This window comes from Nocardioides sp. NBC_00163, from assembly GCF_045206295.1.
In the GTDB taxonomy this organism is placed as follows: domain Bacteria; phylum Actinomycetota; class Actinomycetes; order Propionibacteriales; family Nocardioidaceae; genus Nocardioides.
This window is the reverse complement of sequence record NZ_CP108155.1, coordinates 2657523-2771139: the sequence shown is the minus strand read 5'-3', so window position 1 is coordinate 2771139 and position 113617 is coordinate 2657523. Positions and strand designations below refer to the sequence as shown.

At 69.6% G+C, this 113617-nt stretch carries 106 protein-coding genes and 1 pseudogene (2 of these 107 only partly in view); 64 read left to right on the top strand and 43 right to left on the bottom strand.

The features are described from left to right. Positions 1 to 995, top strand: partial view of a PseG/SpsG family protein gene (locus OG801_RS13320; protein WP_406036061.1) — the 3' portion only. Its footprint begins 70 nt before the window's first position; 995 of the gene's 1065 nt are visible here — the last part of the coding sequence; the start codon falls outside the window, past its left edge; the stop codon is at positions 993 to 995. On the opposite strand, the gene pseI is transcribed toward OG801_RS13320, so the two are convergent. Further along, positions 992 to 2047 carry a pseudaminic acid synthase gene (pseI, locus tag OG801_RS13315; RefSeq protein WP_406036060.1) on the bottom strand — a complete coding sequence of 352 codons (1056 nt, stop codon included), beginning with the start codon at positions 2045 to 2047 and terminating at the stop codon, positions 992 to 994. The genes OG801_RS13320 and pseI overlap by 4 nt on opposite strands. Continuing rightward, positions 2047 to 2583 carry a GNAT family N-acetyltransferase gene (locus OG801_RS13310; protein WP_406036059.1) on the bottom strand — a complete coding sequence of 179 codons (537 nt, stop codon included), beginning with the start codon at positions 2581 to 2583 and terminating at the stop codon, positions 2047 to 2049. Before OG801_RS13310 ends, pseI begins: the two co-directional genes overlap by 1 nt. A 52-nt stretch (positions 2584 to 2635) precedes the next feature. Here OG801_RS13310 and OG801_RS13305 point away from each other — a divergent pair, with 52 nt between their 5' ends. The 5 genes from OG801_RS13305 to OG801_RS13285 are packed head-to-tail and all read left to right on the top strand — an operon-like array spanning position 2636 to position 8885. Beyond that, the gene (locus tag OG801_RS13305; protein ID WP_355223853.1) at positions 2636 to 2887 is read left to right on the top strand and encodes an acyl carrier protein; all 252 of its coding nucleotides are present in this window, start codon (positions 2636 to 2638) and stop codon (positions 2885 to 2887) included. After that, positions 2884 to 4110 (top strand): AMP-binding protein, encoded by a 1227-nt coding sequence (locus tag OG801_RS13300; RefSeq protein ID WP_406036058.1) that lies wholly within the window; start codon positions 2884 to 2886, stop codon positions 4108 to 4110. The genes OG801_RS13305 and OG801_RS13300 overlap by 4 nt, the downstream gene beginning before the upstream one ends. Next, complete coding sequence (locus OG801_RS13295; protein WP_406036057.1) at positions 4103 to 4849, top strand: SDR family NAD(P)-dependent oxidoreductase; 747 nt, start codon at positions 4103 to 4105, stop codon at positions 4847 to 4849. Before OG801_RS13300 ends, OG801_RS13295 begins: the two co-directional genes overlap by 8 nt. Further along, positions 4849 to 5256, top strand: coding sequence for a hypothetical protein (locus OG801_RS13290; protein ID WP_406036056.1), 408 nt, complete (start codon positions 4849 to 4851; stop codon positions 5254 to 5256). Before OG801_RS13295 ends, OG801_RS13290 begins: the two co-directional genes overlap by 1 nt. A gap of 59 nt (positions 5257 to 5315) precedes the next feature. Beyond that, positions 5316 to 8885 (top strand): CDP-glycerol glycerophosphotransferase family protein, encoded by a 3570-nt coding sequence (locus OG801_RS13285; RefSeq protein ID WP_406036055.1) that lies wholly within the window; start codon positions 5316 to 5318, stop codon positions 8883 to 8885. A 74-nt stretch (positions 8886 to 8959) separates the two neighbouring features. Here OG801_RS13285 and OG801_RS13280 read toward each other — a convergent pair whose 3' ends face one another. Then, positions 8960 to 11305 carry a hypothetical protein gene (locus OG801_RS13280; RefSeq protein WP_406036054.1) on the bottom strand — a complete coding sequence of 782 codons (2346 nt, stop codon included), beginning with the start codon at positions 11303 to 11305 and terminating at the stop codon, positions 8960 to 8962. Between the two features lie 147 nt (positions 11306 to 11452). On the opposite strand from OG801_RS13280, the gene OG801_RS13275 reads away from it, so the two are divergent. Continuing rightward, on the top strand, positions 11453 to 13390 hold the full coding sequence (locus OG801_RS13275; RefSeq protein ID WP_406036053.1) for a glycosyltransferase: 1938 nt from the start codon (positions 11453 to 11455) through the stop codon (positions 13388 to 13390). Between the two features lie 38 nt (positions 13391 to 13428). On the opposite strand, the gene OG801_RS13270 is transcribed toward OG801_RS13275, so the two are convergent. The 3 genes from OG801_RS13270 to OG801_RS13260 all read right to left on the bottom strand — a co-directional run bounded on the left by OG801_RS13270 (position 13429) and on the right by OG801_RS13260 (position 17563). Next, complete coding sequence (locus OG801_RS13270) at positions 13429 to 14937, bottom strand: class I SAM-dependent methyltransferase (RefSeq protein WP_406036052.1); 1509 nt, start codon at positions 14935 to 14937, stop codon at positions 13429 to 13431. A 75-nt stretch (positions 14938 to 15012) separates the two neighbouring features. After that, positions 15013 to 16143 (bottom strand): acyltransferase, encoded by a 1131-nt coding sequence (locus OG801_RS13265; protein WP_355017487.1) that lies wholly within the window; start codon positions 16141 to 16143, stop codon positions 15013 to 15015. A 4-nt stretch (positions 16144 to 16147) separates the two neighbouring features. Further along, on the bottom strand, positions 16148 to 17563 hold the full coding sequence (locus OG801_RS13260) for an SDR family NAD(P)-dependent oxidoreductase (RefSeq protein WP_406036051.1): 1416 nt from the start codon (positions 17561 to 17563) through the stop codon (positions 16148 to 16150). 332 nt (positions 17564 to 17895) lie between these two features. Between OG801_RS13260 and OG801_RS13255 the strand changes: the two genes are divergently transcribed. From OG801_RS13255 to OG801_RS13220, 8 genes are all read left to right on the top strand, one after another. Next, positions 17896 to 18816 carry a Rossmann-like and DUF2520 domain-containing protein gene (locus tag OG801_RS13255; RefSeq protein ID WP_406036050.1) on the top strand — a complete coding sequence of 307 codons (921 nt, stop codon included), beginning with the start codon at positions 17896 to 17898 and terminating at the stop codon, positions 18814 to 18816. Continuing rightward, a complete protein-coding gene (gene panC, locus OG801_RS13250) occupies positions 18816 to 19682 on the top strand; it encodes a pantoate--beta-alanine ligase (RefSeq protein WP_406036049.1) in 867 nt (288 codons plus the stop codon). The genes OG801_RS13255 and panC overlap by 1 nt, the downstream gene beginning before the upstream one ends. Next, complete coding sequence (panD, locus tag OG801_RS13245; RefSeq protein WP_355017491.1) at positions 19679 to 20104, top strand: aspartate 1-decarboxylase; 426 nt, start codon at positions 19679 to 19681, stop codon at positions 20102 to 20104. The genes panC and panD overlap by 4 nt, the downstream gene beginning before the upstream one ends. A 9-nt stretch (positions 20105 to 20113) precedes the next feature. Then, complete coding sequence (locus OG801_RS13240) at positions 20114 to 21805, top strand: L-aspartate oxidase (protein ID WP_406036048.1); 1692 nt, start codon at positions 20114 to 20116, stop codon at positions 21803 to 21805. Then, positions 21805 to 22734, top strand: coding sequence for a carboxylating nicotinate-nucleotide diphosphorylase (nadC, locus tag OG801_RS13235; RefSeq protein WP_355017493.1), 930 nt, complete (start codon positions 21805 to 21807; stop codon positions 22732 to 22734). Before OG801_RS13240 ends, nadC begins: the two co-directional genes overlap by 1 nt. 11 nt (positions 22735 to 22745) lie before the next feature. Next, a complete protein-coding gene (locus OG801_RS13230; protein ID WP_406036047.1) occupies positions 22746 to 23528 on the top strand; it encodes a type III pantothenate kinase in 783 nt (260 codons plus the stop codon). Positions 23529 to 23651: 123 nt separating this feature from the next. Beyond that, positions 23652 to 23975 carry an Lsr2 family protein gene (locus OG801_RS13225; protein WP_141801691.1) on the top strand — a complete coding sequence of 108 codons (324 nt, stop codon included), beginning with the start codon at positions 23652 to 23654 and terminating at the stop codon, positions 23973 to 23975. Between the two features lie 216 nt (positions 23976 to 24191). Next, entirely contained in the window at positions 24192 to 26780 is a 2589-nt protein-coding gene (locus OG801_RS13220) for an ATP-dependent Clp protease ATP-binding subunit (protein WP_406036046.1), read from the top strand. A 138-nt stretch (positions 26781 to 26918) separates the two neighbouring features. Here the strand turns inward: OG801_RS13220 and OG801_RS13215 are convergent, their stop codons facing one another. Further along, a complete protein-coding gene (locus tag OG801_RS13215; RefSeq protein WP_406036272.1) occupies positions 26919 to 27791 on the bottom strand; it encodes an A/G-specific adenine glycosylase in 873 nt (290 codons plus the stop codon). A gap of 74 nt (positions 27792 to 27865) precedes the next feature. Here OG801_RS13215 and OG801_RS13210 point away from each other — a divergent pair, with 74 nt between their 5' ends. Next, positions 27866 to 28585 carry a hypothetical protein gene (locus OG801_RS13210; RefSeq protein ID WP_355017497.1) on the top strand — a complete coding sequence of 240 codons (720 nt, stop codon included), beginning with the start codon at positions 27866 to 27868 and terminating at the stop codon, positions 28583 to 28585. Between the two features lie 80 nt (positions 28586 to 28665). Here the strand turns inward: OG801_RS13210 and disA are convergent, their stop codons facing one another. After that, entirely contained in the window at positions 28666 to 29748 is a 1083-nt protein-coding gene (disA, locus tag OG801_RS13205) for a DNA integrity scanning diadenylate cyclase DisA (protein WP_355017498.1), read from the bottom strand. An 88-nt stretch (positions 29749 to 29836) separates the two neighbouring features. Further along, on the bottom strand, positions 29837 to 31222 hold the full coding sequence (gene radA, locus OG801_RS13200) for a DNA repair protein RadA (RefSeq protein ID WP_355017499.1): 1386 nt from the start codon (positions 31220 to 31222) through the stop codon (positions 29837 to 29839). Positions 31223 to 31344: 122 nt separating this feature from the next. Between radA and OG801_RS13195 the strand changes: the two genes are divergently transcribed. Together OG801_RS13195 and OG801_RS13190 are read left to right on the top strand one after the other, a co-directional pair. Next, positions 31345 to 32382 carry a LacI family DNA-binding transcriptional regulator gene (locus OG801_RS13195; RefSeq protein WP_084100324.1) on the top strand — a complete coding sequence of 346 codons (1038 nt, stop codon included), beginning with the start codon at positions 31345 to 31347 and terminating at the stop codon, positions 32380 to 32382. A 28-nt stretch (positions 32383 to 32410) separates the two neighbouring features. Continuing rightward, positions 32411 to 33571, top strand: coding sequence for an NAD(P)/FAD-dependent oxidoreductase (locus OG801_RS13190; RefSeq protein ID WP_406036045.1), 1161 nt, complete (start codon positions 32411 to 32413; stop codon positions 33569 to 33571). Between the two features lie 5 nt (positions 33572 to 33576). Here OG801_RS13190 and OG801_RS13185 read toward each other — a convergent pair whose 3' ends face one another. The 5 genes from OG801_RS13185 to sigJ all read right to left on the bottom strand — a co-directional run bounded on the left by OG801_RS13185 (position 33577) and on the right by sigJ (position 37551). Continuing rightward, entirely contained in the window at positions 33577 to 34341 is a 765-nt protein-coding gene (locus OG801_RS13185) for a D-Ala-D-Ala carboxypeptidase family metallohydrolase (RefSeq protein ID WP_406036044.1), read from the bottom strand. A 66-nt stretch (positions 34342 to 34407) separates the two neighbouring features. Then, positions 34408 to 34998, bottom strand: a complete 591-nt coding sequence (locus OG801_RS13180) for a class I SAM-dependent methyltransferase (RefSeq protein WP_406036043.1) — start codon at positions 34996 to 34998, stop codon at positions 34408 to 34410. Positions 34999 to 35117: 119 nt separating this feature from the next. Further along, positions 35118 to 35774 carry a VOC family protein gene (locus OG801_RS13175; RefSeq protein WP_355017503.1) on the bottom strand — a complete coding sequence of 219 codons (657 nt, stop codon included), beginning with the start codon at positions 35772 to 35774 and terminating at the stop codon, positions 35118 to 35120. 88 nt (positions 35775 to 35862) lie between these two features. Then, entirely contained in the window at positions 35863 to 36624 is a 762-nt protein-coding gene (locus tag OG801_RS13170) for a hypothetical protein (RefSeq protein ID WP_355017504.1), read from the bottom strand. Between the two features lie 36 nt (positions 36625 to 36660). After that, on the bottom strand, positions 36661 to 37551 hold the full coding sequence (gene sigJ, locus OG801_RS13165; protein WP_406036042.1) for an RNA polymerase sigma factor SigJ: 891 nt from the start codon (positions 37549 to 37551) through the stop codon (positions 36661 to 36663). Between the two features lie 134 nt (positions 37552 to 37685). Here sigJ and OG801_RS13160 point away from each other — a divergent pair, with 134 nt between their 5' ends. From OG801_RS13160 to OG801_RS13140, 5 genes are all read left to right on the top strand, one after another. Continuing rightward, positions 37686 to 38276, top strand: a complete 591-nt coding sequence (locus tag OG801_RS13160) for an NADPH-dependent FMN reductase (protein WP_406036041.1) — start codon at positions 37686 to 37688, stop codon at positions 38274 to 38276. Further along, positions 38273 to 38704: a YybH family protein gene (locus OG801_RS13155; protein ID WP_406036040.1), complete on the top strand. Its 432-nt coding sequence runs from the start codon at positions 38273 to 38275 to the stop codon at positions 38702 to 38704. Before OG801_RS13160 ends, OG801_RS13155 begins: the two co-directional genes overlap by 4 nt. Positions 38705 to 38866: 162 nt before the next feature. Further along, complete coding sequence (locus OG801_RS13150) at positions 38867 to 40129, top strand: MFS transporter (RefSeq protein ID WP_406036039.1); 1263 nt, start codon at positions 38867 to 38869, stop codon at positions 40127 to 40129. Between the two features lie 59 nt (positions 40130 to 40188). Continuing rightward, complete coding sequence (locus tag OG801_RS13145; protein WP_406036038.1) at positions 40189 to 41145, top strand: Ppx/GppA family phosphatase; 957 nt, start codon at positions 40189 to 40191, stop codon at positions 41143 to 41145. An 11-nt stretch (positions 41146 to 41156) separates the two neighbouring features. After that, positions 41157 to 41927, top strand: coding sequence for a sugar phosphate isomerase/epimerase family protein (locus OG801_RS13140; RefSeq protein WP_406036037.1), 771 nt, complete (start codon positions 41157 to 41159; stop codon positions 41925 to 41927). Between the two features lie 24 nt (positions 41928 to 41951). Here the strand turns inward: OG801_RS13140 and OG801_RS13135 are convergent, their stop codons facing one another. Continuing rightward, complete coding sequence (locus OG801_RS13135; RefSeq protein ID WP_406036036.1) at positions 41952 to 43157, bottom strand: MFS transporter; 1206 nt, start codon at positions 43155 to 43157, stop codon at positions 41952 to 41954. Positions 43158 to 43231: 74 nt separating this feature from the next. On the opposite strand from OG801_RS13135, the gene OG801_RS13130 reads away from it, so the two are divergent. From OG801_RS13130 to OG801_RS13085, 10 genes are all read left to right on the top strand, one after another. After that, on the top strand, positions 43232 to 44434 hold the full coding sequence (locus OG801_RS13130) for a heparan-alpha-glucosaminide N-acetyltransferase domain-containing protein (protein WP_406036035.1): 1203 nt from the start codon (positions 43232 to 43234) through the stop codon (positions 44432 to 44434). Positions 44435 to 44443: 9 nt separating this feature from the next. After that, on the top strand, positions 44444 to 45040 hold the full coding sequence (locus OG801_RS13125; RefSeq protein WP_406036034.1) for a TetR family transcriptional regulator: 597 nt from the start codon (positions 44444 to 44446) through the stop codon (positions 45038 to 45040). A 44-nt stretch (positions 45041 to 45084) separates the two neighbouring features. After that, a complete protein-coding gene (ccmA, locus tag OG801_RS13120; RefSeq protein ID WP_406036033.1) occupies positions 45085 to 45798 on the top strand; it encodes a heme ABC exporter ATP-binding protein CcmA in 714 nt (237 codons plus the stop codon). Beyond that, a complete protein-coding gene (locus OG801_RS13115; protein WP_406036032.1) occupies positions 45795 to 46532 on the top strand; it encodes an ABC transporter permease in 738 nt (245 codons plus the stop codon). Before ccmA ends, OG801_RS13115 begins: the two co-directional genes overlap by 4 nt. Before the next feature lie 213 nt (positions 46533 to 46745). After that, positions 46746 to 48800 carry a molybdopterin oxidoreductase family protein gene (locus OG801_RS13110; protein WP_406036031.1) on the top strand — a complete coding sequence of 685 codons (2055 nt, stop codon included), beginning with the start codon at positions 46746 to 46748 and terminating at the stop codon, positions 48798 to 48800. Then, the gene (locus OG801_RS13105) at positions 48797 to 50245 is read left to right on the top strand and encodes an FAD-dependent oxidoreductase (RefSeq protein WP_355017519.1); all 1449 of its coding nucleotides are present in this window, start codon (positions 48797 to 48799) and stop codon (positions 50243 to 50245) included. Before OG801_RS13110 ends, OG801_RS13105 begins: the two co-directional genes overlap by 4 nt. Next, on the top strand, positions 50242 to 52869 hold the full coding sequence (gene nirB / locus OG801_RS13100; protein WP_406036030.1) for a nitrite reductase large subunit NirB: 2628 nt from the start codon (positions 50242 to 50244) through the stop codon (positions 52867 to 52869). Before OG801_RS13105 ends, nirB begins: the two co-directional genes overlap by 4 nt. Continuing rightward, positions 52866 to 53216, top strand: a complete 351-nt coding sequence (gene nirD, locus OG801_RS13095; protein ID WP_406036029.1) for a nitrite reductase small subunit NirD — start codon at positions 52866 to 52868, stop codon at positions 53214 to 53216. Before nirB ends, nirD begins: the two co-directional genes overlap by 4 nt. A gap of 56 nt (positions 53217 to 53272) precedes the next feature. After that, positions 53273 to 54373, top strand: coding sequence for a uroporphyrinogen-III synthase (locus tag OG801_RS13090; RefSeq protein ID WP_355017521.1), 1101 nt, complete (start codon positions 53273 to 53275; stop codon positions 54371 to 54373). Beyond that, entirely contained in the window at positions 54370 to 55044 is a 675-nt protein-coding gene (locus tag OG801_RS13085) for a sirohydrochlorin chelatase (protein ID WP_406036028.1), read from the top strand. The genes OG801_RS13090 and OG801_RS13085 overlap by 4 nt, the downstream gene beginning before the upstream one ends. 18 nt (positions 55045 to 55062) lie before the next feature. On the opposite strand, the gene argJ is transcribed toward OG801_RS13085, so the two are convergent. Beyond that, positions 55063 to 56211 carry a bifunctional glutamate N-acetyltransferase/amino-acid acetyltransferase ArgJ gene (gene argJ, locus OG801_RS13080; protein WP_406036027.1) on the bottom strand — a complete coding sequence of 383 codons (1149 nt, stop codon included), beginning with the start codon at positions 56209 to 56211 and terminating at the stop codon, positions 55063 to 55065. 49 nt (positions 56212 to 56260) lie between these two features. Further along, the gene (locus tag OG801_RS13075; RefSeq protein ID WP_406036026.1) at positions 56261 to 56722 is read right to left on the bottom strand and encodes a hypothetical protein; all 462 of its coding nucleotides are present in this window, start codon (positions 56720 to 56722) and stop codon (positions 56261 to 56263) included. Positions 56723 to 57054: 332 nt separating this feature from the next. Between OG801_RS13075 and OG801_RS13070 the strand changes: the two genes are divergently transcribed. The 3 genes from OG801_RS13070 to OG801_RS13060 all read left to right on the top strand — a co-directional run bounded on the left by OG801_RS13070 (position 57055) and on the right by OG801_RS13060 (position 59991). Then, the gene (locus tag OG801_RS13070) at positions 57055 to 58896 is read left to right on the top strand and encodes a phosphoenolpyruvate carboxykinase (GTP) (protein ID WP_406036025.1); all 1842 of its coding nucleotides are present in this window, start codon (positions 57055 to 57057) and stop codon (positions 58894 to 58896) included. A 166-nt stretch (positions 58897 to 59062) separates the two neighbouring features. Next, a complete protein-coding gene (locus OG801_RS13065; protein ID WP_160026448.1) occupies positions 59063 to 59437 on the top strand; it encodes a DUF805 domain-containing protein in 375 nt (124 codons plus the stop codon). A gap of 56 nt (positions 59438 to 59493) precedes the next feature. Continuing rightward, positions 59494 to 59991, top strand: a complete 498-nt coding sequence (locus tag OG801_RS13060; RefSeq protein WP_355017526.1) for a PGPGW domain-containing protein — start codon at positions 59494 to 59496, stop codon at positions 59989 to 59991. A 6-nt stretch (positions 59992 to 59997) separates the two neighbouring features. On the opposite strand, the gene OG801_RS13055 is transcribed toward OG801_RS13060, so the two are convergent. Further along, positions 59998 to 60969, bottom strand: coding sequence for a helix-turn-helix transcriptional regulator (locus tag OG801_RS13055; protein WP_406036024.1), 972 nt, complete (start codon positions 60967 to 60969; stop codon positions 59998 to 60000). Positions 60970 to 61068: 99 nt separating this feature from the next. On the opposite strand from OG801_RS13055, the gene OG801_RS13050 reads away from it, so the two are divergent. Further along, a complete protein-coding gene (locus OG801_RS13050) occupies positions 61069 to 61464 on the top strand; it encodes a RidA family protein (RefSeq protein WP_406036271.1) in 396 nt (131 codons plus the stop codon). A 98-nt stretch (positions 61465 to 61562) separates the two neighbouring features. Here the strand turns inward: OG801_RS13050 and OG801_RS13045 are convergent, their stop codons facing one another. Together OG801_RS13045 and OG801_RS13040 are read right to left on the bottom strand one after the other, a co-directional pair. Beyond that, positions 61563 to 62933 carry a hypothetical protein gene (locus tag OG801_RS13045; protein ID WP_406036023.1) on the bottom strand — a complete coding sequence of 457 codons (1371 nt, stop codon included), beginning with the start codon at positions 62931 to 62933 and terminating at the stop codon, positions 61563 to 61565. Between the two features lie 3 nt (positions 62934 to 62936). After that, a complete protein-coding gene (locus OG801_RS13040) occupies positions 62937 to 63473 on the bottom strand; it encodes a hypothetical protein (RefSeq protein ID WP_406036022.1) in 537 nt (178 codons plus the stop codon). A gap of 30 nt (positions 63474 to 63503) precedes the next feature. Here OG801_RS13040 and OG801_RS13035 point away from each other — a divergent pair, with 30 nt between their 5' ends. The 5 genes from OG801_RS13035 (at position 63504) to recD (ending at position 73478) form a co-directional block, all read left to right on the top strand. Beyond that, positions 63504 to 64091: a hypothetical protein gene (locus OG801_RS13035; protein ID WP_406036021.1), complete on the top strand. Its 588-nt coding sequence runs from the start codon at positions 63504 to 63506 to the stop codon at positions 64089 to 64091. A gap of 188 nt (positions 64092 to 64279) precedes the next feature. Next, positions 64280 to 65005: a hypothetical protein gene (locus OG801_RS13030; protein WP_406036020.1), complete on the top strand. Its 726-nt coding sequence runs from the start codon at positions 64280 to 64282 to the stop codon at positions 65003 to 65005. 48 nt (positions 65006 to 65053) lie between these two features. Then, a complete protein-coding gene (recC, locus tag OG801_RS13025) occupies positions 65054 to 68440 on the top strand; it encodes an exodeoxyribonuclease V subunit gamma (protein ID WP_406036019.1) in 3387 nt (1128 codons plus the stop codon). After that, on the top strand, positions 68440 to 71727 hold the full coding sequence (locus OG801_RS13020; RefSeq protein WP_406036018.1) for a UvrD-helicase domain-containing protein: 3288 nt from the start codon (positions 68440 to 68442) through the stop codon (positions 71725 to 71727). Before recC ends, OG801_RS13020 begins: the two co-directional genes overlap by 1 nt. After that, on the top strand, positions 71724 to 73478 hold the full coding sequence (gene recD / locus OG801_RS13015; protein ID WP_406036017.1) for an exodeoxyribonuclease V subunit alpha: 1755 nt from the start codon (positions 71724 to 71726) through the stop codon (positions 73476 to 73478). The genes OG801_RS13020 and recD overlap by 4 nt, the downstream gene beginning before the upstream one ends. Positions 73479 to 73484: 6 nt before the next feature. On the opposite strand, the gene OG801_RS13010 is transcribed toward recD, so the two are convergent. Beyond that, complete coding sequence (locus OG801_RS13010) at positions 73485 to 74087, bottom strand: amino acid-binding protein (RefSeq protein ID WP_406029240.1); 603 nt, start codon at positions 74085 to 74087, stop codon at positions 73485 to 73487. A gap of 79 nt (positions 74088 to 74166) precedes the next feature. Next, a complete protein-coding gene (locus tag OG801_RS13005; protein ID WP_406036016.1) occupies positions 74167 to 74616 on the bottom strand; it encodes a nitroreductase family deazaflavin-dependent oxidoreductase in 450 nt (149 codons plus the stop codon). Positions 74617 to 74672: 56 nt separating this feature from the next. Between OG801_RS13005 and OG801_RS13000 the strand changes: the two genes are divergently transcribed. Next, positions 74673 to 75620, top strand: a complete 948-nt coding sequence (locus OG801_RS13000) for a 1,4-dihydroxy-2-naphthoyl-CoA synthase (RefSeq protein WP_406026195.1) — start codon at positions 74673 to 74675, stop codon at positions 75618 to 75620. Here OG801_RS13000 and OG801_RS12995 read toward each other — a convergent pair. After that, a complete protein-coding gene (locus tag OG801_RS12995) occupies positions 75614 to 76300 on the bottom strand; it encodes a TetR/AcrR family transcriptional regulator (protein ID WP_406036015.1) in 687 nt (228 codons plus the stop codon). The genes OG801_RS13000 and OG801_RS12995 overlap by 7 nt on opposite strands. 100 nt (positions 76301 to 76400) lie before the next feature. Here OG801_RS12995 and OG801_RS12990 point away from each other — a divergent pair, with 100 nt between their 5' ends. Both OG801_RS12990 and OG801_RS12985 read left to right on the top strand, forming a co-directional pair. After that, entirely contained in the window at positions 76401 to 76931 is a 531-nt protein-coding gene (locus OG801_RS12990) for a hypothetical protein (RefSeq protein WP_355017540.1), read from the top strand. 258 nt (positions 76932 to 77189) lie between these two features. After that, positions 77190 to 78434, top strand: coding sequence for a DUF2252 domain-containing protein (locus OG801_RS12985; RefSeq protein ID WP_406036014.1), 1245 nt, complete (start codon positions 77190 to 77192; stop codon positions 78432 to 78434). Between the two features lie 8 nt (positions 78435 to 78442). On the opposite strand, the gene OG801_RS12980 is transcribed toward OG801_RS12985, so the two are convergent. The 4 genes from OG801_RS12980 to OG801_RS12965 all read right to left on the bottom strand — a co-directional run bounded on the left by OG801_RS12980 (position 78443) and on the right by OG801_RS12965 (position 81542). Beyond that, the gene (locus OG801_RS12980) at positions 78443 to 79354 is read right to left on the bottom strand and encodes a YhjD/YihY/BrkB family envelope integrity protein (RefSeq protein ID WP_406036013.1); all 912 of its coding nucleotides are present in this window, start codon (positions 79352 to 79354) and stop codon (positions 78443 to 78445) included. Positions 79355 to 79361: 7 nt separating this feature from the next. After that, positions 79362 to 80483 carry an AI-2E family transporter gene (locus OG801_RS12975; RefSeq protein WP_406036012.1) on the bottom strand — a complete coding sequence of 374 codons (1122 nt, stop codon included), beginning with the start codon at positions 80481 to 80483 and terminating at the stop codon, positions 79362 to 79364. A 111-nt stretch (positions 80484 to 80594) separates the two neighbouring features. Beyond that, complete coding sequence (locus OG801_RS12970) at positions 80595 to 81134, bottom strand: potassium channel family protein (RefSeq protein WP_406036011.1); 540 nt, start codon at positions 81132 to 81134, stop codon at positions 80595 to 80597. Positions 81135 to 81224: 90 nt separating this feature from the next. Continuing rightward, positions 81225 to 81542 (bottom strand): carboxymuconolactone decarboxylase family protein, encoded by a 318-nt coding sequence (locus tag OG801_RS12965; protein WP_406036010.1) that lies wholly within the window; start codon positions 81540 to 81542, stop codon positions 81225 to 81227. A 269-nt stretch (positions 81543 to 81811) separates the two neighbouring features. Between OG801_RS12965 and OG801_RS12960 the strand changes: the two genes are divergently transcribed. Together OG801_RS12960 and cls are read left to right on the top strand one after the other, a co-directional pair. Further along, a complete protein-coding gene (locus tag OG801_RS12960) occupies positions 81812 to 82210 on the top strand; it encodes a hypothetical protein (protein ID WP_355017545.1) in 399 nt (132 codons plus the stop codon). Positions 82211 to 82295: 85 nt separating this feature from the next. Continuing rightward, positions 82296 to 83729: a cardiolipin synthase gene (gene cls / locus OG801_RS12955; RefSeq protein ID WP_355017546.1), complete on the top strand. Its 1434-nt coding sequence runs from the start codon at positions 82296 to 82298 to the stop codon at positions 83727 to 83729. A 4-nt stretch (positions 83730 to 83733) separates the two neighbouring features. Here the strand turns inward: cls and OG801_RS12950 are convergent, their stop codons facing one another. From OG801_RS12950 to OG801_RS12940, 3 genes are all read right to left on the bottom strand, one after another. Continuing rightward, a complete protein-coding gene (locus OG801_RS12950) occupies positions 83734 to 84195 on the bottom strand; it encodes a phosphatase PAP2 family protein (protein WP_406036009.1) in 462 nt (153 codons plus the stop codon). A 191-nt stretch (positions 84196 to 84386) separates the two neighbouring features. Next, positions 84387 to 84596 (bottom strand): amphi-Trp domain-containing protein, encoded by a 210-nt coding sequence (locus OG801_RS12945; protein ID WP_406036008.1) that lies wholly within the window; start codon positions 84594 to 84596, stop codon positions 84387 to 84389. Then, the gene (locus tag OG801_RS12940) at positions 84562 to 85854 is read right to left on the bottom strand and encodes a diacylglycerol/lipid kinase family protein (protein ID WP_406036007.1); all 1293 of its coding nucleotides are present in this window, start codon (positions 85852 to 85854) and stop codon (positions 84562 to 84564) included. The genes OG801_RS12945 and OG801_RS12940 overlap by 35 nt, the downstream gene beginning before the upstream one ends. A 279-nt stretch (positions 85855 to 86133) precedes the next feature. Between OG801_RS12940 and OG801_RS12935 the strand changes: the two genes are divergently transcribed. Beyond that, positions 86134 to 87108, top strand: a complete 975-nt coding sequence (locus OG801_RS12935; protein ID WP_406036006.1) for a DUF1254 domain-containing protein — start codon at positions 86134 to 86136, stop codon at positions 87106 to 87108. 168 nt (positions 87109 to 87276) lie between these two features. Here OG801_RS12935 and OG801_RS12930 read toward each other — a convergent pair whose 3' ends face one another. Together OG801_RS12930 and OG801_RS12925 are read right to left on the bottom strand one after the other, a co-directional pair. Further along, a complete protein-coding gene (locus tag OG801_RS12930; RefSeq protein ID WP_355017551.1) occupies positions 87277 to 87900 on the bottom strand; it encodes an NAD(P)H-binding protein in 624 nt (207 codons plus the stop codon). Then, positions 87897 to 88046, bottom strand: a complete 150-nt coding sequence (locus tag OG801_RS12925; protein ID WP_355017552.1) for a hypothetical protein — start codon at positions 88044 to 88046, stop codon at positions 87897 to 87899. Before OG801_RS12925 ends, OG801_RS12930 begins: the two co-directional genes overlap by 4 nt. A gap of 88 nt (positions 88047 to 88134) precedes the next feature. Between OG801_RS12925 and OG801_RS12920 the strand changes: the two genes are divergently transcribed. After that, positions 88135 to 89334: a LuxR C-terminal-related transcriptional regulator gene (locus OG801_RS12920; RefSeq protein WP_355017553.1), complete on the top strand. Its 1200-nt coding sequence runs from the start codon at positions 88135 to 88137 to the stop codon at positions 89332 to 89334. Here the strand turns inward: OG801_RS12920 and OG801_RS12915 are convergent. Then, complete coding sequence (locus OG801_RS12915; RefSeq protein WP_406036005.1) at positions 89331 to 90488, bottom strand: Fic family protein; 1158 nt, start codon at positions 90486 to 90488, stop codon at positions 89331 to 89333. The two genes, OG801_RS12920 and OG801_RS12915, sit on opposite strands and share 4 nt — an antisense overlap. Positions 90489 to 90591: 103 nt before the next feature. Beyond that, on the bottom strand, positions 90592 to 91317 hold the full coding sequence (locus tag OG801_RS12910; protein ID WP_406036004.1) for a PaaX domain-containing protein, C- domain protein: 726 nt from the start codon (positions 91315 to 91317) through the stop codon (positions 90592 to 90594). A 92-nt stretch (positions 91318 to 91409) separates the two neighbouring features. Here OG801_RS12910 and OG801_RS12905 point away from each other — a divergent pair, with 92 nt between their 5' ends. Next, positions 91410 to 93053, top strand: coding sequence for an acyl-CoA dehydrogenase family protein (locus OG801_RS12905; RefSeq protein ID WP_406036003.1), 1644 nt, complete (start codon positions 91410 to 91412; stop codon positions 93051 to 93053). Next, entirely contained in the window at positions 93050 to 93817 is a 768-nt protein-coding gene (locus tag OG801_RS12900; RefSeq protein ID WP_406036002.1) for a crotonase/enoyl-CoA hydratase family protein, read from the top strand. The genes OG801_RS12905 and OG801_RS12900 overlap by 4 nt, the downstream gene beginning before the upstream one ends. On the opposite strand, the gene OG801_RS12895 is transcribed toward OG801_RS12900, so the two are convergent. Further along, on the bottom strand, positions 93793 to 94464 hold the full coding sequence (locus OG801_RS12895) for a TetR/AcrR family transcriptional regulator (RefSeq protein WP_406036001.1): 672 nt from the start codon (positions 94462 to 94464) through the stop codon (positions 93793 to 93795). The genes OG801_RS12900 and OG801_RS12895 overlap by 25 nt on opposite strands. A 128-nt stretch (positions 94465 to 94592) precedes the next feature. On the opposite strand from OG801_RS12895, the gene OG801_RS12890 reads away from it, so the two are divergent. Beyond that, the gene (locus tag OG801_RS12890; RefSeq protein ID WP_406036000.1) at positions 94593 to 95000 is read left to right on the top strand and encodes a hypothetical protein; all 408 of its coding nucleotides are present in this window, start codon (positions 94593 to 94595) and stop codon (positions 94998 to 95000) included. Positions 95001 to 95010: 10 nt separating this feature from the next. On the opposite strand, the gene OG801_RS12885 is transcribed toward OG801_RS12890, so the two are convergent. Beyond that, positions 95011 to 95463: an Lrp/AsnC family transcriptional regulator gene (locus OG801_RS12885; protein ID WP_406035999.1), complete on the bottom strand. Its 453-nt coding sequence runs from the start codon at positions 95461 to 95463 to the stop codon at positions 95011 to 95013. A gap of 118 nt (positions 95464 to 95581) precedes the next feature. On the opposite strand from OG801_RS12885, the pseudogene OG801_RS12880 reads away from it, so the two are divergent. After that, a pseudogene (locus tag OG801_RS12880) lies at positions 95582 to 96088 on the top strand (EamA family transporter); the annotation flags it as partial. 87 nt (positions 96089 to 96175) lie between these two features. On the opposite strand, the gene OG801_RS12875 reads toward OG801_RS12880, so the two are convergent. Genes OG801_RS12875 through OG801_RS12855 form a run of 5 tightly spaced genes read right to left on the bottom strand, consistent with a single transcriptional unit; the run spans position 96176 to position 100588 of the window. After that, positions 96176 to 96994: an ABC transporter ATP-binding protein gene (locus OG801_RS12875; protein ID WP_406035998.1), complete on the bottom strand. Its 819-nt coding sequence runs from the start codon at positions 96992 to 96994 to the stop codon at positions 96176 to 96178. Next, positions 96991 to 98040: a FecCD family ABC transporter permease gene (locus tag OG801_RS12870; protein ID WP_406035997.1), complete on the bottom strand. Its 1050-nt coding sequence runs from the start codon at positions 98038 to 98040 to the stop codon at positions 96991 to 96993. The genes OG801_RS12875 and OG801_RS12870 overlap by 4 nt, the downstream gene beginning before the upstream one ends. Positions 98041 to 98045: 5 nt before the next feature. Then, positions 98046 to 99092 (bottom strand): FecCD family ABC transporter permease, encoded by a 1047-nt coding sequence (locus tag OG801_RS12865; RefSeq protein WP_406035996.1) that lies wholly within the window; start codon positions 99090 to 99092, stop codon positions 98046 to 98048. A gap of 8 nt (positions 99093 to 99100) precedes the next feature. Then, a complete protein-coding gene (locus OG801_RS12860) occupies positions 99101 to 100120 on the bottom strand; it encodes an ABC transporter substrate-binding protein (RefSeq protein WP_406035995.1) in 1020 nt (339 codons plus the stop codon). 48 nt (positions 100121 to 100168) lie between these two features. After that, entirely contained in the window at positions 100169 to 100588 is a 420-nt protein-coding gene (locus OG801_RS12855; RefSeq protein ID WP_406035994.1) for a MarR family winged helix-turn-helix transcriptional regulator, read from the bottom strand. A gap of 84 nt (positions 100589 to 100672) precedes the next feature. On the opposite strand from OG801_RS12855, the gene OG801_RS12850 reads away from it, so the two are divergent. The 9 genes from OG801_RS12850 to OG801_RS12810 all read left to right on the top strand — a co-directional run bounded on the left by OG801_RS12850 (position 100673) and on the right by OG801_RS12810 (position 111027). Continuing rightward, the gene (locus OG801_RS12850; protein WP_406035993.1) at positions 100673 to 101458 is read left to right on the top strand and encodes a crotonase/enoyl-CoA hydratase family protein; all 786 of its coding nucleotides are present in this window, start codon (positions 100673 to 100675) and stop codon (positions 101456 to 101458) included. Beyond that, complete coding sequence (locus OG801_RS12845) at positions 101455 to 103449, top strand: acetoacetate--CoA ligase (RefSeq protein WP_406035992.1); 1995 nt, start codon at positions 101455 to 101457, stop codon at positions 103447 to 103449. Before OG801_RS12850 ends, OG801_RS12845 begins: the two co-directional genes overlap by 4 nt. Further along, positions 103446 to 104345, top strand: a complete 900-nt coding sequence (locus tag OG801_RS12840; RefSeq protein ID WP_406035991.1) for a 3-hydroxyacyl-CoA dehydrogenase NAD-binding domain-containing protein — start codon at positions 103446 to 103448, stop codon at positions 104343 to 104345. The genes OG801_RS12845 and OG801_RS12840 overlap by 4 nt, the downstream gene beginning before the upstream one ends. Positions 104346 to 104370: 25 nt before the next feature. After that, positions 104371 to 105897 carry an acyl-CoA synthetase gene (locus OG801_RS12835; protein ID WP_406035990.1) on the top strand — a complete coding sequence of 509 codons (1527 nt, stop codon included), beginning with the start codon at positions 104371 to 104373 and terminating at the stop codon, positions 105895 to 105897. Beyond that, the gene (couO, locus tag OG801_RS12830; RefSeq protein ID WP_406035989.1) at positions 105894 to 106781 is read left to right on the top strand and encodes a 4-hydroxyphenyl-beta-ketoacyl-CoA hydrolase; all 888 of its coding nucleotides are present in this window, start codon (positions 105894 to 105896) and stop codon (positions 106779 to 106781) included. The genes OG801_RS12835 and couO overlap by 4 nt, the downstream gene beginning before the upstream one ends. A 119-nt stretch (positions 106782 to 106900) precedes the next feature. Continuing rightward, positions 106901 to 107044 carry a hypothetical protein gene (locus tag OG801_RS12825; RefSeq protein WP_406035988.1) on the top strand — a complete coding sequence of 48 codons (144 nt, stop codon included), beginning with the start codon at positions 106901 to 106903 and terminating at the stop codon, positions 107042 to 107044. 1 nt (position 107045) lies between these two features. Continuing rightward, the gene (locus tag OG801_RS12820) at positions 107046 to 108530 is read left to right on the top strand and encodes an aldehyde dehydrogenase family protein (RefSeq protein ID WP_406035987.1); all 1485 of its coding nucleotides are present in this window, start codon (positions 107046 to 107048) and stop codon (positions 108528 to 108530) included. Next, positions 108527 to 109633 carry an NAD(P)-dependent alcohol dehydrogenase gene (locus OG801_RS12815; protein WP_406035986.1) on the top strand — a complete coding sequence of 369 codons (1107 nt, stop codon included), beginning with the start codon at positions 108527 to 108529 and terminating at the stop codon, positions 109631 to 109633. Before OG801_RS12820 ends, OG801_RS12815 begins: the two co-directional genes overlap by 4 nt. A 92-nt stretch (positions 109634 to 109725) precedes the next feature. Then, positions 109726 to 111027, top strand: coding sequence for an MFS transporter (locus OG801_RS12810; protein WP_355017572.1), 1302 nt, complete (start codon positions 109726 to 109728; stop codon positions 111025 to 111027). A 70-nt stretch (positions 111028 to 111097) separates the two neighbouring features. Here OG801_RS12810 and OG801_RS12805 read toward each other — a convergent pair whose 3' ends face one another. After that, positions 111098 to 111568: a winged helix-turn-helix transcriptional regulator gene (locus OG801_RS12805; RefSeq protein ID WP_406035985.1), complete on the bottom strand. Its 471-nt coding sequence runs from the start codon at positions 111566 to 111568 to the stop codon at positions 111098 to 111100. Positions 111569 to 111665: 97 nt separating this feature from the next. Between OG801_RS12805 and OG801_RS12800 the strand changes: the two genes are divergently transcribed. Continuing rightward, positions 111666 to 112130 carry an SRPBCC domain-containing protein gene (locus OG801_RS12800; protein ID WP_406035984.1) on the top strand — a complete coding sequence of 155 codons (465 nt, stop codon included), beginning with the start codon at positions 111666 to 111668 and terminating at the stop codon, positions 112128 to 112130. A gap of 8 nt (positions 112131 to 112138) precedes the next feature. Here the strand turns inward: OG801_RS12800 and OG801_RS12795 are convergent, their stop codons facing one another. Further along, entirely contained in the window at positions 112139 to 112585 is a 447-nt protein-coding gene (locus tag OG801_RS12795; RefSeq protein ID WP_406035983.1) for a hypothetical protein, read from the bottom strand. Between the two features lie 139 nt (positions 112586 to 112724). Here OG801_RS12795 and OG801_RS12790 point away from each other — a divergent pair, with 139 nt between their 5' ends. Then, positions 112725 to 113617, top strand: partial view of a sensor histidine kinase gene (locus OG801_RS12790; protein WP_406035982.1) — the 5' portion only. 307 nt of this gene lie beyond the right edge of the window; 893 of the gene's 1200 nt are visible here — the first part of the coding sequence; the start codon lies at positions 112725 to 112727; its stop codon lies beyond the right edge, outside the window.

Sequence of the window (113617 nt, the reverse complement as noted above, 5' to 3'; positions counted from 1 at the left end):
GGATCGGGCACGTCATGCGCTGCCTGGCCCTCGGGGAGGAGCTCGTCGCCCGGGGCGTACGCGTCGTGGTGGTCGCCGACCTGGTCCGCGTGCCGTGGGTCGCGGAGCAGGTGCGGCGCCGGGGGATCGAGATCGCGTCGCCGGGACCGGACGATGTTGGCGATGTCCGCGACGTTCTCGCCCGCCTCGAGCCGTCGTCGGTGGTCGTGGACTCCTATCTCCTCCCGGCTTCGGTCTACGCCGACCTGAGGGAGCGCTGGCCGCTGCTGGCGCTCACCGACGGCGACCCGCGCGGACGGGTCGCCGACCTGTACCTGGACCAGAACCTCGGCGCGGAGGCCTCCACCTGGGCCATCCCCGAGGGGGCCAGGCATCTCGGTGGCCTCGACTACGCCCAGCAGCGACGTGAGATCGTCCGGCATCGCCCGAGCGCACCCAAGACCGCCGCGGATGAACACACACCCCTGCGAGTGCTGGCCTTCTTCGGCGGCACGGATGCCTTCGGGGTCGCACCGCGCGTCGTGCGCCTGGTCGCACGGGCGGCGATGGCCGTGGAGCTGACCGCCATCGCCGCCACCCCGGAGCTGGCCGAGGAGATCGCCGGCATCGAGCCGGCGCCGGGCCAGGTCGTCCACGTGATCGGGCCGACCGACACCCTTGCCGAGCTCGTCGCCGACGCCGATGTTGTCCTCAGCGCCGCCGGCACCTCGGCCTGGGAGCTCTTCTGCCTCGGCGCCGCGGCCGGGTTCGTCTGCGTCGCCGACAACCAGAAGGACGCGTACGTCCGGATGGACCAGGAGCAGTTGGCCGTCGGGATCGCCACCCTGGCCGAGCTAGACGGCGACTCCGCGGACGCCGTGGCCCGGATGCGTGACCTCCTGGGTGACGTACGTCTGCGGGAGAGGCTGCGCGCCGCCTGCTGGGCCATGGTCGACGGCCGAGGGCCGGCGCGCGTCGCCGACGCGCTCCTCGCCCTCGTCCGCGATCGGGTCTAGACCAGGTCCCAGCTGAGCGGTGTGCCGGCCGGGGCGTCCTGGGTGAAGGTGCGGCCGAAGACGATGTCGACGTCGCCCGGAGGGAGCCCGTCGGCGGGGCGGACGGAGCGTACGTTGTCCGGACCGACCTTCTCCCCGGCGCGTACGTCGCGGGTGACGAAGAGCGAACGACGGAAGCGCAGGCCCTCGCGCTCGGCCGACTTCGGGCCGATCCGGGCCTCGCCGAGTGCTTGCCAGGCGATCTTCGTCTCGCTGACGAGCGACGCGAACTCGTGCGGCTCCAGGGAGAAGTCGGAGTCGACGGCGCCGTCCTCGCGCGAGAGCGTGATGTGCTTCTCGATCACGCAGGCGCCGAGGGCGACGGCCGCGACCGAGGCGCCGATACCGAGCGTGTGGTCGGAGAGACCCACGGCGACGTCGAGCCCGTCGCGCAGCACCGGGATCCCGCGGAGGTTGGAGGCCTCCGGAGGAGCCGGGTAGGACGCCGTGCAGGCCAGCACGACGAGGTCGTCGTTGCCGGTCGCTCGTGCCGTACGCACCGCCGCGTCGATCTCGGCGAGCGTCGCGGTGCCGGTGGAGATGATCGTCGGCAGCCCGGTCTCGGCGATCGCGCGGACCAGCGGCAGGTCGGTGATCTCGGAGGAGGCCGACTTCAGCATCGGGACCCCGAGCCCGACCAGGAAGTCGACCGCGGTCGGGTCGAACGCGGCGCTGAACGGCACCATCCCGAGCTCGCCGGCCAGGGAGAAGATCGGCTCGTGCCACTCCCACGGCGTGTGCGCCTCCTCGTAGAGCTCGTGGAGGCGGCGGTTGGGCCACAGCGGATGGTCGGCCGAGAGCCGGAAGGCGGGGGTGTCGACGTCGAGGGTGATGGTGTCGGCGGTGTAGGTCTGGATCTTGAGCGCGTGCGCGCCGGCCTCGCCCGCGGCGCGCACGATGTCGAGCGCACGCTCCAGGTCGCCGCCGTGGTTGCCGGACATCTCCGCGATCACGAACGGCTCGTGGCCGGGACCGATCGTGCGGTCCCCGACGGTGATCTCGTGGTGGGTCATCACTGCTCCTTGGCGGAACGTCGGGTCGGTCGGTCGTCGCGGTGCAGGCTGACCGGGATCGCGGTCACCACGCCGTCGTCAGTGGTCTGCTCATAGGGCTCGCCCTCGGTGAATCCGAGCCGGCGGTTCATGGCGCGTACGGACTCGTTGTGGGGGAGCACCTCGCCCTGGAGGAGGTCGATGTCGAGGCCGTCGGGCTCAGGGGCGAAGGCATACGCCACAGCCTCACGCATGATCTTGGTCCACGCGAGCAGAGCCGTGCCGTCGGCGGTGGTGCCGTCGTGGTCGAGATAGAAGCCCCAGGAGGCGGATCTCGCGACGGGATCGTGATCGAAGAAGGTCACCACGCCGAGGGGGCGGGAGGCGTACTCGAACATGAGCACCCGCCGGGTCGGGTCCTGGCTCGCCCGGGACCACCAGGCGGCGTGCTCCTCGGCGGTGATCAGATGCTGGTTGATGCTCACCGACCGGTTCGCCTCTTGGTTGCGCCACGCCAGCATGCTCGGAATGTCGGCGTCGGTCGCCCGTCGTAACATCGGTCTCCTCAGACATCAGGGGATGCGCCGTCACGTTATATGGTCCGAGGCCATGGAGACTCTTGACCGACCGGCGGTCCGCAAGCTCATGGGTGAGGTGCTGGCCGTGCAGGGGAAGACCCTGCCTGCTGACGACACCGCGAAGCTGGCCGACATCGGCTTCCGCTCCCTCGACTTCTCCGAGCTCGCGCTCCGGGTCGAGGACGAGATCGACGACGAGCTCAACTTCGAGGCGGCAGGACTTCGCTCGATCGAGACGATCGGAGACGTGCTCGACCTGCTCGTCGAGATCCAGGGGCAGTGATCGCCGACAACCTCGTCGTCGACGCTCGGACGGGGAGGCGCACGACCTGGGGCGAGCTCGTCCAGCACGCCGCGCCACGGCCGGCGCCGACGGCTCATGTGGTGGAGCACAGTGTCGATGCGCTGCCAGCGGTCGCCGGGCTGAAGGACGGCGGCGAGCTGCTCGTCGTCGCCGCCGGCCGGCGCGACGAGTCCCTTGCGACGGAGCTTCGTGAGGCCGGGTTCGACCTCGTCGAGCCGTCCGGCGGCGTGCAAGAGGCCACCAGTCGCCGTGCGGCCGAGGACGGCCGGGTCTGGTTGCTCACCTCCGGGTCGACCGGCCGGCCCAAGCGGGTCGGTCACACCTTGGAGTCGCTCTCGACGGTGACCGGCGAGCTGGCTCCGCGCACCTGGCTGTGCCCCTACTCGCCCGGCACCTACGCCTGGTGGCAGGTGATCACCCTCGGGCTGGGCGTGCCCGGTCAGGACCTGGTGCTCGTCGACCCGGCCGACCTGGACGACTGGGTGACACCGGCGCTCGAGCACGGCGTGACCGCCGTCTCCGGGACCCCGACGTTCTGGCGGCGTACGTTGATGCGTCACGGCGCCGAGCTGCAGAAGCTCCCGCTCGAGCAGGTCACCCTCGGTGGCGAACCGGTCGACCAGGCGGTGCTGACGCAGCTCGGCGAGGCCTTCCCTGATGCGCGCGTCTCCTGGATCTACGCCTCCTCCGAGGTGGGCGCCTCGATCGTCGTCCACGACGGTCGCGCCGGTTTTCCGGAGGAGTGGCTCGAGGGCGACGTCCCCGGTCGCCCGCGACTGTCGGTGGTCGACGGCGAGCTGGTGATCACCTCGCCGCACCACGGCACCGACGCCTCGGGCGTGGAGATGGCCGGGGCCGTACGCACCGGCGATGCCGTCCGTATCGAGGACGGCCGGGTCCTGGTCACCGGTCGACTGGACCGCGACGAGCTCAACGTCGGTGGCTCCAAGGTGTCGGCCGGTGCCGTACGCGACCTGCTGCAGTCCCATCCCGCGATCGCCTGGGCGGCCGTACGCGGCCGGAAGGCGCCACTGGTCGGCACCATGGTCGTCGCCGAGGTGGTCGCCGACCAGGACGCGGGCGTGACCGCCGACGACCTGACCCGTTGGGCCGCCGAGCGGCTGCCCGAGTACGCCGTGCCGCGGCGCATCAAGATGCTCGCCGAGATCCCGGCCAAGGAGACCCTGAAGAGTGATGTCTGACTTTCAACCCTTCCCGCCCGCGTCAGTCGTGCTGGTCTCCGGTGCCTCCCGCGGCCTCGGCCTCGCCATCGTCACCGACCTGCTCGAGCGCGGGGTGAAGGTCGCGGCCTTCGCGCGCACGGTGACCCCCGAGCTCGAGGCGCTGGCCTCGAAGTACCCCGAGGACACCCACTTCGGCTCGGTCGACGTGACCGACGAGAAGGCGGCCCAGGCGTTCGTCAAGGAGGTCGAGGCGAGGCTCGGCGTCATCGACGGGCTGGTCAACAACGCCGCGATCGGCCAGGACTCGCTGCACGTGCACACCTCCTCCGACCGGATCGCACAGATCATCGAGACAAACCTGACCGCGCCCCTGGTGCTGACCCGGTTCGTGCTGCGGCGCCTGATCGGCAAAGGTCTGAAGGGTCGGGTCGTCAACGTGACCTCGATCTGTGGCCAGCGCGGCTATCAGGGCCTGGTGGCCTACTCGGCCACCAAGGGCGGTCTCGACGCGGCGACCCGCTCGCTGGCCCGCGAGCTCGGTGGCCGGGTGCTGGTCAACTCGGTCGCTCCCGGGTTCTTCGCCTCCGAGATGTCCGCGGTGCTCGGTGCGAACCAGCTCGAGTCGATCGCGCGGCGTACGCCCTCGGGTGCGATGACCACTCCCGAGGACGTCGTGCCGACCGTGCGGATGCTGCTGCTCGAGCAGACCAACATCAACGGCCAGTCGATCGTCATCGACGGCGGCGGCTCGATCTGATGCCCGCCGGCCGGCTCCGCGTCGGCAGCGATGCCGAGCTCGCCGGCTATCGCGCCCGCAGCCACCTGCACGACGGCCGAGTGGTCGCCTGGGTGGGCTCCTACGACGTCCCGGTGGCGGTCGACGCCGAGGTGGAGCGTACGGTCCCGACGGCCCTCGCCAGGCGGTTCGGCACCGACGGATTCTGGGAGCGATGGACCCGGGCGGAGTGCGTCGTGAAGCTCTTCGGCCGCGGCGTCGCCGACATCGTGGCCCTGATGGCCGACGACTCTGGCTCAGAGGTGCACTTGAGCACCGTACGTCTGCCGGGCGGGATCGTGGTCTCGATCGGCAGACTCCCTGGCGAAGGTTCCCTGAGGGGTATCGGCCGGAGTGCGGAAGACTGTTCGTTCGCCTGTAACCTCTGAGTTCGATCAGATTCGCGGGAGCGTCATTCGGGACGCCCTCGAACCGAGAGGGACTGTGCATGGGTCAGGGAATCGTCGACGTCTTGCGTCGCGCCGAACGAAGGATGCCTCAGGGTGTCCGTCGACTGGCTCGTGACGCCGGGCATCGCGTTCTCGGCCACGAGCGCGGACCGCTCGTCTCGGTCGTGGTGACGGTGACCGACCAGGACAAGCAGTATCTGGCCGAGTCGCTGCTCTCCGTGCGCGAGCAGACCCACACGACCCTCGAGATCCTGATCGCCCCCTACGGCCAGGCCAGCGTGGTGAGCGATCAGATCCTCGCCGATCTCCCTGACGACTACCGCCTGCGGCTGCTGGACAGCTCCGCGACGCAGGCCGAGGCCCGCGACCGTGGTGGTCGCGTGGCGCGCGGAGCCTACGTCTGCTTCCTGCTCGCCGCCGACCTCCTCACCCAGAACGCGATGCGTACGCTGGTGACCTCCCTGGAGGAGAGCGGCTCCGATCTCGCGGTCGGTCGTATCGAGAGTCGCCAGCGGCTCTCCCCGCCGGTGGTGCCGGCCTACGACCTCGTGCACGCCGAGAACCGCTCCGGCCTCACCCTCGACGAGTTCCCGGTGGCGCTGAGCGATGTCGGGGTGAGCAACCGGCTCTTCCGCACCTCGTTCTGGCGTCAGAACGGCTTCAGCTTCGGCGGCCGCGGCGGCGCCGACGCGGTCGGCTTCGACGGCTACCTGAAGGCCAGCCGCTTCGACGTGGTCACCGCGCCGGTGTGCGTCGACATGGACCGCGCCGACGGCACCCCGGTCGAGCAGCTCCACGACCAGACCCTGGGGATGGAGGAGTGGATCGCGCAGACCCGCTCGACCTGGGTCGCGATCGGCGAGCTGGACTCCGACCTGCGTGACCACTGGGCGCTCGGCGGGCTTGCGGGCCGCGCCAACACCATCCTCGGTGACGTCGAGCGGATGAGCGCCGAGCAGTGGACCGCCCTGCGCGACCTCGTCGTCGAGATCGAGCGCGACGTCTCTCCGGAGGTGTGGCTCAAGCTCCCGGTCGAGGTGCGGGCCCGGCTGACTTACCTCATCGCCGACCAGCGCGAGGAGCTGACCGCGTTCGTCGCGTCGCGCTGGTTCGAGCGCGGCAACCTGCGCACCCGGGTCGTCGGCGGTCAGGTGCGCGGGATCTTCCCCGACACGGACCTGCCCGAGGCCGTGACCACGCTCAACGAGCACGAGACGCCGGCGCGGGTGCTGGTGCGGGACGTACGTCCGCTCGACTCCGACCGGCTCGTGGTCGACCTGGTGGCGCGGATCGAGCTCGTCGACCTCGCCGAGGCGACCCCGTTCTTCACCGCCCGCCTGGTGCCCGACCTGGTCGCCACCGCCGACGAGGACGGCGCCGCGAGCGACCCCGACACGGCGCTGCCCGACCCGATCGACCTGACCGTGACGCCGCGGCGCGACGCGCAGGCCAACATGACCATCGGCCACAAGTACCAGGACTACCGCGCCGGCGGGTGCCGCACCGAGATCGACCTCACCCGGCTCACCGCCGGGCGCTGGCACCTCGAGGTCACCGTCGGCATCGACGGCGTCGTCCGCACCACCAGCGAGGTCCAGATCGACACCCGCGGCCCGGCCGGCAACCTGGCGACGCGCTACCGGCCGCGGGTCCACACCTCCGCCGGCCTGTCGGTGGCCTGCGATCGCTACCTGGACCAGCTCAGCTTCCGCGCCGTCCCGACGACAGCGACCTCCCTGGAGAAGGCGGAGGTCGACGGCCGCACCGTCTCCCTGACCCTCGCCGGCGAGCTGCCGCAGGCCGTGCGGGCAATCGGTGGCGGCGTACACATCGAGGCGCCCGTCAAGGACGGCAAGGTCACCCTCAGCCTCCCCGCCCACGGTGCCGTCGAGCCCGGCGTGCCGGCCGCCTGGCGGCTGGACACTCTCCAGGGCGGGACCTCTGGCCGGATCGTCTGGACCGACCCGATCGGTTCGCCGTGGACCGGCGAACGCGGAGGCAGCGTGCTGGCTTCGCGGGACGGCCGGGGCTACGCCCAGATCATCGAGGTGACCGACACCGTCGCGATCGACCGCGTCGAGCTCGGCGACGGCCAGATCACGGTGCGGGGCGAGTGGCTCAGCTCGATCCCGAAGCACGCCCGACTGACCCTCTCCGGATCGCGCCACAGCGAGACCGTCAAGATCGACACCGCTGCTGCCGCGTTCGAGGTCGTCTTCACGCTGCGCTGGGACGAGTGGGGCCTGGGCGAGTCCGTCCTGCCCAGCGGCATCTACCAGTTCCAGCTCACCTGCGGAGCCAAGCGACCCGGCAACGTACGCCACACCACCGCGTTCCTCGAGCACCAGGCCGAGTTCCAGACCAGCGACGAGGTCCGGCTGCGCCCGGTCAACGGCAACGGCCCGGGAGTCACCCTGCAGCCGCCGATCCCCGTCGACCACGCCGGCAGCTACGCCCACAACCTCGCCCGCGAGCGCGTGCTGGCGGCCGAGGAGCCCCTCGACGAGTCCGCGGTCTATCTCTCGACCTACGCCGGCTCGACCGCCACCGACTCCCAGCTCGCGATCCACGAGCACCTGCGTCGCACCCGGCCCGACCTCACCCTCTACTGGGGCGTCGCCGACCACGCTTCCCGGGTCCCCGAGGGCGGCATCCCGGTCGTGCTGCAGAGCCCGGAGTGGTACCGGGTCATCGGCACCGCGAAGTACCTCGTCCAGAACATCGACTTCGACCGCTGGTGGCGCAAGCGGGAGGGGCAGCGGTTCCTGCAGACCTTCCACGGCTACCCGGCCAAGTCGATGGGCCTGCGGATGTGGCGCGCGAAGATGTTCTCGCCGCTGCGCTGCGAGGCCGAGCTCGACCGTACGACCGCCGGGTGGGACCTGATCCTGACCCCGACGCCGGAGATGGACCGCTACTACCGCGAGGAGTACGCCTACGACGGCCCGATCCACGGCGAGGGCTACCCGCGCGACGACGCGCTGGTCCTCCCGTCGGCGGCGGAGGCCCGCGAGCGTACGCGCAACCTGCTCGGCATCGGCTCGCACCAGAAGGTGGTCCTCTACGCCCCGACCTGGCGGGACCACCTGGCGCTCAACTACCGCTCGGCGAAGATGGTCGAGCACCTCGACGTGGTCGCGGCCAGCGAGGCCCTGGGCGACGAGTACGTCATCCTGCTCCGCGGTCACCGGTTCAACTCCAAGGGCAGCGAGCGCAGCGAGCGCACCGCCCGGATCATCGACGTCACCGACTACCCGGAGATCAACGACCTGATCCTGGCCTCCGACGCGGCGGTGCTCGACTACTCCAGCCTGCGCTTCGACTTCGCCCTCACCGGCCGGCCGATGGTGTTCCTGGTGCCCGACCTGTCCGACTACACCGGCGGCATCCGCGGCTTCCTCTACGACTACGCCGACACCGCCCCCGGGCCGATGCTCGACACCGCCGAGGAGGTCGTCGCGGCCCTGTCCGACCTGGACCGGCTCGAGGCCGAGCACCGCGACCGGATCGCCGAGTTCAACGCCAAGTACCAGTACACCCAGGACGGTAAGGCGACCGAGCGGGTCGTCGAGGCCTTCTTCGACAAGCCCAGCTTCGACAAGCCCTGACGGTCACAAAAGCAGCGATGGCGCGTCCCCTTGCGGGGCGCGCCATCGCTGCTTTCTAGGGCCTCAGGCCAGGATCACGGCAGCCGGGCGAGAGCCGGCTTGGCCACCGCGGTCTTGCCGGGGATCGCGTTCCAGCGCTCCGGCAGGACCGCGCGGTGCGGGCCGACCTCGAGGAGGAGCACGTTGCGGTAGGTCATCCCGTACGTCTCGACATAGGGCGCCAGCGAGGTGAGCAGGTCCTGAGCGCGCCACTGAGCGGCGTCCAGCACGAGCACGTCGATGTCGAAGGCGTCGAAGTCGAAGGCGTGCCGCTGGTGGCCGTCCCGACGCAGATCGGCCGCCTCGGTGGTGCGCTCGGCCTGCTTGTTGGCGGCGGCGTGGATCTGCTGGAAACCGCTGACCGCGCGCGTGCCGACGACGTCGGTGGCAGCCACCAGGTTGCCCTCCAGGTCGGTGTCGGCGAGCCCGGCGATGTCCTCGGTCAGCACGGCGGAGACCGGAAGGATGACGAGCTTGTCGACGTCGGGGAGCAGGTCGGCGACCACGAGCCGCTCGACCTGGCCGATCGGGAGCGTGCTGCCGTCGGGCTGCTTGATGCCGTCGAAGCCGGACACGTCCAGGGCGCTGAGCGTGATCCCCGGCCGGGCGAGCTCGTCGAGCCGCAGGTCGGTGCCACCGGTCTGGACCCACAGGTGGACCGGACGGGACGAGTAGGCGGCGATGGACTTGATCAGCCGGCGCAGCTTCGGGCGCTGCTTCGGGCGGGCCGAGACGGCGACGTGGATCGCGTCGGCCGGGACCTGCTCCGGGGTGCTGACCGAGTTGCTGCGTACGTCCTCGGCGATCGAGCTGACCAGATCGCCCACCTTGCGGGCACCGGCCCGGCGCTCACGGGCGATCTCGACCTCGGCGGCGTTCATCTCGCGCCACTGCGTGTAGACCTCCTCGACGCTGGCGCCGGAGAAGATCTTGGTGAGGATCGTCTCGAGCCGGTCGTTCATGCTCTCCCGGATGCCGTCGAACTCGGCGGGGGTGAGCGGGTTGAGGCCGGCGAAGCGCGGGTCGGAGAGGTTCTTCGGGCGGAAGTCGATGTCGATGCCGATGCTGCGACCGGGCAGGTAGCAGTGCAGGCGGCTGGTGGCCAGCTTGCGGTGGTCGCGACGGTAGCCCTCGAGCATCGTGATCGCGTCGTCGATGTTCTGTACGAACGGCCGGAAGCGGACCTCGTCGAGGCCGCCCTGGGCGTAGGTCGGGGCGCCCTCGGGGATGCTGCCGTCGAAGACGTCGACGTAGCCGACCGGCGCGTCCGGGCCGGGCAGCTCGGTGGCGTCGGGGAAGACCGTCGAGACCGTGGTGGTGAGGCAGCCGGAGAAGAAGGCGGGCACGCCGACGGAGAGCAGGATGTCGACGGTCGTCCAGTCGCGGCAGCCGATCGGGGCGTACTTCTTGAGGTACTCGATCGTCTCGTCGGTCATCATGGCGCGGGTGCTGCAGTGGAACGAGACGAAGATCGGGCGCAGGTTCTTGTGGAACGGCATCCCGTAGCGCATCTCGAAGATCGGGTGCATGTACCACCCGAAGCCGAGCATCCAGGTGTCCTTCGGGACCGGCTGGTACATCGACGCGTCGCGCTGCAGGGTCATCAGCTGGACCTTGGCGGACAGGCCCTCGCGGACGCGCTCGGGGCGGACCCGCTCGCGCAGCCGGTTGGCCATGTCGTCGAGCTCGGACTCGCCGGTGAACTCGAGGTCGCGGTGGCGCACCACGTGACCGAGCGAGGCGACGGTCTGGACGTGGTCGCCGATGTTGGCGGAGGCGCGGGAGCGGCCGGGGTGGCCGTAGTCGACGACGGCGTAGGAGACGGTGCCCTCCGGCGCGGCCGGGGCGTCGGGCTCGTCGTTGTCGGCGGCGACCCACGGGCGCAGCCAGTCACGGCTCTCGACGACCCACTTGGTGTCGCCGTTGGTGCCGTCGCCGACGGCCTCGTCGAGCCGGGCGTAGAGGCTGCGGGCCAGCTCCTGGTCGCCGAAGCCGAAGACGCGGCTGGTCATCGCGAGCCACGCGCGGCCCGGGACGTACGCCGCGCCGGACGCGGCGAGGTCGCGCAGGGTCGCGCGGGTCGCCTCGGGGTCGACGTGGAGGCCGGACATGACGTACTCGTCGGCGGCCTTGGCGGCCCACTCCTCGACCGGGATCCCCTGGAAGAGGGCCCAGGCGCGCTCGTAGAAACCGCCGCCGGCGGCGTTGACCGCACCGTCGAGATCAGCGGCGACGACGAGCGGTTCGACCTCGATGGAGATCGGCGCCGGCTTAGAGTCCTGCGGCGCACCCTCCGAGATGGACGGGACGCGAGCGGTCAGGCTCTGACGCAGGCGCTCGGGAAGCAGCTGGCGAGCGAGTCGTCGAGCTGGGCTGGCCATGGGACTCCTTCATTGATGGTTCGACGCAGTGTCGTCGGGCGGAGCCGCGATGTTCGCGGTCCGTTCACACGTTTCCCCCTATGATCCCGGCCGGATATCCTGCCCGAAGAATCGGCAATCCCCAAAGACGCCGACTAATCTCTGCGCATGCCGATCCCCAACCCCCACGAGCAGGTGGCGTTCCCCGAGGGCCGCTACCTCACGATGTGCAACGAGATCGCGACCAAGTTCGGCGGGCAGACGCGGGCGATGATCATGCGCAACCGCCTGATCACGCAGCACACCGGGATCCCGACCACGCTGCTGACCACCGAGTCGAAGCCCGTCTACGACGAGGTGCGCGAGGTCCTGCGCGAATCCGGCCAGCTGGTCGAGGGCATGGACCTCCTCAACCTCTACGAGTGGTACCGGCTGAACACCCCGACCGACGCGCCGGACGAGTCCGTGGCCGCGCTCGGGGGCCAGCTGGGCGAGGTGGCCGGCACGACCATCTCGGACGTACTCCACCCCGACGGCACCGTCTACTACACCGCCCACTCGCAGTCGGGGAAGGACCTGGCGCGCGACTACCGTCGCGCCGACGGGTCGATCTACCTGCGGGCGCCGGGTCCGGGTGCCCCGGCCGCGTCCCGGGTGCCGTACATCCTCACCGACGCCGAGGGGCTCCCGATCCGGTCGTGGGAGACCGTGGGCGGCTGGCTGTGGCACTGGCTCGAGCTGCTCGCCGGCGACGCCGAGCGGGTCTTCTTCGTGACCGACTCCCGGTTCGCGCTGCGTGACGTCATGCCCCGCCAGGACGACCGCTTCTACTTCCTCCACCTCATGCACAACAACCATGTCGTGAAGGAACGGCGCTGGAACTCCCAGCTCTCGGGCAAGTACGCCCCGCTGCTCGACAACATCCATGAGTACGACGCGCTGGTGAACCTGACCCATCGTCAGTCCGAGCACATCGCGATGCGCTACGGCTCGACCTCGCACCGGTTCGTGGTGCCCAACCCGGTCGAGCTGCCGGTGCTGCCCGAGACGATGCCTCAGCGGGAGCCGGCGACGTTCGTCACCGTCGCCCGGCTCGAGCCGCAGAAGCGCCTCGAGCACGCCATCAAGGCCTTCGCGAAGGTGATCGAGAAGCGTCCGGAGGCCAAGTTCCAGATCTACGGTGACGGCAAGCTCTACAAGCCGCTCGCCGACCTGATCGAGACCCTCGACGTCGGCAAGAACGTCCAGCTCATGGGTCACGACCCGCGAGCCAAGGAAGCGCTGCTGCACGCCACCGGGTTCATCATGACCAGCGTCAACGAGGGCTACCCGCTGGCGACCCTCGAGTCGCTCTCCTTCGGCTGCCCGGTGATCAGCTACGACATCAACTACGGTCCGCGCGAGCAGATCAGCGACGGGGTCGACGGCTTCATCGTCGAGGCCGAGGACATGGACGCGGTCGCCGAGCGCTGCATCCAGATGATCGACGCCCCCGAGAAGGTGGCCGAGATGTCCCGCAAGGCCCTGGAGAAGGCGAGCAAGCACGACTGGCGCGCCTTCCTCGATGACTGGCGGGTCGCCTTCGCGGGCGCCGTCGCGCAGCGACCGGGCCGGATCGAGAAGGCACGCGCCCGGCTCGACGTCCACGCCCTCGGCTGGGCGCGCCCGATGCCCGAGGGCGTCGCGACTCGACTGCCGGGTCCGGCCAGCCGCCTGGGCCGCACCCAGGCCAGCTCGGCCGCCTTCCGTGACTCTCGTACGCTCCGCTTCGACGCCATGCTCACCGTGATGGGGGAGTGGCCGAAGGGTGTGATGGCGGACCGCATCGTCACCCTCGACGCCGTCTGCAACGAGACCGGCGAGGTGGCCGCGCTGCCGCTCGAGGTCTCGTCCGAGGGCCGGGGCGAGTTCAGGCTCGCCTCCAGGTTCGACCTCGCGGAGGTCTTCGAGGAGTTCTCGGAGAGGGCGCGCAACCTCGACCTACGGCTCCGGTTCACGGTCCACAACTGGAACTGGGAGACCAAGCTCGGCCGGCCACGCGAGGTGCGCCCGAACTTCGAGGTGTCGTTCGGTCCGAACGACGTCCTTCACCTGCAGCGACGCTGACCCGGCGGGCCTCAGGGTCTGGGTGCAGGAATACCCGGTTAACCGGGTATTCCGACACGTACGACGTGTAACTTCGTACGCCGCTCCATCCGGAACCCGGGACGGTCCTTGAAATACTCGTCAACCGCGTCGCGGCACCCGCTGTAGTGGAAGTAGTCGTCGAGCACGATCCGTCCCCCCACGACAAGGTGGGGGGCGATCCGTTCCAAGCAGGTCATCGTCGACTCGTACCAGTCACCGTCGAGGTGGGCGAAGGCGACCGGTTCGTCGATCTTCAGCGTGTCCTGGAACAGGCCCTGCACCAGCTCGACGTTGTGCTGCGCCGGATCGATCCCGTGCCTGGTGAATGAGTCGCTGACCTCGTCGTAGAGGTTGTCGCGATAGCCGTAGTAGGTCTCTCCGCCGATGCCCTTCGACGTGCCGCTGACGATCTTCCGGTAGCGCTTGTGCACGTCGTCGCCGTCGCGCTCGGACGGCTCCGGAATCATCCCGAAGACGTCGTAGACCCGCATCGGCCGCTTCGGGTCCTTCGCCGCGGCCATCACGATCGAGGAGCCGCCGAGCGCCGCCCCGGTCTCGATGATCAGGCCGGGCCGGGCCTGGATATCGGCGTCCAGCACCTGGCGGGCGAGCACCTGCAGGTTCTCGGGCTTGAGGTAGGTCAGGTGCTCGGCGCGGACACCGTCGAGGACGGTGCGGACCTCGGCCGGAAGGGGGAGGTCGACCAGCGGGTCGCGCAGGGACTCCCGGGTGCGTACGGTCTCCGTCCTCAGCCTCTCGACCTCGGCCTGGAGCTCGGCCATGGTCGGGACGGCCTTCGTCTGGGTCTTCGTCTCGGTCTCGGGCTGCTTCGATGCGGGGGGCGTCCCGTCGGCGGGCTTACGCGCGACCACGACGTAGTTCTTCGGCATCCCGCGCTCGAAGCGGCGGCCGGAGACCTCCAGGCGCGCGTAGAGGCGGCTGAGCCGGAGCGCGAGCTTCCGGTTGAGGAGCACGATCGGGGCGACGTAGGCGAGCTTCCAGCGCAGACCCCGTCCGCGGAGCTCACCGACGCTCGCGGGGAGGTTCTTCGCCATCATCTGGTAGCTGTAGGCGACCGTCCCGAAGTAGCCCTCGAGCCAGTTCATCCTGGCGATCTCGAAGCCCGCCTCCTCGAACATCTTCCGCAGCGAGAACTGGGTGTAGCGGAAGAAGTCGTAGGGCTTCTGGTGCTCGGCGAAGAAGAGGGGCGCGGAGAGGAAGATCCGCCCGCCCGGCTTGAGCACGCGGTAGAGCTCCGCGATGGCCTTCTCCGGCTCGGGCACGTGCTCGAGGACCTGGTTGCAGATCACTCGGTCGAAGCTGCCGTCATCGACCGGGATGTCGGTGATGTCGCAGACGTAGTCCAGGGGTGCGTACGCCGAGCTCAGCTGGGCGAAGTCAGCAGCCTCGTAGTGGGCGTGCTTGAACAGCTTCCGGTAGGGCGAGCGGCCCGCACCGGCGTCGAGGACACGCATGCCACGCTTGGTGCCTTTGGCGAAGCGCGCCATCTCCTGGCGGAGACGCACTCGGGATGGATTGATGTGCCGGGGCTGAACCGTTGTGCCGCGATCCTGCCGGGCTCTGGGCCACATGGAGCGACATTAGCGCCCCTGAAGCGGAGTCTCCCGTAAACCACGCAGGACGGCGTCGCGCACCGGGTCGTGGAGGCGGCGCTCGACGAGGTAGTGGAGCGCGACGGCCAGCACGAGGGCGGTCGATACGGCAGCGGCCAGGACCACGTACTCGTCGTAGCGGCCGTGGAACATGTCGATGATCCAGAACGCGAACTGCGCGTGGATCAGGTAGAGCGGATAGGTCAGCGCCCCGAGAGTCGTCAGGAAGCGCGCCTCCACCCGGCCCAGCGGACCGGCCGAGACCAGCCAGACGAGCGCCGCGAATCCCACGATCGCCCAGCCGGTGATCACCGGCGAGACGGTGGCGCCGACGAGCTCCGTGGCCCGGTCGGCGTACTCCGTCGCCTGGCGGATGCCCAGGATCACGTTGTAGGCCACCGCGAGCCAGGCGATGAACGAGTTGCCGAACCGGTAGATCAGGAACAGCGCCATGCCCATCGCGAAGAACGGGGCGTACTCGGCGAACAGGAGCGAGTTGAGCATGCCGGAGTCGGTGGCGCGGGCGATCTGGGCCAGCAGCGGCCACAGGAACACGACCGCGATCACGCGCTGCTTGGTGATCCCGACGAGCAGGAAGACGCCGATCAGCAGGTAGAACTTGAGCTCGATCCAGAGCGTCCAGAAGGCACCCTGGGCACTGAGTACGTTCCAGGCATCCTGCGTCATCGTCATGTTGATCAGGCCGCCGACGAACCCCTGGTCACGGCCGCCCTTCCAGTAGGCCTGGAGGACCAGCGTGATGATGACGGCGACCCAATAGGCCGGGAACAGCCGGGCGACGCGGGACGAGACGAAACGGGGCAGGTCGCGACCCCACGCGGTCATCAGGATCACGAAGCCGCTGATGATGAAGAAGAGCTCCACGCCGAGGTAGCCGTAGCGGGTGACGTGGTTGAGGGTCGGGAAGACCTCCCGGGGATCGAGACCCCAGTAAGGGGTCGCGATGCCGGTGAGGTGGTAGCCGACGACGACGGCTGCCGCGATGAAGCGGAGCGCGTCGAGCGCGCCGAGGCGGGATCGGCGTACGGCCTTCTTCGGCTCGGGCGTGGGTGTCGAGGCGGGGGCCGTGTCCGCGGAGACGGTCGGGGCGCTGGTCATCGGGTCAGTTCCCGGCCGCAGCGTCCAGGGCCTCCTGGATCGGGTCGATGCGGCGCAGGTCGATGACGTGGCCGGTGCTCGACGCGATCAGGGTGTCCAGCGAGGCCCGGGCGACCGCCTTCGACTCCAGCAGCGTGTGGGACGGCTCCTGACCGAACGCCTTGGTACGCATCGGGGTGCCGGTGCGCTCGGGGTTGATCGCGTTGACGCGTACGCCCTGGTCGGCCCACTCGTCGGCGAGGGCCTGGGTCAGGTTGACCGTGGCCGCCTTCGCGGAGGAGTAGAGCGCGTAGCCGCGGCGACCGCGGGTGTAGGAGCTCGAGGTGAAGAAGAGGAGCGAGCCCTTCGCCCGGGCGAGGTAGGGGAAGAACTCCTGGGCGATCAGGACCGGCGCGATGTAGTTGATCTCGGTCGCGCTGTAGATCGTCTCCTCCGAGACGGTGGCGAGCTCGCCGCGCGGCAGCACGCCAGCGGTGTTGACCACGAAGTCGATCGAACCGAAGCGCTTGCCGGCGTCGGCCGCCGCGGCGACGATGTCGGCCCGCTTCGCGACGTCGGTGCTGGTGGCCGAGCGGCTGTAGGAGGCGACGTTGGCGCCGTAGGACTCGGCCAGCTCCGCGATGTCGGCGCCGATGCCGTAGCTGCCGCCGAAGACGACCATGTTCTTGCCCTCGAGGGCGGCCCGGTAGTCGGCCTCCGCCTTCTGCGGGAACTGCTGGTGAGCGGTGAGCTGGAAGAGCTTGTCGGCGATGTAGACGTCGATCGGCTCGGTGACCTTCATGTTCTGCTCGTGACCGTCGACCACCCAGATCTTGGTCTCGGGCAGATACTTCAGCACGACGCTGCAGTCGTCGGTCGCCCGGAACTCAGGGTCCTGGTCGGCGATCTCATAGGCCCGCTTCAGAGTCGAGGCGAGGAAGGCCTGCGGGGTCTGGCCGCGGCGCAGCCGCGAGCGGTCCGGGATCTGCGAGATGGTGTTGTCGTCGTTGAGCTCGATGATCGTGTCCGCGGACGGGATGGCCACGTCGACGGCCTGGTAGGTCACCAGCGCCTTGAAGCAGTCGGTGATGACGTCCTCGCTGAGCAGCGGACGTACGGCGTCGTGGAGGAGTACGTTGCAGTCCTCGCCCTCGGGGAGGGCGGCCAGGGCGAGCTTGGTCGTCTCGTTGCGGGTGTCGGCGCCCTCGAGGATCTTGGAGACCTTCGGGTAGCGGCCGTCGCGGGTCATCGCGTGCACGGCGTCGAGGTGGCCGGGGGCCATCAGGATGATGATCTCGTCGATCTGCGGGTGGCGGTCGAGCACGCCGAGGGTGTGCTCCATGATCGGCATGCCTGCGATCTTGATGAGCTGCTTCGGGATGTCGAGACCCACGCGGGAGCCCACACCGCCGGCAAGCAGCACGGCAACGTTACGAAGCACTGAACTCTGACCCTTTGATAGATGACGAGGAGCCGTGGATTCTTCCACGATGCGCGGGAATGACTCCAATGCTGGGTGCGAGGTGATACCGAGCCGTTGGTTCGGCGTGTGATCCGCGGCGGCCGTACGCCGGTGTGATGGCAGTCACGGCAGCTTGATGTTTCGGAAGGATGTCCGGCGGCGTACCTTTGTTTCGTCTTCGCTGAAGCGAAGCCCGAAGCATTACTGCTCGGTCACGGTGGCCGAGGAGACAGGCACAACGTCTGGTACCCATCCCGGCTCCGCTCACAAGGGGGAGTGGTCGGAGGGACTGGAACGAAAGGTCTACAACCATGAACCCACTCAGGGTGGGCGTCGTCGGCGCGGGTCGCGTCGGGGCTGTCCTAGCAGCCGCGCTGCAGTCCGCGGGTCACGAGATCGTGGCTGTCGCGGGAGAGTCGGATGCCTCTCGCGCGCGCATCGCCGCGCTTCTCCCGGGGGTCCCGGTCGAGAAGCCGACCGCTGTCGCTCGCGCGTGCGACCTCCTTCTTCTCACCGTCCCCGACGACATGCTCGGCAACGTCGTCAAGACGATGACCGACGCCGGCGCCATCCGGCCCGGGATGTACGTCGCGCACACCTCCGGCCGCCATGGCCTGGCGATCCTCGAGCCGGCCACCGCGATCGGCGCCCATGTGATGGCCGTCCACCCGGCGATGACCTTCTCCGGCACCTCGGTCGACCTCGCCCGGCTCTCCGGCTGCGTCTTCGGCCTGACCGCCGCCACTCCCGCCGACCGGGCCTTCGCCGAGGCGCTGGTCCATGATCTCGGCGGCAAGCCGATGTGGGTGCCCGAGGAGATGCGGACGCTCTACCACGCCGGGCTTGCCCACGGCGCGAACCACCTGGTCACCCTGGTCACCGAGGCGATGGAGATCCTCGCCGCCGCCGGCGCCACCGACCCCGCGGGCACGCTGCGGCCGCTGTTGACGGCCGCCCTCGACAACGCCCTGGACCACGGCGACGCCGCGCTGACCGGTCCGATCGTCCGCGGCGACGTCGGCACGGTGGCCGCCCACCTCGACGACATCCGCACCAACGCTCCGCAGACCCTGGCGTCGTACGTCTCCATGGCGCGAGCCACGCTCGACCGGGCCGTCTCCGACGGGCGGCTGCTGCCCATCCGGGCGCTCAAGATCAAGAACCTGCTCGATGATGCAGACAAGGCCGCTGTGCAGCCCCTCCCGCGTCCGATCCACACCTGGAACCAGTGATGAGCGAACTGGCATCGACCCGCGAAGAGCTCGCAAAGCTCCTCGACCCCGCCCGTCGCGAGGGCACTCCCGTTGGGTTCGTGCCCACCATGGGTGCGCTCCACGAGGGCCACGCGTCGCTGATGCGCGTCGCCCGCGAGCGGGTCGGCGGTGGTCCCGTCGTCGTCTCGATCTTCGTCAACCCGCTGCAGTTCGGCGCGGGGGAGGACCTCGACCGCTACCCGCGCACGCTCGAGGCCGACCTCGAGGTCTGCGAGCGTGAGGGTGTCGACGTCGTCTTCGCGCCGTCGGTGGACGACGTCTATCCCGGCGGGCTGCCGCAGGTGACCGTGGCCCCCGGCGACCTCGGTGACGTGCTCGAGGGCAAGACCCGGCCGGGCCACTTCGGCGGTGTGCTCACCGTCGTCGCGAAGCTGTTCGGGCTGGTCAAGCCTGATGTTGCCGTCTTCGGTCAGAAGGACTACCAGCAGCTCGCGCTGATCCGCCGGATGTCGGCCGACCTGTGCCTCGGCGTCGACGTCGTCGGCGCACCGACGCAGCGCGAGCCCGACGGTCTGGCGCTCTCCTCGCGCAACCGCTACCTCTCGCCCGAGCAGCGGGAGGAGGCGACGACCCTGTCGCGGGCGCTCTACGCCGCCCAGCGCGAGGCCGCCCACGGAGTCGAGGCCGCGCTCCACGCGGCCCGCGCCGAGCTGCGCCGGGCGAAGGGGGTCGACGTGGACTACCTCGTGGTCACCGATCCTGCGCTGGCAGAGCTGCCCGCCAACCCGGAGCCGGCCACCGAAGCCCGGATCCTCGTCGCCGCCCGCGTCGGCACCACTCGACTCATCGACAACATGAGCCTCACGATCGGAGCATCCCGATGACTCGTCTGCGCACCATGATGACCGGCAAGATCCACCGCGCCACGGTCACCCAGGCAGACCTCCACTACGTCGGCTCGGTCACCGTCGACGCCGACCTCCTCGACGCCGCGGACATCCTCCCCGGCGAGCTGGTCTCCATCGTCGACATCACCAACGGTGCCCGCCTGGAGACCTACACGATCGCGGGCGAGCGCGGCAGCGGCGTACTCGGCATCAACGGCGCCGCCGCCCATCTGGTCCACCCCGGCGACCTGGTCATCCTGATCGCGTACGCGCAGATGACCACCGAGGAGGCGAAGGCTTTCGAGCCGCACGTCGTGCACGTCGACGAGGTCAACCACATCATCGCGCTCGGCTCCGACAGGAGCGAGCCGGTTCCAGGGACCGACCAGATGCGTGGGCCGCTCGTTCTCACGCAGTAGCGTGCGGCTATGAACATGCAGCTGCTCTCCGCCCGCGATCCGGGCTGGACCGAGTGGGCAGACGTGATCGTGGTGGGCTCGGGGATCGCCGGGCTGACCGCGGCGCTGCGGCTGAAGGACCAGGTCGAGCGGGTCGCCGTCGTCACCAAGGACGAGCTCAAGGCCGGTTCGACGCAGTGGGCTCAGGGCGGCATCGCGGCGGCTCTCGGCGAGGGCGACACCCCTGCTCAGCACGAGGTCGACACACTCGTGGCAGGCGCCGGGGCGTGCGACCTGGAGGCCGTACGCGTCCTGGTCGGCGAGGGCGCCGAGGCGGTCCGCGAGCTGATCGAGTGGGGTGCCGAGTTCGACAAGGACCCCTCCGGCAACCTCTCGCTCACCCGTGAGGGCGGTCATCGAAGGGACCGGATCGCGCACGCCGACGGCGACGCGACCGGTGCCGAGATCCAGCGCGCGCTGATGGAGGCCGTCCGGCGGGCGCCGGAGATCCTGGTCTTCGAGCACGCGATGGTCGTCGACCTGCTGACCGCCGCCGACGGCGGTGTCGCCGGCCTGACCATCCACGTGATGGGCGAGGGCGATGCCGACGGCGTCGGGATCGTGCGTACCCGTGCTGTCGTGCTCGCCTCCGGCGGTCTCGGCCAGGTGTTTTCGCAGACCACCAACCCCGCCGTCGCCACCGCCGATGGGATGGCGATCGCGCTGCGGGCCGGTGCGACCCTGCGCGACCTCGAGTTCGTCCAGTTCCACCCCACCGTGATGTATCTGGGCGAGGACTCCCGCGGCCAGCAGCCGCTGATCTCCGAGGCCGTACGCGGCGAGGGCGCCTTCCTGGTCGACTGGGACGGCAACCGGCTGATGGAGGGCGTGCACGAGCTCGGCGACCTGGCTCCGCGCGACATCGTCTCCAAGGCGATCATGAAGCGGATGCTGGAGACCGGACACCCCAACATGTGGCTCGACGCCCGTCACCTCGGTCGTGAGTTCTGGGAGAAACGGTTCCCCAACATCCTCGCCTCCTGCGAACAGCACGGCGTCGACCCGTCCGTCGATCTGATCCCCGTCGCCCCGGCGTGTCACTACGCCTCCGGCGGCGTACGCACCGACCTGTGGGGCCGTTCGGACGTGCCCGGGCTCTACGCCACCGGTGAGGTCGCCTGCAGCGGTGTCCACGGCGCCAACCGGCTCGCCTCCAACTCGCTGCTCGAGGGGCTGGTCTTCTCGCGCCGCATCGCCGAGGTCCTGCCCGGCGAGCTGCGGCAGCTGGAGGATCCGGCCCCTGGTCCCGGGGCCGGGCGCGCGCTGGTCCCCGGCACCGCGCTCAAGCAGCTGCAGGAGACCATGACGACCAAGGTGGGCGTCCTCCGCAACGCGACCGGTCTCGCCGAGGCGATCGACGAGCTCGAGCAGCTCGGGAGCACCCCGGCCACCGCGATCGACCCGGCCGCCTGGGAGGCGACCAACCTGCTGACCGTCTCGCTCGCGCTGGCGAAGTCCGCACTGCTGCGCGAGGAGACCCGCGGCTCCCACTGGCGCGAGGACTTCGCCGAGCGCGACGACGCCGAGTTCGCCGGCCACTTCGACCTGAGACTCCGGGACGGCGAGACTGTCGCCATCTTCACCCCGGCCCCAGCGACCGACCCGTCCCAGACCCCGTCCCAACCAACCCAGTCAACCCAGTCAAACCTGGCAGGAGCCTGATGACCATCCGACGCGTGCCCTTCGACGAGATCCCGCAGCCGCTGCGCGACGAGCTGACCAAGGCCGGCCTGGACGCCGGCGAGGTCTACGACGCTGTGGAGCTCGCTCTCGACGAGGACCTGCCCACGTCCGCTCCCGGGGAGATGCCCAGCGAGGACGTCACCTCGGTGGCCACCATCGCCCCCGACTCGACCGGGATCGGCGTCTTCGCCGCTCGTGAGGAGGGCGTTGTTGCCGGCCTCGGCGTGGCCGAGCTCGTCTTCGCGTACGTCATGGGTGACTCGGTCACGGTCACCGACCGCGTCAAGGACGGCTCGAAGGTGAAGGCCGGGGACGTCATCATGCGGATCGCCGGGCCGACCCGCGGGCTGCTGACCGCGGAGCGTACGGCGCTCAACTACGCCTCCCACCTCTCCGGCGTCGCCACCGGCGTCGCGGCCTGGACCGAGGCGCTGGAAGGGACCGGCGCGCAGGTCCTCGACACCCGCAAGACGCTGCCCGGCTTCCGGGCGCTGGAGAAATACGCCGTCCGTTGTGGCGGCGGCGCCAACCACCGGATGTCGCTCTCCGACATGGCGCTGGTCAAGGACAACCACATCGTCGCTGCGGGTGGCGCGGTGCAGGCCTATGAGGCCGTGAAGTTCGCCTACCCGGACGTGCCGATCGAGGTCGAGGTGACGACGCTCGAGGAGCTCAAGGCGCTCCTCGACGCCGGTTGCGGCCGGATCATGCTCGACAACATGTCGACCGCGACGATGAAGGAAGCCGTCGAGATCACCGCCGGGCGTGCGGTGCTCGAGGCCTCCGGTGGGCTGACCCTGGACCGGGCCCGCGAGGTCGCCGAGACCGGTGTCGACTATCTCTCCGTCGGTGCGCTGACCCACTCGGTGAAGGTCTTCGACATCGGCTTCGACCTGTCCGAGGGCTGAGGCGTCCCGCCATGTCTTTGCTCGCCGTCAACATCGGCAACAGCCACACGGTCATCGGGCTGATAGCCGACGGCGTCGTGTCCGCGGACTGGCGGGTCTCCACGCTCGAGCACCGGACCGCCGACGAGTGGTGGGCGCTGCTGCGGGGAATTCTCGGCGACGCGTTGGTGGCGAATGTGGACGGCGTAGTCGTGTGCGCGACGGTGCCCTCGGTCCTGCACGAGTGGCGCGAGATGATCGCCCGCCATCTCGGCTCGATCGAGAGCGTGGTGGTCGAGCCCGGCGTACGCTCCGGCATCCCGATCCTGATGGACAACCCGCGCGAGGTCGGCACCGACCGGATCGCCAACGCGGTCGCGGCGTTGGCTCTCCACGGCGGCCCCGCGATCGTGGTCGACTTCGGTGGCACGGCGACGACCTTCGACGTGGTCAACGCCGCGGGACAGTACGTCGGTGGCGCGATCCTGCCCGGGATCGAGCTGTCGCTGGAGGCGCTGGGGCGGCGCGGTGCCCAGCTGCGCAAGGTCGAGCTCGCCCGCCCGCGGTCGGTGATCGCCAAGAACACGGTCGAGGCGCTGCAGTCCGGAATGGTCTTCGGGGTCGCCGCGCAGGTCGAAGGTCTGGTCGCTCGGATCATCGCCGAGCTGGGTGACTCCGCCGAGGAAGTGACCGTGATTGCGACCGGCTATCTGGCTGAGTTCGTTCTCGACGAGAGTAAATGCTTCTCGGCGCATTCTCCGTGGCTGACGATGCAAGGACTGGAACTCATATTCCAGCGAAATGCCGTTCGTTAGTCTTTTCAGTATGCCGACCTGTTGATTCATCCGGATCGTATGTAATGCTATGGGCATCTCGCTTAACGGCGATGGCTATATTCGGCCCGTTTCCGGGTGAAGAAGAGCAGTGAAGGTAGGAACATGGCTAAGAAGGTTCAGATCATCCTCGAGGATGACATCGATGGCTCGGAAGCTGCTGAGACGGTGTCTTTTGCCCTGGACGGCACGTCCTACGAGATTGATCTCAGCGATGCCAATGCGGCAAAGCTTCGTGATTCTCTCGCGCTCTTCGTCGGCCATGCCCAGAAGGTGAGCGGCCGTCGCGGCAGCGCCAAGAAGGCGCCCGCCGCCGGTGGCTCGACCCCGAAGGTCATGCGCGAGTGGGGGAAGGCCAACGGTTACACCGTTCCCGACCGTGGTCGCATTCCGGCCGACGTCCGAGCGGCTTTCGAAGCGGCTCACTGACAAACCGGTCTCACCGCACCGAGCGTCCGGCTGTCGCGCCCTCCGGGGCGCGGCAGCCGACTTTGTGTGAGGTCGGCTGTGACCCGGCGTCTGTCCGGCGTACGGAACGCGTGTTCGCTCTCAGCGCACGGACTGCGTTGTGTTGTCGGGAACGCGTAGGCTGTCTGCGGGGTTGAATCTTGGTGACGCCCCAGAATTCTTAGGAGAGATGCGTACATGTTCGAGCGGTTCACTGACCGAGCCCGCCGGGTGGTCGTGCTGGCCCAGGAAGAGGCCCGCATGCTCTCCCACAACTACATCGGGACCGAGCACATCCTGCTCGGCCTGATCCACGAGGGAGAAGGCGTCGCTGCCAAGGCCCTCGAGTCCCTCGACATCTCGCTCGAGGCGGTGCGCAACCAGGTCGAGGAGATCATCGGCCAGGGCCAGCAGGCACCGTCCGGACACATCCCGTTCACGCCGCGTGCCAAGAAGGTGCTCGAGCTGTCCCTGCGCGAGGCGCTGCAGCTCGGCCACTCCTACATCGGCACCGAGCACATCCTGCTCGGCCTCATCCGTGAGGGCGAGGGCGTCGCCGCCCAGGTGCTGCAGAAGCTCGGCGCCGACCTCAACCGGGTCCGCCAGCAGGTCATCCAGCTGCTCTCGGGCTTCCAGGGCAAGGAGGGCCAGGCCGGCACCTCCGGCGCGACCGCGTCGACAGGCACGACCTCGACCGAGGCGCCTTCCTCCAGCCTCGTGCTCGACCAGTTCGGCCGCAACCTCACCCAGGACGCCCGCGAGGGCAAGCTCGACCCGATCATCGGTCGCGAAGGCCAGATCGAGCGCGTGATGCAGGTGCTGTCGCGGCGTACGAAGAACAACCCGGTCCTCATCGGCGAGCCCGGCGTCGGCAAGACGTCGATCGTCGAGGGCTTGGCCCAGGACATCGTCAAGGGCAACGTTCCCGAGACGCTCAAGGACAAGCAGATCTACACGCTCGACCTGGGCGCGCTCGTGGCCGGTTCGCGTTACCGCGGTGACTTCGAGGAGCGCCTGAAGAAGGTGCTCAAGGAGATCAAGACCCGCGGCGACATCGTGCTGTTCATCGACGAGATCCACACGCTCGTCGGTGCCGGTGCGGCCGAGGGCGCGATCGACGCGGCGAGCATCCTGAAGCCGATGCTGGCTCGTGGTGAGCTGCAGACCATCGGTGCGACGACGCTGGACGAATACCGGAAGTACCTGGAGAAGGACGCCGCTCTCGAGCGTCGTTTCCAGCCGATCCAGGTGCCGGAGCCGACGATCGCGGTCGCGATCGAGATGCTCAAGGGCATCCGCGACCGTTACGAGGCCCACCACCGGGTCACGATCACCGACGAGGCCCTGGTCGCTGCGGTCACCATGGCCGACCGCTACATCTCCGACCGGTTCCTGCCGGACAAGGCGATCGACCTGATCGACGAGGCCGGCTCGCGCCTGCGCATCCGCCGGATGACGGCCCCCGCCGACCTGCGGGAGTACGACGACAAGATCGCCGACGTGCGCCAGCGCAAGGAGGCCGCGATCGACGGCCAGGACTTCGAGGCCGCGGCCCGTCTGCGCGATGAGGAGAAGCAGCTCATCGCCAAGAAGGCCGAGCGTGAGAAGGCCTGGCGTGCCGGCGACATGGACGAGGTCGCCGAGGTGGATGAGGAGCTCATCGCCGAGGTCCTCGCCGTCGCGACCGGCATCCCGATCGTGCAGGTCAACGAGGAGGAGTCCGCTCGACTGCTGCGCATGGAGGACGAGCTCCACAAGCGCGTCATCGGCCAGGACCAGGCGGTCAAGGCGCTGTCCCGTGCCATCCGACGCACCCGTGCCGGCCTGAAGGACCCGAAGCGCCCCGGCGGTTCGTTCATCTTCGCCGGTCCTTCCGGTGTCGGTAAGACGTGGCTGTCCAAGACGCTCGCCGAGTTCCTCTTCGGTGACGAGGACGCGCTGATCCAGCTCGACATGTCGGAGTTCGGTGAGAAGCACACCGTCTCGCGGCTCTTCGGCTCGCCTCCGGGCTACGTCGGTTACGAGGAGGGTGGCCAGCTCACCGAGAAGGTGCGCCGCAAGCCGTTCTCCGTGGTCCTCTTCGACGAGGTCGAGAAGGCTCACCCGGACATCTTCAACTCGCTGCTGCAGATCCTGGAGGAAGGTCGCCTGACCGACTCCCAGGGCCGCGTGGTCGACTTCAAGAACACCGTGATCATCATGACCACCAACCTCGGCACCCGGGACATCGCGAAGTCGGTCAACCTGGGCTTCTCCCAGGCCAGCGACGTCGCGGGCTCCTACGAGAGGATGAAGTCCAAGGTCTCGGACGAGCTCAAGCAGCACTTCCGGCCTGAGTTCCTCAACCGTGTCGACGAGGTCATCGTGTTCCCGCCGCTGTCGCAGGAGCAGATCGTCGCGATGGTCGACAACATGATCGCCGCCGTCGAGATCCGTCTCAAGGACCGCGACATGGGCATCGAGCTCACCACGGCCGCGAAGAAGGTGCTCGCCGAGCGCGGTTTCGACCCGGTTCTGGGTGCTCGTCCGCTGCGCCGCACGGTTCAGCGCGAGCTCGAGGACGTGCTCGCCGAGAAGATGCTCTACGGCGACATCGGCCCCGGCGAGATCGTGCTGGTCGACATCGAGGGTGAGGGTCCTGCCGCGCAGTTCACCTTCAAGGGCCAGAAGCGCTCCGTCGTCCCGGACGTACCTCCGCTGGAGGGCGCGACCGTCTCCGATATCGAGCTCCCCGACCAGGACGAGCCGACGACGGTGGACAAGCCCAAGCCCGCCGAAGGCGAGTAACCCGAGACGTCACTTTCTGACGTCGAGAAGTCAGTTATCGACGCCGAGTGGTCAGAAGTTCTGGCCACTCGGCGTCGTTTCTCTTCCAGCGCTTCAAAAAGTGACCTTTCGCTGTCAGAAATCGACTTCTCGGCGGGGTTAGGGGAGGGCGAAGAAGTCTGGTTCCACCTCGGTGGCCAGGTTGTCTTTCAGAAGACCTTCCAGAGCCCGTTGCCGTTGGGTTTCGTCGGACCAGACGACGTCGAGACGGCTGCGGTGGACGGGGGAGTCGGCGTCGCGGAGAACGGCCATCAGGCGGCCGCGGCACTGGCGGTCGGTGCCGGCCCAGGTCTGGACCTTGCGAGGCGGTCCGTCGTACGCCGGGTGGCCAGCCGCGCGCCAGGCGCACTGGTCCGCGACCGGGCATCGGGCGCAGGACGGGTTGGCGGCGGTGCAGACGAGGGCGCCGAGCTCCATGACGGCGACCGACCAGGTGGCGGCGGTCGGCTCGTCCTGCGGGAGTACGCCGGCGGCGAGCTCGCGCTCGGCCTTGTTGACCGACTGCGCGGGGAACTCGACGCCGCTCAGCGTCCGAGCGAAGACGCGGCGTACGTTCGTGTCGAGGACCACGTGGCGCTTGCCGTAGGCGAAGGTCGCGATCGCCGCCGCGGTGTAGTCGCCGACGCCCGGGAGCGCGATCAGCTCGTCGTACGTGGCCGGCACCTCGCCGCCGTGCTGCTCGACGATCGCGGTGGCGGCCGCGTGCAGCCGCAGCGCCCGGCGTGGGTAGCCGAGGCGGCCCCAGGCGCGTACGGCCTCGCCGGTCGGCTCCGCCGCCAGGCCGGCCGGGGTCGGCCAGCGCTCCATCCAGGCTTCGTGGATGGGGAGCACGCGGGAGACCGGGGTCTGCTGGAGCATGAACTCGCTGACCATCACCGACCACGGTGTCGCGGTCGCGGAGCGCCACGGGAGGTCGCGGGCGTTGGCGTCGTACCAGTCCAGGACGGCGTCGTGGAGAACTGTCACACCCAGATTGTGCCGTGCGACAGGTATTGCCACGGAGTGGCACCCCGAAACCTGGGCACCGGATCATTACGGTGTCGCCTATGGCCCGCTCGAGAAGGACTGGAGGACGGCTGCCGGCCTCGGTCTACTGGCGCCGGCGGCTGGCGGTGCTCAGCATCGTCCTGCTCCTGATCGTCGGGATCTCGCGGTTCTTCCTCAGTGGTTCCGACGGCGCGGACGACACCGCGACCCCCGTGGCCGACGAGCCCACGGCGACCGTGACGGTCACCCCGACGCCCAGTGCGAAGCCGTCGAAGAAGGCGGGCAACGCGGGCGGCAACAACAAGCCCAAGAAGCCGAAGAGCAGCGCGCCGCCGGAGCCGACCGGCGAGTGCTCGCCCTCCGACATCGTCGTCGAGCCGGCAGTCACCGACGCCTACTCCTACGACAACGTGACCATCCCGCTCCAGCTGCGCACCGTGAAGGCGTCTGCGTGCACCTGGAAGCTGTCCGCAGACGCGCTTCAGGTGCGCATCTCGCAGAAGGGCGGCGACCTGGTCTGGTCGACGGTCGACTGCGCCAAGGCGGTGCCGACCAAGGAGATCGTCGTACGTCGCGACGTCGTCACCACCCTGCCCCTGACCTGGACCGGCCGCCGCGTCGTCGCCGGCGAGTGCACCGGCCATGGCCCGTGGGTGAAGCCGAACTTCTTCGTGATCGTCGCCTCCGCCCTCGGTGGCGAACCGTCATCGGCCACCTTCGGCCTCTACAAGCCGGGCACCGCCCTGTCGCGTACGGAACCCGACTCCCCGGTCAACTAACAGCCGAGGCGTCACTCCCGTCGGCCGAGATGGCACGAGCGTGCCGCCTCGGCCGACGTAACTGACGCCTCGGCGAAGGGTCAGACGTAGCGTTCGAGGATGGTGGACTCGGCGAGGCGGGAGAGGCCCTCGCGTACGGAGCGGGCGCGGAGCTCGCCGACGCCCTCGACGGCCTGGAGGTCGTCGACGCTGGCGGAGAGGAGCTTCTGCAGGGTGCCGAAGTGGTCGACGAGGCGGTCGACGACGGCGGGTGGGAGGCGGGGGACCTTCGCGAGGAGGCGGTAGCCGCGCGGGGCGACGGCGCCGTCGAGAGCGTCGGAGGTGGTCAGGCCCAGGACGCGGGCGGTGGCGGCGGGGTCGACGAGCTCGGCGGAGTTGAGCGCCTCGAGCTCGGCCAGCAGCTCCTCGGGGCTGCGGGCACGGCGGCCGCGGGGGAGGTAGTCGCGGATGACCATCTCGCGCTCAGCGTCGACGCCGGTGATGAGCTCCTCCAGCTGGAGGGACAGCAGCCGGCCGTCGGTGCCGAGCTCGAGCACGTAGTCCTCGATCTCGCGGGCGATGCGGGTGACCATCTCCAGGCGCTGGGCCACGACGGCCACGTCGCGCACGGTCACGAGATCCTCGATCTCGAGCGCCGACAGGGTGGAGGCCACCTCGTCGAGGCGCAGCTTGTAGCGCTCCAGAGTCGCCAGCGCCTGGTTGGCGCGGGAGAGGATCTGGCCGGAGTCTTCGAGGACGTGGCGGGTCTGCCCGACGTACGCAGCGATGATCTGCATCGACTGGGACACCGAGATCACCGGGTGACCGGTCTGCTTCGCGACCCGGTCGGCGGTGCGGTGCCGGGTGCCGGTCTCGGTCGAGGGGATGGTGTGGTCGGGCATCAGGTGGACTGCGGCCTGCACGATGCGGCTCAGCGAGTCGTCGACGATGATCGCCCCATCCATCTTGGCGAGCTCACGCAGGCCGGTGGAGGTGAACGGAACGTCGAGCGTGAAGCCACCGGTCGATATCCCATCGACCATCTTGTCGTAGCCGAGCACGATCAGTGCGCCGGTGCGGCCGCGGAGAATCCGCTCGAGCCCGTCACGCAGCGGTGTCCCGGGCGCGATCAGAGCAAGCGTCTCGCGCAGTCGGATGGAGTCCGCGGTGCGGTCGGCGGGCACGAGATTCCTTTCGGAGTGGGATGGGGTGATTCTAACCGTGGATCCAACCGTAATGCCGAGAACGTTCGGCCACGAGTCACCAAGCCGATCACACCAAGCGGAGGAATTCCAGCGCACCACTGATGCTGTGCACCTCAAAGACACGCATCCCGTCGACTTCGCGCTCATTGGGACGGTTGGGCACCGGCGCTCCAGGGTCGGCCGGGACGACGGCCACGGTGAACCCGAGCCGTGCCGCTTCGGAGAGCCGCTGGTCGAGATCGCGCACCCGGCGCAGCTCGCCGGCGAGGCCGATCTCGCCGAGCGCGACCACCCCGCGTGGCGTCGGCGTGCCGGTATGGCTCGACGCGACCGCGAGCGCCATCGCCAGGTCGGCGGCCGGGTCGCTGATCCGGGCCCCGCCGACGGTCGAGGCGAACACGTCGCGACCGGAGAGACCGACCCTCGCGTGGCGCTGCAGCACGGCGAGGATCATCGCGAGCCGGGAGCCGTCCAGCCCCGAGGTCGTACGCTTCGCCCGCTCCTCCGCGCCCAGCACGGTCAGCGCCTGGATCTCGGCGAGCAGCGGCCGGCGACCCTCCATCGTCACGGTGACGCACGTGCCGGGGACCGAGACGTGATGGGTCTCCACGAAGAGGCCCGACGGGTCGGTGACCGCGACGATGCCCTCCGAGGACAGGTCGAAGCAGCCCACCTCGTCGATCGGGCCGAAGCGGTTCTTCATCGCCCGCACCATCCGGAACCGTGAGTCGCGCGCGCCCTCGAAGTGGAGGACGACGTCGACCAGGTGCTCGAGCACCCGCGGCCCGGCGATCGCCCCGTCCTTGGTCACGTGGCCGACCACGACGGTCGTGATGTTGCGGGTCTTGGCCACCCGGATCAGGGCTGCCGCCACCTCGCGCACCTGGGTCACCCCGCCGGGAACGCCCTCGACCCCGGATGCGCCGATGGTCTGCACCGAGTCGACCACGATCAGCTCGGGCCGGCTCTCCTCGATGTGGGTCAGCACGGCACCGAGATCGGTCTCGGCGGCGAGATAGAGCTCGTCCTGGATCGCGTTGGTCCGGTCGGCCCGCAGCCGCACCTGCGAGGCGGACTCCTCGCCTGTCACGTACAACGCGCGGCGTCCGTAGCGCGCCGTCTGCGCGGCCACCTCGAGCAGCAGCGTCGACTTCCCGACGCCCGGCTCACCCGCCAGCAGGATCGCGGCGCCCGGCACCAGTCCGCCGCCGAGGACCCGGTCGAGCTCGGGAACCCCCGACGTACGCCGCTCCGACTCGGTCACCGACACGGTCCCGATCGGCACCGCCGCGGTGGAGACCGGAGCTGCCTGCGTACGTCCGATCGGGGCGGCCGCCTCGGCGACCGACCCCCACGCCTGGCACTCGCCGCAGCGACCGACCCACTTCGCTGTCTCCCAACCGCACTCGGAGCAGCGGTAGGTGGCGCGTTTGGACGAGCGAGCGGTAGCCATGCCCAGCAACTTAGAGCACGGCACCGACAGTTCTGGGGCCGAAGGCATCGTGGGGGGCCCGCCTTCGTTACCATGGCTTGGAACGATCCAGAGTTCCACATCGGCATCAAGGGAGGCAGAGCGTGGCGGTGCCGCGTTCCGGCGGTCATATCTCGGCCGCTCCGCCGACCCTGGCGGACGTCGCGGAGCTGGCCGGCGTGTCCCGGCAGACGGTCTCCAACGCGGTCAACAACCCCGATCTGCTGCGTGCCGACACCCTGGCCAGGGTGCAGGACGCGATCGACAAGCTCGGCTATCAGCCCAACCGCGCCGCGCGCAGCCTGCGCACGCGAGCGAGCCACCTGATCGGCCTGCGTATGCCAGCCCTCCAGGAGGGCACGGCCAACGCGATGATGGACCGGTTCGTGCACAGCTTCGTCGAGGCCGCGGCCGAGACCGGCTACCACGTGCTCCTCTTCTACGGTGACCCTGCCGACCCGCTCGACGGTTACGACGAGCTGCTCAGGTCGACCGCGGTCGACGCGTTCGTCGTGACCGACACCCACCTCGGCGGTCAGCAGACGACCTGGCTGCAGTCGCGCCGGGCGCGGTTCGTCTCCTTCGGGCGCCCGTGGACCCAGCCCGACGCCAAGCATCCGTGGGTCGACGTCGACCTCGCCTACGGCGCCGAGATCGCCACCGAGCACCTGATCGAGCGCGGTCACTCCAAGATCGCCTGGATCGGCTGGCACAAGGACTCGCTCCTGGGTGAGGAGAGACGAAGCGGCTGGATCCACGCGATGCACACCCACGGCCTCTCGACCACCGGCCTGGCCTCGCGCACCGAGGACTCGATCAGCTCGGGCAAGGCCGCCGCCGACGCGATCCTCGACGAGACCGAGCCCACCGCGCTCGTCTGCGCCTCCGACACGCTCGCGATGGGTGTGCTCCACGCGCTCTTCGAGCGACGGCTGCGGCTCGGTGAGGACATCGCGGTCGTCGGCTTCGACGACTCCCAGGTCGCTCAGACGGTGCCGCCGGGCATCACGTCCGTACGTCCTCCGCTGGAGGAGGCCGCGCGCGAGCTGGTCAAGGCGCTCGAGGAGCTGCTCGCCACCCCGTCCTACGCCGCGCCCGGCGTGATGCTGAAACCCGCCCTGACCGTCCGCGGGTCTTCTTAGTTCACCGCTTCCGAGCGACGATGGCGTCATGGGAACTGAGCAGATCGTCGTCATCGGTGCTGGTCTTGCCGCGGTCAGCGCCATCGAAACCCTTCGTGACGAGGGGTACGCCGGCCGCCTGACCCTGGTCGGGAAGGAACCCGAGCTGCCCTACGAGCGACCGCAGCTCTCCAAGGACTTCCTGGCCGGCGCCAAGGAGTTCAAGCTCTCCCACGACGAGGCGTGGTACGCCGAGAAGGACGTCACCGTCCTCACCGGCACCACCGCGACCGCTCTCGATCTGGACAACGGGACCGCCACGCTCGACAACGGCGAGCAGCTGCCCTTCGGCACGCTCCTCCTGGCGACCGGCGCCGAGCCGAAGACGCCGCCGATCCCCGGCATCGAGCACGCCACGACCCTCCGCACCGCCGAGGACGCGCGCCGCCTCAAGGACGCGATCAAGCCCGGCACCAGGGTCGTCACGGTCGGTGGCGGCTGGATCGGCCTCGAGGTTGCGGCGTCGGTGACCGCGCTCGGCGGGAAGGCGGTCGTGCTCGAGGCGGCCGCGCAGCCGCTCCTCAACGTCCTCGGTCCGGTGCTCGCAGAGCACGTCGCCGACCTCCACATCCGCCACGGCGTCGAGATCCACACCGGGACGACCGTCGAGGCGATCGAGCCGGGAGTCGTACGCACCAGCGCCGGCGAGATCCCCGCCGACATCGTCCTCGTCGCCGTCGGTGCGGCACCGGCCACGGCGCTGGCCGCTGACGCCGGCCTCGAGGTCGGTGATGGCATCGTGGTCGACGAGGGGCTGCGTACGTCTGATCCTCGGGTCTTCGCCGCAGGCGATGCCGCGCTCGCGAAGCACACCGTGCACGGCCTGCTGCGGGTCGAACACTGGGACAACGCGATCCGGCAGGGCCGGCTGGCGGCCCGGTCGATGCTGGGGAAGGGCGGCGCCTACGACTGGCAGCCCTACTTCTTCACCGACCAGTTCGAGTTCTCGATGGAGTACGTCGGCCGCTCCGCGCCCGAGGACGAGGTGCTGCTCCGCGGCAACACCGACGGTGACGAGTTCATCGCCTACTGGCGGCGCGGTGCGACCGTCACCGCCGGGATGAACGTCGGGATCTGGGACGTCAACGACAAGCTCCGCGAGCTGGTCGGGACCGATGCCGATCCCGACCAGCTCACCGAGTCACCCTGAGAGGGTCAGAAGCACTGCGAGGCGCTGTGGAAGACGCTCGACTGGATGCCGAGGTGGATGTGGTCGCTGTGGTCGGGGTAGCCCGGCCCGAGCACCTGCGGGAACGACTGGCGTGAGGCACGCGCGATGCCGCACATGGTCGTCGCGCTGCTACCGGGCACCAGATCCATGGCCCGGCCGTAGAGGTGGTTGCTGTTGGAGGCGCCGCCGACGGCGTCGTTGCACGCCCTCGAGCGGTAGGCCGAGGTCACCCGGAGCGGGTTGTCGCCGAGCCGGTGCCGGATCGCCTCGGCTCGCCACATCGCCTGCATCAGGTTGGCCTTGACCTGTGCGACCGTCACTCCGGAGATCGGCGTCGGCCAGCCCCCGTAGCAGACGTCGTCGACCTCGCTCCACGCGAAGTGGACCGGGGTGCAGTCGTCGTCCTGGAGCGCGTAGATCTTGTTGAACGTGTTGGACCCGGCGACGCCGTCGGCGGAGAGACCGTAGGCGGCCTGGAAGTTGCGGACCGCGGTCGTCGTCGCCGGGCCGTAGGAGCCGTCGATCGAGAAGACGGTGCCGGAGGCCGCCCATCCGGCGACCCGGATCTGCAGCTGGGTGACCGCGCTGCCCGAGGACCCCTGCTGCAGGGTGCCGCTCCAGGTGTAGCAGGCGTCGGCGTGAGCCGGCGCGGCCGTGACGCTGACCGCGGCGAGGGAGGCCGCGACCGTGAGAAGGAGGGTGCCGATGACCGTGCCGAGCCGACGCCCGAGACGTGGGAAATGGTGCATGGTGAAACTCCTTTCCTTGGGGGGAGTCTCAATGGTCACGCTTTTTCCACGACCGTGTGCGGTGATTCAGAAACGCTTCCACCAGAGGTTCACCGCGTAGTCGACATACGTCCCCTGGTGTTCCTCCAGGATCGCGGCCGCGGTGGCGGCGTCGAACTCGATGCGTACGACCGCTTCCAGGTCGGCACGCGAGCCGAAGGACCAGTCCATGTCGACGGGGACGCGTGTCCAGCCGTGCACCGACCAGAACCGCTCCTGCTCCTCGGGTGGTGGGACCTTCGGGTAGCCACGGCGGAACCATGCGCCGAAGCTCGACCGGGAGCCGTCGTTGTCGATCACCATAGCCACGCCGCCGCGACGCATCACCCGGTCGAGCTCGCCGAGCCCCGGCTCGGAGCCGGGGCCGAAGAAGTAGGCCCAGCGGGCGTGCATGACGTCGACGGAGGCCGGCGGCAGCGGCAGCCGCTGCGCGATCCCGTTGTGGACGGTGACGTTCGGGAGTCGTTTCGTACGCCGCCGGGCCAACGTCACGAGATCCGGATGGGGCTCGATGCCGGTGATGGTGCGGGCGGTCTCGGCGAACTTCGACAGGTAGAACCCGGTCCCGCAGCCCAGGTCGAGGACGTCGCGTCCGGCCCAGGGTCCGGTCTCGGCCATGGCCGCCCAGAGCCGGCCGTGCGGGTCGAGCGCACGGTTCTCGATCTCGTACGTCGCGGTGTGGTTCCAGATGTTGGGCGACGGGATCGCGCCCGTCGCCCCCGGCAGGTCGAGCCTCGTCAGATCCGGACCTCGCCGCGGGGCGTGACGAACTGCGCGGCCAGGAGACCGGGGGTGCCGTGCTCGGCGACCCAGTCGATGTGGACGTTCTCGGCGGGCTTGCCGGTCCAGGGATCGACGCGTTCCTTCAGCTCGTCGCCGAGGTAGTCCTTGACCCGCTCGGGGTCGCCGGAGATCTCCAGGCACGTGAGGGTGATGTCGGAGCCGGCGTTGCCGGGGTGGAGGTCGGGGGTCTCCCACTTGATGAAGTAGGGCAGCTGCGGGTCGGCGATCAGGCCGTTGATGCCGATCTGCTGCCAGTGGAGCTCGCGGCCGTCGGGGAGGTGACGGTTGCCGGGAACCGCCTTGCGGCCGAGCCGCTCCTCGATCGGGGTCATGTCGTCGACGCCGACCACGAAGCCGATCCAGCCGCCGCCGAGCGCGGAGCGGGCCTTGACGGCCTGCCCGAACGGGGCCTTGTCGCTGGCCGGGTGCTCGAGTGCCTCGACGACCTCGAGGTAGAGGCCGCCGCGCATCGGGAGGATGTAGTTGCGGGTGCCGAAGCGAGGGTGGACGCCGCCGTCGACGAACTCCTGGCCGAGCAGCTCACCGAGCTGCTTGGCGGTCTGTACCAAGCCATCGGGTCCTGCAGCGTACGAAACATGGTCCAGGCGCATGTAACGATTCTGAACTCTCGCTGAGAGAGAGACCAATCCAGGGTCACTATCTCTTGATGTCGAGATACACCGGGGGGTTCAGCGCCGCTCAGCGCGGGCTGGCGGGATGGAGTGCCAGCGCGGACCTCGACCGGACGTGCGCCTCGCAGTGACGGACGAGCTCGGCGTACGCCGCCTTGCCCATCAGTTCGGTCAGCTCGGCCTGATTGGTGAGGTAGACGGGCTCGACGGCGACGTGGGCCTCGGTGTTGCCGGAGCAGTACCAGTCGAGGTCGTGGCCGCCCGGACCCCAGCCGCGCCGGTCGTACTCGGTGATCGTCACCTCGGTGTAGGTCGTCCCGTCGGTCAGCTCGACATCGCGGAACGTACGCCGGATCGGCAGCTGCCAGCACACGTCCGGCTTCGTCTCGAAGTGCTCCCGACCCTCGGCTGCGGCCAGGATGTGGAGCGCGCACCCCGATCCGCCGGCGAAGTCGGGCCGGTTGGCCAGGACGCACGACTCCTGCCCACGAAACTCCGTTACCCGGGTCTTCCGCTCGCCTTCGTCGTCGAGCTCGACCCAGTCGTCGGTCTCCACTTCACGCCCCGGGTGCTGCTCCCACAGCTCAGGGGTCAGCTTCTGGACGAATCCCGCCGTCCGGGCCTCGTCCTCCTCGTCAGCGAAGTGCGCCCCCAGCGTGCAGCACCCCACGTCCGGTGAGCTCTTGAACATCCCCGGGCAGCCGTTGCCGAAGATGCAGGAGTACGCCGACGTCAACCAGGTCAGGTCGCAGCGCATCCGCTCGTCCGGGTCGTCGGGGTTCACGAACTCCACCCACGCACGCGGGAAATCCAGGGGTACCTCAGGCACCTGCCAAGCCTACGTGGTCGATCGATGTCCGACGGTTCACCGAGCGCTCCACGGACGGAGCTTCTCGGGGTTGCGTACGGCCCAGATGCGGGTGATGCGGCCGTCGGCGACGTCGAAGGCGTAGACGGAGACGGTGGCGCCGTCCAACTCTCCGACCAGGCCGGGCTGGCCGTTGACCGTGCATTCGCGCAGGGTCACCGCCGGGCCGCGAGCGGCGATGTCCATCCAGGCACCGGCGATCTGCTCGGCGCCGCTGATCGGTTCGAGGAAGGCCAGGGCCAGGCCGCCGCCGTCGGCGGTGGCGATCGCCTGGGGGTCGAGGAGCCCGACGAGGGCCTCGATGTCGCGCGACTCCCAGGCCTGCTTGAAGCCGCGGACCAGGTCGGTGCGCTCGGTGGTCGACGGGTCCCGTGAGGTGTCGATGCGGCGGCGGGCGCTGGAGGCGAGCTGGCGGCAGGCCGCTGGAGTGCGGCCGACGACGTCGGCGATCTCGGCGAAGGTGTAGCGGAAGATGTCGTGCAGGACGAAGGAGACCCGCTCGGCGGGTGTCATCGAGTCCAGCACCACCAGGAAGGCCATGCTGATCGACTCGTCGAGCGTGACCCGGTCCGCGGGGTCGGCAGGGGCCGACTCGGTGCCGTCGAGCCAGCCGCCGGGCACCGGCTCCGGGATCCAGTCGCCGACATAGTGCTCCCGCCGGGCTCGTGCGGAGCCGAGCAGATCCAGGCAGATCCGGCTGGCGACCGTCGTCATCCACGCGCCAGGAGAGGCGATCGCCTCCCGTTGCTTCTCGGACAGGGCGTACCAGCGGGTGTAGGTCTCCTGGGCCACGTCCTCTGCCTCGGCGAGCGAGCCGAGCAGGCGGTAGGCGAGATTGATCAGCTGGCGTCGCTCGCTGATCACCTCGGCGAGGTGCGGGTCGGTCATGGTGACTCCTTCGTCTGCAGGTCTACAACCCAACCGACGAAACAGCGACCCGATCTGTGAGACCACCTGACATTCCGTACGTCTCCTTCGTCGGAGGGGCAGCAGACCCATCACGGAGAACAAGGAGTCCGGACATGATCAGCATCGGCATCATCCTCGGCAGCACCCGCCCCAACCGCAACGGCCCACAGGTCGCCCAGTGGGTCCAAGATCTGGCGTCGCACCGCGACGACGCGACCTTCGAGCTGGTCGATCTGGTCGACCACCCGCTCCCGCACCTGGACGAGCCCGTGCCGCCGATGTTCGGGCCGTCGGCCAACCAGCACACCCGCGACTGGGCCGCGCGGATCGCCCCGTTCGACGGGTTCGTGATCGTGACGCCGGAGTACAACGGCGGTATGCCCGGGGTCTTGAAGAACGCCATCGACCACGCCTGTGCGGAGTGGACGAACAAGGCGGTCGGGTTCGTCTCCTACGGAGTCAGCGGAGGCGCTCGGGCGGTCGCCCAGCTGCGTACGGTCTGCGGGACGTTGGGCATGGCCGACGTGAGTCGCCCGGTGGAGCTCTCGCTGTTCACCGATTTCGAGAACCACACCAAGTTCGTGCCGGGGGAACGTCACGCGACCGCGCTGGCCACCATGCTGGATCAGGTCGTCTCGTGGAGCACCGCGCTCGCGCCGCTGCGCGAGGGCAGCCTGGTCGGGGCCGAGGCAGGTCGGTCATGAGTGCGCACGAGGAGGCCGCGATCCGCGGCCAGATCGAGAAGGTCATCGACGGGCTGCGAGCCAAGGACCTCGACATCCTGCGAGAGCCGTACGCCTCCGATGTCGTCTCCTTCGACGTCGAACCGCCGCTCCAGCATGTCGGGATCGAGGCGAAGCTCGCCAGCTGGGCGCGCGTGTTCCAGGTCTTCGAGACCGTGGACTACGAGCTGCGGGACCTGATGCTCAGCATCGGCGGCGACGTGGCGTTCGGGTACGCCTTCGGCCGGCTCAGCGGGACGATGAGGAACGGGGTCGCCGCGGCCGGCATGTGGGTGCGAGTCACCTACGGGCTGCGCAAGATCGACGGCACGTGGAGGATCGCCCACGACCAGGTCTCGGTCCCGTTCGACATCGTCAGCGGCAAGGGCGTGGTCGATCTCGAGCCCTGACCGGCGCCCACCTCGGCGATTCCGGGTGGCCGGGGTGGGCGGCGTATTCTTGTAGGGACGGAGCGACTGCTCCGTATCCATTGTGTGTATCACCTCGCGCTGGCCCCGCCGGCGGACCAAGGCGGCACAGAGCCGCGGTTCGCAGCGGGAGGTTCGAAAGAGATGTCAGTGCAGGGCGAGCAGAATTTGGTGCGCGCCGTCGGAGGGACGTACTTCCCACTCGCGCTGGTCGCGCGGATGCCGTACGCGATGATGGTCGTCGGTGTGCTGACGCTGGTCGTCGCCGGCCGCGACTCGCTGGCGCTCGGTGGTCTGAACTCCGCGATGGTCGGGATCGGAGCCGCGTCGTGCGGCCCGCTCCTCGGCGCCGCGGTCGACCGGTTCGGTCAGCGGCGGGTGCTGCTGGTGGTCGGCGCCGCGAGCAGCGCGATGCTGGCCGCGATGGCCTGGGTGGTCTACAGCCCGCTGCCCGACGCGGTCGTGCTGGCGGTGGCGTTCCTGGTCGGCGCGACCGCCCCGCAGATCGCGCCGTTGTCGCGGTCGCGGCTGATGGCGATCATCTCCGCGTGCATCGTCCCGGGACGTCGCGTGCGGGTGATCAACTCGACCATGGCCTACGAGTCGGCGGCCGACGAGATCGTCTTCATCGTCGGTCCCGTCGTCGCGGGCGTCCTCGCCGTCACGATCGACCCGTGGGCGCCGGTCGTCGCCGCCGCGGTGCTCACCCTGATCTTCGTCTCCGCCTTCGCCCTCCACCCGAGCGCCGCGACCGCACAGGCCTCGTCCGGCCGTACGCCGGCTGCCGGCTCCGTGCGTGAGCTCGCCCGTCCGCGCGTGGTCGTCATCGTGGTCGGCATCCTCGGCGTCGGGCTCTTCTTCGGCTCGATGCTCACCTCGCTGACCGCGTTCATGGCCGACCACGGGCGCCCCGAGGAGGCCGGCCTGGTCTACGCCGCGATGGGAGTCGGGTCGGCCGCGCTGGCGCTGGGCGTCGCCGTCTTCCCGGTCGGCTTCACCTCGGCCGCGCGCTGGCTGGTCTTCGGCGGCCTGATGCTCGCCGGCGCCCTCGCCCTGCCGGGGGTGTCGTCGGTGACCGGGATGGTCGTCGCGCTGCTCGTCATCGGTCTCGGGATCGGCCCGACGCTGGTCACCCAGTACGGCCTCGGTGCCCGTCGCAGCCCGGTCGGCCGGTCGGCCACCGTGATGACCATGCTCGGCTCCGCGGTGATCCTCGGCCAGTCCCTGGCCTCCGCCGTCACCGGCGGCGTCGCCGAACGCTGGGGCACCGAGGCGGCCCTGGCCCTGCCTGCCGCCGCCGCGCTCGTCGTCGTGCTCGCCGGGCTGGTCAACGCCCGAATCGGGGAGCGGGCTGTACCCGCTGCGGCTCCCAGCCCCGAGCGCGCGGTGGCCACCGCCGACCGCTGATTTCGGTCGGAGGGCAACCTTTGGAACACCGCGTGGGCGCGGCGAAGTAGCGTAGACCCATGCGTCTGGGCGTACTCGACATCGGATCGAACACGGGACACCTGCTCGTGGTCGACGCCCACGGCGGGGCGGCCCCGTCACCGGCGTACTCGTTCAAGCAGCCGTTGCGGCTGGCAGAGCACCTCGACGAGGCCGGTGATGTGACCGAGGCCGGGATCGAGGCGTTGACCGACTTCACTCGTGAGTCGGTGGCGGTCGGGGAGGAGAAGGGCGTCTCGGAGATGCTGGCGTTCGCGACCTCGGCGGTGCGCGATGCGGGCAACTCGCAGCAGGTGCTCGATCGCGTACATGCCGAGACCGGGGTCGAGATCGAGGTACTTCCCGGCGACGACGAGGCGCGGCTGACCTTCCTGGCCGTACGCCGCTGGTTCGGCTGGTCCGCCGGACGGCTCGCCGTCTTCGACATCGGCGGTGGGTCGCTGGAGATCGCGGCCGGACTCGACGAGCAGCCGAACGTCGCCTGGTCGCTGCCGCTGGGTGCCGGCCGGCTCGCGCGCAGCTACTTCGGTGACCGGCCGACGGAGGAGGAGCTGCGAGAGCTGCGCCGGACGATCCGCGCCTCGATCGCCGACGACGCGGGCAAGATACTGCGCGACGGTCACCCGGACATGGCGGTGGCGACCTCGAAGACGTTCCGCTCGCTGGCACGCATCTGCGGAGCCGCGCCGAGCGGTGAGGGGCTGCGGGTGCGCCGCGAGCTGCGGCTGGCCGAGCTGCGCGACTGGATCCCGAAGCTGTTGGAGATGTCGCTCGAAGAGCTGTCCGAGCTGCCCGGGGTCAGTCCGTCGCGGGCCCATCAGATCGTGCCTGGCGCGCTGGTCGCCGAGGCGTGCCTCGACATCTTCGACGTACCCGCCTTCGAGATCTGCCCGTGGGCGCTGCGTGAGGGTCTGATCCTCGACCGCCTCGACCACCTGTCCTTCATCGGCAGTTCCGATTCTGGAAGGTCCGACTAGGAGGCCCCGCGATGATCTCGCTGTCGACGTCCTCGACCTATCCCGAGTCGACCGCCCACGGCTTCGCCTATGCGGCCGAGGTGGGGTACGACGGGGTCGAGGTGATGGTCGGCATCGACGCGCTGTCGCAGCAGACCCATGCGGTCAAGCAGCTCGCCGAGCACCACGGCCTACCCATCGTCGCGATCCACGCGCCGACCCTGCTGTTCACCCAGCAGGTCTGGGGCTTTGAGCCCTGGGGCAAGCTCGAGCGGTCGGCCGAGATGGCTGTCGAGGTCGGTGCGGGGGTGGTCGTCGTACATCCGCCGTTCCGCTGGCAGCGCGAGTACGCGGCCGGTTTCGTGGAGGGGATCGCCACGCTGGAGCGCTCGACCGGGCTGCGGTTCGCGGTGGAGAACATGTATCCGTGGCGTGCGGCCAAGCGCGCCACGCAGATGTACCTGCCCCACTGGGACCCCTCGACCGAGGACTACGCCAACACCACCATCGATCTCTCCCACGCCGCGATCGCCGGCGACGATGTGATCGAGATGGCGAAGCGGCTCGGGTCGCGGCTGCGGCACATCCACCTCACCGACGGCAGCGGCTCGGCCAAGGACGAGCATCTCGTGCCCGGGCGGGGCCGCATGGGCGCCGACCGCTTCCTGCGCCATCTGGCTGCCTCGGGGTTCGACGGTGAGATCGTCCTCGAGATCAGCACCCGACGCGCCCACTCCCGCGCCGAGCGCGTCGCGGCCCTCCGCGAGTCGCTCGAGTTCGCGCGGAAGCACTTCCAGGCCTGACCTGCCCGCCGGTCGAGCCACCCGTCAGTCGTGGGCGGCGAGCCAGGACCAGGTGAGCGAGGTCAGGGCGAGGACGAGGACGGCGGTGGCGACGCCCCACCAGCCGACGACGTACGCATAGCCGAGCAGCCAGCCGAAGAGGCTGGAGCCGCCGTAGTAGAAGAGGTTGTAGAGGGCGCTGGCCTGAGCCTTTCCGACCCGCGCGCGGGCCCCGACCCAGCCCGAAGCGACGCCGTGGGCGCCGAAGAAGCCGGTGGTGAGGACGAACAGGCCGGTCAGGACCATCGCGAGGTTGTCGGGGAAGGTCATCACGACGCCGACGATCGTGATGACGACGCAGGTCAGCATCACCTTTCGCCGCCCGTGGGTGGCGGCCAGCCGGCCCGCGACCGACGAGGAGACGGTGCCACCGAGATAGGCGAAGAAGATCTGGCTCGAGATCGCCACCGGGAGCCCGAAGGGCTCGCGTTCGAGGCGGAACCCCAGATAGTTGTACGTCGCCACGAACCCGCCCATCAGCAGTGCTGCCTGCCCGTAGAGGACGAGCATGCCCGGGTCGCGGAGGTTGGCGAGCACACCCTCGCGTACGGACGTGGTCGGCCTGCCGACCGGGCGGACCCAGCCCTGGGCGCGCGGGATCAGGGTGATGGCGATGATCGCGGCGATCGCCGAGAGGACGCCGCCGGCGGTGACGCCCAGGCGCCAGCCGCCGAGATCGGCGAACGGCCCGGTGATGACCCGGCCGAGGAGGCCGCCGACGGTGGTGCCGGAGATGTAGATGGCCGCGGCGAGGCTGACGTGGCGTACGTGGATCTCCTCGGCGAGATAGGCGACCGCGAGGGCGGGTACGCCGCCGAGCGCGAGGCCCTCGAGGCTGCGCAGGACGAGGAGCGAGGCGAAGCCGGGGGCGAGCGGGGTGAGCAGGCCGAGGACGAGCGACATCGAGAGCGCGATCTTCATCGCCGGCGCCCGGCCGATGCGGTCCGCGACCCATGACCAGCCGAGGACGCTGACCGCGAGGCCGAGGGTCGCGGTGGAGACGGTGAGCGCGGCCGAGGCCTCGTTGACCTCGAGCGCGTGCGCGACGGTGGGGAGGATGCCCTGGGTGGAGTACATCTGCCCGAAGGTCGCGATCCCGGCGGCGAAGAGGCCGATCAGGATCCGCCGGTAGCCGCTGCTGCCGGCATCGTGCCCGACCCACGGGCGGGTCAGGGAGGCATCGACGGACATCGTTCTCACGGTAAAGCAGGTGTTGTGGGTGGGTGAAGCCGCGGCGTACGTGAGATATCTCTACTCTGGGGGCGATGTCAGCGCTGACGGATCGGCTCTCCGATCGACTCTCGACGCGTCTCGTCGGTGTCGACGTGGCGCGGTGCCTGGCGTTGCTGGGGATGATGGCGACGCACGTGCTCGACCCGGTCGACGCCTCCGGGGAGCTGACCAGGATCCAGGCCGTCGCCGGTGGCCGGTCCGCGGCCCTCTTCGCGGTGCTCGCCGGGGTCAGCCTGGCGTTGATGACCGGACGTCAGCAGCCGGTGCGGGGGCAGGTCCTCGCGTCCCGGTCGCTGGGGCTGATTGCGCGGGCCGTGCTGATCGCCGCGCTCGGGCTGGTGCTCGGGTCGCTCGGCACCGGCATCGCGATCATCCTGACCTACTACGGGGTGCTGTTCCTGCTCGCCATCCCGTTCCTCGGGCTGCGGGCGCGGTGGTTGTGGCTGCTCGGTGTGCTCTGGGTCGTCGTCGGGCCGCTGTTGTCGCAGGTCATCCGGCCGATACTGCCGCCGCGGCAGTTCTCCAGCCCGGAGCCGTCGCAGCTGCTGGAGCCGGGCCGGCTGCTCGCCGAGCTGCTCTTCACCGGCTACTACCCGGCCGTCCCGTGGCTGGCCTACGTGCTGATCGGGATGGCCATCGGCCGTGTCGATCTGCGCAACCGCCTCGTGGTCGACATGATCTGGACCAGCGGCATCATCATCTCCGTCTCGGCCACCTGGCTGTCGGGAAGGCTGACCCGGCTGCCGTCAGTGGCCGAGGTGCTGCTGCGTACCTATCCGGAGCTGGACATCGACGGGGCGCTGACGGCAATGAGCCACGGTCTCTACGGGCAGACGCCGGTCGACGGCGGCTGGCAGTGGCTGCTGGTCGTCGCGCCGCACTCCTCCACGCCGTTCGACCTGGCGCAGACGATCGGCACCTCGATGTTCGTCATCGGCGCCTGCCAGATGATCGCGCTGCGGCTGCCGGACCGCTGGCGCGCTGGGATGGCGGTGCTGTTCGGCGCCGGCACGATGACCCTCACCCTCTACACGCTGCACGTGGTGATGAAGACCGATGCCGTCTGGCCGCCGGAGACGCCCGACACGTACGTCTTCCACGTGCTCGTCGTGATGACGATCGGCGCGCTCGTCACCGCGTGGGGTCGTCCGGGTCCGCTCGAATGGCTCGTCGGTCGTCCCGCTGCCTGGTTGCGCCGAACAGAGCCTCGCCCCGAGCTGCCGTCGTCGGGTTAGCGTGCTCCCATGAGCTCCACGGCACCGCGGCGAGGGCGCAGGCCCGGTTCGCCGGACACGCGGGCGGCGATCCTGGCGGCGGCTCGGCAGCGCTTCGCGCAGCAGGGGTACGCCGCGACCTCCGTCCGCGGGATCGCGACCGCCGCCGGGGTCGACTCTGCCCTGGTGCACCACTACTTCGGCACCAAGGAGGACCTCTTCGTCGCCTCGCTGGAGCTGCGGGTCGATCCACGAGACGTCGTTCCCGTTGTCGCCGCCGGGGGGCGTGACGGCGTGGGTGAGCGGCTCGTACGCCTCCTCCTGAGCATCTGGGACGACGAGGAGTCCCGGCTCCCGCTGATGGCGTTGATGCGCAGCGCCTTCGAGCCGGAGGCGAAGGCTCTGGCGCCGGATGCCTTCGGTCGGCTGATCCTGGCTCCGGTCAGCGAGGCCCTCGAGCTCGACGAACCCGAGCGGCGGATCACGTTGGTGGCCTCGCAGCTGGTCGGGCTCGTCGCGCTGCGCTACATCGCCCGGATCGAGCCGCTCGCCTCGGCTCCGGTGGACACGCTGGTGGCGACGTACGCGCCGGTGGTCCAGGGCTATCTGACCGGGCCTTTGCCGTAGTCCTCTTGCGTGCGGCGCCCCGTCGTGCCACATTTCATCATGTGATGAATAACGTGGTGGAGGCATCCGGTCTCCGAGTCGTACGCGGGAAGCGTGAGGTCCTCCATGGCCTCGACTTCTCCATCCGGGCAGGTGAGGTCACCGGGCTGCTCGGGCCGTCCGGCTGCGGCAAGACGACGCTGATGCGGGCCCTGGTCGGTGTGCAGGCGAAGGTCACCGGGACCCTCACCGTCCTCGGCCGTCCGGCGGGCTCGGCCGCGCTGCGCCCGCGGATCGGGTATGTCACGCAGGCGGACAGCGTCTACGCCGACCTGACGGTCACTGAGAACCTGAGGTTCTTCACCCGGGTGCTCGGTGCGCCGATGTCGTCGGTCTCCGAAGCCATCGAGACGGTCGACCTCGTCGACCACAAGGACCAGGTCGTACGCGATCTCTCCGGTGGTCAGCGCTCGCGGGTCGGGCTCGCCGCCGCGCTGCTCGGATCACCTGACCTGCTGGTGCTCGACGAGCCGACCGTCGGGCTCGACCCGGTGCTCCGCGAGCAGCTGTGGGGCACCTTCCGGGACCTGGCCGCCGCAGGTGCGGCAGTCATCGTCTCGAGCCACGTGATGGACGAGGCCGATCGCTGCGACCGGCTGCTGCTGATGCGCGACGGAGCCTTCCTCGCCGACGGCAGCCCTGCCGAGATCAAGCAGAAGGCGAGCGCCGACGACATCGAGCACGCCTTCCTGACCCTGGTGAAGGCGGGAGCACGATGAGTCTGCGACGCACCCTGGCCGTGACCGGGCGGGTCCTCGCCCAGATCCGGCGCGACCACCGCACCCTGGTGATGCTGGTCGTCCTTCCGACGCTGCTGATGACCCTGCTGTGGTGGATGTACGAGGAGTCACCCGCGCCGATCTTCGACCGGATCGGTCCGGCCCTGCTGGCGATCTTCCCGTTCATCGTGATGTTCCTGGTCACCTCGGTGACCACGCTGCGCGAACGCTCCTCGGGGACGCTCGAGCGACTGCTGGCGATGCCACTGGGCAAGGGCGACTTCCTGCTCGGCTATGCGCTGGCGTTCGGGCTGCTCGCCGCGGTCCAGTCCGGCGTGGCCGTCGGGGTCAGCGTGGGTCTGCTCGGGCTGGAGATCAGCGGCTCGGTCGCCCTGCTCGTGGTCGTAGCGATCGTCGACGCCATTCTCGGCACCGCGCTCGGGCTGCTCGTCTCGGCCTTCGCCACCACCGAGTTCCAGGCCGTGCAGTTCATGCCCGCGATCGTCGTCCCGCAGATCCTCCTCTGCGGCCTGCTCGTACCGCGCGAGTCGCTGCCCCCGGTCCTGGAGGCCATCTCCGACGTACTCCCGCTCTCCTACGCCGTCGACGCGATGACCCACCTGGTCACATCCACCGAAACCGGCGAGGTCTGGACCGACCTGGCTGTCGTCGCCGGGTTCGTCGTGGCCGGCCTCGCCCTCGGCGCGGCGACGCTGCGGCGGCGTACCCCCTGACCGCCGAGACGTCACTTCTGCAGGCCGAGACGTCACTTCCGTCGGTCGAGTTGGCATCGAGATGCCAGCTCGGGCGACGCGGGTGACGCCTCGGTGGGTTGTGAGGCGGTGAGCGGAAGTTGACGGAAGGGGTACGGAGAGCGGATCAGCGCGAAACCTTGACACCGGAATGTAGAGGTCGCCAGTCCCCGACCCGAAACGGTGTGAGTACGCGTGACCGACACCCACTGTCCTTACTGCAGTTTGCAGTGCGGGATGACCCTTTCACGCAAAGGGCCCCGCCTCGAGGTCAGTGAGAGATCGTTCCCGGTGAACGAGGGTGCGTTGTGCCGCAAGGGGTGGACTGCGGCGGGGCTGCGCGGGAGCCGCGAGCGGCTCACCACGCCGATGGTGCGCGACCGGGCGACGGGGGAGTGGAGCGCGGCGACCTGGGACGAGGCCCTCGACCTGGTCGCCTCCAAGGTCGCCGACCTGCGGGAGACCCACGGCGCCGACGCCAATGCCGTCTTCGGTGGCGGCGGCCTGACCAACGAGAAGGCGTACCAGCTCGGCAAGTTCGCCCGGGTCGCCCTCGGCACCTCCCAGATCGACTACAACGGCCGTTGGTGCATGTCCTCGGCGGCCTCGGCCGGCAACCAGGCCTTCGGCGTCGACCGCGGCCTGCCGTTCCCGCTGGCCGACATCGAGAAGACCGACGTCTGTGTGCTCGTCGGCTCCAACCTCGCCGAGACGATGCCGCCGGCGGCCCGCCACCTCGACCGGCTGCGTGAGAACGGCGGCAAGGTCGTCGTCATCGACCCGCGGCTGACCCCGACCGGCGAGCGCGCCGACCTCTTCCTCCAGCCGGTACCCGGCACCGACCTGCCCCTCGCGCTCGGCGTCCTCCACCTCCTCGACGCCGCCGGCGCGGTCGACGAGGACTACATCGCCGAGCGGACCACGGGCTTCGAGGACGTACGCCGCTCCGTGGCCGCCTGGTGGCCGGAGATGGTCGAGCGGGTCAGTGGGGTCGAGGCCGCGCAGCTGCGCGAGCTCGCCGACCTGCTCGCCGGTGCGGGGAAGGTGATGGTCCTGACCGCGCGCGGCGCCGAGCAGCACGCCCAGGGCACCGCCACCGTCCTGGCCTGGCTCAACGTGGCGCTCGCGCTCGGCATGCCCGGAAAGGCGTACGCCGGCTACGGCTGCCTGACCGGTCAGGGCAACGGCCAGGGTGGCCGCGAGCACGGCCAGAAGGCCGACCAGCTTCCCGGCTACCGGATGATCGACGACCCCGCCGCCCGGGCGCACGTCGCCGCGGTCTGGGGCATCGACCCCGAGACCCTCCCCGGCAAGGGCCGCTCCGCGTACGAGCTCCTCGACGCGCTCGGCACCCCCGAGGGCCCCAAGAGCCTCATCGTCTTCGGCTCCAACATCGTCGTCTCCGCCCCCAACGCCACCCACATCACTTCGCGACTGGCAGATCTCGACCTGCTGGTCGTCGCCGACATGGTGATGAGCGACACCGCCGCGCTGGCGGACGTGGTCCTGCCGGTGACCCAGTGGGCCGAGGAGACCGGCACCATGACCAACCTCGAGGGCCGGGTGATCCTGCGCAACCAGGCGATCAGCGCCCCCGACGGGGTCAGGAACGACCTCGACATCATCACCGGTCTCGCCACCCGCCTCGGTGCCGCCTCGACCTGGTCGACCGATCCCGAGGAGATCTTCGAAGAGCTCCGCGCGGCCTCGAAGGGCGGCAAGGCCGACTACAGCGGCATCACCTACGACCGCATCCGCGAGGAGGACGGCGTCTTCTGGCCCTGCGCCGAAGGCTCTGCTGGATCTCTGGGCGAGGGCACCCCGCGCCTCTTCGCCGACTCCTTCTTCCACGCCGACGGCCGTGCCCGCTTCGTCGACGTCGCCCACCGTGGCCCGGCCGAGCAGCCGAGCGCCGACTACCCGCTCCACCTGACCACCGGCCGGGTGCTCGCGCAGTACCAGTCCGGTGCCCAGACCCGGCGGATCAAGGACCTTCCCGACGAGGGCGCCTTCGTCGAGCTCCACCCGCTGCTGGCCGACCGGGTCGGCGCCCACGACGGCGACCCGGTCGTCGTACGCACCCCGCGCGGCGAGATGAAGGCGCCCGCGCGGATCGTGACCACGATCCGCCCGGACACGGTCTTCGTACCGTTCCACTGGGTCGGCGCCAACAAGCTCACCAACGACGCCCTCGACCCGTCGAGCCGGATGCCGGAGTTCAAGGTCTGCGCCGCGGCGGTGACGGCATGAGCGAGAAGCGCATTGTCATCATCGGTGGCGGCATGGCCGCGGCGCGGCTGGTCGAGGGACTGGTCGCGCGCGGCCTCGGCCCGCAGACGACCGTGCTCGCGGAGGAGCAGCACGCGCCGTACAACCGGATCCTTCTCTCCGCCGTGCTTGAGGGCACCCACCGTCCCGGGGCGCTCGCGCTGCGCGAGAAGCAGTGGTACGCCGACAGGGGAGTCGACCTCCGCCTGGACAGCCTCGTCGTCGACATCCACCGTGACCGCCACGAGGTCGAGCTCGCCGACCGGACGAGGGTTCCGTACGACGCCGTCGTGCTGGCTACCGGGGCCATCCCGAGCCTGCCGCCGATCCGCGGTGTGGTGCGGATGGACGGCTCGCTGGACCCGCGGGTGCAGGCGTTCCGCAGCCTCGACGACTGCGCGCGGCTGCTGGCCCTCCTCAACCGACAGAGCCTTCACGACCACCCGCGCAGCGCGGTGATCGTCGGCGGTGGTCTGCTCGGCCTCCAGGTCGCCCGCGCCCTGGCGGTCCGCGGCATCGAGACCGAGATCGTCGAGGGCCGCGATCACCTGCTCAGCAGCCAGGTCGACGCGTCGGCCGGCAAGGTGCTCAAGCGGTCGATGGCCAAGCTCGGCACCCAGGTCTACCTCGGCGCCCGCGCGACCAGGCTGACCGACGAGGGGCTCAAGCTCGACAACGGCTACACCCTCGAGACCGACCTGGTGGTGCTCACCGCCGGTGGCCGGCCGCGCGCCAACCTCGCCCGCCGCGCCGAGCTCACCGTCAACCGCGGCATCGTCGTCGACGACCAGCTGCGCAGCGTCGACGACCCGGACGTCTACGCGATCGGCGACTGTGCCGAGCACAACGCGACCGTGACCGGCTTCGTCTCGCCGGCATGGGAGCAGGCCGGGGTTCTCGCCGACGTCCTGGCAGGCGGCCCCGCGACCTATCAGGGACACCGCGTCGTCGCCCGGCTGCGCGCCACCGACCTCGACGTCTGCGTCCTCGGCGAGCCCCAGAACGAGACGGGCGAGGTCGTCGAGATCGCCAACCCGGTCAAGGGCACCCACCGCAAGCTGGTCGTACGCGACGGCCGAATCGTCGCCGGCGCCCTCGTCGGTGACCTGAGCCGGGTCGGCCTGATCACCCAGGCCTTCGACCGGCAGACGGTGCTCGGCGAGCACGAGGCGGGCCAGCTGCTGCTGCCCGAGCCGTCCAACAGTCCGCGTCCGGAGCTCCCCGACGACGCGGAGGTGTGCGCCTGCGCCGGTGTCAGTGCCGGCCGGATCCGGGCGTGCCGGTCCCTCGAGGACGTACGCGACACCACCCGTGCCACCACCGGATGCGGCGGCTGCGCGCCGACCGTACGTCAGCTCCTGGCCAGCCGGCCCAGCGGCACTCAGCTCAATGCAACGCAGCTCAGTATGGAAGGAACTACGTCATGAGCCCTCACCTCCGCAAGAAGGTCGTCGTCGTCGGCCACGGCATGGTCGGTCACCGCTTCGTGACCGCGGCGATCGAGCGTGGTCTCACCGAGACCCACGACATCGTGGTCTTCGGTGAGGAGCCGCGCCCGGCGTACGACCGGGTCGCCCTCACCAGCTTCTTCGAGGTCGGCGCCGAGGCACTCTCCTTCCTGCCCTCCGGTGTCTACGAGGACCCGCGGGTCACCCTGCGCACCAGCACGAGCGTCGTCGAGATCGACCCCGCAGCCCAGACGGTGATGCTCGCCGACGGCGAGGAGATGGCGTACGACGAGCTGGTGCTCGCCACCGGAGCGGCGCCGTTCGTGCCGCCGGTGCCGGGTTCGGAGCTCGGGAACGTCTTCGTCTACCGCACGATCGAGGACCTCGAGGCGATCCGCGAGGCCGCGAAGACCGCGAAGGCTGGTGCCGTGATCGGCGGTGGCCTGCTCGGGCTGGAGGCCGCCAACGCGCTGCACCAGCTCGGCGTCAAGACCCACGTGGTCGAGCTCGCGCCGCGGCTGATGGCCGTGCAGGTCGACGACGCCGGCGGCAACACGCTCAAGCGTCACATCGAGAAGCTTGGCCTCACCGTGCACACCGGTGTGATGACCGAGTCGATCTCGACAAGCTCGATCACCGATATCTCGGTCCTCGACGAGGACGAGTCCGGCGAGGTCGACGGCAAGGTCAGCGCGCTGAAGTTCAAGGACGTCGAGGAGCCGCTGCCGGTCGACATGATCGTCTTCTCGGCCGGCATCCGGCCGCGCGATGCGCTCGCCCGCGCCGCCGGCCTGGACCTGGCCGAGCGCGGCGGTGTGCTGGTCGACGAGCAGTGCCGATCCTCCGACCCGCACGTGTGGGCGGTCGGCGAGTGCGCCGCGCCCGGCGGCAGGATGTACGGCCTGGTGGCCCCCGGCTACGACATGGCCGAGGTCGTCGCCGACGCGCTGCTCGGCGGCGCCGGCACGTTCACCGGTGCCGACATGTCGACGAAGCTCAAGCTGCTCGGTGTCGACGTCGCGAGCTTCGGTGACGCGCACGGCACCACCGACGAGTGCCTCGAGCTCACCTACTCCGACGCCGTGGCCGGTGTCTACAAGAAGCTCGTGATCAGCGAGGACGGCACCCGCCTGCTCGGCGGCGTGCTGGTCGGCGACGCGAGCGCCTACGGGCTGCTCCGGCCGATGGTCGCCTCGGGCATGGTCCTTCCGGAGAACCCGGAGGAGCTGATCCTCCCCCAGTCCAGTGGCGGTGGGGGAGGCATCCAGCTTCCGCTGGAGGCGCAAGTCTGTTCGTGCAACAACGTCACCCGCGGTGAGATCGAGGCGGCCGTCGACAACGGCTGCGAGAGCGCGGCGGACGTCACCAAGGAGACCAAGGCCGGGTCGACCTGTGGTTCCTGCAAGGTGCAGGTGAAGAAGATCGTCGAGGACTACTTCACCGCCCAGGGCAAGACCGTCGACACGAGCCTGTGCGAGCACTTCAAGATGACCCGCGCCGAGCTCTTCGACGTGGTCCTGATCCACGGCTACAAGACCTTCGACCAGATCATCGAGGCCCACGGCACCGGGCGCGGCTGCGACCTGTGCAAGCCCGCCGTCGCGAGCATCCTGGCGAGCCAGCTCAACGGGCACGTGCTGGCCAAGGAGAATCGCAAGCTCCAAGACACCAACGACGCATACCTGGCCAATCTCCAGAAGAACGGCTCCTACTCGGTCGTCCCGCGCATCCCCGGCGGCGAGATCACTCCCGAGGGCCTGATCGTGATCGGTGAGGTGGCCAAGGACTTCGGGCTCTACACCAAGATCACCGGCGGCCAGCGCATCGACATGTTCGGCGCTCGGATGGAGGACCTCCCCGCGATCTGGAAGCGCCTGGTCGACGCCGGGTTCGAGTCGGGCCACGCGTACGGGAAGTCCCTGCGGACCGTGAAGTCCTGCGTCGGCTCGACCTGGTGCCGCTACGGCGTCCAGGACTCCGTCGGCCTCGCGATCATGCTGGAGACCCGCTACCGCGGGCTGCGCTCGCCGCACAAGCTCAAGGGTGGCGTCTCCGGGTGCGCCCGCGAGTGCGCGGAGGCCCGCGGCAAGGACTTCGGCGTCATCGCCACCGAGAAGGGCTGGAACCTGTACGTCGGGGGCAACGGTGGCGCCATCCCGGCCCACGCGCAACTGCTCGCCGGTGACCTGAGCACCGAGGAGCTGGTCAGCTACCTCGACCGCTTCCTCATGTACTACGTACGCACCGCCGACCGCCTCCAGCGCACCTCGACCTGGATCGACTCCCTCGACGGCGGCCTGGACCGGGTGCGCGAGGTCGTGGTCGACGACGTCCTCGGCCTGGGCACCGAGCTCGAGGCCGCGATGGCGCGCCACACCGAGACGTACTTCGACGAGTGGAAGGCCACGCTCGAGGATCCGGAGAAGCTGCGCCGGTTCGTCTCCTTCGTCAACGCCCCCGACATCCCCGACCCCAACATCTCCTTCGGGTCCGCCCGCGGCCAGATCGTCCCGGAGGTCGGCGAGGAGCCGGCCGCCGTCGGCCCGGTCTCGCTCGGTTCCTCGATCCCTGTCGGAATGCCCACCATGGAGGAGTCGCGATGACCGAGACCCAGACTCAGCCCGTGACGTACATCGCCGTCTGTCGCCTCGACGACATCGACCCGGAGACGGGCATCGCCGCGCTGGTGCGCGGGGAGGCCGTCGCCGTCTTCCGAACCCTCGACGACCGTGTCTTCGTGCTGTCGAACTTCGACCCGTACGGTCACGCCTCGGTGCTCGCCCGCGGGATCGTCGGGACGCGTGGTGAGGTGCCGTTCGTGGCCTCGCCGCTGCTCAAGCAGCCGTTCTCGCTGGAGAGCGGCCAGTGCCTCGACGATCCGTCTGTGTCGGTCGCGACCTACGAGGTCGACGTCGTCGACGGAGAGATCCGGGTCGGCGCCCGGCGATGACGAACGCGGCACAAATGACCCAGGGGACCTACGATTCCGATGTGGACAGTGGCGCGTTGAGCGGCTTCCGCGTCGGCGTGACCGCGGCGCGGAAGGCCGAGGAGCAGATCAACCTGCTCGAGAGGCGGGGAGCCCAGGTGGTCTGGGCGCCCGCGCTCTCCGTCGACCCCAACCGGGTCGACGCCGGCGCGCTGCGTGTGGTGACCGAGCAGATCATCGGCCAGAAGATCGACATGTTCCTGGCCACGACCGGCATCGGGACCCGCACGTGGTTCGACGCCGCAGAGGAGTGGGGCCTGCTCGACCGGCTCCTGGAGACGCTCGGCGGCGCCGAGATCCTGGCCCGCGGACCGAAGTCGGTCGGTGCGATCCGACGGCGCGGGCTGCGAGAGCTGTGGGCACCGGAGTCGGAGGAGTTCGACGACGTCCTGGAGCATCTGCGCGGCCGCGACCTGACCGGCAAGCGGATCGTGGTGCAGGAGCACGGGCAGTCGCTGTCGATGGTCGCGCACGCGCTGACCCGGCAGGGTGCCGAGGTCATCAACGTGGTCGTCTACCGGGTCGAGTCGGCAGCGGACCCCGAACCGATGTTCCGGCTGGTCGAGACGTTGACCGACGGCGAGCTTGACGCGGTCACCTTCACCTCCGCGCCGGCCGTGGCCGCGTTCATGCAGGCCGCCGGGTCGGTGGGCCTGCGCGACGAGGTCGTGGCGGCGTTCCAGGCCGATGTGGTCGCGGCCTGCGTCGGTCCGGTGACCGCCGCAGCCTTCGAGATGTGGGGCGTACCCACCATGATCCCCGACCGCTCCCGCACCGCGGCCATGGTCAAGATGCTCCAGACCGAGCTGCCGCTGCGCCGCGAGGGCCTGCTCATCGAGCTCGCCGGCGGTCACCAGCTGCTGCTCCACGGCGACGCGGTGATCCTCGACGGCGCCGAGGTCAAGCTCTCGCCGGCGCCCGCCGCCGTTCTGGGTGCTCTCGTCGCCAACCCCGGCATCGTCGTCTCCCGGCAGGCCCTGCTCGCCATGCTCCCCTCCGGCACCGCCGGCTCCGAGCACGCGGTCGAGATGGCGGTCGCCCGGCTCCGCTCGGCGCTCGGCACCAAGACCATCCAGACCGTCGTGAAGCGCGGCTACCGGCTGGCGGTGGGCTCATGAGGCTCGTCGTCGTCGCCCACGGCACCCGGCAGCTGCTCGGCAACGCGGTCGCCTCGATCATCGCCAAGCGGGCCGGTCGCGTGCTGGGGATGGAGTCGAAGGCTGCGTACGTCGAGCTCTGCGAGCCGCTGCTCACCGACGCCCTGGCCGACGGCCAGCCGTCGGTCGTGGTCCCGCTGCTGCTCTCGACCGGCTACCACATCAAGGTCGACCTGCCGCAGGCCGCCGAGGGGCTGCCGGTGGCGATGGGCCGCGCGCTCGGACCGGACCCGCTGCTCGCCTCCGCGCAGGTCTCCCGGCTGGTCGCCGCCGGCGCGGTTCCCGGCCAGCCCGTCGTCCTGGTCGCCGCCGGCTCCAACGACCCCTCGGCCCGCGCCGACATCGCGGCGGCCGGTCTGATGCTGGAGAAGGCCTGGGGTGGTCCGGTCAGGGTCGCCACCGTCTCCGGCTCCGGCGCCCCGCCCGTCGACCAGGTCGTACGCCCCGGCGACGCTGTCTCGCCCTACCTGCTCGCGCCCGGCTTCTTCTCCGACCTGGTCCGCTCGCGCGCCTCGGCCGCGGGTGCCGAGATCGTCGCCGACGTCATCGGCCCGCACCCCGACGTGATCGAGCTGGTCGTACGCCGCGCTGCGGTGCTCCTCGCGGAGGAGCGCTCCGCGCAGGCCGGCTAACCGCTGGTCGAGGGTGGCTCAGGTCGTGTAGTCGGCGTTGATGCGGATGTAGCCGTCGGTGAGGTCGCAGCCGTAGACGGTGAACTCGCCGTTGGCGATGCCGAGGTCGACCTCGATCGAGACTTCATCGCCAGACAGATAAGTCGACAAATCTGCCAATAGATTTGCCGAGACCTGGGCGGGGTAGGTCTCGGTGCCGCCGAAGGCGATGCGTACGTTCTCGGGGGAGATGTCGGTCTCCTCGCGGAGCTTGCCGATGGCCATCGCGACGCGGCCCCAGTTGGGGTCGGCGCCGTGGACGGCCGTCTTGACCAGGGGCGAGTTGACGATGGCCTTGCCGACCCGCTTGGCCTGGTCGGCGTCGCGGGCGCCGCTGACCGAGACCGTGATCAGCTTGGAGGCGCCCTCCCCGTCGGAGGCGATCTTCTTCACCAGCGCCAGCGCCGCGTCGTAGAGCGCGGCCTCGAACTCGACCAGGTCGACCGCCCCGGCCGTGCCGGAGGCGAAGATCGCGGCGGTGTCCGAGGTCGAGGTGTCGGTGTCGATCGAGACGGCGTTGTAGGTGCGGTCGACGACCCGGCGGAAGGCCGCGTCGAGCTCGGTGGCGGGCACCGCGGCGTCGGTGAAGAAGTAGGTCAGCATCGTGGCCATGTCGGGCTCGAGCATCCCGACGCCCTTCGCGATCCCGGTGATCGTCGCGTCACCGACGGTCCGGGCCTCGATCTTGGCGATCGTGTCGGTCGTCATGATCGCGGCCGCGGCGGCGTCGAAGTCGGCGTCGCCGGCAGTCCCGGCGAGCTTCTCGAGCGCGGGCGTGAGGACGTCCATCGGGTACTGCACGCCGATCACGCCTGTCGAGGCAACCAGCAGCTCCTCGGGACGGACGCCGACGACCTCGGCCGCCAGGCGGCGTACCTCCAGGGCGTTGGCCTCGCCCGTCGGACCGGTCGCGACGTTGGCGTTCTTCGAGATGGTCACCACCCCGCGGAACGCGGAGACGTCCGAGGCTCGGGAGAGCAGCACCGAGGCGCCGGCGAAGCGGGATCGGGTGAAGACCGCTGCGCTCGTGACCGGGCCCGAGGGGGCGGCGACGACGGCGAAGTCGTCAGCGCCCTCCTTGAGTCCGAGGTTGGCGGTGACTCCGACGAATCCGGCTGGTTGAGGCATGCTGACAGCCTAGGCTCTGCCCGATCTCCGGGTCAGCGCGTCTCGGGTCCTATGTCCGCAACCACGCGAACGCGGCGGCTTCCAGGATCATCCAGGACCGAAGTACGCGGCCCACGAACGTGATCGCGACGAAGAGCATCAGGTTGGCCTTGAGGGTGCCGTAGACCACCGCCAGGATCGCCAGCGGCGGAAGCCCGCTGAGTGCGGCGACCGCGAGCAGCCCGCCGGCGTAGGCGGGTCGGCCCTGCGTACGCCGCTCCCACTTCTCCATCCGCTTCTGCCACTTCTCGCAGGACATCTTCTTGCGGACGATGGGGAGCGAGGTGGTGCCGTGGCCGGCGTAGTACCAGACGACCTTGGAGCTCGTCTGGCCGACTCCCGCGACCAGAGCGAGCACCAGGGCGGAGAAGGTCAGGTTCGAGGCGGCCACCGCGAGGTAGGTCTCGAAGTTGATGACGGGGAAGAGTCCTCCGGCGAAGGAGGCGGCGAAGGTCCCGAGAATGAGGTCCATCAGGCGACCTCTGGACCGCTCACGAATTGAAACAATTCAACGTCAGTGTGTTGGGGGATCACTCGCGAAACCTTAGATGTAATCCGTGTCACCATGCGACATCGGCGTCACATCCACATTACGGACCTCCCGCCGAAATGAGGCGTTTCTCACTTAAACATGGGGGTCACAAGGGTCTCAGGACCGGCTATCGGAACATCGCCTGCAGTTGGATCGATCAATTGTCCAGGCCCGTGATCGATGACCCACTCTGGTGCACGGTACCCCGGTTGGAGGCCTCTTCAACTGGGGTAACGTGCCTGCAATCGGCGAAACTTTTGAAGGGTGTCGGAATGGTTGACGTGGACAAGGTCCTCGATGAGGCGGGGCTGACGAATCCTCATGTGCGGGAGTACGTCTCCTACTGGGCAGGGGTGACCGGAGCCGAGCAGATCGAGGTTGTCAGCGCAGCCGACGACGAGCGGCTCCTCCAGGAGTCGCTGGCAGCGGGTGAGCTTCTCCCGGTGACGGGCGGTCGCTACTACAGCCGTTCCTACAGCAAGGACACCGCGCGCTCCGAGGAGCGCACCGTGGTCGCCACCTCCAACCCGGAGGACAAGGGCGTCTACAACAACTGGAAGCCGGCCGAGGAGACCGTCAAGACGCTCACCGAGCGGATGACCGGCGCCTCGGCGGGCAAGACGATGTACGTCATCCCCTACCTGATGGCTCCGGCCGGCTCGCCCCTGGAGGCGTACGCCGCGGGTGTCGAGCTCACCGACAGCCGCCCGGTCGTGCAGCAGATGATCCGGATGGCGCGCGTCGGCATCGACTACATCAACAACCTCGCCGACCCGAGCTCCTTCGTCCGTGCGGTGCACGTGACCGGTGACCTGCCCAACCTCGGGCAGGGGACCGACAAGGACCAGCGTCTGTTCGCGACGGTCGCCGACCAGCGTACGATCCTCCACTTCGGCTCCTCCTACGGCGGCAACGCGCTGCTGGGCAAGATCGCCCACGGCCTGCGCCAGGCCTGCTACGACGGCCGCGCCTCCGGCAAGTTCCTGGCCGAGCAGTTCCTGCTGCTGGGCATCAAGGACAAGGAGACCGGCGAGGACTTCCACGTCGTCGGTGGCTTCCCGTCCGCCTCCGGCAAGACCAACCTCTCGATGACGCTCTCGCCCGACGCCCTCGGTGAGCGTTACGAGGTCACCTTCTACGGCGACGACATCGCCTGGATCTGGGTCGGCGAGGACGGCAAGCTCTACGCCTTCAACCCGGAGAACGGCGTCTTCGGCGTCGCCAAGGACACCAACGAGAAGACCAACCCGGGCGCCGTTCAGGCGATCCTGCCGGGCTCGGGCGCGATCTTCACGAACGTCGCCTACAACGAGAAGACCCAGGAGGTCTGGTGGGAGGGGCTCACCAAGCACCACCCGGACGACCTCGACGGCTGGATCGACTGGAAGGGCGAGCGCATCGCCGACCGGATCGACGACGAGCTGGGCGACCCCTGGGCCCACCCCAACTCCCGCTTCACGGCGCCGATCTCGCAGGTCCCCAACGCGGCCCCCGACTTCGACAGCCCGGCCGGCGTGCCGGTCGACGCGATCATCTTCGGTGGCCGCACCCGTGACCGCGAGCCGCTGATCCGCGCGATCACCGATGTGGCTGAGGGCGTCTACGACGGCCTCACCCTGGGTGCCGAGGCGACCGCCGCGGCCGACGGCCTCGAGGGCGTGCTGCGCTACGACCCGATGTCGATGCGTCCGTTCCTCGCCTACGAGGAGGGCGACTACGCCCGCCACTGGCTCAAGATCATCGGTGAGGCCACCGACAAGCCGGTCTTCGCCCACGTCAACTGGTTCCAGCGTGACTCCGAGGACGGTCACTTCCTGTGGCCCGGCTACCGCGAGAACGTGCGCGCGCTGCTGTGGCTGCTGCAGTTCAAGAAGGGTGAGGTCAAGGGCCAGCAGAGCCCCGTCGGCGTCATCCCGACCGAGGACGAGCTCGACCTGCGCGGCCTCGACCTGCCGCAGAGGGACCTCGACCGGATCCTCTCCCTGGACCTGAACCGCTGGAAGCAGGAGATGGGCTTCCGCGAGGAGCACCTCAAGCAGTTCAAGCTGCCGGAGGAGATCTGGGAGGCGCACAAGCGCGTCGCAGCCGCGATCGACGAGGCCGCTCAGGCCTGATCGAGACCACAGCCTGGGGCGGCGTACGGAACTTCTTTCCGTACGCCGCCCCTGTTGTTTCCGTCTGCGTTCGTTTCCTACGGGAAGATGAACTTTGTTCGCATCTGGAACAGATGCCCGGCCAGACATTTACGCAGCCGATGTCCTCCACCTAAGGTTCCTGCCCGTGACGATCCCCTTGAGCCAGCCGCTTCGTGCGGCCTCGATCACCGAGGCGTACGCGCGGTTCTGGAAGAAGTACGCGACATTCTCGGGTCGCGCCAGCCGCACCGAGCTGCTCTGGCCGATGCTCGTGAACCTTCTGATGCTCATCGTCCTCGTACTGGCGCGAGACGAGGTGGTGAGCCTCGTGATCGGTCTCTACGGGCTGGTGGCGTTCGTGCCGACCATCGCGCTCGGTGCGCGGCGGCTGCACGACATCAACCGTTCGGGGTGGTGGCAGCTGATCCTGGTCGTACCTGTGATCGGTGACATCGTCCTCGCGGTTCTCTGGTTGACCTTCCCGAGCCCTGAGGGTGTCAAGTACGACCTGGCCGCATGAGGCGTAAAATTCCCCTAGTGGTTCTCGGGGTTGTCCCCGAATGGCAGGCTATTGGCATGAAGTCCCTCGCAGGAGCCGCAGCGAAGCGGCTCGCCTACGAGACCGTTGGGTGGCTGCTCGTGGTCGCCGGTATCGCCGCGATGGTGTTGCCGGGGCCTGGGCTGTTGATGCTCTTCGGGGGGCTGGCCGTGCTCTCCCGCCAGTACGCCTGGGCTCGCCGCTATGTCGAGCCGGTCCGCCTCCGCGCCATGCGCGGTGTCGCCGAGGGCGTCGAGACCTGGCCGCGCATCGTGGCCTCGACGCTGGGGGCGCTCTCCATCGGTGCTGTCGGCGTCATCTTCCTGATCAGCCCGCCCGCGCCACACTGGTGGCCCCTCGAGGCAACCTTCTGGCTGCTCGGTGGCGCGTGGACCGGCGTCACGCTGTTGGGGTCGTGCATCATCGCCCTCGCCATCCTGGGCTACTCCTACCACCGCTTCCACGGCCACCCCGAAGCTCGCCACCAGCTCGACGAGGACATCGAGCACACCGGTGAGATGAACAAGGTCGCGTAGGCCGGGTCACGGGCGGTCCCGATATCGGTCGGCGACGGTCTGCGCACGCTGATACAAGGCCACGCGCAGCTCCTGCGGACCGAGCGATTCGACATTGGTGCCGAGCTGCCACATCGCCCACTCCGCGTGCCATAGATCCTGGAAAGTGACTTCGAGAAGAAGCCAGCCATCGGGGTCGGGCTCCTCAGCGCGGACGGCCTCCGCCATGTCCAGCAGCTGGTCGCGGCGTGCCGGGTCCACCCGAACCTGGACGGCGATGTGGCCCTCGGAGAGGAACTGCGCACAGCGTTCCGCCCACATGCGTTCGAGGTCGACGTCATCCGCTCGCTGCGCCCGTTCAGGAAGCTCGTACGCCTCGACGACCCGTGACATCCGGAAGGTGCGGTCGATGCCGGACTCGGTGGCCAGCAGGTAGCCCTTCTCGCGCACCGTGACCAGGCCGATCGGGTCGACGATGCACCGGCGGGGCGCCTGGCCGCGGGAAGCGTAGTGGAGGCGCAGCTTGTGCCCGACGAGGACCGCCTGGCGTATCTCGGCCATCGCCTCCTTGGAAACCTCGTCGACGTCCAGGCGACGGGAGAGCAAGTCGGTCTCGGGATCGAAGAGGAACCGCTGCGCCGCATCGCTGGCAGCCGTCTGATGACTTTCGGGGAGTGCGTCGACCACCTTCCTCATGGCAGAGGCGAGCGCCGAGCCGAGTCCGAAGATCCGCTCGCCCCGGCCTGATCCGGCGGTGAGGAGGGCGAGGGCTTCGTCGTGGTTCAGTCCGGTGAGCTCGGTCCGGAACCCGGGCAGCAGCGAGAATCCGCCGTAGCGACCGCGCTCGGCATAGACCGGGACCCCCGCTGCGGACAGCGCCTCGATGTCGCGCAGCACCGTACGCGTCGAGACCTCGAGCTCGCGGGCCAGAACATCCGCGGTCAGCCGCCCCCGCTGTCGCAGGAGGAGAACCAGGGAGACCAGCCGGTCGGCACGCACGTCAGCACTTTATCGAGATACCTGACACTAGATGGCGTGATTCGTTGCCAGGCTGGAACTGACGGGGGAGGTCCCCGCGGGAATGGAGCTGATGTGGCAATCGAACGAACGGCCGTCAACCCCGTGACGTGGTCATTGGAGATGGGCTTCAACCAAGGGGAGGTCGTCACCGGAGACACCCGGACTCTCTACTGCTCCGGCCAGACGGCGATGGGCGCTGACGGCACGCCCCGGTACGAGGGAGACATGGCCGCCCAGCTCGGGCTGAGTCTCGACAACCTGGAAGCCGTGCTCTCTGCGGCCGGCATGTCCCTCGGCAACCTGGTCCGACTCAACGTCTACACCACCGACGTCGACCTGCTCTTCCAGCACTACGGCCTCCTCGCGTCGCGCTTGGGAGCTGCCCAGGTGGCGCCGGCGACCACCATGCTCGGCGTGACCCGCCTGGCCATCCCAGGGCAGCTCGTCGAGCTCGAGGGGACCGCCGTCGCCTGAACAGCTGGCAGCCCTCTGGACAACGCAGATCGCCGGCCTCATCCACATCTTGCGGGGTGTGGATAAAGCCGGCGATTCAGCTGCGAGTGCTCGTCCGACTAGGGCTTGCGGCCGTTCTTGTCCGCGCCGGAGTCATCACCCTGTGGCGCGTTCGGGGTCCAGCCGCGGCTCGCGTTGGGATCCAGGACGTCGCTCGCGGTCTCGGTCCAGTCGTCGGTGTAGTCGGCCTGCCAATCCTGGTCCTGACCGTTCCTCTTGTCGTCCTTCTTGCCGCCCCGGCCGCCGGCACCGCCGGCTCCGCCGCGTCCGCCACGACTGCCCGCTCCCGTCGGACCGCCGCGGGCACCGCGCCCGCCAGCGCCGCGGGCACCCGCTCCTGCGCCGGCCCCACGTGCGCCGGCCCCAGCTCCGCGTGCGCCTGCGCCCGCTCCGCCCGCGCGGGCACCGGCAGCGCCGGCCCTGGCGGTTGCAGACCTCGACGTCGCACTGGCCGTCGCTGCCTTCGCCGCCGCCCCGGACGCGAACCTGTTGGCAAGCGCCTTCGCCACACCGGCACTGAGCAGAGCCCCGCCACCAGCGATCGCCAGCGCGGCCATGCCGCCGCTTCCGCCGGCCATCGGGGCAAGGCCGTCAGCAGTCTCGACCATCGCGTACGACGTGGAGGGCGCGGGTGAGCCGTCCGCGTTGATCCACTGCGTGCCGTTCCACTCGGGCTTGTTCTCTGCCTCGTATCCCGCGATGTTCGCCTTCTCCTGGGCGATCAGCTCGTGACCCCAGCCGTCGGGGTAGAGGGTGCCGGAGTTGTACTTCTCGATTCTTGCCTTGGACGCCGCGATCTGGCTGTAGGACCCCGGGGATGCAGGTGCCGCTGGAGTCTTGTCGGAGTCGGTGTCCGGTTCGTCGGTGATCTCCCGCACCGGGGGGTCGGCCGTGTAGTTGCTTTCGTCGATCTGCTCGATCTGCTTTGCTGCGGCAGCCTCGGCGTCCGCGATTGCTTGCTCCCTGGCAGCGAAGGCCGCGCGATCTGACTGGAGCGCTTTCTGGTTCTGTACAGCCTGAGCAGAGTCAACGCCTGTGCCGGACTGTGCGTACATAGGATTCGAGGGGTCAGGCGCTGGGCCGTGGCTCGCGGGCAAGGACGCCTCAAGTTGAGCGTGGACGTCCTGCGCTCGCTTGGTGGTCGACTGCGCCTCACGGAGCGCAAGGACCGCCGCATCGAGCGTGTCGGCTTTCGCCCCGAGCTTTTCAGAAGCGGTCTGGAAGGCGCGGGTGGCGGCTCCGGTGGTCAAAGACGTCTCTTCGAACGCGTCGGGCAGCTTCCCGGCCGCCATATCCAATGCACGCGCGGCGGACCTCAGCGTGTCGCGGGCTTTCTCCCACTGGTCCAAGCGGACCCTGACGTCCTCGGGGTCGGCGGTTGCGATGTATTCCTTCAGCACGATCATCATCGTGCCCTTGACGCCAGCCACCAGTCAGTCCTCCTTGTCCTGGCCGAACTCAGAGCGTGACGCAATCTCTTGCAGCGCTTCCGGAGACAGCGGAAAAAACGGCAACTGGATGCCCGGCATGTCTGGGCGGTCGTCCTTCATCAGGTTCTCGAAGAACGGCTTGTTGATCATGTCGACCGCGGAGGTCAACTGACTGCGGAAGGCGGCTTCGGCCTCCTCATCTGCGTTCTTGACCGCGCGAACCGCGTTGTCTAGACCGTCGACGAAGTCAATCAACGCGTCCGACGTCTCGGACAGGGTGGAGTTGATCCGATCTGTGGCGCGGTTCATCAAGGCTGCGAGATTCGTTGCAGTGGAACTGCCGCCGAGCGTCCCGCCTGCGGGCTTGTCGACATGGACTTTGTCCACGTCCACCTTCGCGTCGATGAGGACGTCCTTGATCCTGTTGACAAGGGTCTCATCGACCCCGGTTGATTGTGATCCCGCCATGTCGGCCTCCCGAGTGTTCGCGCGGTAGGCAAAGTGTAGACACACGCACTGCCAGCGGTCACGGTCAATCACGAGGCCTTCGGAGCCACTACGCTCTCGGGCATGACTGTGTCTCGGACGGGCCGCGCTGCCCGACTCACTGCCACCATCGTCGCTGCTCTGGCTGTCGTCGTCCTCGGAGGATGCGGAGGTGACCAGGAAGGCGGGTCCGGATCGGAGACGCCTTCGCCGTCCCCGACTGAGTCCCCGGTGGCGTCCGAGCAGCCGGACGAGGCACAGATCGTCGAAGTGAATGGTGCTCAGCTCGAAGTGCCTGCCGACTGGATCGTGACGGCGCCATCCACCAGTGAGCGCGCCACCTTGGGCGCACCGAAGGACGCATCGGGTCACTCGTACGGTTCCGGAATCTTCAACGCCGACATCACACTCGCAGACGACACCGAAGATCTGGCCGAGTCTCAAAGCAAGGTCGTTCCGGATGCGAAGCGTCTTCCCAACGCAAAGTTCGGGGGCCAGACCTTCTTTCACTTCCGAGAGCTCGAGGGCGCCGAATCGCTTGACACCTACGGGACGGTCATAAAGGGGTCCGAGGTCACAGTCGCGTGGGGATTCAACAGCAAGCTCGCGACGCGCGAGCAGATTGACGGGTACATCAACCAAGTGATGCCGACGTTCAAGTTCGTGGGCTGATCGAGGTACGCCACAGCGACGGAGGTTCGGTTCTCTGAGTGTTTCCACACTCGGGCGACGGCATCGAGGATCTGCATCCTCGGAACTACGGGAAAGGTACGGGTCCGGGATGAGTCCGAGGGTTCATACCGTTGCGGAGCACCGGTCGCCGGCCGATGTGAAGCCATCTTCGACCGAAGGACCCGCCCATGTCGGAGAGTTCATCCGAAGCGATCTTGGAGACGAACCGGCATAGTCGGGTGGTGACCTTGGCGGCGGGATTGATCCTCGCGCTCGCGGCGGTCGCGGCCCCGATGATCGGGGCTCAGTCGGCTGAGGCAGCGACGACCTACTCCCGAAGCTTCACCACGAGCCAGTCCAAGACAGTCGCGAATCGATGTGTCCGCGTGACCCTTTCGGGCACGATGCTGTTCCAGCGGAAGGTTGCGGCGACCCATGGAATCTCCACGATGGTGGTCTACGTCAACCGAAAGGTGACCAAGCCGCGCGTGCGCGTCTACACCTACGCCGGGCCGTGTACGACCAAGAAGCCCAGACGGAGCATCGCCAAGCTTAGCGTGACCCAGCGATGGAGCGACCACTCCTGCAACGGCAACCTTTCGGTCTCGGTGGGATTCCCCTGGGGCGTAAGTGTCGGGGCCAGTCCGACGTGCGGCCGAGAGGAGCGGGCGCACCGTTCGGCGACCTATGGCCGAAGCTCGGCCTATGACCAGAAGAACACCGACACGACCATCCGATACGCGAACAAGGGGTCCATCACTCATAACCCCGCGGCGTTCACCAGGAACCTCCGGGGGGACGAGCGGCGGATCAAGCTGTGCCAGTCGGCGGTGGTCTCGATGGTGATCTACCCGAGTGCCTCGTCGTCGGACTCGTGGTCACCGACGTTCAGGCCGTGCGTCAAGTACTGGTGACCTGACGGGTCCGCATCTGTGTCGGTGGGGCCCGATAGGTTGCGGTCTGTGGTCGTACATCTGCACCGCGCGCCGCGGACCGATCTGCTCGCCGACTCGCTCGGTGAGCTGTTGTCGGTGCCGTTGGGGGATCCGTTCGCGACGGAGGTCGTGGTGGTGCCGGCGCGGGGGGTGGAGCGGTGGTTGTCGCAGCGGCTCTCGCATCGGCTGGGGGCTGCGGACGGGCGTGCGGACGGGATCTGTGCGGGCGTCGACTTCCGGTCTCCCTGGTCGCTGTTCGCTGAGGTCGCGGGCACGGGTGATGAGGATCCCTGGGCACCAGAGTCGCTGACCTGGCCGGTGCTGGCGGCGATCGACGCATCGCTGGACGAGCCCTGGGCCAGGCCGCTCGCGATGCATCTGGGTCACGGGGATACGACAGAGGAAGGCGTACGCCGGCGGGGGCGGCGGCTGGCGTTGGCCCGGCGGCTGGCGCGGTTGTTCGCTGGGTACGCGGACCAGCGGCCGGCGGTGGTCGCCGACTGGAGTGCGGGGCTGGACACGGATGGGCTCGGGGCGGAGATCGCCGAGGATCTGGCGTGGCAGCCGCCGTTGTGGCGGGTTGTTGCCGGGCTGGTCGGTGGGCCGACGCCGGTGGAGCGGCAGGCGACGACGGTCGCGCGGCTGAAGGAGAAACCCCGGGAGTTCGAGCTGCCGGAGCGGGTCTCCTTGTTCGGGCACACCCGGCTCTCGGCGACCGACATCGAGCTCGTCGCGGCTCTGGGGGAGCACCGGGAGGTGCACCTGTGGTTGCCGCATCCCTCCGAGGCCCTCTGGGAGGCGCTCGCCGGGCTGGACGGGACGGTCGCGCGTACGGCGGACCGGTCGCACGATGCGGTCGGGCATCCGTTGCTGGCGACGCTTGGGCGGGATACGCGGGAGCTGCAGCGGGGCCTCGCCGGGCTCGGCGCGGTTGACGACTGTGTTGGTTTCGGCACGCTCGCTGGCGCTCACGGCTCAACCAACGGCGGGCTGCTCGGATGGCTGCAGGAGGACATCCGGGGCAACACGGTCGGCGAGAGTGCCGAACGGGTGATCGAGCCCGAAGACCGCTCGATCCAGGTGCATGCCTGCCACGGCGAGGCGCGGCAGGTGGAGGTGCTGCGCGAGGTGCTGCTGGGGCTGCTCGAGGACGACCCGACGCTGGAGCCGCGGGACGTCCTGGTGATGTGCCCCGACATCGAGACCTTCGCGCCGCTGATCGAGGCCGGGTTCGGGCTGGGGGAGATGACCGGCGAGACCGGACACCCCGCTCACCGGCTGCGGGTGAAGCTGGCGGACCGGTCGTTGACGCGTACGAACCCGCTGCTGGACGTGGCCACCCGGCTGCTCGACCTGGCCGGCGGCCGGGCGGGGGTGAGCGACGTACTCGATCTTGCTCATCTCGATCCGGTGCGACGCCGGTTCGGGCTCAACGACGACGCCCTGGAGCAGCTCGAGGACTGGGCCAAGGACGCCGGGATCAGATGGGGCTTCGACGCGGAGCATCGCGAGCCCTTCGGGCTGGAGACGTACGTCGCCAACACCTGGCGCTTCGGGATGGACCGGATCCTCACCGGGGTCGCGATGTCCGAGGACTCGGCGACCTGGCTGGACACGACCCTGCCGTTGGACGACGTGGGAAGTGGCAGCGTCGAGCTGGCCGGTAAGTTCGCCGAGCTCGTCGATCGACTGCAGGACGTGACCGACGAGCTGGCCGGGGTGCATCCGCTGAGGCACTGGCTGAAGGTGATCGAGGAGGGTGTCGCCGCGCTGACGTCGGTGTCGACCAACGACGAATGGCAGTCGGGCCAGGTGACACGGGAGCTGTCCCGGGTGAGGGACGCCGCCGCGGGGCAGGAGGTCGACGAGCTGCGACTGCCCGACGTACGGGCGCTGTTGGGGGCGCGGCTGGCCGGGCGGGCGACGCGTGCCAACTTCCGCACCGGCACGCTGACCGTCTCCACGCTGGTGCCGATGCGGTCGGTGCCCCATCGCGTGGTCTGCCTGCTCGGCATGGACGACGGGGTGTTCCCGAGGGTCGGGATCACCGACGGCGACGACCTGCTGGCCCGCGATCCGCAGACCGGGGAGCGCGACCTGCGCAGCGAGGATCGGCAGCTGTTCCTCGACGCGCTGCTTGCCGCGACCGAGACGCTGGTGGTGACCTACACGGGTGCCAACGAGTACTCGGGCCAGCCGCGGCCGCCCGCAGTGCCGCTGGGGGAGCTGCTGGACACGCTGGACGCGACCGCCGTCTCCGCGGATGGCAGACCGGTCAAGGAGGTCGTGACGACCAGGCACCCGCTGCAGCCGTTCGACCCGCGCAACCTGACGCCCGGGGTGCTGGTCCCCGGACACTCCTTCTCCTTCGACAAGGCCGCCGAGGCCGGCGCTCTCGCCGCGGTCTCCGACCGCGTCGAGCCGCCGGAGTTCCTGCCCGGCCCGCTGGCACCGGCCGCCGCCGGAGACCTGACGCTCGAGGAGCTGCTGGCCTTCTACCGCGCGCCGGTGCGCGCGTTCTTCCGCGACCGGCTGGACCTGGCGCTGCCGCGTGACGACGACCCGCTCTCCGACGGTCTGCCGGTCGAGCTCGACGGCCTGGGGCAGTGGTCGGTGGGTGACCGATTGCTCCACGACCTGCTGGCCGGGATGTCGGAGGAACAGGCAACCCAGCAGGAGTGGCGCCGCGGCGTACTGCCTCCGAAGTGGCTGGGCTGGCGCATCCTCACCGACGTGATCACCAAGGCGAAGCCGATCGCGGCCGAGGCGCTGCGGGTGCGGCAGACGGGCATCTCCACCGGGCAGGCGCGGGCCGTCGACGTCGAGGTCGACCTCGGTGACGGGCGGCGCCTGACCGGCACCGTCCCACAGGTCTACGGCGACCGGCTGGCTCCGGTGACGTACTCCCGCCTGGGCGCCAGGCAGCGGATCGAGTCGTGGGTGCAGCTGGTCGCGTTGGCCGCCTCCGACGAGGACCGGGCCTGGAGCGCGTGGACGCTGGGTCGGCCGGGCAACTCCCGGTCGCGTACGCCGTACGGGCTCTCCCAGCTCGGGCCGCTCGACCACACCGCGATCGATGTGCTGCGTGACCTGGTGCGATTGCGCGACCGGGGGCTCTCCGCACCGCTGCCGCTGCCGCTGAAGACCTCGCTGACCTACGCTCGCCAGCGCCGGACCCAGGCGAGCCCCGACGACGCGCTCTACAAGGCCGGCTGGGACTGGAAGGACGGACGGTTCGAGGGCGAGGAGTCCGATGTGGAGCAGGTGAGGGCCTGGGGCAAGGGATCCGGGATCCCCGGGCTCGGTGACCCGCCGGAGGCCGGCGAGGAGTTCGACGGGGAGACGACCCGCTTCGGCGCGCTTGCGATGCGAGTGTGGTCGCCGTTGCTCAAGGCCGAGCAGGGGAGCTGGTGATGGACGGATTCGACCTGACCGGTCCCCTCCCGACCGGCACCACGCTGATCGAGGCCTCGGCCGGCACCGGGAAGACCTTCACCATCGGTGCCCTGGTCACCCGCTACGTCGTCGAGGGCGAGGCGACGCTCGACGAGATCCTGGCGATCACCTTCGGTCGCGCCGCATCCCAGGAGCTGCGCGACCGGGTGCGCTCCCACCTGGTCGAGGCGGAGCGAGCCTTCGCGGCCGCCGTCGCCGGGCAGCGTCCGACCCCGCTCGACGCCCACCTCGAGCTGCTGCTGGACGTGTCCGACGAAGAGATCCGGGTACGCCACGAGCGCGTGCGCGACGCGCTCGCGTCCTTCGACGGCGCGACGATCGCGACGACCCACCAGTTCTGCCAGCTCGTGCTGCGCTCGCTGGGGGTGGCCGGGGACACCGACGCCGGTGCCGAGCTGGTCGAGTCGCTCGACGAGCTGGTCGTGGAGGTCGTCGACGACCTCTATCTGAAGTGGTTCGGCGAGGCTCGGGAGCGACCGCCGTTCGACCGCGACGATGCACTGAGCCTGGCGCGCACCGCGGTCGAGGACCCGCAGTCGGTGCTTGCCCCGGCGCCGGCCGAGGACCCGGTCGCGGGCGCGCGGGTGCGGTTCGCCGAGGCGGTGCGGGACGAGGTCGACCGGCGCAAGCAGATGCGCGGCGTCCTGTCCTACGACGACCTGCTCTCCCGGCTCGCGGTCGCGCTCGAGGACCCGTCGGCGCCGGCGCGGGCGCGGATGCGACAGCGGTGGCGGATCGTCCTGGTCGACGAGTTCCAGGACACCGACCCGGTGCAGTGGCAGGTGGTCTCCCGGGCCTTCGAGGGCCACGCCACGCTCGTGCTCATCGGTGACCCGAAGCAGGCGATCTACGCTTTCCGTGGTGGCGACGTCTTCACCTACCTGACCGCCGCCCGAGCCGCCGAGACGCAGGCGACGCTCGACACCAACTGGCGCAGCGACGCCCCGCTGGTCGAGCGGCTCCAGGTGGTCCTGCGAGGCGCGGCGCTGGGCTCTCCCGAGATCGTCGTCCACGACGTGAAGGCCCATCACTCCGGGTCCCGGCTGGTCGGGGCCCCGAATCCCTCACCGTTCCGGATCAGAAGGGTCGCGCGCCGCGGCTTCAAGCTCACCCGCGGCAAGATGATCACCGCCGGTGACGCGCGCACCCACATCGCCCGGGACCTCGCCGGTGACATCGCCGAGCTGCTCGGCTCCGGGGCAGCGTGGTGCGATGCTCCGGTCAAGGCCGGTGACGTCGCAGTCATCGTCGCGGTGCGCTCCCACGGGCTGCTCGTCCAGCGCGTGCTGCAGGAGCACGGCATCCCGGCGGTGATGGCCGGCGGCGGTGACGTCTTCCTGACTCCCGCCGGCGAGGACTGGCTCGCGCTGCTGCAGGCGCTCGACTCGCCCCACCGGACGCCGCTGGTGCGGGCGGCCGGGCTGAGCGTGTTCTTCGGTTACACCGCGACCGAGCTCGACGCGGGCGGCGAGGCGCTGACCTCGCGCATCGCCGACACGCTGCGCGGCTGGGCGCTGCTGCTGCGTGGCCGAGGCGTCGCCGCCCTGATCGAGGCAGCCGAGGAGCGCGGGCTCACCGCTCGCGTGCTGCGGCGCACCGACGGGGACCGGCTGCTCACCGACGTACGTCATCTGGGGCAGCTGCTCCACGACATCTCGGTGCGCGACTCGCTCGGGCTGCCGGCGCTGCTCGCCTGGTTCCGTGACGAGCGGCGGCGTTCTGCCGCCGCCGAGCGGCCGCGGCGGCTCGACTCGGACGCCGCGGCGGTGCAGATCGTCACGGTGCACGGGTCCAAGGGCCTGCAGTACCCGATCGTCTACCTGCCCTTCGCCTACGACTTCTTCGTGCGTGACCCGGAGGTCGCCCGGTTCCACGACGCCTCGGGGCAGCGGACGATCGACGTCTCCCGGACCGGCGCGCAGTGGGCCCAGGATCTGGCCAGACATCAGGCCGAGGAGCTGGGGGAGGAGCTGCGAGATCTGTACGTCGCGCTGACCCGGGCACAGTCGCAGGTCGTCGCGTGGTGGGCGCCGACGGCCAACACGGCCACCGGCGGACTGCACCGGCTGCTGTTCGGGCGAGGTCCTGGCCAAGCGGCGGTTCCTGACAACGTCGCTGTGCCGAGCGACGAGGACGCGGCAAGTCTGCTGAGCAATGTCGCGCGCCACGGCGGTCCGGTGGCCGAGGAAGCGGTGCCGGTGACAACAGCGCCGCCGGTGCGAGAAGCGCCGCCCGGCAGGCTCGCCGCGCGGCCGTTCACCCGTGAGGTGGACGCGGAGTGGCGGCGTACGTCCTACTCGGGGCTCATCCGGGTCGACGAGAGCGTCGCGCCGACCTCGGAGCCGGAGGTCGAGGGCAAGGACGACGAGCCCGTCGCCGAGGACGTCGATCTCGTCGAGACTCCCGCGGAGGAGGAACTTCTTTCGCCGATGGCCGACCTGCCCAAGGGCGCCGGCTTCGGGTCGCTGGTCCACGCGGTCCTGGAGCACACCGACCCTCAGGCTTCTGACCTGGGCGAAGAGCTGCTGACGAGGACCCGCGAGCAGCTCCGCTGGTGGCCGGTGCCGGCCTCGGCCGAGGACCTCGCGACCGCGATCCTGCCGCTCAACCTGACCTCGCTCGGCCCGCTCGCAGATGGGCTGACGCTGGCCGAGATCCCATTGCGCGACCGGCTGCGCGAGCTCGACTTCGAGATTCCGTTGGCGGGCGGCGACACTCACGCGCCCGGCGCGCCGGACGTACGCCTGCGCGACCTCGCCCCGTTGCTACGGGCGCACCTCCCGGCGGACGACCCGATGCTGACGTACGCCGACCGGCTGGAGGCTCCGCCGCTGGGCGACCAGTCGCTGCGGGGCTATCTGACCGGCTCGGTGGACGTGGTGCTGCGGCTGCCGAGCGGCCGGTTCGTGGTGGTCGACTACAAGACCAACTTCCTGGGCGTGGAGGCGATGGACTACACCCAGCCGAAGCTCGCCGAGGCGATGCTGCACTCCCACTACCCGCTGCAGGCGCTGCTCTACTCCGCGGTCGTGCACCGTTTCCTGCGCTGGCGCCTGCCCGGGTACGACCCCGAGGTGCATCTCGGTGGCGTGCTCTACCTCTACGTGCGCGGGATGCTCGGCCCGGACACGCCCGTCGTCGACGGCATCCCGACCGGCGTCTTCACCTGGCAGCCGCCCGCGTCCCTCGCGGTCGCGCTGTCCGACCTGCTGGACGGAACTCTTCCGGATGGAGTGGCCTCATGATCGAGCGCTGGGAGTCCGAGGACCCCTTCGACGCACGGCTGGCCAGGTCCGCCACCGGCCTGCTCGCGTCGTTCAACCGCGAGGGTGTGCTGACCGCGGCCGACGTACATGTCGCGACCCGAGCCGCCGCGCTCGCCGGAGAGGAGCGCGACGAGGTGCGACTGGCGGTGGCGCTGGCCGTCCGCGCGGTCCGGCACGGATCGGTCTGCGTCGACCTGGCCACGCTGCGGGAGACCGAGGAGACGCTGCCGTGGCCGGCTGCTGCCGGCTGGTTGGAGGCCGTCGCCGACAGCCCACTGGCGGCGCAGTCCCTGGTGCAGGTCGAGGACGGCCTGCTCTACCTGGACCGCTATCACCGCGAAGAGGGACAGGTACGCGACGACCTGCTCGCCCGGCTGGCCGCCCCGCGACCCGTGGCCGACGAGACCCTGCTGGAGGCGACCGCGGCCCGGCTCTTCCCGGGCGAGGGCTACGCCGAGCAGCGGGCCGCCGCGCTCGCCGCCGCCCGGCAGTCGACGACCGTGCTCACAGGCGGTCCCGGCACCGGCAAGACCACGACGGTCGCCGGGTTGCTGGCGCTGCTCACCGAGCAGTCCTCGACCCCGCTGCGGGTCGCGCTGACCGCTCCGACGGGCAAGGCGGCCGCGCGGCTGCAGGAGGCGGTCGAGGGTGCCCAGCGGGCGCCGCAGTTCACCGCCGACGACCGCACCCGCCTCGCAGGTCTCACCGCGTCGACCCTTCACCGGCTGCTCGGTTGGCGACCCGGCTCGTCGACGCGGTTCAAGCACCACCGCACCAACCGCCTTCCGCACGACGTGATCGTCGTCGACGAGACGAGCATGGTCTCGCTGACGATGATGGCCCGGCTCCTCGAGGCCGTACGCCCGGAGGCGCGGCTGATCCTCGTCGGCGACCCCGACCAGCTGGCGAGCGTCGAGGCCGGCGCGGTGCTCTCCGACCTCGTCGCCGGCCTCGCGGTGCGCTCGCCCGACGCCGTCGCCGCGCTCCGCATCACCCATCGCTTCGGTGGCGCGATCGGCGCCCTCGCCGAGGCACTGCGGGTCGGCGACGCGGATGCGGCGCTCGACGTACTGAAGTCCGGCGACCCCGCGGTCGAGCTCGTCGACCCTGCCGACGAGGCCCGGGTGGCGGAGGTCGAGCGCGGCCTGGTCGCTCACGCCGCGGCTCTTCACGAGGCTGCCCTCGCGGGCGACGCGGAGCGCTGCGTACGGATGCTCGACGAGTCGCGCCTCCTCTGCGCCCACCGCGACGGGCCGTGGGGAGTCGCCCACTGGAACCGGCAGATCGAGCGCGGCCTCGCCGAGACCACCGGTGAGCCGCTCGGCATCGGCTGGGGTCACGAGTGGTATCCGGGCCGGCCGGTCCTCGTCACCGCCAACGACTACGGCCTCGGTCTCTTCAACGGCGACACCGGGGTCACCTACACCGACGCCGGCGGCGACCTCCGCGTCGCGATCGCCGGCGGTGCGACGTACGCGCCCTCACGCCTCGGCGACATCGAGACCCTGCACGCGATGACGGTCCACAAGTCCCAGGGCAGCCAGGCCAGGTCCGTCACCGTCCTGCTTCCACCCGACGACTCGCCCCTGCTCACCCGCGAGCTCTTCTACACCGCGGTGACCCGGGCGCAGGAGCGCGTACGCATCGTCGGCACCCCCGACGCCGTCACCGCCGCGATCACCCGCCGGGCCCAGCGCGCCTCCGGCCTCCGCCAGCGCCTCGGGCACTGAACTGCGTCAGGACCGCGCGATGGAGGTGGCGAGGGAGGCGAGGTGGCCGAGGCGGGCGAGCTCGGAGTCGAGGAAGTCGGGGCCGCCGCGGCGGCCGATGATGACGATCTCGTTGCCGTCGATGCGGGCGCCGGCGAACATGTTCTCGTCCTCACCCTCGACCTCGATCCGCTCGGGGCGGTCGAGCTCGATGAAGGGGACGTTCTCGGGTGAGCCGTCGGTGGCGCGGCTGATGCCCTTGACGCGGTGGACGCGGATGGCCCAGTCGGCACGGAAGGTCAGCGGCAGCACGTCCACGAGCCGGTCGAGCGCCTCGAGGGCGTTCTCGGTGAGGTCCTCGACGGCCTCGAGGTCGAGGAAGAGGTTGCCGCCGGCGGCGTAGCGGGAGATCCAGACGACGTGCACGCCGTCGAGCTCGTTGCACGCCGACACGATGGAGTCCGGCATCGTTCCCGGTTGGGTCTCGAGGAGCACATCGTCGACAGCTCTCCCGTCGACTTTGTTCTTCTCGACGATCTCGATCGCCTCGATATCGCCACCGGCTTCACCGATGGCGGAGGCGAGGCGACCGAGGGAACCCGGGATATCAGGCAGCTCGACGCGTAGCAGGAACGGCATGGCCACGACCCTAGCGTCGCGAACCGACAGCCGTGGCACTGTCCCGGTTACACACCCGTCAACTGGCGAGCTAAACGCCTGCCGGCTCCAGCAGGAAGAGCGGGAAGATCCGGGACGTGTTGGGCTGGTATTCGCCGTACGTCGGCCACGTCTTCACGGCGTAGTCCCACCACTCGCCGCGCTCCGCACCGGAGAGCTCGCGGGCGACGTACGCCTTCTTGGTACCGCCGTCCTGGAGCACCATGTCGGGGTACTTGCGGAAGTTGGCGACCCAGGCGGGGTTCTTGTCGCTGCCACCCAGCGACGCCACCGCGAGGTAGCGGCCGTCGCGCTCGACGCGCATCAGCGGGGTCTTGCGGATCGCGCCGGTCTTCGCCCCGCGGTTGGTGATCAGGATGATCGGCTTGCCATCGCGCTCGAGGACGTTGGCCTCGGCGCCGTCGGAGGCCTCGAACGCGGCAACCTGCTCGCGCACCCAGTCGGCCGTGCTCGGGACATATTCACCTTGCAGTTCGGTCATGCTCACTACAACAGCCGGGGACGCGGGCTATTCCGAGCCCGGATAGCCTCACCCTCATGAGCGCCATCGAAGGAGTCTCCGACACGTTCGACCCGAGCCGCTGGGACGAGGTCCCCGGCTTCGAGGATCTGACCGACCTGACCTATCACCGGGCCAAGGAGCACGGCACCGTACGCATCGCCTTCGACCGCCCCGACGTACTCAACGCCTTCCGCCCGCACACCGTCGACGAGCTCCTCCGCGTGCTGGAGCACGCCCGGATCTCCGCCGACGTCGGCTGCGTCCTCCTCACCGGCAACGGCCCCTCGGTCAAGAACGGCAAGCACTCCTTCTGCACCGGCGGCGACCAGCGCATCCGCGGCAAGGCCGGCTACCAGTACGAGGAGACCGAGGCGTACGCCGCCGGCCGGACCGGCGCGGAGGAGCCCACCCCGATCGACAAGGCCAAGCTCGCCCGGCTCCACATCCTCGAGTGCCAGCGACTGATCCGCTTCATGCCCAAGGTCGTCATCTGCGTCGTCCCCGGCTGGACCGCCGGCGGTGGCCACTCCCTCCACGTGGTGTGCGACCTGACGCTGGCGAGCGCCGAGCACGGGCGCTTCAAGCAGACCGACGCCGACGTTGGGAGCTTCGACGGCGGCTACGGCTCCGCGTACCTTGCCCGCCAGGTCGGCCAGAAGTTTGCCCGCGAGATCTTCTTCCTCGCCGAGGAGTACTCGGCCGAGGACGGCGTACGCATGGGCACCGTCAACCGCGCCGTCCCACACGCCGAGCTCGAGGACGTCGCGCTCGAGTGGGGCCGCAAGATCAACGGCAAGTCGCCCACGGCCCAGCGGATGCTGAAGTACGCCTTCAACCTCCTCGACGACGGCCTCGTCGGCCAGCAGATGTTCGCCGGTGAGACCACCCGCCTGGCGTACATGACCGACGAGGCCCAGGAGGGCCGCGACCAGTTCCTGGAGAAGCGCGAGCCTGACTGGTCGCCCTACCCCTGGTACTACTGATCCCTTGCCGTCGTGGCGAACGAGGAGAGTCCGGCGCCGATGAGCCGGGCAGCTCTTCGGGTGTCCGCCAGGACGGCGGCGCGGGCTCCGGACGGGCCGCCGGCGTTGGACGCCTCGCGCCGGAGGGCGCGCATCGACACCGACCAGATGCCGATGAGCGCACTGGCTGCCGCTTGAGGTTCCGGGTCCAAGGGGTCCAGTCCCGCACGGTGCGCCATGGCTGATGCAGCGACTTGTGCAAGGTGGTCCATGAGGTCACGTTGCGCGGTTCGCAGAGAAGGGGACTCCTCGATCATGTCGAGGAAGCGGGAGACGCGCTGGAAGTCGCTGTCGTCCCCCTCTCGCTGCGCAAACAGGAGTTCGATCTCCTTGCCGATCACCTCGACGATCGCTTCCACCGGGGTCTTCCCCACGCCGTCCGGGCCGAGCGCTTCGCGGATCAGCGCGGCCATCGCGGGTTCGCGGTCGAACACCAGCGACTCCTTGTTCGCGAAGTAGTTGTAGACCGTCTTCTCCGACACGTCGCACGCAGCGGCCACGTCCGCCACCCGCACCTGGTCGAACCCATGCTCCAGGAACAGGGCCGTCGCGGTGTTCGAGATGTGCTGGCGCGTTTCCCGCTTCTTGCGCTCTCGCAGCCCAGTCGGACCCGAAGCCTTTGCGGGTGCGTGCTCAACCATGGTTCAAGCATACAAGCGTCTAGTTGCCGTAAACTTACAGTCGGTGTAAATTTATCGCCAGGGCCGACGCCGTCTGGCCCCGGACGAAGGGACCTGCGCCATGGAATCGATCTACCTCTCCACGCGAGCTCGCGCATTTGCGGCGGTCTCGGCCCTGGGCTGGGTCGGCATGTTCGTCCTGACGGGGGCCGGGCAGACCTATGCGGGCGACCTCTCCGGCGTCGTCTACCACCTGGCTCTTGTGCCACTTGTCGTCGCGCTGCCGGCGCCGGACTGGGCGAAGGCCGCGGGATACGTCTGGATCTTCTGTGACACCGCGCTCAACGTCGCTGGCATCAACGGCCTGGATGACGACATCGTGTGGGCGTTTCGCTTGGGCGTGCACATCGCGGCCGCCGTCTGGATCGTCAACGCTTCTGGTGGGTTGCGACCTGCTGCGCGGGTGACGGGGACCCTGCTCGGCGCCAGCCTTGCCGTTCACGCGGTCACTGCGCCAGTGGTTGGCGAGGCTCCGTTGGCCATCACCGCGTTCCCCCTGATGGTGGTCTGGCTCGGCCTCATCGCGGCTGGTCGAGCGGTTGACTCGTCCGTCGTCCAGACGGAGGCGTCGCGGCGCGTCGAACTGCCCTAGGCGCGTCATCGGCATCACGCAGCCGCCGACGCGTCACACAGGCTGCGTGATGCCGATGGCGGGCGTGTGAGGTGACATGGACTGATGAGCGCGATCAGGACCCGGGCACGTAGATCCCATTACCTCACGCTGGCGGAGCGCGCTTCCTTGGGCCAAGGGGCGCGAGCGGAGCTCCCGCGGTCGGTGCACGGCGAGTGGCAGCCGGCGCCCGACCGGGCCGACCCTGTCGGCCTCCTCGAGGAGCAAGGTGCCAGTCGGGTGCAAGAGCTCGTGCCGCTCCGCTACGGCAGGATGCTGGCGTCCCCGTTCACGTTCTACCGTGGTTCCGCCTACCTGATGGCGGCAGATCTGGCGAGTGCGCCGCGCACGGACCTGAAGGTCCAGCTGTGCGGCGACGCGCACCTGTCGAACTTCGGGTCGTTCGCAGCACCGGACCGGCGCCTGATCTTCGACCTCAACGACTTCGACGAGACCTTGCCGGGCCCTTTCGAGTGGGACGTCAAGCGAATGGTGGCGAGCTTCGCGGTCGCGGGGCGTGATCGTGAGTTCGACGATGCCGAGCGCAGGGCCGTCAACCTGGCCGCCGCATCGTCCTACCGAGAGGCGATGCAGGATCTGGCACAGATGCGCAAGCTCGACGTGTGGTACGCCCGCTTGGACGTGGACGAGCTGGACGCCGTGATGAGCTCGCAGGTCAAGGCCAAGCACCTCAAGCGCTTCCGCAAGAACGTGGCCAAGGCCCAGTCGAAGAACAGCATCAAGGCCTTCTCCAAGCTCGTGGAGATCGTGGATGGACGCCCGCGTCTGATCAACGATCCTCCGACGATCGTGAGGGTCCAGGACCTGATGCCCGACAAGGAGGTCCAGGAGGTCGAAGACACACTCCATGGCCTCCTGCGCACCTACCGCCGGACCCTGCGTGGGGACTATCGGCACCTCCTCGAGGGGTTCCGCTTCACCGACGCCGCACGCAAGGTGGTCGGGGTGGGCAGCGTCGGCACCCGCTCCTGGATCGTGCTGCTGGTCGGCAACGACGACCAGGACCCGCTGTTCCTCCAGGCCAAGGAGGCCCAGGCATCGGTCCTGGAACCCTTCCTCGGCAAGAGCGCGTACACCAGCCACGGTCAGCGGGTCGTCGAGGGGCAGCGACTGATGCAGTCCGCGAGCGACGTGATGCTCGGCTGGGTGAAGGCGAAAGGGTTCGACGGCGTCGAGCGAGACTTCATCGTCCGGCAACTGTGGGACGGCAAGGGTTCGGCGATCGTGGAGGCGATGGACCCCACTTCCATGACCGGCTACGCCCGGATTTGTGGGTCGACGCTGGCAAGGGCTCATGCGCGCTCCGGTGACCCGGTCGCCATCGCGAGCTATCTCGGCTCTGGTGATCGGTTCGATCGGGCGGTCTCGACGTTCGCCGAGGCCTACGCCGACCAGAACGAGCGGGACTACGCAGCGCTGCGTCGTGCGGTCGCCGACGGGCGGATCGTGGCTCAGCGGGGCTGAGGGCCTCATCACCGCCGGACGCGTCGACCGAGCAATCCGGGTTCGGTCGCGAACACCTGGCCCACCAGCGCGGTCGTGAGGAAGCAGAAGGAGGCGACGTAGAGCCAGGTCAGGTAGGTGAAGGCGACGCCGATGGATCCGTACCGGTCGGCGCTTGCCTCGAGCGCCGCGGGGAGCCATGCCTGGGTGGCGGGGCGAACTGTGATCATCAAGAGAGCGAACAGCAGCGCACCCGGCATCAGCATCCGGGCGCGAACGGCGCCGGCGAGCAGCGCCCAGGGGATGAACGCCGCGACCGCGACGTCCCAGGCGAACGAGACCACCCGTGGCCACAGCTCACGAGGGGGGAGAGAGCCGAGAGGCTCGCCGGCCGCACGGACGACGACCAGGGAGAGCGCGAAGACCAGGACGACGGCCAGCCACCGCCAGGCTGACCTCAGTCTGGTCGGTGGGCGCGGAAGGCCCCAGATCGCAGCGAAGGCGCGGGTCAGCGCGCGAGACAGGCTGGTCGCCGAGACGAGCACGAAGATGGTTCCGACGATGCCGAACGCTGCACCACCGCTGTCGACGGCGCCCTCGAGCACCTGCCGGGACTGCTCCGGCATCTCGATCGCGTCGGTGAACCTGTCGCTGTTCGAGCCCAGGGCGGCGATCAGGATGAGTACCGGGAGTACGGAGGTGAAGAACTGGGCCGCGATGGTCATCGACCGGTCGAACACCTCGATCCGGCGGAGCCCCGCGGCCGCCCGCAGGAACATCCGTCCCGGCCGCCTGTCGAGCAGCCATCCCAGGCGCCGCTGCAACCCGAACGGCATACGCCCCAGGGCGGCTTCGGCGCGGGCCCGGGCTGCATCCTCGGCCGGCTCGGCGGCTGGGCCTGTCTGGCTGTCCGAGGACGGAGTTCCGTCGTTCGAGTCCATGCCGATCTCATTCTGGCGTTCCCTCAGGCTGAAGCTCGGCCGGGCCGGGCTGCTCCGGCCCCGGCTCTGTGTCCGGCTTCCCTGAGATCAGGGGCAGGGCCCACCTGCCGCGCGGGTCGGCCTCGACCAAGAGGGCCTTGGTGAGCAGAGTGCACGGGACGGCGAGCAGTGCGCCGACCGGTCCGATCACCCAGGTCCAGAACACCAGCGAGAGGAACGTCAACGTCGGCGAGAGACCGACCGAGTCGCCCACCACACGAGGCTGGATGATGGATTGGATCACGAAGTTGATGACGCAGTAGACGACGATGACGGTGACCATCAGGCCCGGCCCGCCGTCGAGCAGGGCGATGAGGGCCGGCGGGATGACGCCGATGATGAAGCCGACGTTCGGGATGAAGTTGGTGACGAATGCCAGCACGGCCCACACGAAGGCTCCGGGGACGTCCAGCAGGTACAGGGCGACCCCGTCGATGACGGCGACGACCAGCCCGAAGCTTGCCGAGACACCCATGTAGTTGCGGGTGCCGTGGGCGAAGCTGTCCAGTGCGGCGACCGGGTCGGGAAACCGGTCACCCAAGCCCTTCAGGCTACGGCGCGTGGAGTCGGTGTCGAAGGCCATGAACAGCAGCACCGTGATCAGGAAGAACAGATCGGTGACCAGGCCGAGGGTGCCGGAGAGCACCGACATGGCCACGTCGATGATCTGGCCCGGGTCGAACGCGTTCACCACGGCGTCGATCTGCTCCTGCTTGACCCCCGCGTCCCGCAAGGTGTTCCCGGCGTTCGCGACACCGTCCGCGATCTGGTCGGCGTACGTGGGCACCAGGGCGGCCAGCTGGGCGACCGACACCATCAGGGCCAATGCGAAGACCGAGAGCAGGAGGACTGCCGCGGCCAGCATGAGCACTGAGATCGCCCACCCCGGAAGCCGTCCCCGTTCCAGCCACAGGCGGATCGGGTGCAACGTGATCGTGATGACCACAGCCATGAAGACCGGCCCGATGATGTCGGCGACGGACCTCATTCCGGCCAGCGCGATCGTCAGCGCGGCGACACCCAGCAGCAGGGTCCAGGTGAACGATCGGGCCCGAAGCTCGCCCGGGGCGGTGGTGGAGGCGTGCTTCATAGGGATCTCCTGTCCCAGCCGCTCGGATGTGGCGGCTGCGAAACCTGGTTCATTCCACCGCTAGTTCCCGGAGGGCGAATCACATTCATCATGTGAAATGCGTGGCCGCGTTCAGTCGTCGGGGTCGTCGGGGTTCGCCTTGCCCCGCTTCACGGCTCTGAGGAACACCTGCAGCCCCAGACCCAGGATCACCAGGTCGAGCAGCATCTGGGCGGTCACGAACAAGCGGGCGCTCTCGGTCTGGGCCGAGATGTCTCCGAATCCCACCGTCGCGAAGATCGTCACGGTCAGGTACAGCGCGTCGGAACGACTCAGGTTCTCGGTGAACGTCGACGCGTCATCGACGCTGAGGATGTAATAGCTGGCCGCGAAGAGGAGCAGGAAGAGCGGCGTGGCCACCGCGAGAGCCTGGGTCGCCCGAATCGCCGGGTACTTCGCGCGCTCGATCGCGCGGACCTGCCAGGTCACCACCCCGACCAGAACGACCACCCCGACCGAGAGCTCGGCGACGACCGAGACGTCCGAGAGGCTCCCCAGCGGCAGGGTGTAGTAGCCGACGACCATCAGCACCGCGGACGCGAACGCACGCAGCAGCCCGCGTACGAAGAGCCATCGTCGACGGCGGGGGGTCAGGGAGTCCGCGGTCGCCATCCAGTCCGTTTCCTGACGGCTCCGAGGGCGGAGGCAGTGTCGGTGGCCAAGAGAGATCCTCCGATCGATCGGTGACGACTGCTCTCGCGATCAGTCGGGGTGCTCCTGCCCGAGCGCGTCGATGTCATAGCCGAGCGCCATCGCCAGCCGGGGAGCGGCTGCGACCACGCGTGCCGTACCGATGACCGGAAGGACACCGACCAGCACGTCGACGATCTCGGCAGCGCTCGCGCCGGCGTCGACAGCCGCATCTGCGGCGGCACCGTAGGAGGGGACCTCACCCCCGACGCCAACCAGTGCGGCCAGTCGGACCAGGGCCAGAGTTCGGGCATCCAGCACGGGTTCGAGCCACGCTTCGTCGGCCGCGTAGGTGGGGTCTTCGGACCAGTCCGTCTGGTTGATGGCCAAGCGGTGGAGTCGATCGGCGTAGTGCACTCCGGACCGTCCTTCCGGCTCGCTCTGAGTTGACCGCGACCCTTCGATTCGCCGTCCGTACGCCTCATTCACCCCCCATCACGGTTCCGCCCGCATCATGCAGATCTGGTGAAGCGCGCTCGCCGGGGAGACCGAGGCCCCGGTCGACGATGTTCACGTCTTCTGTGTGACGAAGGCGGACCCGTCCCCGCGAATGATGGGCCCCACATCGTTCAGGGGCCGCACCCATCGAAGGAGCCACCATGAAGCTCATCCCCATCGCCGCTCTGACACTGGCGCTGGCCACATCGCTGACCGGGTGCGGCGAGGACCAAGCCGCTGTGTGCAGCTCCGTCGACGACCTCCAGACGTCGGTCGACGAGGTGCGGGACATCGACGTGTCCTCCTCGGGCGCGTTGGGCGACCTGGAGAGCGGACTCACCGCCATCGGGTCGGATCTGTCCGACGTCAAGTCCGACGCGAAGACCGAGTTCTCCAGCCAGATCGACACCGTCCAGGCCAGCTTCGACGCGCTCACCGAGAGCGTCGACGCGGCCAAGGCGAGCGCTTCCGCCGCCACTCTGAGCGCCGCCGCGACCGCGCTCTCCACGTTTGGCAGCGACGTACGGACTCTCATCACGGACGTCCAGGAAACCTGCTGAGCACTCGCCCTGGGCTGGCCAGAGCGTCAGTCTTCACGCATGTTGGGTGAGGACGCGCGGCCGGGCGGGCACCAGACTTCCGAGCATGGCCACATGGATCGCCGTTTCCCTCTACCTGATCGACCTTGCGTTGAAGATCGTCGCGTTGGGCGTGGTGCCCAAGAACCGGCGACCGTCCAGCGGCATGGCCTGGCTGCTCCTGATCCTGGTCCTGCCGCTCTTCGGGTGGGTGATCTTCCTCGTCCTGGGGCGAACCAAGCTCGGGCGCCGTCGCAACGAACAGCAGGCCGAGGTCAACGCGCGCGTGGCGGAGCGAACGGCGCACGTGCCCACGCTCGAGAGCGACTTCCCCGGACCGGCGTACGTACGTTCGGTGGCAACGCTGAGCCGCAACCTGGGCGCGCAGCCGGTGACGCCCGGCAACCGGGTCGACCTCTTCTCGGTCTATACCGAGTCCATCGCGGCGATGACCGCCGAGATCGACAAGGCCACCACCTGGGTGCACGTCGAGTTCTACATCACCGCGTGGGACGACGTGACCGGCCCCTTCTACGAGGCGCTGGCGCGTGCCGTCGATCGCGGGGTGACGGTCCGCCTGCTCTTCGACCACCTCGGATCCAAGGGCATCCCGGGGTACAAGGAGTTCACCGCCCGGCTGGACGCATCCGGCATCGAGTGGCACCCGATGCTGCCGATCGCACCGTTCAAACGCCGGCCGGACCTGCGCAACCACCGCAAGATCCTGGTGATCGACGGGATGGTGGCGTTCGCCGGCTCGCAGAACCTGATCGAGCCCGGATACAACAAGCCCGCGAACCACAAGCTGGGCCGTGAGTGGAAGGAACTGGTGGCCCGCGTCGAAGGACCGGCGGTCAGCGCTCTCAACCTGCTCTTCTGCACCGACTGGTACAGCGAGACGGAGGTCAAGCTGATCGACGAGCTCGGCACGGTACCGACCCCGGCCGGCGAGATCGAGGCGCAGGTGATCCCGAGCGGGCCGGGCTTCTCGACGGAGAACAACCTGCGCGTGTTCACGCTGTTGCTGTACTCGGCACAACGCCGGCTGTCGATCACCAGTCCCTACTTCGTGCCGGACGAGTCGCTGCTGTACGCCATCACCACGGCCGCGCAGCGGGGCGTCGAGGTCGAGCTGTTCGTGAGCGAGGCCGGAGACCAGTTCATGGTCTACCACGCCCAGTGCTCCTACTACGAGGCGCTGCTGCGCGCGGGGGTGCGCATCTACCTGTATCCGGCTCCGGCGATCCTGCACTCGAAGTTCTTCAGCGTCGACGACGATGTCGCGGTTCTGGGATCGAGCAACATGGACATGCGCTCGTTCGGGCTGAACTATGAGGTCTCGTTGATGCTTCTCGGACCCGAGGTCGTCACCGAGATGCGCAAGGTCGAGGACCACTACCGGTCGATCTCCAAGGAGTTGCTCCTCGAGGACTGGCTGACACGTTCCCGCGGCGCGGCGTACTTGGACAACGTGATGAGGCTGACCGCGGCGCTGCAGTAGATCGCTAGTCGGTGTAGGGCACACCCAGGCGGCGCACCGTACGCGACGCCAACCGCCCGAGCAGGGCGCCCACCGCCGCGCCGACGAGAACGTCGCTCGGGTAGTGCACGCCCGTGTACACGCGCGAGAACGCCACGATCGAGGCCGCGGCCCGCAACGGCAGCCGATGCGCCGGCAGCAGGTCGCCGACCGCAACCGCGAAAGCGGCCGCCGACGCGGAGTGGCCCGATGGAAACGACGCCGAGGACGGCATCCGCACCCGGCGCTGCTGCGGGACCCGGAGAGCATCCCAGTCGGGGCGGGCGCGTACGCAGGCGCGTTTCATGGGTTGGTTCACCACCAGGGACGCAGCGCCGACAGCCGCGAGTCCGGTGAGCGCGCCACGTCGCCCCTCGCGCCCGCCGACGAGCGCGAGGAAGCCGGCGAAGAGGAACCACGGCTTGGAGTGGTTCGCGAAGTCGGACATCCACCTCAACGGCGCGTCCAGCAGCGGCGTGGAGAGCCCCGCCAGAGATCGGTACCCGGCACGGTCGTAGCTGCCGAGACGTCGCAGGGCGCAGACCGCCCACACGGGGGTTGTGCCCGCCTCGGCCAGCAGTTCCTCGACCGGCTCTGACGCCGGCGGGACGCTTCAGTCGGGCATGCCACCTGCTCCTGTCACCACTTCAGCTCGACCTCCAGTTCGCGCTCGTCGTCCCCGATCTCGACCTCCAGCTTGAAGTCGACCTCGTCGGGGACGTGCACCTTGAAGCGCAGTCCTTCTCGTTCGAACTCGATCTCGTTGTTGCGGGCGAGCGCGTCGGCCAGGGCATGCAGGCGAGCCGCGGCGTCCTCACGACGCAGCCTCGCCCGTTCCGTGACTTCCATCAGGTCCATGGTGACCTCCTTGTTGTGACGTTGCGGATCTCTGATCTCGGCCGAGCGCGATTCGCGCCAGCTCGACAACCCCGGCCCAGATGCCGTCGGGAAGGGTCGCTGAGGGTGATGCGCCCGGGTGCTTGCGGGCCACGCGAACGCGAAGTACGCCTGGCCGGATGCGGAAGTCCAGAGGCGGGTCCAGGACCAGCGCCTCGCCGTCGACGCCGGCGGCGACAGGCCGCTCGGCATCGACCCTGAACGTCGGCGCCGACCACTCGCGCCACGGCCGCTGCAACGCATGGCCCTCGTCGTCGCGCCACGAGACGGCACCGACGACGGTGATGCCGAGCAGGCCGTCGTCGATGCGCGGACGCGTGCCTGAGCCCACCGCACGGCCGAGTCGGTAGCGGTTGTTCGATACCAGCACCGCGGCGCCTCCACGGTGCTCGTGGCCTCCTGGCCCGCGCCATCGCATGGCGACCTCGTCGCCGGTCGGGCCGAGAACCTCTGGCACGGTGTCGAGCAGGGTGCGGATCTTGGCGTCACGGTAGCCCTCGCGCTGCACGGCCTCGGCGTACAACCCGAGCGAGACGTTGTTGACGAACACGCGGCCGTTGACATCCCCGACGTCCACCCGCCGCTCACCAGCGTCTACGAACGCCTCGAGCGCGCCGACCACATCGTCGCGGTCTACGCCGAGGTCAAGGGCGAAGTGGTTCCGGGTGCCGGCGGGTACGCATGCGTAGGGCAACCCGAACTCTGCGGCGACCGCGGCGACGATGGCCTGCGAGCCGTCCCCGCCCGCCATCGCGAGCCCGTCCGCACCACGCGCGACCGCATCGCGGACGAGCACTTCGAGGTCGTCGCGGGCTCCCAGCTCGATCGGCTCGATGCCACGCGCACGCGCCTCCTTGGCGAGCTCGAAACGCTCCGCCTTCCCGCCGCCGGACCGTAGGTTGAAGAACAACACGGGGCGATGTGGTGCGGGGGCGCCCGGGAGATCCACATGCACGGCAAGCGCGCCGCGCGCCGCCGCCAAGGTCACCAACAGCCCCGCCACCACCAGTAGATCGACGAGCGGAGCTCCGCCCACCACGATGATGCCCAGCGCAAGGGCGATGGCGAGAACGGCGACAGTCAGTCCCACCACCCGCGCCGCCCGACTCCGGAGAATGCCGTACCAGGCGCTCACGCCGGCAACCAATACGCAGCCGAGCAGGCCGACGCCGCGCGGGAACTCGCCCACCGCCACCACGACAGCGAGCACGATTGTGGCCGCCCCAACCACCAGTGCGGTGGCCGCCAACAACCGTCTCGAGATTGCACGCCCAGTCACAACCCACCCTCCGACCGCTGCAGCGTTGGCACCATCGCAACGTACCCATCGATATGGGGACCGGCGTCACCCAGAACGCGTGAATCGCGGGGCGGAGTCCACCTGGATCGGGCGAGGATCGCTGTAGCCCGCGCAGCGAGGCTGATCAGGGGCTCGACGGCGCATAGGCCCACACCCTGCACATCACTCTGGCGTACGAGGAGAGGTTCCATGGATTCCCCAGATCGACCCGCCCTGGTCACCGACGCCTACCTGTACGGCTTCCCGTTGGTCTTCAACCTCGACCAGGTGAACCGCTACGTCACCGAGGGGGTGGGTGCGAACCCAGCCGCTCCGTTCAACTCCTTCAGCCATGCCCGCAAGCTGGCCGGCCCGCAGGACACCTTCGTCACGATCAACAACGACACGGTCTACTCGATGGCGCAGCTCGACCTCAGCGTCGGACCGGTCAAGCTGCATGTGCCCGACACCGCGGGTCGCTACTACGTGCTGCAGTTCGTTGATGCCTGGACCAACAACTTCGCCTACGTCGGCCACCGTGCCACCGGGACCGCGGAGGGCGACTTCCTCCTCGTCCCGCCCGGATGGGACGGTCCCGCGCAAGACGGGCACACGCTGATCCGGTTCCCCACCACGGTCGCTTCTATCGTCGGGCGCTGGTCGGTCGCGGGCGACGACGACCTCCCGGCAGTGCACGCTCTGCAGGACGCCACGACTCTCGTCCCGGTACACACCGACGCGGAGGCGACCGGACTCGTAACGCCCGACCCGGCTGTTCCCGATGGAGTGATGTTCCTGGAGAAGCTGCGCGTGTGGTCGCAGCAGTTCCCGCCGGCGGACCGTGACAAGCAGCTTCAGGAGAGCCTTGCCCCGCTCGGTACGACCGAGCCTGGTGCCTCGCCGTACCCGGCCCTCGAGGCGGAGGAGCAAGCCGCCCTCGCGGCGGGGCTCGAGGAGGCGAAGGTCACCCTGCACCATGCACTGGTCTCGGGCCACAGTCCCGAGGTCAACGGCTGGAAGCTGACCTTCCACGCCTTCGACTACAACCTCGACTTCTTCGGGTCGGAGCACTCGACGACGACCGGTTCAAGATCGCCGACCCGAAACTGCGCATCGTCGAGCGAGCCGCAGCAGCGATCGGTGGGCTCTGGGGCAACCACCCCTACGAAGCGGCCTACATCATGACCTACCTCGACGACCACGGCGAGCAGCTCAACGGCGCGAACACCTACACCCTGCGGTTGCACCCGACCCCATGTACGAACCCGACGCCGCGATCCTCGACAGACCTATGGGTTCCCCGCCATCAAGCGGACCTGACCCCCACGCCGCCGAGCACACCCCCGGGGGTGTTCACACCGTACGGACCATGGGGGCCGCGCGCAGGTGCCGACCGTCCTGAACGGCGTCCAGGAGCGCCTCGGCCAGATCGCCGGTCGTCACGTGGCTTCGTGGACCCATCCTGAGGGTTCCCACCTCGGTCCGACCGGTCCTGTCCCCGGCACGGACGATCGGGGTTCGCACCATCGTCCAGTCGAGGTCGTCGCACGCCTGCAGCATGAGTCCAAGACGCCGCTGGCTCCGCACGTGGCTCGGGCTGCGCAGGCGTACGATCGTGTCGATGAAGATCGCGCCGGCGTTGCGTGGGTCTCCGGGGAAAGGGATGTTGAAGCCTTCCATGAAGACGATCCGCGTGATCCCCTCGTCACGCATGGCGGCGAGCACGTTACGGGCGCCGAGGTCGATCGAATCGTTGTCGCCCCACCCGCCGAGGGTCGACACGACGGCGTCGCAGCCGGCCACCGTGCGGGCAACCGCCTCCGGGTCGAGTACGTCGCCCGCCACGACGTCGACGCCCGCAGGAACGTCTCGGTTCGAGGACCTCATCAGCGCCCGGACGTCGTGTCCGCGCTCGGCAGCCAGTGCGAGCGCCGGGGCGCCGACGAACCCGCTGCCACCGAACATCGCGAGCTTCATGACGGCACCCCCGGGGCGAAGGTCGCGAGGAGGTCCTCGAGAGCCCGCTGGTCGGGCATGGCGAAGGACGGCGCCTGGGGCGCTTGTCTGATCGTGTCGAACATGATGTCCGTGTGCTCCAGCACAGGAGGCTTGTGAATGTCCATGATGTCGACGCTAGGCACCACCCTGACCACGCGATATACCAGCAATCTGGCATTCAGCTGACCCCTTGCGGGGAGTAGTTTCGATCAGGTGAACCAGCGCACCCGTCAGCGGTCGCAGGACAAGATCGAGCGCCTGAGCAGGCAGGGGCTCGATCTGGTGGCGCTGTGGCGAGAGTGCCGCGAGCCGATCGCCGACGTGATCCCGCACTACTGGGCGCCGTGCTTCTACACGCTGGATCCCGCGTCGCTGTTGATCACCAGCCACTTCGACGAGCTGCTGCCGGTGCTCCCGGCCGACTTCCTCGACAACGAGTACCGCGCCGATGGCGTACACAAGCTCAGCGATGTCGCGAAGTCGGACCAAGGCGTCTCGACGCTCTACGAGATCACCGATGGCGACCCGTCGTCGACGTCGCGGTGGAAGTCGAACATGGAGCTCGGCGGCGACCAGGAGATCATCGTCTCGTTGCGGACCCGCGCCGGCGTCGTCTGGGGTTCGCTGGCGCTGTACCGCGAACCTGACCGACCGACGTTCGGCGCCGCCGACAAGGCGTTCCTCAAGGCGATTGCGCCCAGCCTGGCGGAGGCGGCGCGCAACGCGCTCCTGCTGGGCGAGGCAGCCGACCCCGACTCCACCGGGGCTCCGGGCCTGGTCGTGCTGAACTCGTCGCTCGGTGTCGACTCGGCCACCGAAGGGGTCGAGCGATGGCTCGCGGACCTCCCTCGCCCCGCCCCGGGGGCCGTGCCGGTCGCGGTCGCCGCCGTCGCGGCGCGGGCATTGCGCTCGGTCGACTCACCGGGAGAGTCGGGTGAGGTGGCGACCTCGCGCGTCCTCAGCGATTCGGGCACCTGGATCGTGCTGCATGGCGCCGTACTCGCGACGCGACCGGACCCACAGGTGGCCGTCATCGTCGAGCCCGCTCACCCCGCGCGGATCGCGACACTCCTGATGTCTGCGTACGGGATGACGGACCGCGAGAAGGAGCTCACCCAGCTGGTGCTGAAGGGACTTTCGACGGTCGAGATCGCCCAGGCGCTGGTCATCTCGCCGCACACGGTCCAGCAGCACCTCAAGCACGTCTTCGAGAAGACAGGCGTACGCAGCCGCCGCGACCTGGTCGCCAAGGTGTTCTTCAGCCACTACGAGGGCCGGCTGCGTGACAACGAGCATCGCGCCGCGACCCAGCTCCCGCTGCGCGGCGGTCCGATGCCGGGACCCGTCGACGATCCGGTGACGCGCGCAGGGGCCGGCCCCGACCGCTCGCGTACGCCTTCAACCGATCCTTAGGGAAGCGCCCGCCGGATCTCTCCTATGAGGGTTGGGTATGGGTCGGTGAGCGGCACCCGCTGAGAGCGGATCTCTTCCTGGATCCGACGCAGTGGCTCGCCCGCGACGTAGTGTCGTCCGCGTCGCTCGCCCCGTGCCTCGAGCAATCCGGCCTCTGCGGCGTTGACCAGGTCGCGAGTGGCGGTCCGCTCGTCCAGTTCAGTGAGCTTCACATAGGACGGCCTCGTGACGCGGAGACCGATGAGGGCGTCGAAGAGGGCTGCGCCGATGCGATCGTTGAGCTTGGAATCGGCGAGGAATTCGTCGAGCTTGCGCCATTGGGCCTCGGCTTCGTAGAACCGCCGCCGCATGGTCTGGGCCTGCATGTGGTGAGCGCGGAGGTTGAACTTCACCCACAGGGTCGCGTCGCTGCTGGGGTTCCAGGAGCCGCGTCCGGTGGCTGCGAGAACGTCGTAGTAGTCCTGGGTGTTGTGGCCGAGCCACTCCTCGATGCTGGAGAAGGTCGGTTCCACCACCTGGTCCTGTGCCAGAACCATCGTCTGCAGCGCTCGGGCCATCCGCCCGTTGCCGTCCTTGAACGGGTGGATCATCACCAGGTTGAGGTGCGCCATGGCCCCACGCACCAGCGGGTCGTCCAGGGTCGGAGCCGCGAGTGACTGCGAGAGCTCGCGCATCAGTCCAGGGACCATGTCGCCGTGGGGTCCTTCGTACACGTTGACTCCGCGTCTGTCGTCGCGGACGAAGATCTCCTTCGTGCGATAGCGGCCGGGTGCCTTGGACAGGTCGTGGTCGAGCAGCATGAAGTGCATCGACCGAAGGACCGCCTCGTCGATGACGAAGCCGGCCTCGGTCGCCACGTTGAGGACGTACGTGAGGACTCGCCGGTAGGCGAGGATCTCCAGCCAGGTCGCCTCGTCCGCGCTGAGTGGGGGCTCATCGTCGACGGCAGCGACCGCGTCCTCTTCGCTGACCGTATAGCCCTCAATGGTGTTGGAGCCCTGGATGGCGCGCGCGGTCGAGGCCCGACGCAGGACGCCGTTCCAGCGCTTGGGTGCGCGGAGGAAGGCCGCGAGTGAGGCGCGGGTGTCGTGGATCTCGGTGATGACCCGCTGGTCCTCGAGATCTGGGTCTGGGGTGGTGAAAAGTTCCGTCATGTCCGTATGTCCTTTAATAAGTGCCAAGGATACGGGTGACGCTGTCGCTTTGTCACTTATTAAGAGACAAAGCGACACCCTGACTGATTCGGTCTCGAGCCGGTCAACGAGGCAGCGCGGCGAGCTTGCTCAGCTCCCGCTGATAGGCGCGGTAGGTCTCTCGCAGGTCCGCTGCCGGCCAGTCCGCCGGGCGGAGCTCGACGGGGAGGAGCGGGTCGTCGCTGAGGTGGCGCACGATCGCGGCGGCCGTGGCGAGACGGAGCGCGGGCTGGGGCGTGGATGAGAGCAGCTCGAGCAGACGCTCGCCTTCGCGTGCCCAGCCGGCGAGATCCCACAACGAGGCGGCGAGCTCGGCTGGATCCTGCTCGGGTGTCGCCGTGAAGGCCTGGAGCACCGGGTCCGAGAAGCGCGGACGCTGAAGGTTGGCCGGCCGGGTCCAGACCCCTTCGCGAAGCTCGGCCATCCGGTGCGCCTTGAGCGCATCGCGCAGCACGGCGCGCTCGGGGCCGGGGCGGCCGGCGGTGACGACGACGGCCATCTCCCAAGAGCCGTCCCACGGCTTGTCCGCCGTGTGCACCGCTTCGTCCTGATGAGCCTGGCGCTGGACGAGCCGCTCGCCGAGCCGGTAGCCGGCCGCCGTCCTGCGCAGGTCGCCGTCGCTGACGGCGCGGGTGGCCGCGACCCGCACGGTCGCCGGTGCGATGCCGAAGAACTGGCCGGCGCGGGCGAGGTCGGCGGGGGTCAGCGGGTTCGGGTGCGCGCCGAGCATCAGGCTCAGGATGGTGGAGCGGGCGGAGAGAGGAGCCAGTTCATCGCGCACGGTAGCCACGCGGCCATCCTCTCATGCAACACATGTCGACACGGTTGTGTCTGATTATGTAACATCGTGATGGATCACCCTCCACCAGCAAGGGGAAGCGCATGACGAGCACGCACGAGGCCCACTCCACCCATGTGGTCAGCAACCAGGTCCCGCCGTTGGTGGGTCACAACACGGCCGGTGACCCGGTCCTGCGAGAGGGTCTCGAGCGCGAGGGCGCCGCGTGGGCCCTCCCGGAGATCGACGAGCTGGGCCGCCTCGCCGGCACTGCCGAGGCGCAGGACTGGGGCCGCCTCGCCGAGCGGGTGCCGCCGCGTCTGCACACCCATGATCGCTACGGCCACCGCGTCGACGAGGTCGAGTACGTCCCGGCGTACCACCAGCTGATGGGCGTCGCGGTCGAGAACGGTCTGCATGCTGCCCCCTGGGCCGACGGCCGGCCCGGTGCCCACGTCGCCCGGGCCGCGAAGTTCTACGCCTGGAACGTCGACGCCGGTCACGGTTGCCCGATCTCGATGACCTACGCGGTGGTGCCGGCGCTGCGGACCACCCCGGAGCTCGCTGCCCGGTTCGAGCCGCTGCTGACCAGTCGGGAGTACGACTTCGGGCTGCGCGATCCCGAGACCAAGCGCGGTCTGATCGCCGGGATGTCGATGACCGAGAAGCAGGGCGGCTCCGACGTACGCGCGAACACGACGACCGCGACCGAGCAGCCCGACGGCACCTACGTCCTGCGCGGGCACAAGTGGTTCACCAGTGCCCCGATGAGCGACCTGTTCCTCACCCTCGCCCAGACGCCCGCCGGCGTCTCCTGCTTCCTCGTCCCGCGCGTACTGCCCGGTGGCGAGCGCAACGCGATGCGCTTCATGCGGCTCAAGGACAAGCTCGGCAACCGGTCGAACGCCTCCTCCGAGATCGAGTACGACGCCGCGACCGGCTGGCTCGTGGGCGAGGAGGGTCGTGGGGTGCGGACCATCGTCGAGATGGTCAACATGACGCGCCTCGACTGCGTGATCGGCTCCTCGGCCGGCATGCGCACCGCGCTGAGCATGGCAGCACACCACGCCCGGCATCGCTCGGCCTTCGGCAAGCCGCTGATCGAGCAGCCGGCGATGCGCAACGTACTGGCTGACCTGCAGGTCGAGTCCGAGGCCGCGACGACGGCGATGCTGCGGCTGGCAGGCGCCAACGACCGGGCGATCCGCGGGGACGAGGGCGAGGCCGCGCTGCGCCGGATCGCGCTGGCGGTCACGAAGTACTACGTGTGCAAGCGGGCGCCGTTCATGGTCAACGAGGCCCTGGAGTGCCTGGGCGGCAACGGCTACATCGAGGACTTCGACGTCGCACGCATCTACCGCGAGATGCCGCTCCTCTCGATCTGGGAGGGATCGGGCAACGTCGCGGCGCTCGACGCCCTGCGAGCGCTGGCGAAGGAGCCGCACACCCTGGACGCGTTCGTGGCCGAGGCGGAGCTCGCCTCCGGTGCCGACGCCCGCTACGACGCCGCGCTGGACCGGTTGAAGAAGGAGTTCACCTCCTTCGACGACCTCGAGTTCCGCGCCCGGCGGATCGTCGAGCAGATGGCCCTGGTCTTCCAGGGGTCGCAGCTCGTCCGTAACGCACCGGCTCCGGTCGCTGACGCGTTCTGCTCCTCGCGCCTCGGGCGCGACTGGGGTGGCGCGTTCGGCACCCTGTCGCCACGCGGCGACGTGACCGGGATCCTCGAGCGCGCGCTGCCGGCATGACGGTCGAGGTCGCCAAGGACGGTCCGATCACCACGGTCCGGATCAACCGCCCAGAGGTACGCAACGCCGTCGACCGGGCGACGGCGGATGCCCTCGTCGCCGCCTTCGAGGAGTTCGACGCCGATCCCGATGCCGCCGTCGCGGTGCTGCACGGCGAAGGCGGCAACTTCTGCGCCGGCGCCGACCTGAAGGCGGTCGCCGGTGGCGACCCCAACCGGTTCGAGCCCGACGGGGACGGACCGATGGGGCCCACGCGGATGCGGCTGGGCAAGCCGGTCATCGCCGCCGTCGCCGGCCATGCTGTCGCTGGCGGCCTGGAGCTCGCGATCTGGGCCGACCTGCGGGTCATGGAGGAGGACGCGGTCTTCGGCGTCTTCTGCCGGCGCTGGGGCGTACCTCTGATCGACGGTGGCACGGTCCGGCTGCCTCGGCTGATCGGCGCGAGCAACGCCATGGACCTGATCCTCACCGGCCGTCCCGTCGGGGCGGAGGAGGCCCTGCGGATGGGGTTGGCCAACCGCGTCGTCCCACCCGGTCAGGCCCTCGCGGCCGCGCAGGACCTGGCCCGCCAGGTCGCCGCCTTCCCGCAGACCTGCATGCGCCACGACCGGCTCTCCATGCTGGAGCAGGAGGGTCTCAGCGAGCAGGACGCCCTGGCCGTGGAGTACCGCCATGGCGTCGTCTCCGTCACCACCGACACCGTCGCGGGCGCGACCCGGTTCGCCGATGGAGCCGGACGTCACGGCTCCTTCGGGACCGATTGACAGACGTACTGGCCCATCAGCACCTGGATCAGCCGGCGACCGACGGACATGGCGTGGGTGCGGTCGGAGCCGGCGAGGCCGAGGAGCGGGTCCAGGCCGCGTACGTGAGGGCCGAGGGCGATGTGCGGAAGCAGCATGATGATGGCGGCTACGAGGGCATCGCGGTCGGTGTCCTCGCGGAGTGCGCCGATGGCGATCCCGAGGTCGATCATGCCGCCGATGACCTCGAGGTAGTCGACATAGACGGCCTCGCGGACGGCGGCGAGCGCGTTGGGGTTGTGCTCGAGGTTGGCCGAGACCAGCATCTGCCGGTGGCGTGGGTGGTCGTAGAAGTAGTCGATCCACGCGTCCATGAGCATGTTGACCGAGCCGAAGTAGTCGGTCATCCACGGGAAGTCGGCGCTGGCGGCCTCCATCGCCGCCCGGATGTCATGGCTGGCGCGGGCGATCAGGTGGACGAAGAGGTCGGACTTGTCGGGGAAGTACTGGAACAGGCTGCCCTTGGAGATCCCGGCCTCGCGGCAGATCGTGTTGAGGCTGGCGGCGTTGTAGCCCCGGACCCCGAACTCTTCCTCCGCAGCCCGGCGCACGGCATCGCGCTTGGCCTCCGGGAGACGCTCCCAGGTCGGCGTAGGCAATGGCGACACCCGTCTCTCATGGCTGGACGCTCGCATCGTAGCGTGCCGCCGACATGGTCCTTGACCGTCCAGCGGCTGCGCCCCTAATCTGTGACCGGTGGTCACATGACCACCGGTCACGTTCGGGCGGAGGCGCAGTGTTCACCACTGGCAACGACATCCTGGAGCGCCGATCCCAGGCGGTTGCCGAGTCGGTCGCGGCTCGCTTCGTGCCGACGTCCTACTCGCAGGTGGACCGGATGGGCGGCACCGTGGTCCGGCTGGTCCTGCCGCCCTACCTTGTCGAGTTCGACCTGGACTGGATGGACAACGTGGTCGAGGTCTTCGTCCAGCCCCTACAGCCAGACCGGCCCGTGTCGAACAGGGCCCGGCGGCGGCTGGTGGCGATGCTCCCCGCGTATGACCGGGCGTTGTTCGAGAGCGAGACCAGGCGAGCGGTCGGGCGCGGTGGTCTGCGTGGCATGGCCGCCCAGATCGACGCCGCCGCCCGTGCGTTCGAGCAGTTCTCCGACGACACCCCGGCCCGCCGAGAAGTCGGTTTCTGACGCCGAGGGGTCAGCCGAGGGGGAGCGGGGAGCTCTCCTTGGTGTTGCCGAAGGCGAAGGTGGTCTCGATCGAGGCGAGCGCCGGCATGGTGCGCAGGTTGTCGCGCAGGAACCTCTCGTAGGTCTCGAACGACGGCGTGACGACCTTCAGCAGGTAGTCGTGGTCGCCGGCCAGGACGTACGCCTCGGTGACCTCGGGGATGTCGCGGAGGTGCTCCTCGACGGTCTCGACCGCGGCGGTCGTGTGGGTGGCCATCTTGATGCGTACGAACGCGGTGATGTTCATGCCGACCGTGTGCGGGTCGACGACGGCGCGGTAGCCGCTGATCACGCCGGCCTCCTCCAGGGCTCGTACGCGGCGCAGACATGGCGAGGGGGAGAGGCCGACGCGGTCGGCGAGCTCCTGGTTGGTCAGGCGGCCGTTCTGCTGCAGCTCCCTGCTGGCCCCGCTGCTGCCGAGCACGTTCAGGGCCGTACGCCGCGAGCGGCCGTACGTCCTCGCGCTGCTGCTCGTGGGTGGGCTCCCGCACTTCCTCGTGTTCGCGTTCGGCGCCCAGCTGACCAGTGCCGCGCTCACCGGGATGCTGGTCCCGGGCACGGTGCCGCTCTTCGTCACGCTGCTCGCGCTGGCGCGGGGCCGGGCTTCGATGTCGCCGCGGCGGGTGGTCGCGCTGGGACTCATCACCGCAGGTGTGGCAGTGAGTGGGCTCCTGGTCGGCGGCGGCGCCTCACTTGTCGGGGTCGGGCTGCTGCTCGTCGGAGGGTTCGCCTGGGCGGTGTTCACGACGGGCCTGCAGCGTACGAGCCTGACGCTCCTGCAGATGGTGTTGACCGTCTGCACCGTCTCGAGCCTGACCGCGCTCGTCCTGACCTCGTTCGGCGCGATGCCGTCGCACCTGCTCGCCGGCACCGCCGAGCTCGACGACGTGCTGCTCCTCACCCTGCTCCAGGGCATCGGGACCGGTCTGATGTCGACGCTCTGCTACGCCTTCTCCGTCAAGGCGCTCGGTAGCGGCCGGGCCTCCGTGGGCGGCGCGGTGAGCCCGGTGCTGACCGCCGTTGTCGCGGTCCCGATCTTCGGTGAGCGCATCGGTGTCGGCCTCGCCGTCGCGCTGGCCCTCATCGTGGCCGGCGTGGCCATGTTCAACCGGGTCTCCTCCGGCGGGGTCGGCGGTTCAGTCGCCCGCCGGGACCACCATCGGCGTACCGGCGACCGGGTCGGGCACGACGACGCACGGCAGCCCGAACGCCTTCTCGACGACCTCCGCGGTGACGACCTCGGCCGGCGGGCCCTCGGCGAGGATCCGGCCGTCGGTCATGACCACGAGGTGATCGCTGTAGCGGCAGGCCAGGTTGAGGTCGTGCAGCACCGTGACGATGGTCCGCCCGGTCTCCCGGTTGAGCGTACGCAGCAGGCGGAGCAGATCGACCTGATGACTGATGTCGAGGTAGGTCGTCGGCTCGTCGAGCAGCAATAGATCGGTCTGCTGGGCGAGCGCCATCGCGATCCAGACCCGCTGGCGCTGGCCCCCGGACAGTGCGCGCAGCGGGCGGTCGACGAGCTCGCCGGTGTCGGTGGCGGCGAGCGCCTCGGCGACCGCCTCCTCGTCGCGCGCGCTCCAGTGGCGGAACCAGCCCTGGTGCGGGTGGCGTCCGCGCGAGACCAGATCGCCGACGGTGATGCCATCCGGAGCGACGGGGGTCTGGGGGAGCAGTCCGAGGACCCGTGCGACCTCGCGGGAACCGCGGTCGAGGATCGGGATCCCGTCGAGCAGCACCTCGCCGGCGGATGGACGCAGCAGCCGGGCGAGGCCCCGCATCAGCGTCGACTTGCCGCAGGCGTTGGCGCCGACGATCGCGGTCACCCGCCTGTCGAGGACGTCCAGATCGAGCCGGTCGACGACCACCCGGTCGTCGTAGCCCAGCGTCAGCTCGCGCGCCGCGAGCCGCGGCGCCAGGGTCGTTTCCGGCTGAGTTGTCTCCGGCTGGGTCATCCGCCCATCCCTCTCCGGTTGGTGGTGGCGATGAGCCACAGCAGGTACGGCGCGCCGACGGCGCCGGTGACGACACCGGTCGGGACCTCGACCGGCAGCAGGTTCATGGCGACGTAGTCCGCGATCAGGCACACGATCGCCCCGACTGCGCCGGCGGCGACAATGCCGCCGCGGGCGCTGCCGAGCATCCGGTCGGCGATCGGTCCGGCCACGAGGGCGACGAACGCGATCGGCCCGGCGACCGCGGTGGCCAACGAGGTCAGCAGGACGCCGGTCGCGATCAGCGCGAGCCGGGTCGCCTCGATGCGTACGCCCAGACCGCGGGCGGTGTCGTCGCCCAGCTCCACGGCGCGGAGCAGCCGCTGGAGCAGCGGCACCAGCGGGACGAGCACGATGATGGCGACCAGCAGCGCGTTGTTCTCCGCGTCGCCGGCCTGCCCGATCGATCCGGTCAGCCAGTGCAGCGCAGCCCTGGCCTCGGTGAGCGAGGTGCGGGTGAGGAGGTAGCCGGTGACCCCGGTGCAGAACGCCGCGGTGCCGATCCCGATCAGCACGAAGCGATAGCCGGTGATGCCGTCGCGCCAGGCCAGGACGTACATCACGGCGGCCGTGACCAGGCCGCCGCCGAAGGCCAGCAGCGGAATGCTCACCCCGCCGAGGGCGGGCACCGCGATACCCGCGACGGCGGTGACGCTCGCGCCTGCGGAGATGCCGACGAAGTCGGGCGAGGCCAGCGGGTTGCGCAGCAGCTGCTGGAAGATCGTGCCGGCCGCGCCGAGTGCCAGCCCGACGCACACGGCCGCCTTGACCTGCGGTCCGGTCAGGTCGCGCACGATGAAGTCGACCGCGGCGTGGTCGCGCAGATGCAGCAGCGAGGCCAGGACCTGGTCGAGGCTGAGCTGGACCGAGCCGAAGCAGAGCGTGAGCAGGGCCAGGACGGCGGCGACGACGAGCAGGACGACGGGTACGACGCCCGCGCGCACCCGACGGCTGCGCCGCGTGCGCCGCAGGGCCGTCACGGTCTGGGCTGTGACGGTCTGGGGCATGACGCTCATAGGTCCGCCAGCCGGGCGTAGCGGACGAGGAGCACGAAGAACGGTGCGCCGATGATGCCGAGGACCACGCCGACCTGGAGCTCCCCGGTGCCGCCCAGGACGCGACCGAGGATGTCGGCGCCGAGCAGCAGCAGGGAGCCCAGCACCATCGAGTAGGGCAGGACCCAGCGATAGTCGGGACCGCACAGGAAGCGCGCCACGTGGGGCACCACCAGACCGACGAAGACGATGGGACCGCACGCCGCGGTCGCGGCGCCGCAGAGCAGCCCGACCACCAGGAACGACAGGATGCGCGTACGCGTCAGGGAGACGCCCAGCCCGCGAGCGGCGTCGTCGCCCAGGGCCAGCGCGTTGAGCCAGCGGCCGCAGAGCAGCGCCAGGACGATGCCGACCAGCAGGAATGGAGCCACGCCCGTCACGATCGGGGCATAGCGGCCGGCCAGCGAGCCGACCTGCCAGAAGCGGTACTGCTGCTGGGCGTCTAGGTCGGTGAGCAGCAGCCCGGTCGTCACCGCGGTCAGCCCGGCGGTGATCGCGGCCCCGGCGAGGGCCATCTTCACCGGCGTCGCGCCGTCGCGCCCGAGCGAGCCCACCGAGTAGACGAGCACGGTCGCCGCGAGCGCCCCCGCGAACGCCGCGACGACGTGGAACCCGAGCGAGCCGACGCCGAGCAGGGTGATCGAGCCGACCACTGCGAATGCCGCGCCGGCATTGACGCCCATGATCCCCGGGTCGGCGATGGCGTTGCGGGTCAGGCCCTGCAGCAGGGTGCCGGCGAGCCCGAGAGCCGCGCCCGCGAGGAGTCCGAGCACGGTCCGGGGGACCCGCAGACGTACGGTCACGGTGTCCTCGACCGACGAGGAGCTGCTGAAGTGGCGGAAGGCGTCGAGGACCTGGCTCAGTGCGATGTCGCGCGACCCGAGGGTCACGCTGAGGAAGGCGAGGACGGGCACGAGCGCGACGAGCAGCAGCAGGCCGACGGCGAGCCCGGAGGCTCGCCGTCGTGCCGGTGCGGGTGTCGCCGTGGCGACAGAGGTGGTCACTGCCGGAGTCAGTCGCCGATGGTGTCGTCGATGTCGGCCAGATCGGCGGTCAGCTTGGTCAGGGCCTCGGCGTAGTCGGCGTAGGTGTGCAGCCAGAAGGCGGGCCACTCGATGACCTGGCCGGCCTCGGCCGCGCGGATCGACGTCCAGGTCGGCTGGCCCTCGGCCGTCTTCGTGGCGTCCACGAAGGTGCGGCTGTCGATCAGCAGGACGTCGGGCTGGTACTTGTCGGCGTTCTCCCAGCTCAGGTTCTCCCAGTAGGGGAAGTCCGGGTCCGGCGAGTCCGGCGCGACCACCTGCAGGCCCCACTCGGTGAAGTCCAGCAGCTCCGGGGCGTACTCGGGGTTGGCGGCGTAGAGCAGGTCGTCGGCGGGGGAGACCGCGAGCGCGGTCAGGTCCTTGTCCTTCATCTCCGCGATGAAGCCGTCGCGCGCTTTCTCGAAGGCCGCCTTGTCCTTGGCTCCCTGGGAGCTCTCGACGTCGGCGCCAAGGCTCTCGGCGAGATCCTCGTAGCCCTCGGCGAGGTTGAGGATCGAGCCACCCTGGGACGGGCCGACGACCGGTGCCAGCTCGGCGAGTTTCTTGCTCTTCGCCTTGGTGCCGTTCTCCAGCCCCGAGTGTGCCTTCTCCGCCGGCCACCAGTCGGCGACGATCAGGTCCGGGGTCAGCGTGGACGCCTTGGCGACGTCGATCGAGCCCCACTCCTCACCGAGGATCTCGATGTCGGTCAGGTCGACGCCCTCCAGGTTGGGATCGGTCTCGACCGACTCGTCGCCGTAGATGCCGACGGGGCGGATGCCGTAGGAGATCAGCGCGGCGGCCGCCGGAGCGTGCGCGATGATCCGGGTCGGTGCCTCGTCGAGCTTCACGACCTCACCCGAGCCGTCGGTGAAGCTCCACGGACCGTCGGGAACCGAGGACGCACCCGATGCCGGTTTCGCGCCGTCGCCGTCGGCGATGTCGGAGGAGCAGGCGGACAGCGCCAGAGCCAGGGCGGCGGCCGTGACGGCGACGAGGTGGGGTCTCATGAGGTGAGGCTAACCTAATTTTGCCTCGGGCGGGATGGTGACCGTTGACTAGGAAAGCGCCCGGCGCGCGGTGTCGAGGAATGTACGGAACGACTCTCTGTCCTCGGGCCCGATCTCGGCCAGCATCTGCTCCTCGAGCTCTTCGACGCGCGGGTCGTACGCGTCGAGGAAGGCGCGGCCGTCGGTGGTGAGGCTGATCAGCATGCGGCGCCGGTTGTCGGGGTCGATGCGGCGCTCGATGAGACCACGGCGCTCGAGGGCGCCGATGAGATCGGCGGCGGACTGGGCGCGTACGAACGAGGCGCGGGCCAGGTCGGCGGCACTCATCGTGGGGCGGCGCTCGAGCACCGAGAGGGCGGTGTACTGCAGGGCCGTGACCCCTGATTCCTTCAGGACGGCGTCGAGGCGGGCTCGGGTCGCGAGCTCGAGCTGCTTGACGACGTAGAGCAGCAGGGGTGCGTCGGTCATGCGGTCATTCAAGCATCGCTTCGCTTGCGGGAGGCGCCTACTTCTGAGATTATCAGGATTCCTGTCAATCACGAGGAGTTCATCATGCTCGGAACCCCCCTGCCCGATGCCCTGCGGGCAGAGCGCGTCGACGACATCGCGGTGCTGACGCTCGCCCGGCCCGCGAAGCGGAACGCGCTCAGCGACGAGGCGGTGCTCGGGATCGAGCGGTTCTTCGATGGCCTCGAGCCGGACGTACGCGCCGTCGTCATCGACGCGGACGGCGAGCACTTCTGCGCCGGGCTCGACCTCTCCGAGATGACCGAGCGCGACACCCTCGCCGGGGTCAGCCACTCGCGGATGTGGCACCGGGTCTTCGAGAAGATCGAGTTCGGGCCGGTCCCGGTCGTGGCGGCGCTGAAGGGCGCCGTGGTCGGAGGCGGGCTGGAGCTCGCCGCCGCTGCGCACATCCGGGTCGCGGAGGAGTCCACCTTCTACGCCCTGCCTGAGGGGCAGCGCGGGCTCTTCGTCGGCGGCGGCGCGTCGGTGCGCGTCCCGCGGCTCATCGGGGTCTCCCGGATGGCCGACATGATGCTGACCGGCCGTCGTTACGACGCGCAGGAGGGGCTGGGACTCGGCCTGAGCCAGTACGCCGTGGCCGACGGCACCGGCCGCAAGACCGCCCTCCAGCTGGCCGGCCGGATCGCGCAGAACGCGCCGCAGACCAACTTCGCCGTCGTGCAGGCGCTGCCGCGCATCGCCGAGGCCAACCCTCGCGACGGCTTCCTGATGGAGTCGCTGATGGCCGCGATCGCGCAGGGGACCAACGACGCGAAGGGGCGGATGCAGGACTTCCTCGACGGCAGGGCCAAGAAGGTGACGGACCAGTGAGCGCGACCCAGCAACAGATCGAGCAGGGCGACATCGTCTGGACGCCGCCGGCGGACGTGCTCTCCACCTCTCGCGTCGGTGAGTTCCTGGCCTGGCTCGCCCGCGAGCGCGACCTGACGATGACCACTCACGAGGAGCTGTGGCGCTGGTCGGTGACCGACCTCGACGGCTTCTGGTCGGCGGTGTGGGAGTTCTTCGGGGTGCGGGCGCACGCTCCGTACGACTCCGTTCTCGCCTCCCGGGAGATGCCCGGGGCGCGCTGGTTTCCTGGAGCGCTGCTCAACTATGCCGAGCACGCGCTCGGCGCCGACGAGGACGTCGACCGGGTCGCGGTGCTCGGCCGCTCGCAGACGCGTGACGATGTCGAGCTGACCTTCGGCGACCTGCGCGACCAGGTGGCCCGGGCGCGGGCGGTGCTGGAGAAGCTGGGCGTACGCCGCGGCGACCGCGTCGCCGGTTACCTGCCCAACATCCCCGAGGCCCTGGTCGCCTATCTCGCCACCGCCAGCCTGGGCGCGACCTGGGCGAGCTGCGCCAGCGAGTTCGGGCCGCGCAGCGTGATCGACCGTTTCGTCCAGATCGAGCCGGTCGTGCTGCTGGTCGCCGGCGGCTACCGCTACGGGGCCAAGGACATTGACCGGAGTGCCCAGGTGGCCGAGATCCGGGCCGAGCTGCCGTCGGTGCGACACGTGGTCGATGTCGAGTACGGCCCGCACCGCATCGAGGACGCGCTCTCCTGGACCTCCCTGCTCGGCGCGGAAGAGGGTGCCGAGCTCGCCTTCGAGCCGGTGCCCTTCGACCACCCGCTGGTCGTCCTCTTCTCCTCCGGCACGACCGGCCGGCCGAAGGCCATCGTCCACGGCCACGGCGGCATCCTGCTCGAGCACCTCAAGAACCACGCGCTCTCGTGGGACATGGGGCCCGAGGACCGGATGCTCTGGTTCTCCACCACCGCCTGGATGATGTGGAACGCCCTGGTCTCTTCGCTCCTGGTCCGCTCCTCGATCGTCATGGTCGACGGCAACCCGATGCACCCCGACCTGACCTGGCAGTGGCGGCTCGCAGCGTCGACGGGGGCAACGGTGATGGGTGCCAGCCCGGGGTTCGTGATGGCCTGTCGCAAGGATGGCGTCGAGCTCAAGGACCTCGGTGACCTGCGGGTTCGCGTCCTCGGGTCGGCAGGGGCGCCGCTCCCGCCCGAGGGCTACGCCTGGCTGCGGGACCAGCTCCCGGGCGCCCAGATCAACGTCGGCAGCGGCGGCACCGACGTCTGCTCCGGCATCGTGCAGAACAACCCGCTGCTCCCGGTCTACGCCGGCGAGATCTCCGGACGCTGCCTCGGTGTCGACGCCCACGCCTACGACGAGTCCGGCCGCCCGGTCACCGGCGTGCTCGGCGAGCTCGTCATCACCTCGCCGATGCCCTCGATGCCGGTCGGCTTCTGGGGCGACGAGGACGGCAGCCGCTACCGCGCGGCCTACTTCGACCACTATCCCGGCGTGTGGCGTCACGGCGACTGGATCCTCTTCCACGGCAACGGCAGCTGCCACGTCGCCGGCCGCTCCGACGCGACCCTCAACCGGGGCGGCGTACGCCTCGGCACCGCCGAGTTCTACCGCGTCGCCGAGGAGGTGGACGGGGTCGCCGACTCGCTGGTCGTCCACCTCGAGGACCCCGACGGAGGCAACGGCGAGCTGCTGCTCTTCGTGGTCACCGACGAGGGCACCCGGCTCGACGACCCGCTCCGGGCCCGACTGGTCCGCGCGCTGCGGTCGGCGCTCTCCCCGCGGCACATCCCCGACCAGGTGATCGAGGTGCCCGCGGTGCCGCGCAACCTCACCGGCAAGAAGCTCGAGCTGCCGGCCAAACGCATCCTGCAGGGCGTACGTCCTGAGGACGTCGCCAGCCGGGACGCGCTCGCCGACCCGGCGTCCCTGGACCCGTTCGTCGCGCTGGCGACCTCGGGCGCGCTGAGCAGGAGGACCGCATGAGGAGCGGAGAGAACGTTCGTACGCTCGGGGTCGTCGGCACCGGCGCGATCGGGGTCAGCTGGGTGGTGCTCGGGCTCGAGCACGGGCTCGACGTCGTCGCCTGGGACCCGGCCGAAGGTGCCGAAGAACGGCTGCGGGCGCAGATCCCGGAGGGGGCCTTGCGGTTCGCGGGCGGTCTCGAGGAGGTCGGCGCGGCCGCCGACCTGGTGCTCGAGAGCGGACCCGAGCGGCTGGAGGTCAAGCGCGAGATCTTCGCCGCGCTCGACGCGGCAGCCGCGGGCGACGTACTGCTGACCAGCAGCTCCTCGGGACTGATGCCGAGCACGTTCCAGGACGCCTGCACGCATCATCCGGAGCGGGTGCTCGTGGCGCACCCGTTCAACCCGCCGCACCTGGTGCCGCTGGTCGAGGTCGTGGGCGGATCGGCGACGTCGGCGGAGGCCGTCGAGGCGGCCCTGGAAACGATGCGCCACCTGGGGAAGCGCCCCATCCACATCCGCCGCGAGGTGCCCGGGCACGTGGCCAACCGGCTCCAGGCGGCGCTGTGGCGCGAGGCCTACCACCTCGTCGACCAGGGCATCGTCTCGGTCGCCGACATCGATACCGCGATCGCCGACGGCCCCGGGCTGCGCTGGTCACTGCTCGGCCCCTTCGCGACCCAGCACCTCTCCGGTGGCCCGGGCGGGCTCGGGCACGTGCTCGAGCATCTCGGCCCGCCGATGGTCGAATGGTGGGACGACCTCGGTCACCCGGAGCTCACCGCGGGGCTGGTCGAGAAGCTGGTCGACGGGGTCGACGAGGAGCTCGACGGCACCTCTGCCGAGGACCTCGTCGGGCGCCGTGACCAGGCGCTGCGGCGACTGCTGGAGATCAAGACCGACCTCGGGCTCGGCTGAGCCCACGAGACGAACGAGGATCGACATGTTGGACAGCGGCATCGGATCGTGGCCCGCCCGGCGGGCCCGGATGACCCCTGGCGCGCGGGCGTTCGTGCAGGACGACGCGGTGGTGACGTACGCCGAGGTGGACCGCCTCGTCGAGGCGGTCGCCCACGGGCTCCGCGCCCGCGGTGTCGCGGCAGGCGACCGGGTCGCCTTCCTCGGCCTGAACTCGGTCGAGCTCGCGGTCACGCTCTTCGCCACCGCGCGGCTTGGGGCGGTCTTCCTGCCGCTCAACACCCGGCTGGCGCCGCCCGAGCTGGCCTGGATCCTCACCGACGCCGAGCCGGCGCTGATCATCCACGCCGACGACTTCGACGAGGCGGTCTCCTCCGAGGCGGTCGCGGCCCTCGGGCTGCCGAGCCATCGGTTCACCGCCGGTGGCGGTCACGGGCTCGACGCGCTCGCCGTTCCGTCGAAGGAGCGGATCGACGTCGAGGTCGGGCTGGACGACGTCTTCATGATCCAGTACACCTCCGGCACCAGCGGCCGCCCCAAGGGCGTGATGTTGACGCACGGAAACATCGCCTGGAACGCGTTCAACCTGCTCGTGGACGTCGACGTCCGCTCCGATGAGATCGCCCTGGTCACCGCCCCGCTGTTCCACACCGCCGCGCTCAACCAGGTGCTGCTCCCGACCTTCCTCAAGGGCGGCACCTCCCTCATCGCGGCCCGCTTCGACCCGGCCGCCGCGATCGCCACCATCGAGCGGGAGCGGGTCACCCTGCTCTTCGGCGTCACCTCGATGTACCAGGCGCTCGCCCAGGAGCCGACCTGGGCGACCGCCGACCTCGACAGTCTCCGCTCGGCCCTGAGCGGTGGTGCGCCGATCCCGCGCACGCTCCTCGACACCTGGCAGAGCCGCGGGCTGCACATCATCCAGGGCTACGGCCTGACCGAGGCCTCTCCTGGGACGACCATGCTGCGCGCCGGCGACGGCCTCGACAAGCTCGGCTCGGCCGGCACCCCCTGCTTCTTCACCGACGTACGCGTCGTGGCGCCCGGCAACGAGGAGGCGGCTCCCGGCCAGGCCGGTGAGGTGCACGTCAGTGGTCCCAACGTGACTCCCGGCTACTGGCACGACGAAGCGGCGACGGAGGCTGCCTTCGACGGGCCCTGGCTGCGTACGGGTGATGTCGCGATGCTCGACGACGACGGCTTCCTCTATGTGGTCGACCGGGTGAAGGACATGTACATCAGTGGCGGCGAGAACGTCTATCCGGCAGAGGTCGAGCAGGCGGTCTACACCCATCCCGGCGTCGCCGAGGCCGCCGTCATCGGCGTCCCCGACGAGCGCTGGGGCGAGGTCGGCCGCGCCGTCGTCGTACGCCGCCCCGACTCCGCCCTCACCGAGTCCGACCTGCTGAAACACCTCGACGGACGGCTCGCCCGCTACAAGATCCCCAAGGCCGTCGTCTTCGTCGACGAGATCCCGCACAACGCCTCCGGGAAGCTGCTGAAGTCCCGGGTCCGCGAGCTGTACGGCACCCCGGAAGGAACCACCCGATGACCCGCTACCAGCCCCGCATCGACACCGCCTCGATCCGAGCCCTCGACATGCACACCCACGTCGAGGCCGACCATCACGGTCACTTCTCGCTCGACCAGGAGCTGATGGACGCCTCGGCGGCCTACTTCCGCGGCGACCACCCGCGCACTCCGACCGTCGACGACCTCGCCGCCTACTACCGCGAGCGCGAGATGGCAGCGGTGATCTTCACCGTCGACGCCTCGACCGGGCTCGACCATCCGCCGCTGTCGAGCGAGGAGATCGCCGAGCGCGCGACCGAGCACGCCGACGTACTGATCCCGTTCGGCTCCGTCGACCCCCGCAAGGGCGAGGTCGCCGTGAAGCAGGCCCGTCGTCTCGCTGAGGACTACGGCGTACGCGGCTTCAAGTTCCATCCCGGCCTGCAGGCCTTCTCGCCGGCCGACCCCGGCTTCCGTCCGCTGTGGGCGACGCTGGAGGAACTCGGTGTGGTCGCGCTCTTCCACACCGGCCAGACCGGGATCGGCGCCGGCCTCCCCGGCGGACGCGGCATCCGGCTGCGCTACTCCGACCCGCTGCTCCTCGATGACGTCGCCGCCGACTTCCCGGACCTCCAGATCGTGATGGCGCACCCCGCCGTCCCCTGGGTCGACGTACAGATCTCGATCGCGACCCACAAGGCCAACGTGCACATCGACCTGTCCGGCTGGTCGCCGAAGTACTTCCCGCCGCAGCTGGTCAAGCAGCTCAACGGGCCGCTGCGCCGGAAGGTGCTGTTCGGCTCCGACTTCCCGGTGATCACGCCCGACCGCTGGTTCAGCGACCTCGAGAAGCTCGAGATCAAGGACGAGGTTCGGCCGCTGCTGCTGAAGGAGAACGCGATCCGCCTGCTCGGTCTCGCCTGAGTCCGGGTCCGAGTCCGGGCGGGCCAGGGTTTTGACCATCGCATCTATTGACGGGGTGGCGGGCATCACGCAGCATTGACAGGAATCCTGATAAACAGGAATCCTGAATGGAGCCCGCAATGACCCTCACCCCCGCCGGCAGATGCCCGGCCGGCCCACGGACGCAGATGGGCCGGATCCTCGCCAGCACCCCCACCGGCCGTCCCAGACCCGGCTACGACCCTCGGCCGGCGGTCGGGACGCACCGCGGCAAGGGGCTCTGACATGCCCGCCAAGTACGAGGACCAGCAGCTCTTCATCAACGGCCGGCCGACCGACTCGGTGAGCGGCCGCCGGATGGACGTCACCGATCCCAGCACCGGCAAGGTGCTGACGAGCGTGCCTGCGGGCGATGCCGCCGACGTCGCTGCCGCGGTGGCCGCCGCCCGGGAGGCCTTCGACACCGGGCCGTGGCCACGGATGAGCGGCCGCGACCGCGCCCGCATCCTGCACCGTGTCGCGGACCTGATCCGCGAGCGGGCCGACGAGCTGGTCGAGATCGAGAGCCGAGACGTCGGGAAGCCCGTGACCCTGGCCCGACACGTCGACGTCGAGACCGCGGCCCAGCAGTACGAGTACTGCTCCGCGCTGGCGCAGACCCTCGATGGGTCCGTGCGGGACACACCCATCGCTGCCCTCGCCTACACCCGACGCGAGCCCCTGGGCGTGGTCGGTGCCATCACCCCGTTCAACTTCCCGCTGGTCCTGTCCAGCAGCAAGATCGCGGCCGCCCTGGCGGCCGGCAACACCGTCGTGCACAAGCCGGCCGACGACACCCCGCTCAGTGCGCTGTTCATGGCGCGGCTCCTTGCCGATGCCGGGGTGCCTGAGGGCGTACTCAACGTCGTGACCGGGACCGGTCCGGAGGCCGGCGACGCCTTGCTGCGTCACTCCGGCGTCGACAAGATCGCGTTCACCGGGTCGACGGCCGTGGGCCGCCGGGCCGCGAGCGTCGCGGGCGAGCACCTGAAGCCGGTCACCATGGAGCTCGGCGGCAACGGTGCGCACCTGGTCTTCGCCGACGCCGACATCGAGATCGCCGTGGGCGCCGTGATCAAGGCCTTCGTCTTCAACACCGGTCAGTTCTGCATGGCCGGACCGCGGCTGCTCGTCGCCGCGGAGATCCACGACACGGTGGTCGACATCCTCCGGCACGCCGTCCCGGGCGTACCCCTCGGCGATCCGCGCGACCCAGCGACTGTCATCGGCCCGATGGCCGGCGACCAGCACCGGAAGAAGGTCGAGGAGTACGTCGCCCTGGCCCGCCAGGAGGGCGGCCAGATCGTCACCGGCGGCGTGCGTCCGGAGCTCGGAGAAGACCTCGCCGACGGGTTCTACTACGCGCCGACGGTGATCACCGGGCTGCCGGCGGACTCACGCGTCGTCAACGAGGAGGTCTTCGGGCCTGTCCTCACGGTCCAGTCCTTCGCGGACGAGGACGAGGCCGTGGCGCTCGCCAACTCCACGGCGTACGGGCTGGCGGCCGGGCTGCACACCGGCGACCTCACCCGTGCGCACCGGGTCGCGGGCAGGCTCGAGGCCGGCATCGTCTGGGTCAACGACTGGGCGATGCTCGACCCCGCGGTGCCGTTCGGCGGTGTCAAGCAGTCCGGTTTCGGCCGCGAGTACGGCCCGGAGGCGCTCGAGGCGTACACGAAGGTCCGATCCGTCGTCATCTCCCTTCCGCCGACCCCTCAGGAGGAGTCGTGAGCACCACGACCCAGGCGGCGGTGGTCGAGTCCGCCGGCGCCCCGTTCACCATCGGAGACGTCGAGCTAGACGCGCTCCGTCCCGACGAGATCCTGGTGCGGATGGTCGCCGCCGGGCTCTGCCACACCGACCTCGGCGTGGCGAGCGGCGGACTCCCGTTCCCGCTCCCGGGTGTGCTCGGGCACGAGGGCGCCGGTGTGGTCGAGGAGGTCGGATCCGGGGTACGCAGCCTCGTACCCGGCGACCAGGTGCTGCTGTCGTTCAGCTCCTGCGGAAGCTGCGCCCAGTGCCGCGACGGCCATCCGGCCTACTGCGACATCTGGCTTCCCGCCAACCTCATCGGCGGCGCCCGCATGGACGGGGTCTCCCCGGTGCGGAGGAAGGGAGAGCCGATCGGTGGCCACTTCTTCGGCCAGTCGTCCTTCTCCCGCCTCGCCGTCGTCGACGAGCGCAGCGCCGTACGCCTTGACCCGGAGGCCGACCTGACCCTGCTCGCGCCGCTCGGGTGTGGAGTGCAGACCGGGGTCGGTGCGGTATGGAACGTGCTCGCGCCGCGCCCAGGGTCCTCGGTGGTGGTCCTCGGCGCGGGTGCCGTCGGCCTGTCGGCGGTGATGGCCGCACGTCTCACCCCGGCCACCCGCATCATCGCGGTGGACCGGGTGGCCGAGCGGCTCGACCTGGCCCGCGAGCTGGGGGCGACCGACGTCATCGACGCCGGCCAGGTCGACGACCTGACCTCGGCGCTGACGGACCTGACGGGCGGCGGCGCGGACGGCGTCGTCGAGACGACCGGCAACACCGGCGTACTCCGCCAGGGCGTCGACGCCCTGCGTGCCCGAGGCACCGCGGTCATCGTCGGTGCGCCGCCGTTCGGCACCGAGGTGGGGATCGACGTGAACGCGATGCTGCCCGGCAAGCGGGTGACGGGGCTGACCCTCGGCGACGCCGAGACCCGCACGCTCATCCCGGCGCTGGCGCGACTGGTCGCCGACGGCCGGATGCCGCTGGACCGGTTGGTCCGTCACTACCCGTTCGAGGAGATCCAGACGGCCGTCGCGGACATGGTCTCGGGTGCCACGGTGAAACCGGTGCTGACCTTCTAGACCGGTCACGGGGGCTCCTTGACAGGCGTGACGTGCATCACCCAGAATTGACAGGAATCCTGATAAACAGGAATCCTGAATGGAGCCCCCACATGACCCTCACCTCCGGTGGTAGCACGACCGGTCCACGTACGAAGATGGGCCGGATCGTCGCCAGCAGCTTCACGGGCAGCTTGATCGAGTACTACGACTTCCTGCTCTACTCCACCGCCTCGGCCGTGGTCTTCAACGAGGTCTTCTTCTCCAACCTCGACCCGGTGACAGGAACGATCGCGTCCTTCGGCACCTTCGCCGCCGGCTACCTGGCGCGCCCGCTCGGCGGCGTGATCTTCGGCCACTTCGGCGACCGGCTCGGCCGGAAGAAGATGCTGGTCCTGACCATGCTGATCATGGGTGTCGTCAGCTTCCTGATCGGCTGCCTGCCGACGTACGGCCAGATCGGTGCGGCTGCGCCGGTTCTCCTCGTCCTGCTCCGGGTCATCCAGGGCGTCGCGATCGGCGGCGAGTGGGGCGGCGCGGTGCTGATCACCGCCGAGCACGCCACCTCCCGGCGTGGGCTGTGGGCCTCGTTCACCAACGCCGGCGCCCCGGCCGGCATGGTCCTCTCGACCGCGGTGATGGCGGTGATGGCGTCGGTCACCACGCCCGAGCAGTTCACCGCGTGGGGCTGGCGGGTGCCGTTCCTGCTGAGCATCGTCCTGCTCGCGGTCGGCCTGTGGATCCGCCTCAGCGTGACCGAGTCGCCCGCCTTCGAGGCGATGAAGGAGAAGAAGGCAGAGGCGCGTACGCCGCTGCTCGACGTCCTCCGCAACCACCCGCGTACGCTCCTGCTGGCCGTCGGTGTCGGGCTCGGCGCCTTCGTCGTGCAGGGGACGTTGACCACCTTCCTGATCAGCTATGCCCTCGGGGCCGGCTTCGAGCGTCCGACAGTGCTCAACGCGCTTACGGTCTCGTCGGCCGGCGCGGTCATCGGCATCATCGGCTGGTCGGCGCTCACCGACCGGGTCGGCCGCCGGCCGGTGGTCCTCACTGCCGCCGTCGCGACCGCGGTCTTCGCGTACCTGCTCTTCCCGATGCTCGACAGCGGCAGTGTCGCGCTCCTGGTGCTCGCGGTGGTCCTGGGCCAGTCGGTCATCCATGCCGCCTTCTACGGGCCCCTCGCCGCGCTGATGAGCGAGGTCTTCAAGACCTCGTCGCGCTACACGGGTGCCTCGCTCGGCTACCAGCTCGCCGGCATGGGCGCGGGCCTCTCGCCGCTCCTCTTCGCCTCGCTGCAGAAGGCCGGCGCCAGCACCGTCATGCTCTCCACGGTCATCGCGGCTTTCTGCCTGCTGAGCGTGTTCTCCCTGGTCCGGCTCGGCGAGACCAGCGACCGGGAGCTCGTCGACGCCTGACCCCATGGCACACCGCGCCCGCCGCGTGAACCGCGGCGGGCACGGTGAGTCGACGTGGGTCGCCGAGACGTTATCGGTCTCGAACCGGCCGCCGAGCGGCGAGGTATTCCGCGGGCATGCCCGGGCCGGGTCGCACCACGACTTGATCAGGGTGAATCTGCCCGTGCTGCTCGCATCGGGTCTCGATGTGGACCGGCTCGCCGCAGTCGGCGTGCAGGTAGTCGATCGGTCGCCCGTCGGGGGCGAACCACGTGTCCCCCCACTCGGTGAGAGCGATCAGCGCCGGCCGCAGGCCCTGAGCCTTTGCGGTCGGCCGGTAGTCGCCGGCGTCGTCGCGCGTCATCAGGCCGGTCTCGACGAGGGTGGCGAGGCGCGTCTTCAGGATGTTCGTGGAGATGCCGAGGTTGTGCTGGAAGTCGCCGTAGCGCGTGACGCCGGCGAAGATCGCGTCCCGCAGGATCAGCAGCGTCCAGCGCTCGCCCACGATCTCCAGGGACCGGGCGATGGAGCAGATCTGGCCGTCGTACGTCTTTCCGAGCACGAGGACGACTCTAGCAAATCACTTGCATGATGAAAGTAGGTGTGTCTACGGTGGTGCTTGCATGATGCAAGTCACAGCCGATTCCAAGGGGACAGCCATGAGCGACCTGACCGCAACCTTCACCGTCGACGCCACGCCTCAGGAGGCGTACGAAGCCATCAACGACGTACGTTCCTGGTGGGGGCACCACATCGCCGGACCCACCGACCAGGTCGGTGCCGAGTGGTTCTACCTGGTGCCGGACATCCACTACTCCAAGCAGCTCGTCCAGGAGCTGGTCCCGGGGGAGCGCGTCGTGTGGGAGTTCACCGACGGCTACCTCGACTTCATCGCCGACAAGAAGGAGTGGATCGGTACGACCGGGCGGTTCGACATCGTCCGGGACAGCGGGCAGACCCGCGTGACCTTCACCCACGAGGGACTCGCGCGCGGCGACGAGTGCTTCGACGTCTGCTACGACGCCTGGACCCACTACATCACCGTCAGCCTCAAGGGCCGCATCGAATCCGGCGAGGGCACGATCCGAACGCAGGACCAGGACAAGGCCGCGGTCGGCCGGTGACGCGACGCTCAGCCGAGTAGGCCCCGGATCTCGTCGATCGTCTGAACGAGCAGAGCACCGGTGTGCGGCTTCGCGACGCCCATGGTCGGCTCGGGCCAGAGGGTGAGAGGGACGCTCTGGCCGTCGGCGGAGGCGATGACGAACCCCTCGACGACCCTCGCGGCGTTGATCCTGACCTCCGCCGCCGCGACGGTCGCGCCCCGACCGGGAAGCGTGAGCAGGCGCGTCGGCTGCCCCGGGCCGCTCTTCCAGACTGAGACCTCGTCCGGACTCACCACGAGGATCGTCGCCGAGAGCTTCCACATCCCCATCTGCGGCCGGGTGAAATAGGCATGCGCCGTCGCCCGGAACGCCGCGAGCGCCCGACGCTGCCCGCGGACGGTCAGGGCGCCGTACGCAATGAAGCTCACCGGGACGGCGAGCAGGGCGATCACGATCAGGATCAGGAACAACACGGCGGGTAGTCCACCACATTCGCTGCTGAGAAGTGGTCGATTTGGGCCCGCCGGAGCCGCTCGGCTGGGCCCAAAGTGACCACTCCTCGCGCGGTCGATAGCCCGCCAGTCCTGCTCTCGTGCCTGGTATTACTTGAACATGCTGAAGACCTGGCCCGGCCGCGGTCGTCTGGCGTTGTACGTCGCCGCGACCGTGCTCGGGATCGTGGAGGCCGCGGTCCTGACCACCGACCCCTACGAGGTCGCGGGCGGGGTCGCGTTGCTGCTGGGTGCCACGCACGCCGCCGCGATTCCGCTGGCGCTCCGGCGTCCGGTGGAGGCGGCCGGCCTCTCCTTGGTCGCGGTCACCGTGGCCGCGCTGGCGGTCGCGCGGCATAGCCCGGAAGGCTGGCCGTGGATGGTGGCGCCGCCGACGCTGACCCAGCTGCTGGTGCTGCTGGTGCTGACCCTGGTCGCGGGGTGGAGGCTGGCGGCGATCACCCTGGGCATCCAGGTCGCGGCCGGGCTGGTCCTGGCCGTGGTCGGACTGGCCTGGAACGACTTCGTCACGTCCGTCGTCGAGGTGGCCAACTTCGCCTCGCTCGCGCTGCTGCTGGGCGCCCTCGCCACCGTCGCCAGAAGGCTGGCCGAGAGCCGCAGCGCCTTGCAGGAGGAGCACGAGCGGCGCTCGGTCGTCGAGGAGAAGGCCCGCATCGCCCGCGAGCTGCACGACGTGATCGCCCACAACATGTCGCTGATCACCGTGCAGGCCAGGTCCGCGCCGCACCGGGTCGACGACGTCAGCCCGGCGGCCGAGGCGGAGTTCGCCGAGATCGCCGACCTGGCGGCCTCGGCGCTGCGGCAGATGCGCGGGGTGCTCGACGTGCTGCGTACGGAGGAGGGTCAGTCGGGCCGGGTCCCGGTGCCGGGCATCGACGGGCTGGCCGAACTCTTCGAGTCTGCCCGCGGAACCGGGCAGCGGGTCGAGGTGCGGGGTGAGCTTCCGGAGCTCACCGACGTGGACCCGGAGGTGGGCACCGCGGCCTACCGGAT

Excerpts from the sequence above, each read along its gene's own strand:
- pseI (WP_406036060.1), bottom strand. The coding sequence starts at position 2,047 with ATGACCCACCACGAGATCACCGTCGGGGACCGCACGATCGGTCCCGGC.
- OG801_RS13310 (WP_406036059.1), bottom strand. The coding sequence starts at position 2,583 with ATGTTACGACGGGCGACCGACGCCGACATTCCGAGCATGCTGGCGTGG.
- OG801_RS13305 (WP_355223853.1), top strand. The coding sequence starts at position 2,636 with ATGGAGACTCTTGACCGACCGGCGGTCCGCAAGCTCATGGGTGAGGTG.
- OG801_RS13295 (WP_406036057.1), top strand. The coding sequence starts at position 4,103 with ATGTCTGACTTTCAACCCTTCCCGCCCGCGTCAGTCGTGCTGGTCTCC.
- OG801_RS13290 (WP_406036056.1), top strand. The coding sequence starts at position 4,849 with ATGCCCGCCGGCCGGCTCCGCGTCGGCAGCGATGCCGAGCTCGCCGGC.
- OG801_RS13285 (WP_406036055.1), top strand. The coding sequence starts at position 5,316 with ATGGGTCAGGGAATCGTCGACGTCTTGCGTCGCGCCGAACGAAGGATG.
- OG801_RS13280 (WP_406036054.1), bottom strand. The coding sequence starts at position 11,305 with ATGGCCAGCCCAGCTCGACGACTCGCTCGCCAGCTGCTTCCCGAGCGC.
- OG801_RS13275 (WP_406036053.1), top strand. The coding sequence starts at position 11,453 with ATGCCGATCCCCAACCCCCACGAGCAGGTGGCGTTCCCCGAGGGCCGC.
- OG801_RS13265 (WP_355017487.1), bottom strand. The coding sequence starts at position 16,143 with ATGACCAGCGCCCCGACCGTCTCCGCGGACACGGCCCCCGCCTCGACA.
- OG801_RS13255 (WP_406036050.1), top strand. The coding sequence starts at position 17,896 with ATGAACCCACTCAGGGTGGGCGTCGTCGGCGCGGGTCGCGTCGGGGCT.
- panC (WP_406036049.1), top strand. The coding sequence starts at position 18,816 with ATGAGCGAACTGGCATCGACCCGCGAAGAGCTCGCAAAGCTCCTCGAC.
- panD (WP_355017491.1), top strand. The coding sequence starts at position 19,679 with ATGACTCGTCTGCGCACCATGATGACCGGCAAGATCCACCGCGCCACG.
- OG801_RS13240 (WP_406036048.1), top strand. The coding sequence starts at position 20,114 with ATGAACATGCAGCTGCTCTCCGCCCGCGATCCGGGCTGGACCGAGTGG.
- nadC (WP_355017493.1), top strand. The coding sequence starts at position 21,805 with ATGACCATCCGACGCGTGCCCTTCGACGAGATCCCGCAGCCGCTGCGC.
- OG801_RS13230 (WP_406036047.1), top strand. The coding sequence starts at position 22,746 with ATGTCTTTGCTCGCCGTCAACATCGGCAACAGCCACACGGTCATCGGG.
- OG801_RS13225 (WP_141801691.1), top strand. The coding sequence starts at position 23,652 with ATGGCTAAGAAGGTTCAGATCATCCTCGAGGATGACATCGATGGCTCG.
- OG801_RS13220 (WP_406036046.1), top strand. The coding sequence starts at position 24,192 with ATGTTCGAGCGGTTCACTGACCGAGCCCGCCGGGTGGTCGTGCTGGCC.
- OG801_RS13210 (WP_355017497.1), top strand. The coding sequence starts at position 27,866 with ATGGCCCGCTCGAGAAGGACTGGAGGACGGCTGCCGGCCTCGGTCTAC.
- radA (WP_355017499.1), bottom strand. The coding sequence starts at position 31,222 with ATGGCTACCGCTCGCTCGTCCAAACGCGCCACCTACCGCTGCTCCGAG.
- OG801_RS13190 (WP_406036045.1), top strand. The coding sequence starts at position 32,411 with ATGGGAACTGAGCAGATCGTCGTCATCGGTGCTGGTCTTGCCGCGGTC.
- OG801_RS13185 (WP_406036044.1), bottom strand. The coding sequence starts at position 34,341 with ATGCACCATTTCCCACGTCTCGGGCGTCGGCTCGGCACGGTCATCGGC.
- OG801_RS13180 (WP_406036043.1), bottom strand. The coding sequence starts at position 34,998 with ATGGCCGAGACCGGACCCTGGGCCGGACGCGACGTCCTCGACCTGGGC.
- OG801_RS13175 (WP_355017503.1), bottom strand. The coding sequence starts at position 35,774 with ATGCGCCTGGACCATGTTTCGTACGCTGCAGGACCCGATGGCTTGGTA.
- sigJ (WP_406036042.1), bottom strand. The coding sequence starts at position 37,551 with ATGACCGACCCGCACCTCGCCGAGGTGATCAGCGAGCGACGCCAGCTG.
- OG801_RS13160 (WP_406036041.1), top strand. The coding sequence starts at position 37,686 with ATGATCAGCATCGGCATCATCCTCGGCAGCACCCGCCCCAACCGCAAC.
- OG801_RS13155 (WP_406036040.1), top strand. The coding sequence starts at position 38,273 with ATGAGTGCGCACGAGGAGGCCGCGATCCGCGGCCAGATCGAGAAGGTC.
- OG801_RS13150 (WP_406036039.1), top strand. The coding sequence starts at position 38,867 with ATGTCAGTGCAGGGCGAGCAGAATTTGGTGCGCGCCGTCGGAGGGACG.
- OG801_RS13145 (WP_406036038.1), top strand. The coding sequence starts at position 40,189 with ATGCGTCTGGGCGTACTCGACATCGGATCGAACACGGGACACCTGCTC.
- OG801_RS13140 (WP_406036037.1), top strand. The coding sequence starts at position 41,157 with ATGATCTCGCTGTCGACGTCCTCGACCTATCCCGAGTCGACCGCCCAC.
- OG801_RS13135 (WP_406036036.1), bottom strand. The coding sequence starts at position 43,157 with ATGTCCGTCGATGCCTCCCTGACCCGCCCGTGGGTCGGGCACGATGCC.
- OG801_RS13130 (WP_406036035.1), top strand. The coding sequence starts at position 43,232 with ATGTCAGCGCTGACGGATCGGCTCTCCGATCGACTCTCGACGCGTCTC.
- OG801_RS13125 (WP_406036034.1), top strand. The coding sequence starts at position 44,444 with ATGAGCTCCACGGCACCGCGGCGAGGGCGCAGGCCCGGTTCGCCGGAC.
- ccmA (WP_406036033.1), top strand. The coding sequence starts at position 45,085 with ATGAATAACGTGGTGGAGGCATCCGGTCTCCGAGTCGTACGCGGGAAG.
- OG801_RS13115 (WP_406036032.1), top strand. The coding sequence starts at position 45,795 with ATGAGTCTGCGACGCACCCTGGCCGTGACCGGGCGGGTCCTCGCCCAG.
- OG801_RS13105 (WP_355017519.1), top strand. The coding sequence starts at position 48,797 with ATGAGCGAGAAGCGCATTGTCATCATCGGTGGCGGCATGGCCGCGGCG.
- nirB (WP_406036030.1), top strand. The coding sequence starts at position 50,242 with ATGAGCCCTCACCTCCGCAAGAAGGTCGTCGTCGTCGGCCACGGCATG.
- nirD (WP_406036029.1), top strand. The coding sequence starts at position 52,866 with ATGACCGAGACCCAGACTCAGCCCGTGACGTACATCGCCGTCTGTCGC.
- OG801_RS13085 (WP_406036028.1), top strand. The coding sequence starts at position 54,370 with ATGAGGCTCGTCGTCGTCGCCCACGGCACCCGGCAGCTGCTCGGCAAC.
- argJ (WP_406036027.1), bottom strand. The coding sequence starts at position 56,211 with ATGCCTCAACCAGCCGGATTCGTCGGAGTCACCGCCAACCTCGGACTC.
- OG801_RS13075 (WP_406036026.1), bottom strand. The coding sequence starts at position 56,722 with ATGGACCTCATTCTCGGGACCTTCGCCGCCTCCTTCGCCGGAGGACTC.
- OG801_RS13070 (WP_406036025.1), top strand. The coding sequence starts at position 57,055 with ATGGTTGACGTGGACAAGGTCCTCGATGAGGCGGGGCTGACGAATCCT.
- OG801_RS13060 (WP_355017526.1), top strand. The coding sequence starts at position 59,494 with ATGAAGTCCCTCGCAGGAGCCGCAGCGAAGCGGCTCGCCTACGAGACC.
- OG801_RS13035 (WP_406036021.1), top strand. The coding sequence starts at position 63,504 with ATGACTGTGTCTCGGACGGGCCGCGCTGCCCGACTCACTGCCACCATC.
- OG801_RS13030 (WP_406036020.1), top strand. The coding sequence starts at position 64,280 with ATGTCGGAGAGTTCATCCGAAGCGATCTTGGAGACGAACCGGCATAGT.
- OG801_RS13020 (WP_406036018.1), top strand. The coding sequence starts at position 68,440 with ATGGACGGATTCGACCTGACCGGTCCCCTCCCGACCGGCACCACGCTG.
- recD (WP_406036017.1), top strand. The coding sequence starts at position 71,724 with ATGATCGAGCGCTGGGAGTCCGAGGACCCCTTCGACGCACGGCTGGCC.
- OG801_RS13005 (WP_406036016.1), bottom strand. The coding sequence starts at position 74,616 with ATGACCGAACTGCAAGGTGAATATGTCCCGAGCACGGCCGACTGGGTG.
- OG801_RS13000 (WP_406026195.1), top strand. The coding sequence starts at position 74,673 with ATGAGCGCCATCGAAGGAGTCTCCGACACGTTCGACCCGAGCCGCTGG.
- OG801_RS12995 (WP_406036015.1), bottom strand. The coding sequence starts at position 76,300 with ATGGTTGAGCACGCACCCGCAAAGGCTTCGGGTCCGACTGGGCTGCGA.
- OG801_RS12990 (WP_355017540.1), top strand. The coding sequence starts at position 76,401 with ATGGAATCGATCTACCTCTCCACGCGAGCTCGCGCATTTGCGGCGGTC.
- OG801_RS12980 (WP_406036013.1), bottom strand. The coding sequence starts at position 79,354 with ATGGACTCGAACGACGGAACTCCGTCCTCGGACAGCCAGACAGGCCCA.
- OG801_RS12975 (WP_406036012.1), bottom strand. The coding sequence starts at position 80,483 with ATGAAGCACGCCTCCACCACCGCCCCGGGCGAGCTTCGGGCCCGATCG.
- OG801_RS12970 (WP_406036011.1), bottom strand. The coding sequence starts at position 81,134 with ATGGCGACCGCGGACTCCCTGACCCCCCGCCGTCGACGATGGCTCTTC.
- OG801_RS12960 (WP_355017545.1), top strand. The coding sequence starts at position 81,812 with ATGAAGCTCATCCCCATCGCCGCTCTGACACTGGCGCTGGCCACATCG.
- cls (WP_355017546.1), top strand. The coding sequence starts at position 82,296 with ATGGCCACATGGATCGCCGTTTCCCTCTACCTGATCGACCTTGCGTTG.
- OG801_RS12950 (WP_406036009.1), bottom strand. The coding sequence starts at position 84,195 with ATGTCCGACTTCGCGAACCACTCCAAGCCGTGGTTCCTCTTCGCCGGC.
- OG801_RS12945 (WP_406036008.1), bottom strand. The coding sequence starts at position 84,596 with ATGGAAGTCACGGAACGGGCGAGGCTGCGTCGTGAGGACGCCGCGGCT.
- OG801_RS12935 (WP_406036006.1), top strand. The coding sequence starts at position 86,134 with ATGGATTCCCCAGATCGACCCGCCCTGGTCACCGACGCCTACCTGTAC.
- OG801_RS12930 (WP_355017551.1), bottom strand. The coding sequence starts at position 87,900 with ATGAAGCTCGCGATGTTCGGTGGCAGCGGGTTCGTCGGCGCCCCGGCG.
- OG801_RS12925 (WP_355017552.1), bottom strand. The coding sequence starts at position 88,046 with ATGGACATTCACAAGCCTCCTGTGCTGGAGCACACGGACATCATGTTC.
- OG801_RS12915 (WP_406036005.1), bottom strand. The coding sequence starts at position 90,488 with ATGACGGAACTTTTCACCACCCCAGACCCAGATCTCGAGGACCAGCGG.
- OG801_RS12905 (WP_406036003.1), top strand. The coding sequence starts at position 91,410 with ATGACGAGCACGCACGAGGCCCACTCCACCCATGTGGTCAGCAACCAG.
- OG801_RS12900 (WP_406036002.1), top strand. The coding sequence starts at position 93,050 with ATGACGGTCGAGGTCGCCAAGGACGGTCCGATCACCACGGTCCGGATC.
- OG801_RS12875 (WP_406035998.1), bottom strand. The coding sequence starts at position 96,994 with ATGACCCAGCCGGAGACAACTCAGCCGGAAACGACCCTGGCGCCGCGG.
- OG801_RS12870 (WP_406035997.1), bottom strand. The coding sequence starts at position 98,040 with ATGCCCCAGACCGTCACAGCCCAGACCGTGACGGCCCTGCGGCGCACG.
- OG801_RS12860 (WP_406035995.1), bottom strand. The coding sequence starts at position 100,120 with ATGAGACCCCACCTCGTCGCCGTCACGGCCGCCGCCCTGGCTCTGGCG.
- OG801_RS12855 (WP_406035994.1), bottom strand. The coding sequence starts at position 100,588 with ATGACCGACGCACCCCTGCTGCTCTACGTCGTCAAGCAGCTCGAGCTC.
- OG801_RS12850 (WP_406035993.1), top strand. The coding sequence starts at position 100,673 with ATGCTCGGAACCCCCCTGCCCGATGCCCTGCGGGCAGAGCGCGTCGAC.
- OG801_RS12840 (WP_406035991.1), top strand. The coding sequence starts at position 103,446 with ATGAGGAGCGGAGAGAACGTTCGTACGCTCGGGGTCGTCGGCACCGGC.
- OG801_RS12835 (WP_406035990.1), top strand. The coding sequence starts at position 104,371 with ATGTTGGACAGCGGCATCGGATCGTGGCCCGCCCGGCGGGCCCGGATG.
- couO (WP_406035989.1), top strand. The coding sequence starts at position 105,894 with ATGACCCGCTACCAGCCCCGCATCGACACCGCCTCGATCCGAGCCCTC.
- OG801_RS12825 (WP_406035988.1), top strand. The coding sequence starts at position 106,901 with ATGACCCTCACCCCCGCCGGCAGATGCCCGGCCGGCCCACGGACGCAG.
- OG801_RS12820 (WP_406035987.1), top strand. The coding sequence starts at position 107,046 with ATGCCCGCCAAGTACGAGGACCAGCAGCTCTTCATCAACGGCCGGCCG.
- OG801_RS12810 (WP_355017572.1), top strand. The coding sequence starts at position 109,726 with ATGACCCTCACCTCCGGTGGTAGCACGACCGGTCCACGTACGAAGATG.
- OG801_RS12800 (WP_406035984.1), top strand. The coding sequence starts at position 111,666 with ATGAGCGACCTGACCGCAACCTTCACCGTCGACGCCACGCCTCAGGAG.